This window comes from Hydrogenophaga sp., assembly GCF_011772445.1.
GTDB lineage: Bacteria > Pseudomonadota > Gammaproteobacteria > Burkholderiales > Burkholderiaceae_C > Hydrogenophaga.
Window position 1 is genome coordinate 177 of sequence record NZ_WVZN01000019.1, and the last position, 91070, is coordinate 91246.

Consider the following 91070-nt stretch of genomic DNA (forward strand, 5'->3'; position numbering starts at 1 on the left):
GCCGGAGAACGCGGACCACGCCAGCCGTCAGCGCGAGGTCTCAACGAGAAACCAGCGCGAGGTCCTGGCGAGAGGGGGAACCCTACCCACCCTCAAGCCCCCTTCAGCGCCGCTTCGATCACATCCAGCTTCACCGCGCCGTTGAGGCGCTGCCCCTCGGCCGTGAACAGCGTGGGCGTGCCCTGCACGCGGAATTTTTCGGCCAGCGCCATGTTGCGCTCCAGCGCCTCGACGCCGCAGCCCGAGGCGCCATTCCCCGGCACCTCCTGGTCGGCCATCGCCGCTTCCCAGGCGATCGGTCGCGAGGGAGCGCACCAGATGCGTTCGTTCAGCGCGCGCGACTCGGGACCCAGGTACGAAATCGGGAAGGTGTGCACCGTCAGGTCGGTGGCGTCCTTCAGCGTCACGTGCAGGCGCTTGCAGAAGCCGCAGCGCGGGTCCTCGAAGCTCACCAGCACGCGGCCCGGCACCACCTGGCCGCGCTGGATGGTGATCGCGTCGGCCAGGTCCAGCTCGGCCAGGCGCAGCGTGGGCGTGCTCGCCAGCACGTACTCGGCCTGGCGCTGCGCCGTGAGCGAGCGCCGGTTGGCGATGTCGATGATGTGGCCGTCGATCAGGTGCTCGCCCGCGGCGTCGATGTAGAACACCTTGTCCTTCACGATCACCTCGTGCAGGCCCGGCAGGGGCCCCGCGCCAAAGAACTGCACCTGGCCGCCCGTGAGCCGCTCCACGATGGCCTTCAGGGCCACCTCGTCGCGCACGGGCCGCGTGGCCACCGCCTGCGCCAGCGCGGGCCCCGCCCCGCCCAGGCCGGCCATCAGGGCCAGCCGCTTGAGTCCTTCACGTCGTTCCATGCCCGGCATGTCGCGCCCCATCTCTGATCAACCAAGGGCGCCCAGCATGGCCTGTGCGCGTGACGGTTTGCCGACAGCCCGGCGATGCGAAAGCGCCATGGTCCGAAAGGACCATGGCCGTCCCGGCCCGACCCGCAACAAGCCCGCAGCGCGTCGATTTGTCACACAAGGGCCGCACACTGGATCGCTCATTCGACCGCTGTCACACCGCCCCCCACCGCGCCCCTGCGGCACCTCCCCCGTCGTGATCGACATCAGCTCCATCGCCTCCAGCAGCTCCCCGCGCGTGGCCGGCGCCACGGGCGCGACGGCGCGCGGCAGCCTGCTCAACCTGCTGGAGATGTCGCTCAGCCCGGTCATCGGCGTGGCCGTGCTCTGGGTGCTGGCGCGCCTGCTGGACGGCGGCATTCACCCCGAGTACTTCCTTCTGGCGGTGGTGGTGTTCGCCATGACCTTTCCCGGCCCCTCGCGGCTCACGGGCACGGTGCGCTGGCTGCTGCTGGACGTGCTGCTGAGCTGGGGCACCACCTTCGGCCTGCTGTTGGCCGCCGGCTGGACCACCGGCTACGTGCGCCTGTTCCCCGACGAAGTCATCGCCTGGTGGATGGGCCTGGTGCCGGCCATCGACCTCGCGGCCTGGCTGGGCCTGCGCGCCACCGCGCCCACGCTGGTCCGCCTGCAGGGCCGGCCCGTGCGCGCCCTGGTGGCCGGCATGAACCCGCAGGGCCTGCAGCTCGCCCACAACCTGCAGGACGCGCGCTTTCACAACTTCGAACTCGTGGGCTTCGTGGACGACCGCTCGCGCGAGCGCCTGCCCGACGACCAGCGCTTTCCCCTGCTCGGCCGCTTCGAATCGCTGGGCGAGGTGATCCGCCACCAGCGCATCGACCACGTCTACATCTCCCTGCCCATGGCCTCGCAGCCGCGCATCCTCAAGATCCTGGACGACCTGAAGGACACCACGGCCTCGATCTACTTCGTGCCCGACCTGTTCGTGACCGACCTGATCCAGAGCAAGCCCACCGTGCTGTGCGGCGTGCCCGTCATCTCGGTGTGCGACACGCCCTTCCAGGGCATCAGCGGCTTGCTCAAGCGCGGCAGCGACATCGTGCTGGCCTCGCTCCTGCTGGTGCTGCTGGCGCCGGTGCTCATCGCCATCGCCGTCCTGGTCAAGGCCACCTCGCCCGGGCCCGTCATCTTCAAGCAGCGCCGCTACGGCCAATCCGGCGAACAGATCGTGGTCTACAAGTTCCGCTCGATGACGGTGGCCGAGGACGGCGCGCTGGTCACGCAGGCGCGCCGCAACGACCAGCGCATCACCCCACTGGGCGCCGTGCTGCGACGCACCTCGCTCGACGAACTGCCGCAGTTCATCAACGTGCTGCAGGGTCGCATGAGCATCGTGGGCCCGCGCCCGCACGCCGTGGCGCACAACGAGCTCTACCGCAAGCTCATCAAGGGCTACATGGTGCGGCACAAGGTCAAGCCGGGCATCACGGGTTGGGCGCAGGTCAACGGCTACCGGGGCGAGACCGACACGCTGGAGAAGATGGAGGGCCGCATCGCGCTGGACCTGGACTACCTGCGCAATTGGTCGCTCAAGCTTGACCTGCTGATCATCCTGAAAACCATCCGCTTGGTCTTCAAGGACCAGCAGGCGTATTGATGGCACACCCCCGCCGCGCTGCGCGCGCCCCACTCAAGGGGGCGAGACCGACCGACCGGCGAAGCCGGATCGGTGGTCTCTCTTGGCTGGGCATCGGCACTTGTACCGCCCTGGCGTGTCTCGCCGCGCCTCTGGCGCTGGCACAAGACGAGGGCCTGAGCCTCTCTGCCGCCTACCGCGTGCAGCGCGACAGCAACCTGTTCCGCCTGGCCGACGGCGTGAACCCCCTGTTCGCGCTCGGACGGACCAGCGCGGCCGAGACGCTGCACATCCGCTCCGTCGGCCTGCACTACGCGCGCGACTTCAGCCTGCAGCGCCTGGAGGCCGACATCGGCCTGGTGGACTACGCCTACGACACCTACGACCAGCTCGACCTGCTGGCGCGCAACCACGACCTGCGCTGGCGCTGGGCCATCACGCCCGACCTCACCGGCACGGTGAGAACGCAGCGCGACGAAAGCGTCAACAGCTTCGAAGACACCAGCGTGCTCACCCAGCGCAACCGGCGCCTGCGCCGCTTCGAGAGCGTGGACGCCAACTGGCGCCTGGACGGCGCCTGGACGCTGATTGCCGAGGCGCAGGAAGCGCGCAATGAAAACCAGCAGCCCCTGGTGGGCGAAGACAGCCAGGTCCTGCGCACCACCGGCCTGGGCGTGCGGCGCGAGACACCCAAGGGCAGCTCGCTCGCGCTGCGCTGGCGCAGCGGCGAGGGCGAAATCATCGACCCGGACCGGGCGCCGGCCCCGCTGCGCGACGACGACTTCCGGCAGGACGAGTGGGCCCTGGACGCGCGCTGGCCCGTCACGGACAAAACGCGGCTGGAGGCCAACCTCGCCTGGATCGACCGCGAGCACGAACGGGTGGCCGCGCGCGACTACGACGCGCTCAACTGGCGTGTCTCGGCGAACTGGACGCCCAGCGCCAAGACCCTGCTTCGCCTGAGCGCCAGCGAGGACTTCAGCAGCTACCAGACCAGCAACGCCAGCGTGACGCGCACCCGGCGCTGGACGCTCAATGGCACCTGGGTGCTCACCAGCAAGTGGAGCCTGCAAGGCAGCTGGGGCAGCGCCGACCGCGATTTCCAGCGCCCGCCACCCGGCGCCCTGCCCGACCCGCGCAAGGACCGCACGCGCGAACGCTCGCTGAGCCTGCGCTGGGCCTTTGCCCGCCAGGCCTCGCTGGACCTGACCTGGCAGGACAGCCGGCGCCAGAGCAACGTGCCGAGCTGGCGCTACCGCAGCGATCTGTTGCGGGTCGGGATCAGCGGGCGGTTCTGAGAACGTGCTCACGATCTGCGCGCCCGCGTGCCACTCAACCGAGCAAGCGCCCGTCCAGCGAGAACCGCTCCGTGAGCACCGTGTCCAGTTGCCCCGCCGCCGCCGCCACGTCGATCACCACGTTCCACGAACGCGGGCTCACCACGCTCGGCAGCACCAGCACGGGATGCGACTTCATCTGCTCGGCGGCGAACGCCTGTTGCGCCGCGCCCGGCACGCCCGGCCGCAACCACGAGGGGTCGGGAAACGCGTCGGGCGGCAGCACCTTCACCCGGGCGATGTCGAGCCAGCGCGCGCACACCAGCGAATGCGCAACGGCGTCCAGCGCGGCAAAGCCCGCGTGCACGGCCACCTCGAGCAAGGCCGTCGCGGGATCGAGGGCACCATAGATCACGCGCGTGCCCCGGGCATTCCAGCGCCCGCCCACCTGGAACGCGCCTTCGCCCGAGGCCCAGGTGCCCAGGTGCCGGTCCTTGTCCAGCCGCCAGAACAGGAGGCCGCCCGCCGCTGGGAGCGTGTGCGCCTTGCCGCCCGCGCGCGCGGCCAGCGCGGTGGGCAACGGGGTCAAGCGTAGACCCCGTATTCCATGCGCACCAGGTGCTCGCGCACCAGATCGGCGCCCTGGCGGGTGCTGAGCAAGTCAATGGGGCAACGGCCGTTGAATGCCACGGCCGGCTGGCCCAGCCAATGCTCCGCCGCCGCCAGCGAGCCCAGGGTCCGCGCGGCGGCTTCCACCGTGGTGGCCAGGTCGATGGCGGCACTCGCGATGTCGCTGCCCAGCTTGCCACCCTTGTGCCGCTGCAAGGTGCGCTCGCTCACGCCCAGCGCCCGCAGCAGCTGGGCCTTGGGAATCTGCCGGAATTGGGCGATCAGGCCTTCGACCTCGCGCGTGGGCAAGCCGTCCGACACGGCGTCGTGCACCTGCAAAGGGTCCAGCCCGGCCAGGCGGGCGGGCGGATCGATGCGGTAGCTGGGCGACTTTTCGGCGACGTGGAGCGTGGACTCGCGCGCAACAGGCCGGGCGCTGGCGGACTTGCGGGGGTTCATGGGGCACTCCTTCATTCGGCCAGCCATGAGGCCGACAATTGGCGGAGAAGTTTACGCCATTTGGCGAGCCGTCGCGCCCGCGCCCTAGTCCCTAGTGTTTGTCCGAGGGCACGGCAGCCAACGACGGAGACGCGGCCGGCCGCAGCACCAGCGGCCCGAACCACGCCTGCACCGACTCGCCCGTGTTGTTCGAGTCCGTCATCAGCCCCAGCCCGGTGAGGCGGCCCGGCGCTTCGCCGAACGCGGCCCGGAAATCGGCCGCCACGTCGCGCTCGAGGTCGTTCCAGCGGCCCACACCCTCCTCGCCCGACTGCACCACCAGCATGCGGATGCGGTCGGTGTGCGGGTTGGGGACCACGGTGCCCGCCGGGTAGCGGTGGTCCCACACGTACATCAGCGTGGCGTAGGGCATGGGCTCGCCGGTGACCAGTTGCACGATCTCCGACAGCCAGCGGTCGCGCGGGCGGAACAGGTCGCGGTCGCCATCGAAGGTGAGGATCACCCGAACCACCGCGTCGTCGATCTCGGCGTCGCGCAGGTCGGCCTTGTGGTTGAGTTGCGGCACCAGCCAGGAAAACGCCAGCCGCAGCGCGGGATCCACCGGTGCGCCCAGCGGCAGGCGCAGGGTGCTGTTGCCCGCGCGGCTGTTGGCGTGCACCGCGGGCCGGCCCTCGCGCTCGCCCACGCCGTAGCGCGTGGGGCGCGCCGAGCCGTAGCGCTGGTGGCGCCAACCGGGCGTGGTGCCCAGCAGGCCCCAGTCGGACGCGCGCGCCCACTCGGATGCAGCCAGGGCCTGCTCCACGGTGGACGGCTCCTCATCCACCGGCAACGCGGCGCAGCCCACCAGGGCGCACACCACGGCCAACCAGGCGATGGATCCGGTGACGAGCCGATGCAGGGCGGGGGCGCCGGGGAACCGGCTTTGCCGGGCCCCAGGCGCCGCCCCCTGGAGGGGGTCGCGCGAAGCGCGGCGGGGGTGCCTCATGGCTTGTGCTCGTCGAGTTTGTCGCGGTAAGTTTGCAGAATGTTTTCAAGTTCGACGCGCTTGAGGCCCGTGAAGGCTTCCAGGCCGTTCGCCTTCACGCCTTCCTGGTGGGTGCGGCAGTCGTCGATGAGTGCGCGGCCCACCGTGTAGAGCCCGACGCCGCGCGCCGCGCAGGCGGCCAGTTCGCTGTTGAGCGCCTGGCCCTGCGTGTTGAGGACGCGACCGCGCTCGGTGGCGACGGCCAGCTCCTTCTGCAGCTTGGCCACCTGCTCCTGCAGCGTCTTCACCTGCGCTTCCAGCGCCGCCTTGTCGGTGCGCAGCGCGTCGCGCTCGGCCGTGGCGGCGGACAGTTCACGCGACAGCCGCTGACCGCGCGCGGCCTCGCTGCGCGTCTGCTGCTGCAGGGCCTCGGCGTCGGCGGCCAGGCGCTGGCGCTCCTGCTCGGCGGTGCCGAGCTGCTGCTGCAGCGTGCTGACTTCCTGGGCGGCGCGCTGCGCCTGCTGTTGCGCGCGGCGCAGGGCCTCGCGCTCGCGGCTGGCGCGTTTGTCGTCCTGCGCCAGGGCGCCGGTGCACAGGCTGGCCAGGGCCAGCAGCAGCACGGCGGTGCGTTGCCAGTTGCAGTGGTTCATCAGAAATCCTCCGTGCGGTAAGGCCCGCTGGCGCGCAAGCTGCGCTGCTGCTCGCTGGCGCGCGCGCCCGCCGCCAGCAGGCGCTGCACCATGGCCGCTCGCTCCTCGCGCTCGGCCCAGTACAAGGGGCTCAGGCCACTGGCGTCGATCGCGTTGGGATCGGCACCGTGCGCGAGCAGGGCGTCCAGCAGCGCGGGCTGGTGGGTGTGAATGGCGATCACCAGCAGGCTGTCGCCCGAGCGGTCACGCGCGTCCGGGCGGGCGCCGGCCTCCAGCAGGGCGCGGGCCACGTCCAGGTGGCGCAGATGGGCGGCCTGCACCAGCGGCACCGTCTCACCNNCTTGAGCAGCAGGCGCACCATGCGCTCGTGCCCACGCACCGCGGCGGCCGACAGCGGCGTGGCGCCCCGGTGGCCGCGCCCGTCGGGCTCCGCACCGGCGCGCAGCAGCGCGCGCGCGCACGCCAGGTCGCCGCTGCGCGCGGCCAGCATCAGCGACGTGCGGCCCAGCGCATCCACGGCGTTGGCCTGGGCGCCCTGCTTCAAGGCCTCACGCACGCGCGCGGCGTCGGCCGCCTCGGCCGCCGCCAGCAGCTCGGCGTCCAGCGGCGTGGCCAGGCGCGGCGCGATCTCGCGCGCGGCGCGTTGCGCCTCGGCGTTGTCCAGCGGCGAGGTGAAGAAGCGCGGCGTGTCCTCCGGCGCCAGCCCGCCCTGCTCGATGCGCTCGCGCAGCGCCAGCCGCTCGGCGTCGGGCGCTGCGCAGCCGGCCAGCAGCGCGGCCAGAACAGCGAAGCCAGCGACTTCAGAAGCGCGCATGGAAGTTGACCTGGAAGGTGTTGATGGACAGTGGCAGGCCGGTGATCTCGCGGCTGGAGAGCCAGCGTGCGCTCAGCCAGGTGTTGCGGCTCAGCCCGTACTGCCCGCCCACGACGAAGCCCTTGCTGTTGGTGCCACCCAGGTGGAAGTCGGAATCGGTGAAGGCGTCGAGCACGGCGTCGGCTTCCAGGTAGCGGTAAGCCAGCGAAAGCTGCCAATCGCCCTTGAGCAGCATGGTGGGCATGCCCACCGCCACGCGCACCATGTAGCCCGTGTCTTCCTTCTCCAGGTTCAGGCCCGATCGCGCGAGCACGCGCGCCTGGTCGAAGCCCATGTTGCGCACATAGTCCGCGCTCACGATCAGGTGCACCGGGTTGAAGAGGTTGTAGTCCACCGCGGCCGTGAGGTTGAGCAGGCGGTAGTCGGCGGCCAGGCCGAAGGGGCCACCGAAGTTCGTCGGGTTCGACAGGTTGAACAGCGAGTTCCCTTTCTGGCGGAAGGCGGGCTGGGTGGCATCCTGCGTGTTGCTGTCGAAGCTGTTGCGCACGCCGCTGATGTTGCGGTAGTCGTACAGCGCCACGCCCAGCTTGGCGCGAAGGTCGTTGCTGGGCACCCACTCCACACCCGCCTGCGCCGCCAGCAGCGACTTGCTGCGCGCCTCGCTGAGCGAGGAGCGCTCCAGGTTCTGCAACGGAAACCAGCCCACCACGCCAAAGGGTCGCCACACGCGCGCGTTCGCCGCCGGGTCGTCGAACTGCAGGGCCAGGCCGTCGAAGTTGAGGTCGTCGTCCCACACCAGGTCGGTGCTGAAGAAGGGGTTGGGGATGCGCCCGGCCGTGGTGGTGACCCAGGGCATGAAATCCTGCGAACGCGCGCGCAGGTAGGCGCGGTCGAGTGCGAAGTTGTACTTGCTGCCGTAGCTGCCCAGCGTCTGGTTGGTGGAGACCGGGTCGTCGCTGCTGCCGGTGGTCAGGCGCAGAGCGGCGGTGATGTCCTGCGTCACGCGCGCCGTCACGCCCAGGCGGGCGCGCAGGCGCTCGCGGTTGCGGTCGATCAGGGTGTTGCTGATGTTCTGGCCGCCCGCCAGGAAGAACAGCTCGGATGCGTTGGCCTCGTCAAACATGTCGCGCTGATAGCCCACGCGGATTTCGCCGTCGAATCGGAAGCGGTCCACCCATTCGGGCACGGCGTTCACGTCGCCCCAGCGCTCGGCCTTGGCCTGTGCCACCACCTCTTCACGCACCTCGTTGGCGATCTGCTGGCGCACCGATTCGGGCACGTACTGGATGCGCACGGTGTTCTGGTCGGTCTTCTTCTGCTCGGCCACGGCGGCGCGCGCCTTGGCCTCGGCCTGGGCGATCAGGGCCTGCGCCTTGTCGGCCGGCAGCACACCCTGCTGCACCAGGGCCTCGATGAGCTGCAGCGTGGTCTGGCGCAGCACCTCCAGGCTTTCGCGTTCGCTGGTCTGGGCCTGGGCGGTGCCGGCGGCCAGGGCGGCGGCCAGGGCGGTGGCGCGCAGGGCAAAGGCAAAGGTTGGTGTCATGTCCGTCTCGTAGAAGGATGGCTGGGGTCGTTTCGGGGGGTGTGGGCCCACGGGCTTGGTTGGCGCGTCAGGGGCGGGCACAGGGCCGTGGCGGCTTCACTGCGGTGGTCCTCGCTGCGCGAGGACTCCCCTGCGATGCTCGCGCGGGCGGCCAGGCGGCATAACTCACTGCGCGCGCTTTGCGCGCTCCGTTCAAACAGATGCCGCCAATCAGTTCACGAAGCGCGCTGCGCGCGCTGGCCGCCCGCGCTGCGCTTCTCGGCACCGCACAGGCGCCGCCACGGCCCTGTGCCCGCCCCAGACGAGTGACACCTGGGCTCGCCAACAAGGGAAACGGACTTCCCTTCGCGCGTGCCAGCCCGCTGCACCCGCTGCGCTCGAAGCGCTCGAAGCGCTCGAAGCCAGGCAAGCACACGGCCAAAGCAAGAAGGGTCATGGTGAGTCCCTTTCAAGACCGCGCGGACACGCGCAGGCGGATGGGTTGCGGCATGTCGCCGGGCGGGCCCTCGCGCACCGGCGCCAGGTTGCGCAGCGCGGCGCGCAGGGCGTCGTCGAGCTCGGGCGAGGTGGCCGCACCCACCAGCTCGACGCGCGTGACGCGCCCGCTGGTGTCGACCCAGACGTTCACCACGCGCAGGTAGTCCTGCGCCTTGCGCAGCTTCTCGTCGCGCGCGATGGCGTCGGTGATGCGCTCCTTCACCAGCGCGCCGTACCAGGCGAAGCGGTCGCCGCCGCCACCACCCACCGGGCCGATGGAGGTTCTGCCGTCGCCCTGGGGCAGACCGAAGGCGTCGCTGCTCCCATTGCCCGGCAGCGAAGACGTCGGTCCGGGCGGCGGCGCATCCGTGGGCGGCGCGGGCGCCGGCGAGGCCTCGGGCTTGGGCACGTCGATCTTTTCCTGCTGCTGCGGGGGCGGCGGCGGGGGCGGCGTCTTGGGTGGCGGTGGCGGTGGTGGCGGCTTCACCAGCTCGATCTGCTGCACCGCGCGCTTCTTCGTCCCTTCGTCGGGCGAGGAAAACAGCTGATAGAGCCAGACCGCCAGCGACACCAGCAACGCGGCGAGCAGCGCCACGAGCGCCACACGGGCGATCAGCGCGTAGCGCTTGGGTCCTTCCGACATCGCGCGCTCACTCGCTCAAGGGGTGGAGCGCTGCGTGACGAGACCGATCTGGTTGAGATCGATGCGCCCCAGCAGGTCCAGCACCTGCACCACCTTTTCGTACTGCACGGCCGAGTCGCCCTTCACGATCACCGGGAACTCGGGCGTGTTGGCCTTGAACTGCAGCAGCCGCGCTTCCAGGTCGGCCAGCGTGGCCATGGGGTAGGCGTCCAGGTAGAGCGCGCCGGTCTCGGTGATGGTGATCGCCCGCGTGGCCGGCTTGGCCAGGCTGGGCGTGTTGCTCGCGCGCGGCAGGTTCACCTTGATGCCCTGCACCGAGGCGGTTGTCATCAGGATGAAGATCACCAGCAGCACATACGACAGGTCCAGCATCGGGGTGATGTTGATGTCGTCGTAGACCGCGCCGTCGTCCTGAACCTTGGCCATCTCAGTCTCCGTAGGTCTCGGCCATGCGCGTGACGAACTCGTCCACGAACACCGTCATGTCGTTCGACAGCGTCTTGATCTTCGTCTGCAGGTAGTTGTAGCCAAACAGCGCCGGAATGGCGACGCCCAGGCCCGCCACCGTGGCCACCAGCGCGGCCGCGATGCCGGGGGCAATGGCGTTCACGTTCACGTCGCCCGCGGCGGCAATCGCCGCGAAGGTGATCATCACGCCCACCACCGTGCCCAGCAGGCCCAGGAACGGGCCGCCCGAGATGGCGATGGTCAGCAGCACCATGCCGCTGTCCAGACGCGCGCGCTCGCGCGTCATCTGCGCGTCCAGCGCGGCGCGCACGGCCAGCATGGCGCGCTCGCTCACCGACGGCGCGACCACGCCGTCGTGCTGCACGGTGGCGGTGTTCGCCTCGCCCAGTTGGAAGCGCGACTTGAGTTCCTTCGCGCCCACCTCGTAGATGCGCATGAGCGGCGAGTGGCGGTACTGCGGCGCCTGCGCGGCGAGTCCGTCGAGCCGGCTGGCGTGTTCCTTTGCGCTGGCGTTGAGCGCGCGCAGTTGCGCGCTGAGCTGCTGGAACGCCTCGTTGAAGCGCGGGTTGCTCTTCTCCACGCGCGACAGCAGCATGGCCTTGGCCCACATCACATACAGGGCCACGAACAGCATGAGCACGCAGATGATGGTGACGACCCAGCCGTCCACCGTCAGGTTGTTCATGGTGGCCATGAAGTAACCCGTCTCGGCGCCGCCTTCGGTGCTCTCTTCCTCGCCCTGGCGCACGAGCTTCGTGGCCATGCCCTGGTTGTCGGCGAGCGCGGCCACCCAGGCGGCGGGGCGCGCGACGGTGCTGACCTGCACCTCGTCGATCTCGCCCACCAGGCCGGCGCCGATCGTGAGCGCCGGCGCGGCCGCGAAGGGCGCGGCCGTGGTGGCCACGGGCTGGCCGTTCACATGGAGCGTGAGCGCCGTCGCGTCCCAGGTGATGGCGAGGTGGTGCCAGGCGTTGAGCGACAGGGGCGTGGGCGCGGCGGCGCGCGCCTCGCCCACGGCGGCCACGGGCGTGCCTTGCGCCAGCGTGAGCGTCAGGCCGCCATAGGCCAGCAACTGGCCATCGAGCCGTTCGGGCTTGATCCAGGCCGACAGCGTGAACCCGGTGGCCGCCCCGAGTGAGGGCGCGCCGGCCTGCAGGCCTCCGTCGCCGGCGAGGCGCGCCGAGCCACCGATGAGACCGGCGGGCACGAAGCTCACGGTGCCACCCCTCACGTGGTTGCCGGCGCTCGCGCTGTCCTGCGGCAGCCCGGTCTCTTCGGCCATGGACCACACGGCCCATTGCGACCCGGCGTACACGGGCATGGCCTGCGCGGGCGGCGCCGCGTCGTTGCCGTAGTACAGCCACACGTGCTGGGCCGCGTTGCCAGCGGCGACGCGCGGCACGCGCACCCACACGAAGGCCAGCTCGTTGAGCGAGTCGAAGCGCTCGATGCGGTGCGCGAGCACCGTCTTGTCGTCCTCGGCGACGAAGCGCAGGTCGCTGCCGTCTTCCTTGGCGCTGAGGAAGTCGAAGCCGGCGGTGGACAGGCGCACGAGCACGGGCAGGTCCGTCAAGTCGGCGTTGATGCCGGCGGCCTGGGTGTCCAGCGTGATCTTCTTGCGCACGGACCAGTCCTCGTTCCACCAGGCGTGGGCGGACAGGGGGAGCAGCATCGCGAGCGCGAACAGGGCGAAGAGGCGTTTCATGGTCGTGCGAAACAGAACCGCCGTGCGGCGGGAAAGCGAAGAAGGTACGAAGGGATGGCGGCGGGCTTGTGTCAGAACGGAGGCATCACCCGATCGGACTATTCAGATGGGGGCTTCCTATTCGCGTGGCTCCGGTCGGCGGCGCTCGGGTGTCCGGCTCCGCGACTGTCCCCCGGAGCGGATCGCTGACGCGCTCCACTCCTCCTCCTTAATGTCGCTACGCCGGACACCCGAGCACCCCCGACCTCGTTGGCACACGTCTGTTGGCGCGCCACCGCTTCTTCGGCTTGCGGACGCTGGGTGCCTTGTGTAGCGAAATAAAGGAGGAGGACGGCGCAGCCGTCCGGGGGACATTCGCGGAACAAGGCACCCAGCGGCCGCGAGCCCGCGAGGTGCCTCGCGCGAAACTTGCGAAGCGCCACCCGATGGCAAGCGTCCGTTCACTCGCCAAACCCCAACACCTCGACGCGGACCACGGAAGGCCGCAGCGAACTGGCGAGCTCCTGCGCGGCCCTGGCGGACTCGGCGGCGGCCTGGTTGAGGGACTCGACGACGCTGGAGGCGTCGTTGCCGCCACTGGTGGCGCCGGACGAGTCCGCCGTGACAGCGCTCGTGTCGGCCACCGGCGTGCCGGTGCTGGTGCCGCTCACCGAGATGTTGTCGGCCCCCAGCACCACCTGGGCGGCGATGTTGAGGTTGCGCGCGCGGATGCCCGCGTCGCCCGCGTTCACCGTGCCCTTGGGCGCGATCAGGTCGACGTCGCCGGCCTCGACTCCGGGGCTCTCGAGCGCCCCGATGCCCGAGCCCGAGGCGGCGCCCACCAGCTCCTGCGTCACCGTCCCCGTGCCCGGATCGACCTTGACGATCGGCGGCGGCACGGCCGAAGCCGTCTTCGCGCCCCGACCCGCGTCGATGTCGCCCTCGCTCGACCACAGCAGCACGTCGCCACCGCCCACGGTGAGCACGCGCGACTGGTTCACCAGCACGTCCTCGCGCGCCATGGCCCGCACATCGCCCTCGGCCGCGGCGACGATGCCCAGCACGTTGTTGCCCACGTTGACGAGATTGGCCGGCGTGTTGGCCAGGCCCACCACGATGCCGCCGCCCGGCACCATGACGTCGATGCCGCCGCCGCGCTCGGTCTTGATGCGGCTGGCGAACAGGTTCAGATCGCCCTGGTAGGTGCCGTCGGTGCCGATGCCGGGGAACACCAGCTCGAGCGCGGCGTAGCCGCGCTCGAAGTCGCCGGCGAAGCCGCTGCCGGCGTCGTTGGCGTCTCGACCGGTGGTGCGCAGCGCGGTGAACACGAATTCGCGCACGCGGTCGTGGCGCTGGTCGTGCGGCAGCCCGGCCACGTCCGCCACGGCGGCGGCGGCGTTGCCGCCCGTCAGCGAAGCGTCCCCCGTCAGCCAGCGCGCCAGCGCCAGGTCGGTTTCGCTCGGCGAGCCAGAGGCCAGGCGCTGCTGCAAGCGGGCCAACGCGCCGTCCACGTCGAAGCCCTTGGGCCCCAGGCCGGCGATGACCTCCAAATCCGCGCCGGTGGCCGGCAGGTTGGCGTTGTCCAGGTCGCCGCGGCTCAGGATGCCGCCCGAGGTGCCCAGACTGATGTTGCGGCCGGCGGCCACGGTCATGCGGCCCTGGCCGGCGACGCGAAGGCCATCTGCATCGGAGCGAAGACCGCCATCGGCGTAGCGGATGTCGCGGCCGGCCTCCACCACGCTGCGGTCGCTGGTGTTGGCGTGCTGCACCGCCAGGTTCAGGTTGACCACGTCGCGGCCCGCACGCACCTCGGCAGACTTGGCCAGGTCCAGTGAAATGTTCTGTCCTTCGGACTGCGACACGCCGCGCACGTCGCCCTGCACCGCGTAGACCTTGGCCGTGCTGCTGTCGCCGGTGTGCACGGGCGTGTTGGCATGGCGCTGGCCCACGGTGGGCGACAGCACCGTCCCCGGCAGGTTCGTCGGCCGCCACGCACTGGCCACCTGCGAGGGATCGTTGTCGCTCATGACGAGGTTCACGTTGACGAGCACCGAATCCTGCGCCATCAGCTCAAGTTGCCCGGTGGTCGAGGGCATCATCGTGCGTTCGCTGCTCACCGCAGTCCTGGACAGCACCACGTCGCCATTGAACGCGGTCATGCTCATCGACGGCGGCAGGTAGCCCAGCAGGTTGCGGTAAGCCTCGCGGTCGGTGATCTGCACCGTATCGCCGTAGAGCGAGTAGGCCCGATACAGGGCGGAGACACCGTCGGTCGAACTGCCGGCGGGGTCGTGCAGCACGGTGTCGCCGTTGAGGCTGCTCAGGCGCACGGCGCTGTCGCTGCCATAAGTGGAGAAGACCGATTCCCGCTGCGCGCCCTGGGCGTTGGAACGCACGTTGAAGTTGTCGTTGGCGCCATAGGACTGGATCACGAGCTGCGGGTTGATCACGCCGTGCAGGTTCACATCGCCCGTGGCGCGCACCTCGGCCGATGCATTGCCCAGCGCGATCACCGGATAGACCTTGCCGGTCAGCACGGTCTGGCCGCTGTCGATCGCGCCACCCGCGACCACGCGCACAGAGCCCTCGTCGGCCATGTAGTGGCCACCCAGCACGTCGCCGCCGGCCTCCACCGTCACATGGCCGCCGCCGGTCTTCACCAGCGCGGCCGCGTCGGGCGTGCCGGACGCCATGCGACCCTGCGTGGGCGCGCTGGCGGACACGTTGTTCACATTGCCCCCGGCGCGCAGGGACACGTCGCCACCGCCGAGCGCGCCCACGCCCTGCGCGAACTGATCGAAGCGCACCCACCACGCCGGGGTTCCCTGCTGGCCGGTGAGGTAGCCGCTGCCATCCGCGTTCAGCCGGCCCTGGCGGAACAGCCACTCCGAGTAGAGCTGCGACGAGGCCACGCCGGTGATGTCGCGCCCCGCCTGCAAGGACAGATCGCCGCCGCCTTGGGTGAAGTAGGCGCGCTGCAAGGTGATCGGTGGGGTGAAACCATCGAGCGCGGGCGAGAGCCTGCCCGCGGTGTAGATCGCCGAGGTGGCCGAGGCCAGCTTGATGTCGCGGCCCGCCGCCACGTCGATGTGGCCCGTGCCGGTGCGCACCACCTTGCCCGCCGCCACCGTCACGTCGCCCACGCCCGCGCGCGTCGACAGGGGATCGGCCGCGCTGGCGTCGGCCCCGGCCACCAGGCGGTAAGACCAGGAACGGCCGCCGCGCACGGTGTCGGACAGCAGCGTGGACGGCGTGGTGCCGGTCATGGGCGCCGCGTTGGTGAAGCCGTCTGACAGGTGGCCATTGAGCTGCAGGTTGCCCTGCGCGCGCAGCGTGAGCACGCCTGGCTCATCGCCGGCCGTGGCACTGGCCAGGTTCCAGTCGTTGGCCACCGTCAGGTCGCCGCTGGAGCGCACCTCGGTGCCCGAGACGATGTGCACCGCCGGGTTGCCGTCCAGACCCAGGCGGGCCTTGATCGCGCCGTGGTTCGCGGCGTAGGCCGTGTTGTCGGCGTTGATGGTCGTCAGGCTCAGGGTGCTGCCGCTGCTGCCGCCCGTGGCGTTGAGCGTGCTGATGCCCTCGTAGACGCGCACGGCCTCGATATCGACCGTGCCCGCGCCCAGGATGGTGCTGTCCAGTGCGGTGACGGCCACGTCGTTGCCCGCGCGCATGGCGCGCAGGTTCACGCGGCCCGCCTCGCCACCCGCGCCGGCGCGCACGTCGATCCTGGAGCCGGCCGCGAGGTCCAACGCGCCGCCGCTGCCCGCGCCGAGTTCCACGCGCCCGCCGTCGCCGCCGGCCTGCGTGGCCGAGGCGTCCAGGCGCGCGCCGTCGTGCAGCGTGAGCGAATGTCCCGCGTAGGCGCTGATGTGCCCGCCGTCCGTGCCGTTCGCGTCCAGCGTGCCGCGGATGTCGATGGACCCCGCGTCGGCCGACAGCGCGATGCGCTCGGCACGCACCGTCTGGTTGGCGCCGATGCTCAGGTCGCCGGTGCGCGCGCGCAGCGCGCGTTCGCCCGTGAAGCCCTTGCCCAGGGCGGTGTTGATCGCGTCCGCATTGGCCAGGGTGTTGGCATCGACACGCGCCACCGCCCCCTTGCCCGTCTTGCCTTGCGCGTCGGCCAGGGTCTCGCCGCGCAGCGTGCCGGCGGGCAGGCTCACCGTGCCGTTCACGGCGGACACGTTCAGCGTGCCGCCGTCGGCGCCCGCCGCGCCCGAGACATCCACGCGGGATGCCGCGTCCAGGGCCACGTTGCCGCTGTCGCTGCGCAGCGTGACCTGGCCGCCCCAGGTGCCCCGCTTCTCGTCGAAGAAGGCCAGCTCGCGGCCGGCCACGTTCACGTCGGCGCGATCGCCCAGTTGCACGTCGCCGGTGCGCGCATGCAACTCCAGCGAACCGCTGGCCAGTTGTGCGCGCGTGTCGAAATCGATCGCGTCGGCGCGCAGCGTCCAGCCCGCGCCCAGCCCACCGGCCGCACCGGAGGGCGCGGCAGCGCCGCCGTGGCTCAGCGCCAGCGTGCCCAGGCCGGCAGCCAGTTCGAGCGTCTGCTTCGCACCGGCCTCGCCGGTCAGGCGCGCGGTGGTCACCGTCGTGGCGGTGTCCAGGCGAGTGGTGCCCGTGCCCGAGGCGTTCAGGGTGTTGGCGTCGATGGCCACGCCCGAGAAGCCGCCCATGGTCTTGTCACCAGCGCCCAGGGTCAGCGTGTCCGCCTGCAGCGTGAGCGTGCCCGCGCCCGCCGCGGCGCCGGGGTTGTAGGCCGCGCCGGCCTGGTTGCTCAGGCTCAGATCGCGCGCGGCCAGGCGCACCTGATCGCCCGCGCCGCCCGCGCCTGCGATGCCACCGCCCTGCAGGCTCAGGCGCTGCAGCGTGGGCGCACCGTTCGCGTCGCGACCGCCCACGTCCACGCTGCCATAGACGTCGAAGGTGGTGTAGCTGGACAGCGTGAGGCTGCGCAGGCCCAACAGGTCGTCGAAGTCGTCCTGCGAGAACGTGATGCCTTCCACGGCACCGACGGGCGAGCCCAGGTTCACGCGCGCCGCGCCCACCGCGAGCTCGCCGGCCACCGCCTGGCCCTTGCGCGCGAAGCGCGTGTCGCCCGCAAACGCGTTGTCGCGCGTGGCGTCGAGGTTGATCGAACGCGCCGCCTGCACGACCGCGCTGTGGTCGGCGTTGAGCGTGCCCTGGCTGCGGTCCGGTGAGCCGGTGCGCGAGAAGGTGGCCGCGCTCGACGCGGCGCGCACGAAGGCGCCGTTGCCCGCGGTGGCGTAGTGGCCCGCGTCGCCATCGGCGCCCTGCGCGTCGATCGCGCTGCCTTCGGCCAGCGTGAGCGTATCGCGCGCCGCCAGCATCACCTCGGGCCCGCGCAGCGCGGACGCGCCGCCATTGGCCAGCCTCAGGTCCTCGCTGTGCACGGTCAGCGTGGTGGTGTTGCCGTCGCGTTCGCGCGTGGCGCCCAGCAGCAGGCTCTCGGCACCCAGGGCATTGAGGTCGTCCACGTTCAGGCGCGTGGCGGTGGGATCGATGCCGGTGGCGTCGGCCCCGGCGATCACCAGGTTCGGCGCGGCGATGTCCACCGCCGCGCCCCGTCCACCGGCGGCCGGCGATCCGATCAGGCGGCCGTCGAGTTCGAGCTGGCCCTGCGTGAGCATGGACAGGCGCCCGGCGTCCTGCGGCCGCAGCGTATCGGTGCCGAAGAAGCCGGAGGCGCGCGCGAGCGTGAACTCCGAGCGCGCGCGCACCTGGTCCTGTGTGAGCACGTCGATGGCGCGCCAGCCACCTTCGCGCGTGGCGCCCGCGCGGCTGTCGGTGAGGTAGCCCGAGGTGACCTGGATGCCGTCCTGGCGCGTGAAGGCCTCGGGGCGCACGGCCACGCTCTCGCCCAGGCGAACCGCCAGGGCGCCCGGCAGCAACGCGTAGTGGGCGGGCAGCAGGGTGTAGGTGCCCGCGGGCAGGCCGGGCACGCCCGACAGGTAGACCGTGGTGCCCACGGCCCGGTTCAAACCTTCCTGCGGATCACCCGGCGCGAAGCCGCCCGCGTAACCCGGCACGATGGCGTAGGTGTTCGCAGCAGCCAGAATGTCGCGCGAGCCACCCGGGCCGACGGAGAACTCATAGGCCTGCACGTCGCCGCCGCCGGCCACGTTGATCGTCGCCCCCTCCTTCACCTGCACCGATCCGCCGGACAGATTGACCGCCTTCTCGGGCAGCGCGTCCAGTTCCAGCTGACCGCCCGGCACGTCGGCCGGGTTGAGGTTGACCACCCACTGCGTGCCGTTCTGGATCTGCCCCAGCGGCAGCACCTGGCCCGCGTCCGCCGCGACCGAGGTGAGGCTGCCCGCTTCGAGCCTGAGCTCGTTCTGCGCCACCAGGTCGATGCTGCCCAGCGGCGCGATCACGCGGCCGGCCTGCGTGATGTTCTGCGCCTCCACGCGCAGGCTGCCGGCGGCCGACCACACCGGCGCCGCCACGCCGGTGCTCTCGACGCGCACGTCGCGGCCGGCGGCCTGGATCGTCACATCGGCAAAGCTGGTGGGCGAGACCGAACCGCCGCGCAGGGTGAGATCGCCGGTCGTGGCGATGGTGGCGCTGTGTTCATAGGCACCGGCGGCGTCCAGGCGCGTCACGCCGGCCAGTTGCACGCGCTCGCTGCCGGTGAGCTCGCTGCGCTGCATGCCGCGCAGGCGGACGTTGCCCGCCAGTTCCAGCAGGCGCGCGTCGGCGCGCAGCACCCCGTTGTTCGCGCTGCTGCCTTCGGTACCCACGCGGCCGCGGTTGCTCGCGTCCCAATTGCCCAGCCGCACCGCGTCGGCCATCAGGTGGGCGTCGCCGCGCGTCTCGATGCGCGCGGCGTCGAGCTGGATCTCGCGCAGCGGCACCGCGCGGCCATCGCCCAGTGCCAGGCCCTGCTCGAGCGCGATGCCGTCGCGGCTGGAGAAGCGCAGTTGCTCGAAGCCCGCGGCCTCCAGCGCGTCGGTGCCGATGCTGGCGCGCACCTCGCCCGTGAGCGGCACGGAATCGCCGAAGTCGAGGCCCGCCGTCTGCGGCGCGACCGTGTTGGACAGGACCATGGTGCGGGCCAGGCTGTCGTAGCCGCTCTGTCCCTCCACGCGCGCGGTCTTCGACAGCGTCACCGACAGGGCGCCGCCCTGTCGGTCGGGTGCGCCGCCGCGCGCGGCCAGCGTGGCGTCGAACAGCAGGCCCTCCTCGGCGAACAGGTTCACCTGGCCCGCGCCGCTGGCCACCGATTCCACGTTCACGCCGCGCGAATCGCGCGACGCGTACTGCACTGGCGAGCTGCCCGAGACGTCGATCGTCGCGCCCTGCTCGGCCACCAGGTAGCCTGTGCGCGCGTTCAGGTTCACCGTGCCTCCCGCGAGCACCTCACCCTGCGTGAGGCCCTTGTCGTCGGCGGTGATGCGGGGCGTGCCACTGGCGTCCAGGCGCGCGTTGGCGCCCAACCAGAGGGTGTTCGTCTCGAGCGAGCCCGAGGAGAACCCCGAGCTCCGGTCCAGGGTCAGGTCGATGGTGCCGCCGCGCGCCACCAGCGCCCCCTCGACCTCGATGCTGTTGCGCGCCTCCAGTTCGATAAGGCCCCCCGGGTCCACATCGACCCGCGCGCCCTGACCGATGCGCAGCTCGCCGGTGCCCGCGCCCGAATCCCCGGCGCTCAAGGCGATCGAGGCCGCCGGCCGCTCCCAGGCATCGCGCGTGACCGGCCTGCCGACGGACGCCAACGCGCTGCCCGAGGGCCGCGTGAGCGCATCCGTGTCCGGATCGATCTGCTGCACGCGCACGTCCACCTGCGCGCCGTCGACCACGTCCAGGCGTTGCAGGCCGCGGATGTCGTACTGCGCGAAGCCACCGCGCTGGAAGGCATCCGCCCCCAGCACCAGCAGGCCATCGCCCTGCCCCGAGCCACCGATCTGCACGCGCTCGCTGGTGAGCGCCAATGAACCGCCCGCCTCGATGCCATGCGCCCGCAGCGTGGCGCCGTCCAGGCCCTGCACATGGTTGCCGCCAATGGTGATGTCACCGCCACGCCCCGCGTGCAGTTGGCCGCCCTGGTCCACGCGCCCGCCACCGTCGGCGTCGATGCGCACGCCCTCACCCAAGGCCACGGTGCCGCGCGAGAACACCAGGCCGCCGGAGGCCTGGCCCTGCGCCACCAGCGACACGCTACCGCCGTCGATGACCGGCGCCACACCGGCGCCGCCGGGCACGCCGCGGCGCTGGTTCACCCAGGCGCCCTGCACCTGCAGCGCCACGCCGTCGCGCACGCTCAGCGTGGTGTCGGCCACCACGTTCCTGGCGTTGTTGCGGGCAGTGATGTCGATATGCCCGCCTTGCGCGGTGATGTCGGCGTTCACGTTCACCTGGCGCCCGGCGATGGTGACCCCACCGCCCTGCGGCGTGCGCAGCGCGTCACGCACCTCGGCGGCCTGGTTCGTGAAGACCTCCAGCTGCGCCACGCGGCCTTCGCCCACCAGGGCGGCGTCCAGCGTGAGCGTGTCCTTGAGCGGATCGACCAGTTCCTCGTGGCGCGCGAACTGGCCCGGCAGCGGGCCACCGTTGGCGATCACCACGTTCTGGTTGAGTTTGTGGTCCTTCAAGGCGTCGCCCACGCCCTCCGTACCGAAGGTGAGCGTGGCGCCGCGGGGCAGTTGGCCGGAGAGCTGCTGGCGTTCGCCGGCCACGGTGCGGCCCTCGACGCTGCCGCTGAAATACGCCGCGCCCATGCTCTGCACGTTCATGCGCCCGGCGTCCTGGCCTTGTGTGTAGCCCTGCACCACGCGCTGGGCGCTGGGCAGTTCGATCACCTCCTGCTCGTTCCATTTGTCGTAGTTCACGACATAGCGGCTCACGATCGCGTCATAGCGCGTGCTGGCGCTGGCGTCCGCCAGGTCGGTGAGCTTGCCCCGGCTGGAGAGCACCGTGGTCTTGGCGACGTCCTGCGTGTACTTCACGCTGCCGCCCGAGAGGTCGAAGCTGGCGCCCTGCTCGACGATGGTCTGGCCTTCGGAGCGCAGGCTGATGGTGCCGGCCTGCGTGGAGCGCTCGGCGATGCCGCGCTCCAGGCGCGCGCGGTAAGCCAGCAGGCTGTCGCGTGCGATCAGCGTGTCCTTCCCCGCGTCCGCATTGGCCAGGGCCTGCTCGATATCCACCCAGGCCTTTTGTCCGCGCAGCGGGCCGTTCTGGTTGACCGGAGAATCCTTCAACTCGTCGCCGCGCAGTTCCACCTCCACCGTGTTGCGCGCGGCCGAGACCTCCACGTCACGCAAGCCCGACACGTCGATGCGCGCGCCCTGGGCGATGTGGATGCTGGCCTGAGTCGAGGGCGCGCTGCCCGCGCCGTTGAGCGAACCGCCGGAAACCAGCGTCGTGGGGTTGTCCACGGCCGTGAATGCCACGTCGCCGGCGTTCGCGACGATGGCGGCGCCTGACTCCATGTGGATTTTCTGTCCCAGCACCCGCACCTGCGACTTCTCGGCCAGGCCCGTGCCGCTGTCGCCATCCTGCACGGTGGTCTTGTCGCTCAGGTCGGGCAGCACCTCGGTCACGCTGCCGGCGCCCAGCACCACCTCGCCGCCACGGCTGGACGAACGCGACCCGCCGACGGAGACACTGGTGTCCTTGGCCATCAGGTAGACCGAACCGTTCGCCAGCACCGAGCTGGTGGCCGTGGCGCGGCCCATCTGGTTGACCGCGTAGCCCACCATGGTCACGTTGCCGCGCTCGGCCGTGAGCTGGCCGAAGTTGCTGGCCACGCTGCCACCGCCGGCCGGGCTGTCCACTTCCACCAGCAGGCCGCGCAGGTTCAGGTCGGCGCTGTCGTCGGCACGCAGGAAGACGCGCGAGCCGGCCGCCAGAATCACCTGGCCGTCGGGCGCGCTGATGCTGCCGCGGTTCTCCACCCGCGGAGCGATCAGCATGACGCGGCCCTGGCTGGTGGCGCTGATCTTCGCGCCCTCCATCACCTGGATCGCACCGCGCCCCTCGCCGCCGTCCAGTCCGCGCTCGAACTGCGGCGCGTTGAGATCGCCCAGAAGACCATTGATGATGTACTTGTCCGCGATGTTGAGCGTGCTCGCGGTGAAGCTGTTGAGGTTCACCTGGGAACCGCCCAGGAAGGCGATGCCGTTGGTGTTGACCAGGATGATGTTGGCCTTCTGACCGTCTGCCTGCGAGATGGCGCCCGCGATCACGCTGGGGTTGATGTCCCAGATGCGGTTGAGCGTGGTGAAGCTGGCGCCCTGCACCAGCTGGTTGGTGTTCAGGTCCTGCACCTGGCGGAACTGCACGCCGTGGCCCGCGCCCACGTTGAAGCTCTGCCAGTTGAGGATGGCCTTGTTGCCCACCTGGTTCACGAAGGCCTGGTGGCCCGTGACCTGGTAGGCCGCCTGCCCTGCCGTCACGAAGTTGGGGATGCCCCCACCGGCGCCGGGCACTGGCAGGTTCTGCGTCCAGCCCGGTGCGGCGAACAACAGCGCACTTGCCAGCGCCACCGCGCCGCGCGCGCCGCTGGCGGCCTTGCCTTGCGCCCGCGCGCACTCGGCCACGGCCACGAGCGCGCCGAGGTGCCGGCTGAAGACGATTCGATAGCGTTGGCGGTTCATGGTCGGGTTCTCCTGCTCACCACTCGTAGGCGAGGCTGAAATGCAATCGGTGGTCGCCGCGCGCGGTGTTGCCCAGGGCCTTGAGCGGGTAGGCCCACCACAGCGCGGCCTGCAAGCCGTTGCTGCCCTTGGCGCGCAGGCCCAGGCCCACGCTGGACAGGCTGTACTTGCTGGTCTCGGTGATCGGGTCGATCACACGCACATGGCCCGCATCGACGAAGGCGAGCGCGCGCAATTCGTTGAAGGCCTCGGCCACCGCACCCAGGCGGCTGTGCAGGCTCGGCGTGAGGGCCTCCAGGCTCAGCGCGTAGCCCTCCTCGCCCAGCGCGGCCGATTCGAGGTAGCCGCGCACCGTGTCCGCGCCACCGATGGCGAACTGCTCGTTGGAGATCAGCGGGCCGCCCGAGAGCTGCCAGCTCCCGCGCCAGTTCAGGCCCCAGCCGTTCTCGAAGCTGCGCTCCTGCGAGGCGTTGCCGCGCAGGTACGCATAGGACGGTTTGCCCTTGAAGCGCTTGTCGGCGAATTCCTGCTCGCTGGCGCCCAGGCCACTGGTGTGGAAATTGAATGAGACGCCCGCGCGCGTGGTGCGCTGCTCGGCGAGCCAGGTGCCGTCCCAGCCGATGGTGAACGGCGTGTAGGCGATGGGCGTGTTGAAGCCGCCGCTGCCGATGAGGTTGACGGACTGATCGAAGTCCTTGTGGTCGATGCCGAAGCTGGCGCTGTGAAAGAAGCTGTCGCCGCCAGGCAGCGGGCGGATGTAGCGCGCGCCCACGATGGTGCCGCGGCCCAGCACGTTGAGCGTGCCCACCGCCGAGACGTCCGAATCGGAGCGGATGCCGTACACGGCCAGGAAGCCTCCTCCACTGAGCGGCCAGGTGTAGTTGAGCGAGAACACCTGGCTTTCGTCGGGCTCCTGCGGCGCCGTCTGCACGGTCAGGCCGATGCTGTGCTGCCGTCCCCACAGGTTGTCCCAGCGCAGGCTCGCGCTGGCGCGTGTCCGGGATGTGTCAGCGCTGTACCGGTCGTCGAGCGTGAGGCTGCCATGGAAAGGCAGGCGGTCTTCCACCTTGAGGTCCACCTCGACGGTGCCCGGCGTCTTGCCCGGGCGCAGCACCGGCGTGATGCGCCGGTCGGGGCTGCGGTTGAGCGCGGTGAGCTCGCCCTGCATGTCCTGGAAGTTGGGCACCTCACCTTCGGCCAGCGACGGCGCGGCGGCCTTGATGTCCTCGGGGCTGTAGAAGCGCGATCCGGTGATCCGCAGCCGGTCCACCGGCGCTTCGGTCACCTGCAGGCGCACCACGCCGTCGTCCACGCGCTGCTGCGGAATGCTCACCAGCACCGTGAGGTAGCCGGCGCCGTGGTAGGCCTTCTCCAGTGCCTCGCGCGCCTGCTCCACGTCGGCCAGGGTTTTCTGCTCGCCCATGTGGGCGTACACCGCGCGCTCGATGGTCTGCGCGGGCAGCAGGGTGGCGCCTTCGACACGGAATTCGAGCACGTCGAAGCGCGCGTCCTGCGCGCGCGCCATGCCGCAGAGCGCGGCCAATCCCAGGGCCCAGGCCAGCCACCGGTGTTTGCTGTTCCTCGTCATCGTTGTTCTCGTCACCGGATGGGTCAACACAACACTGCGAAACAAAAACAGGCAAAACGCGGTCGCCCGCGTTTTGCCCTTGAACACCCGTCAGCCTCGCGGCCGGCGGGAAACAGCGATCACTTCAGGTTCAGCGGTGCGCACTGGTCGTTGCCGACGTACGCCACGCGTTGCACCTGGCCGGTGCTGGTCGGGTCGGGCGTGCCGTTGATGGCGGCGGCCACCCAGCGCAGGCCGGATTGGGCGTTCAGCACGGCGGGCGAACGGGCGGCGGCGATGAAGTTCGCTGCCAGCGCGGCCTTGTTGCCGGTGGTGGAGCTGGGCAGGTTGAAGGAGATCCAACCCTGCATGTCCCAGGTACCGTCGATCAGGTTGGCCAGCGTGGGGTGCTTGCCGGTGCCGCTCACCACGGGCGGGGTGGCGATGGCGCCGGTCCAGGTGATCTCGCCAGCGCCGTCCAGCGAGCGGAAGCTCCAGTTGCTGGTGGTGGTCGAGCTGCTCAGGCTGTCCATCGACAGAACGCCCACGGCCTTGTGCGGGCGGCCGTCACGGAACAGCACGCGCACGGTGTTGCCAGCGCGGTCGGCCGTGTTGTAGGCGGTGTAGCCCACTTCCGTGGCCGGGTTGGCGGCGGCGTTGAACGGCTTGCCGGCGGACACGGCGGCGGTGTCCAGGCAGGTGCGCACGTTGCCCGAGGACGAGTTCTCGACCACGTTCAGGGCGCCCGTGTCCCCTTCGACGACGAACTTGTTCACGAAGTCCCAGGCGGCACCGGCTTCGCGGTCGGCCGGCACGTTCAGGCGGGTGCCCGTGTCGCAGGGGTAGTTGCCGTAGTACATGTTGGCCACGGCCTGGGTGCCCGAGCCGTTCACGCGGCGGCAGACCAGGATGTCGTCGGCAGGCAGCGAAGCGTCGATCTGGTTCCAGGTGCCGACGTTGCCGGTCATGATCGCGGCGACCTTGGCCTTGTTGAACGACACCGTGGCGGGCACGTTCCTGGTCACGGGCAGGCCGAAGGCCAGGGCGTACAGCGGCGAAGCGGTCAGCGTGGCCAGCTCGGACGGGCTCAGCGCGGGCTCGGCGGGTTCGCCTTCGGTGTTGAAGGCGCCATCGAACAGGAAGGGAGCCACGTCGGACACGCCGGCGTCAGGCTTTTGCGTGGTCAGGGTGTCGCAGGTGAAGGGCGCGGCGGCGGTGCCGGAGCCGCCCGAGCAGGAAGCGGAAGTCACGGCCAGGGTCTCGATGACCTCGGCGCGGGCCACGGGGTTCACGCCCCAGACCGAGCCGCCACGGGCGCGGTTGACGATGATCACGTTGGTGCCGGCGGCCCAGGTGCCGGCGGCGTTGGTGAGCTTGCCGGCGTAAGCGCGGTAGTCGCTGTTGCTGCGGCCGGTGGCGGCGGACGGAATGAAGAAGTAGTTGGTGCCGGTGAACAGCGAGCTGGCGATCTGGCCCAGGCCGCCTTGCACGGCGGAGGCGCCGGAGATGTACATCACGCGGCCGTTGGCCACGGCATCGTCCACGATGGCCTTGGCGGCGGCGTTGGCGGGGTCGTTCAGGCCGACGGCCTGGGCGGAAACGGCGGCGCAGGCCACGGCGCAGGCAAGGCTCAGGTGCTTGAGTTTCATCGGAATCTCCAGGGGTAGGGGAAAAATGCGGAGGCGAACGCTCCCCGCTGAAGGCCCGGCGTCGTGGCCTTCAGCAGGAAACGAAGAGGGAGGGACTCAGCCCTGCTGCTGGCGGCGGCGGCGGGCGATGGCACCCATCAGGCCCAGGCCGGCGAGCAGCATGGCGTAGGTCTCGGGCTCGGGCACGGCGGCGACCGCGGCGATGTGCAGGGTGTAGTCGGGGCCGATGTACACGCGCACCGGGCTCAGGGCGCCAGACAGGGGCGAGTAGATCGAGTTGGCGGTGCCGGTGGCCAGGAAGGCCATGCTCACGAGGCCCAGGCCCGACTCGAAGCTGTTGTTCGCCAGCGAACCGCTGTTGTTGAAGTTCAGCAGGCCGCCGTTGTTGGGACCGAAGGGGTTCTGGCCCAGCGGGTTGTTGGCGTAGCCGGGGGTGTTGGCCGCGAAGACGGCCGAGTTGGCGCTGCCTTGGGCGGTCATGCCGTTGTTGACCAGGCCGGCGAAGGCGCCGACGCCCGCGGCCATGGTGCGGCCGTTGTCGTTGGAGATGCCGGTGGGCGGCAGCACCGAGTACGTCTGGGTCACCGTGTCGGCGCCCTGCGTCTCGACGGCCGTCAGGTTCCACGACAGGCTGCCCAGGTTGGCGCCGGCGATGAAGCTGTTGAACAGGGCGTCAGACGTGAGGTTCAGGCTGAAGCTGTAGCCGGCGGGGTTGGCCAGGTCGGTGTTCAGCGTGTTCTGTTGCAGGTTCAGGTCGATGGTGTAGGAATTCGAGCCGTCCCACATCGTGAGGAAGAAATCGCCAGCACCGTCGGTGCCGACGTCGATGGCTGCGTTGGCAGCGCCGGAAAGCGCCAGGGCGGCCGCGGCCGCAATCAGTTTCAGTTTCATGTGTCGGGTCCTGTCCTGAGGGTTGGAAGTGGAGGGAACTTCTTGCCGGTGCCAACTCAAAACCCGCTGTGTGTCGTGCAGGCTTCTTCGTTGAACGAGGAGGACTTTAGGAACCGAAGGTTGCGACGCGCCGCGCTTGTTCCGCGGCGCCAATAGTTCTTTCAGATGGTGATTGATGACAGGTGATCGATCAGCGTGCGACCTCTTGCAGGTCGGTGTGCGTCACCAGCCGCAGCGTGGCGCTCTTGCCCACCGCCTGGGCGCGGTTGTTGACGTTGAGCTTGCGCATGATCTTCTGCACGTGGTTCTTCACCGTGGGCGGGCTGATGCCCAGGATCTGGCTGATCTCGAAGTTGGTCTTGCCGTTGCGCACCCAGTGCAGCACCTGGATCTCGCGCTTGGACAGGATGGTGACCGGCGCCATGTCGGTGGAGGCTTCATCGGCCTCGCGCTGGCGCATGCGGTGCAGCGCCAGGTGCATGTGCGGCATCAGCAGCTCCAGCAGGTAGGCGGTGCGCTGGTCGGGCAGGCGCTCCAGGCCGGCGAAGACGAAGAAGCTGCCGTACTCGCCCTGCACCTCGCGCACGCCGTGCGCGGCCACGTGGTCGAAGCCGCAGCGCTTGAGATCGCCGATGAGCTGGCGCCGGCCGGTCTGCTCGCCGCCCTCGCTGCTGAGCAGGCGCGGCGCGCGCCCGCCGCGCAGCCAGTCGTCCACCATGCGCGGCAGCACGCCGTCGGTGGGGTTGGTCATCTGGCTTTCCACGCGGGGGTTGATGACGCCGCGCGCGAACATCTGCACCTTCAGTCGCATCGCGTCCACGTCGCCCCAGGCGCACCACAGGGCTTCGTGCGGCACGAAGCCCTGCAGCGCACCCTGCGCCCAGAGGTAGAACTGCGTTCGCGTCTGCACCTCCAGCGATTTTTCGATGGTGATGAGCAGGTGCTCGAGGTCGCTCGTCTTGAGGCGGAAGAACGGGGTCGGGCTGCTGTTCATGAAGGTCCTCCGGGTGTGGTCGGCGTGTTGGTGTTGTTGGCGGGTGGGGCCGCGGGCGGCGCCGCATCGGCCGCCCGAAAAATCCATTGCGAGTACGAGCCGAGCCCCGCGAGCTCGGCGTCGCGCCTGGCGAAGGCGGTGCGCAGGGGTTCGCGCTCGTCGCGGCTGTGCACACCCACGATGCGCCCGGCCGCCACGACCAGGCCCCAGTCGGTGCTGTCGGTCATCGGGTCGCGCCAGAGCCGGCGCAGGTGGCGCACCGGGGTGGGAAAGCGCCGGTCCTCCAGCAGCTCGGCCAGCGTGGTCGGCGCGGTCGGCGTGCCGGGCGGGCTGCGGTCGCGGTACGAGGCGAAAGCCAGCCGGAACTGCTGGCCCACGAAGAGCAGTTGCGTCTCGCGCTCGCGCTGCGCGCTGGCCGACCACACCTCGCCGGTGCTGGCCAGGCCGATGCCGATGGCCGCGATCGCAAACAGCACGAGCAGGTAGCCGACACCGCGCTGCCGCCTGGCCCGCGACTTCAGCGCGGCACGCCACCGAGGGCGCTCACCATTCGCCATAGGCCTTGCCCTCCGCGTCGGCGCCGCTGCGCAGGTCCCACACGCCACCGGCCACGGCCTCGCCATCGGCGCGGCCCGGCGGCGGCAGGATCTGCCAGGTGTCGCTGCGTTCGTTGATCGGGTCCATCGGCAGCTTGCGCAGGTAGCGCTTCTCCACCAGTTCCTCCAGGCTCGACGGGTAGCGGTCGTGGTCGCCATGGAAGCGGTCGATGGCCTGGCGCGTGACGGCCAGCGTCTCCCGCAGCGCGGCCTCGCGCGCGCGGTCCACCTGCGCGAAGTAGCGCGGCGTCACCAGTGTGAGCAGCGTGGCGATGATGGCCATGACCACCAGCAGTTCGATGAGCGTGAAGCCGCGCGCCTTCATCACCAGTTCCGGTAGGGTTCGCCGCGCAGCGAGCGGCGCGGCGAGAGCGAGTACACGTCGAACACGTCCTCGCCGGCCATGGGCGCGTCGGGCGGGCTGCCGTAGGCGCGCAGGCCCCAAGTCTGCGCGGCGGGCGCATCGCCCTCGGCCGCAAAGGGATCGCGCGGGATGCGGCGCAGGAAGATGAGCTTGGCGCCCTCGGCGCTGCGCGCGTCGGGCACGCCGTTGACCAATTCGTCGAGCGAGCGCGGGTAGCCGCTGGCGCCCACCCGGTTCTGGATCCGGCCCTCGCTGTAGGCGGCCTTGTAGGCGTCCAGCGCCTCGCGGATCTGGCGCAGCGCACCGCGCAGTTCCACCTCGCGCGCGCGCTGGGCCTGCACCTCCACCAGCGGCACCGCGACGCTGGCCAGCACCGCCACGATGGCCACCGTCACGACCAGCTCGATGAGCGTGAAGCCGCGTTGGCGTGTGCGGGCCAGGGGGTTCATTGCGATGTGGCCGGTGGCGTGGCCGGCGGCAGCGGGGCCACGGGCGTGAGCGTGATCGATGACGGCGCCGCGGCAGGCGCAGCCGTTTCGCCCGCGGGCGGTGGCGGCGCCGCGCCACCCTCGCCGGGCGCCGACTCGCCCTGCCCCGGCTGGACCGGGGCCGCGGGCTGAGCCGATCCGGCCTGACCGGCGCCGGGCTGGCCCGCGGCACGGGGCTGAGCGCCGACCGGTCCGTCCCTCAGCTCCCGGCCCTCGCCGGCCCCTTCATTGGCTGGCGCCTCTTCACCAGTGGGTGATGGCTCCACCGGCGCCGGCCGGACCGCCGCGGCCGCGGGCGGCATGGGCCGCGCGGGCGCGCCGCTCGAGCTCGACAGCGACAGGTTGCGAGGCGGCGTGCGCTTGAGCTGCAGCGGCAGCGTGCCCACGCTGGACTCGGAGCCCGCCGGCATCGCGGCGTCCGCGCTCTCGGGCCGCGTCACGTTGCGCACCACGCGCGGGGTGATGAGCAGCACGATCTCGGTCTTGCCCGTGTTGTCCCGCGTGCTGGAGAACAGGCGACCCACCATGGGCAGGTCGCCCAGGCCCGGCAGGCGGTTGGCGGCGCTGCGTTCCTCGTCGCTGATGAGGCCGGCGAGCACCTGGGTCTCGCCGTCGCGCAGGCGCAGCACCGTGCCCGCGCTGCGCGTGCCGATCTGGTAGGCCAGCGCGTTGGCCGGGCCGGTGATCTCGCGCACCACCGAACTCACCTCCAGCGCCACCTTGATGCCCACCTCGTTGTCCAGGTAGACGTTGGGCTCCACGTCGAGCTTGAGGCCCACGTCGAGGTAGGACACCGAGGACGACACGCCCACGTTCGCGGTGGAGGTGGTGGTGAACACCGGCAGCTTGTCGCCGATGTGGATCTTGGCCTTCTCGCGGTTCTTCACGCGGATGCGCGGGTTGGCCAGGGTGTTGCCGCTGCCTGCCTCGCTGCGCAGGTTGAGCACCACCGCCGGGTTGGCCACGAAGGAGGTGAGACCCGTGCGGTTGCGCAGGTCCACGAAACCTTCGGCCAGCTTGCCGCCGGGCGTGACGTTGCTTTGCGTGACGCCCTCGTTGACGATGGTGGTGCTGAGGTCGGGCGTGAGCCGGCCGTAGCTGATCTGGTCGGGGAAGCGCAGGCCCAGCTCCAGCAGCCGGTTGCGCGTGACCTCCAGCACCTCGACGTCCAGCATCACCTCCGGCTCGGCCATGTCGAGCGACTCGATCAGCCGCTCGGCCAGGCGCACGGCGTCGGGCGTGTCCTTCACCATCACCAGGTTGAGCTTCTCGTCGATGAAGATGTCGCGCGTCTTCACCAGGGTGCGGATCAGCGTCTGCGCCTGCTTCACGTCGGCATTGGCCAGGAAGAAGCTGCGCGTGACGAGCTCCTGGTATTCGCGCTTCTTCACCGGCGTGTCCGGGTAGATCATCAGCGTGTTCGGGTTGAGCAGCTTGCGCTCGAGCTGGTTGGTGGTGAGCACGAGGCGGACCACCTCCTCCACGCTGGTGTCGCGCACGAAGAGCGTGACGCGCGTGTCGGCGCGCACGTCCTTGTCGAAGACGAAGTTCAGGCCCGTGGTGCGCGCGATGAGGTCGAACACGGCCTTGATCTGCACGTCGCGGAAGTCGAGCGTGATGGGCTTGCTCAAGGCCTCGGTCAGCGCGGTGGGCGGCAGCCTGGGTGGCGGCGCCTCGGCGCGCAGGCGATCGAGCAGGCGGCGCGCCTCGGCGTGGCTGGGGGCCATGCGCAGCACCTCGCGCAACTGGCGCTCGGCCGCGTCGTTCTGCTTGCCGATCAGGGCGCGCGCCTCGGCCAGGCCACTGGCCACGCGGGCCTCGTTGTCGAGCGCGATCAGGCCGTCGCGCACGCGCGGGCTGTTGGGGTCGATGCGCTGGGCGCGCTCGAACAGCGCGCGCGCTTCGGCGAGGCGCCCGTTGAGGCGCTCGGTCTCGGCCTGCGCCACCAGTTGCGCGGACACGAGGTCGCGCTGGCGGTAGTAGGTCGCGCGCAGTTCGCGGTCGTTGCCGGACTCGCGCATCGCGCTTTCCAGGCGCAGCACGCTCTCGTCCAGCCGGCCCGAGGCGAGCAGCGCCTCGCTTTCCTCGATGGCGGGGTTCGCGGCGCAGCCCGCGAGCACGAACAACAGCACGGCGACCGGGGACCAGGCGCGCGGCAAGGTCGCGTTCGACGGGGGGGTCAACAGAGCATTCGACACGGCATTCACGGGGTGTTTCCGAACAGCAACTGCTGCTTCTGGTTGAGGGGCAGGTAGGTCAGCGTCATGCCGCGCGCGCTGATGCCATCGACCTGGTACTGGGCGAAGCGCTCGCCCGCGCGCACCGCGAGCGGGCGGGCGCCGGGGTTGCTGGCTTCGGCGAGAAAAATGGTGGTGCCGCCCTCGCCGCCTTCCAGTCGGCCAAGGTAGCGGTAAGGCAACGGCGGCGCCGTGGGTGGGGGCGCGGCCACGGCGGCGGGCGGCGGCGGCGCGGGCGGCAGCCAGCCGCGCGGCGCCATCAGCGGTTCACGCGGTGGTGCCATGCGCTCGCCCTGCGACGTGGTGGCCGCGGCGGGCGCGGCCACGGCCACCGCTTCGCCGGTGATCACGGGTGCCGGCACCACGCCCGTGGGCAGCGGGCGCGCCGCCCGCTCGGGCACGCCGACTGTCTCGTCCGACGGTGCGGGCGATTCGATGCCCGCCGCGTACCAGGTGGCCGCGAGCGTGGCGGCCAGCGCCGCCCACAGGACGAGGGAGGAAGGTTTCATGAAGGCGCCCGCAGGTAGAACGACCAGCGCACGCGCGCTTGCACCAGCTCCTGCCCGGCCTGGTCGCGCGTGGCGCTCCAGTCGTCCAGGGACAGGGTGGGCCAGCGGTTCAGGGCCTCGGCCATCCACAGGCGCAGCGACATGTCGCCGGCCTGCGCGGGCAAGGTGATCTGGTAGCGCTGCCAGCGGCCCGAGGCCTCGTCGATCAGCCGGTACTCGCCCGAGGCCAGCACCACACCGTGCTGCTGCGCCAGGCGGTGCAGGTCCTGCACCGCGGCCAGCGCCGCGTCGCCCGTGGGGAGCGTGGCCACGAAATCTTGTGCCTGGCGCTGCGCCGTGTCGGCGGCGTCGGGCGGGCGCCTCGCGCGCTCGCGCCGCGCCTGCTGCGCCTGGGCCTCCCACGCGGCCGCTTGTTCGCGCAGGGGATCGATCACCAGGGGCCCCGCGGCCACGGCCGCGAGCGTGGCGGCCAGGCCGGCCCACAGGGGCCAGCCCAGGCGGCTGAGGCGGTAGCGCCAGGCGCGCGTGCGGGGGTGGGTCCACCAGTCGTTCACGGCGGGCTTCACGGCCTGGCCCCTCCCCACACGATCTCGACGGTGAAGCGGACCACGGGCACACCATCGGCCTCGCGCCGCTCGTGACTGGCCAGCGTGGCCGTGCTCACCAGCGGCGAGCCGCGCAGCGACTCGACATAGGCCACGGCGTGGTTCATTTCGCGGGCCTCGGCGATCAGGCGCATCGGCGCGGCGCGCCCCGGTGCCTCCACCGTGAGCAGCGCCACCGGCGATTCGGCGCGCGATTCGAGCTCCGCCAGCAGCCGGCCCCAAGGCTGATCGAGCGCGAGCCGCGCGCGTGCGGCGGCGCGGCTCACCTCCGGCGAGCTTGGAGCCACCGATGCGCGCGCGCCTGTGCTCGCAGCACCCGCCGGCGCCGCGAGTCGCTCATGCGCCTCGCGCGCCTGTTGCCACTGCGCCTGCGCGCCAAGGTAGTCGCCCATCGCCAGCGCCAGCCCCACCGCGCCCAGGGCCAGCACCAGCCAGCCCCACGGCGAGGTGGACGGGCGCGCACGCGCGAAGTCGATCAGAAGCGGCTTCATGTTTTCAATGGGGATCAGATGCCCAGGAACAGGCGCGCAAGCCCCTGCGGCGCCACCGCCCCGGTGGGTACGAGCGCGCGCCCACCCGGTGCACCGGACGCGTCCGCGCCCGGGCCGGCCACGAACAGCGGCGCCTCGCGGGGCACGGGCGTCGGGGACTGCAGCGCGAGCCGCGATTGCAATCCCGCCAGGGCCTCGCGCCACGCGGTCCCCTCGGCGCAGCGCACCGAACCCAGGCCCAGCCAGTGGCCGCGCGCGTCGAGCAGGGCCAGGGTGAGGTGACCCGGCTCGACCACGGCGACCCATGCCGCCTGGCCGCGCCACTGGCCGCGCCAGTGGTCCAGTGCCGACGACACATAGGGCCGCACCGAGACGAGCCGCGCGTTCGCGCCCTTCGCCGCCTGCGCCAGCGCCGCCGGCAAGGCCTCGTCCACCGCGCACGCGGGCAGCGCCTGCCCGGGGCTCACCACCGCATGCGCCAGGCGCCAGGCCGCGCTGGCCGCGCCGTACACGCCACGAAACCGCAAGCGCAGAAAGGCCTGCAACTCGGTGTCGGAGCCCGCCTGCGCCGGCCAGTCCACGAGCTGCCAGCGCACGAACGCGGCGCCGAGCACCACCGACACGCGGCCCACCTGGCCTGGCTGCTGCGCCAACTGCTGCACCAGCGCCGCCACGGCGGGCCGCCACGCGGGCTCGTCCTTGGCCGGCGCGTCGATCCCGGTCTCGCGCGCGGCCGCGCCGCCGAGCGAGCACACCAGGCGATCCTCCAGCAGCGCCACGCACAGGTGGCGCGATTCAGCGGACCACACGCTGGATCTCCTGCCAGGTGGTCTCGCCCCGGCGCACCAGGTCCAGCGCGGCGTCGCGCAGCTCGCGCGTGCCCTTGGCGAAGGCCAGTTCCTTCACGCGGCGCACCGGCTCGCGCTGCACGATGGCCTCGCGCAGTTCGTCGTCGAGCACCAGCAGCTCGGCCACGGCCTTGCGGCCCTTGTAGCCCGTGCCCCGGCAGCTCGCGCAACCGCGCGCGGCGCGCAGGCGCAGGGACTCGCCCTCCTTCGCGCCCAGGGCCGCCAGGGTGTCGGCATCCGGCGTCTCTTCTTCCGCGCAGTCGTTGCACAACACGCGCACCAGGCGCTGGGCCACGATGCCGTTGAGCGCGGCCATCAGGCTGTACGGGTCCAGCCCCATGTGCGTGAAGCGGCCCAGCACGTCGAACACGTTGTTGGCGTGCACGGTGGTGAGCACCAGGTGGCCGGTGAGCGCGGCCTGCACGGCGATCTGCGCGGTCTCGGCGTCGCGGATCTCGCCCACCATGATCTTGTCCGGGTCGTGCCGCAGGATGGAGCGCAGGCCGCGCGCGAAGGTGAGGCCCTTCTTCTCGTTCACCGGGATCTGCAGCACGCCCGGCAACTGGTATTCCACCGGGTCCTCGATGGTGACGATCTTGTCGTGGCCGTGGTGGATCTCGTTGATCGCGCCGTACAGCGTGGTGGTCTTGCCGCTGCCGGTGGGGCCGGTGACGAGCACCATGCCGTAGGGCTCGTTGCACAGGCGGCGCAGCACGGCCATGGTGGCGGCGTCGAAGCCCAGCACGTCCAGGCGCAGGCCGCTCATGTCGCCGGCGAGGCGTTCCTTGTCGAGCACGCGCAGCACGGCGTCTTCGCCGTGGATGCTGGGCATGATGGAGACGCGGATGTCGATGGCGCGGCCGCGCGCGGCAACCTTGAAGCGCCCGTCCTGCGGCACGCGGCGCTCGGCGATGTCGAGTTCGGCCATCACCTTGATGCGCGAGATCACCTGGTCGGCGGTGTCGCTGCCGGCAATCGATCCCACGGTGGCCAGCACGCCGTCGATGCGGTACTTGATGGCGATGCCGGCCGGGCCGGTCTCCAGGTGGATGTCGCTGGCGCCGGCCTTGAGCGCGTCATACAGGGTGGAGTTGACCAGGCGCACCACGGGGCTGGTGTCTTCGCTGATGCTGCGCAGCGAAATGTCTTCGACGCGATGGCCTTCATCGGCCTCACCGGTCATCGTGGACAGGCCGTCCATGGCGCGCAGGTCTTCTTCGTGCCGCGCGAGATAGGCCTCGATGTCACCACGCGAGGCAACCACGATCGCCATGGGCCGGCGCACACGCTCCTGCGCCCAGGAGAGCAGGTCGTTGTCGAAGGGGTCGGCCACCACGAGCACGCCTTGGCCTTGCTCGTTGCGCATGAACAGGCACTCGTGCTGCATGGCCTCGGCGTAGGGCAGCGCATCGAAGGCGGGTTGCAGGGTGTTGAGGCGCTGGTGGTCGGCGAAGGGCAGGCCGGCGGTGCGGGCGAGTCGTTGCGAGATGGAGTCGGCATGTTCGCCCTGGGCTTCGAGGACGGCCGATAGGGGCAGGTTTTTCTGCGCTGCTTCCTTCTTGGCACGCCGCAAGTTTTCTGGTTCGAAGGCGGCGATCAGGGCTTGCAGGTCGGCGGGGGCGTTCATTTGTTTTTTGCCTTCCTGTTTCTCGCCGGCTTGGTTTGTTGACCGAGGCCACTGGGTGGACGGCTCCGCGAATGTCCCCCGGGCCGGCTGCGCCGGCCCTCCTCCTTTATTTCGCTACGCCGTCCACCCAGCGTCCTCGGTCCGCCCGCGTGCAGGCACGCCATCCGCTGGAGTTCCAACGTGTTCCTGGATCGAGGGGACGCGGTGCCCTGTGTAGCGAAATAAAGGAGGAGCCAAGGGCGCAGCCCTTGGCGGGGGACATTCGCGGAACAGGGCACCGCGGCGCCTCGATCACGCGAAGCAGCGGCCTGCAATCCGCCACGAAAGCCAAGCACACAAGCGAAGCAACTCATTGAATCGACTCCGCCAGTTGAAAGATCGGCAGGTACATCAGCACCACGATCGCGCCGATCAACACACCCATCACCAGCATCAGCGCCGGCCCCACCACCCGCGTGGCCCACTCCGCCGAGCGCGCCAACTCCTCGTCATGAAAAGCGGCAGCGCGCTCCATCATCTCGCCCATGTTGCCCGTGCGCTCGCCCACGCTCAGCATGCGCAACGACACCGGCGTGGTCAGCCCGTGCGCAGCCAGCGCGCCCGACAGCGGCAAACCCTCACGCACCTGAGCACCCGCGGCCGCCAGGTTCTCGCGCAGACCGGACGACAACAGGCCCTGCACCATCTCCAGCGCCGGCACCACCGCAATGCCCCCGCGCAGCAGCATGCCCACCGTGCGGTACAGCCGCGCCAGTTGAAACACCCGCAGACGATCACCGATCGCCGGCAGCGTCCACAGCTTCTGCAACAACAGCGCCCACGCACCACGCCCCATCGGCGACGCCGCCAGCAGCACCACGCCACCCAGCGCCACCACCAGCGCCATGCCGTTCTGCTCCACCGCCTGGCCCCAGTGCAGCATCCAGCGAGAGGCCCAGGGCAGCTTGTCGCCCATGTCCTGGTACACGTTCGCGAAACGCGGCACCACGTAGACCATCAGGAAGCCGATCACCAGCAGACTCACCAGCACCAGCATCACCGGGTAGATGGCCGCGTTGATGAGCTTGCCCTTGATCTCGTCCACGCGGCGCGCGTAGTCCACGTAGCGCTCCAGCGCCTCGGCCAGGCTGCTGGTGCGCTCGCTGGCGCGCACCGTGGCCACGTACAGCGGCGTGAAGGCGTGCGGCTGCGCCTGCAGCGCGGCCGAGAAGGTCAGGCCCTGGCGCAATGCCGCGCGGATGCGCTCCAGCACCTCGCGCGTGGCGGCCTTGCTCTCCTTCTCCACCAGCGTCTGCACCGCCTCGACGATGCCCACGCCCGAGCGCAGCAAGGCCAGCAGTTCCTGGCTGAAGAGCACGAGCGGAAACGCCGCACTGCGACGGGCACCGCCCAATGCGCCCCCGTCCGACCGAACCGACACCACCTCATGACCACGCTCGACCATCAGGCGGCGCGCCTCGGCCTCGTCGAGCGCGTCCACCGTCTGCGTGACGAGCCGCAGGTCGGGCTGGAAGGACTTGATGCGAAAGCGCATGACCGTGCTGAGCGACCCGCTCACCAGCTCACGATGTCCTGGTTCTCGCCGGTGCCGCCGGGCTGGCGGTCCTTGCCGTAGGACATCAGGTCGTACTCGCCGTGTTCGCCGGGCGAGCGGTACACATAGGCTTGGCCCCAGGGGTCGGGCGGCGCCACCTTGCTCAGGTAGGGGCCGTTCCAGCGCGGGTCGCCGGCCACGCGCTCCACGAGCACGCCCAGGCCTTCGTCACTGGTGGGGTAGCGGCCCATGTCCAGGCGGAACTGGTCGAGCGCCTTGCCGAAGGCAGTGATCTGCGCCTGCGCGGTCTTCACCTCGGATTTGCCGACCTGCGAGAAGAAGCGCGGGCCCACGAAGCCGGCGAGCAGGCCGATGATGACCATGACCACCAGCAGCTCCAGCAGAGTGAAGCCTCGGGCGACACCTTGAAGCTTTGGTGCCCGTGCAAACAATTTCTGGGACATGGAGATGGACCTTCTGAAGCGATGACGAGCGGCTCGTTGCGCCACCCATCCAACCTTACGAACCGCTCATGAAGAAGGGGTTACACCGGAGCGTTTGGAGGAGGTTTCTGCGGTGCCTTGCGTCGGGAATGGTCCGAACGGACTACGTCTCTTCTGGTTGTGCCTTGCGTTCCTGCGCTTCTGCTCGCCTGAGGCCACTGGGTGAACGGCTCCGCGAATGTCCCCCGGACGGCTGCGCCGTCCTCCTCCTTTATTTCGCTGCGCCGTTCACCCAGCGTCCTCAGGCCGCCCACACAGTGGAGCGCAAACGCTGGCGTGCCTGAGTGCGGGCTGATCGAGGTGACATGGCGCCCTGTGGAGCGAAATAAAGGAGGAGCCGAGGGCGAAGCCCTCGGCGGGGGACATTCGCGGAACAGGGCGCCATGGCGCCTCGATCCACACAAAACGGTGGAACGAAAAGCTCAGACCAAGGGCTCCAACGCAAAGCTGTACCCACTCCCCCGAATCGTGCGGATCATGCGGTCCAGCCCCGCCGGCAACAGCGCGTTGCGCAGTCGGCTGATGTGCACGTCCACCGTGCGGTCGTCCCCCACGAAGTCCGCGCCCCACACGTGATCGAGCAACTGCGATCGGCTGTACACGCGGTCCGCGTGCGTGATGAGGAAGTGCAGCAAGCGGAACTCGGTGCCACCGATGCTCAGCGGACGGCCAGCGGCGCTCACCGTCATCGCCGCCGGGTCGAGCACGATGCCGGCCAGGCGCACCACTTCGGCGTTCGCCTGCGGCGCGCGCCGGCGCAGCACCACGCCGATGCGCGCGATCAGCTCGCGCGTGGAGAAGGGCTTGGTGATGTAGTCGTCAGCGCCCACTTCCAGGCCCGCGATCTTGTCGCGCTCCTCATTGCGCGCCGACACCAGGATCACCGGCACCTCGCGCTGCTTCGGGTCGCTGCGCAGCACGCGGATCAGGTCCACGCCCGACATGCCGGGCAGCTCCCAATCCAATAGCAGCAGGTCGGGACGCCACTGCAGCAGCAGCTCGCGCGCCTCCTCGGCGCCGCCCACGCAGCGCACCGCGTGGCCGGCCCGCACGAGGTTCGCCGTGAGCAGTGTCTGGATGGCCGGCTCGTCTTCGACCACAAGGATTTGAGCAGCCATGTAGGGGTTCGTTCGAAAGTGGCGCGATCGTAGGAAGCCGGGGTGACGTTTTGATTGCATGCACCGCTGCCTCACCCTTTGCCGGCATGAGCCGTATGGACCATGGGCGGGCGCCCCCAGTCACACATTTGACGTACTGGATTCCTAGACTGCCGCCCACCTGTTGCACCACCGGATGAAAGAAGACAGCCCCATGTTCGCGACGCCGATCCATTCGACACGGGCCCTGTTGCTGGCGATGTGCGCGGCCGCCTCCATCGGTGCCAGCGCGCAGGACATCACCGGCGCCGGCGCGACCTTTCCCGCACCGGCCTACGCCAAGTGGGCCGAGGCCTTCAGCCGCGAGACCGGCATCAAGGTGAACTACCAGGCCATCGGCTCCAGCGGCGGCATCCGCCAGATCGACAGCCGCACGGTGGACTTCGGCGCCACCGACGCGCCCCTGAAGGACGAGGAACTCGAACGCAAATCGCAGGTGCAATTCCCGGCGCTCATCGGCGGCGTGGTGCCCGTGGTGAACCTGCGCGGCGTCAAGCCGGGCGAGCTGCGCCTCACTGGCGCCGTGCTCGCCGACATCTACATGGGCAAGCTCACGCGCTGGAGCGACCCGGCGATCAAGGCGCTCAACCCGAACCTTCCGCTGCCCGACGCCACCATCGCGCCGGTCTACCGCTCCGACGGTTCGGGCACCACCTTCATCTTCACCAACTACCTGTCCAAGGTCAGCAGCGACTGGCGCTCGCGCATCGGCGAAGGCGCCACCGTGGGCTGGCCGCTGGGCGCGGGGGGCCGCGGCAACCCCGGCGTGGCCGCCCTCGTGGCCCGCGTGTCCAACAGCATCGGCTACGTGGAGTACGCCTACGTGCAGCAATCGCGCCTGACGCACGCGATCGTGCAGAACGCGGCGGGCCAGTGGGTGGCGCCTGGCACCGAGGCCTTCCGCGCCGCGAGCACGGGCGTGGACTGGAACGCCTCCAGCAGTCAGATGCTGACCCAGCAAGCCTCGCCCGAGGCCTGGCCCATCACCGGCGCCACCTTCGTGCTGATGCCGCGCAAGCCCGAGCGTGCCGAGCAGGCCGCCAACAGCCTGCGCTTCTTCCACTGGGCGTTCCAGAACGGTGCCGAGCTCGCGCAGTCGCTGGGCTACGCGGCCCTGCCGCCGGCCGTGGCCTCCACGCTGGTCACGCGCTGGGAAGGCATCACCGGTGCCGACGGCAAGCCCCTGTTCAAGCCCTGAGACACCTTTCCACGGCGCGACTGGCGTCGCGCCATCTCCCTTCAGGAGTCCCCACCATGAACACCTACCGCCCGACCCTGGCGCTGCCGCGCCGTCTGCTGAGCGCGCTGTGCGCGTCCTCCCTCCTGCTGCTGGCCGCCTGCGGCAACGCCGACGAAGGCGGGCCCGCGCAGGCCTCGCAAGTGGCCGCCAAGGTGGGCAGCAGCGAGATCTCCGTGCACCAGATCAACCAGGTCCTCAGCCGCACGCCGGTCAATGCCGATTCGAAGGAAGCGGTGCAGGCCGCCAGCCGCCAGGCGCTGGAGCGCCTGATCGACCAGCAGCTCGCCGTGGACCAGGCGACCGAGCAGAAGCTGCACCGCTCGCCCGACGTGGTGGCCCAACTCGAAGCGGCGCGCCGCGAGGTGCTGGCGCGCGCCTACCTGCAGCAGGTCACATCGGCCGCGCCCAAGCCCACGCCCGAGGAGATCCGCAAGTACTACCAGGACAACCCCGCGCTCTTCTCCGAGCGCCGCGTGTTCAACCTGCAGGAGCTGCGCATCAGCAAGGCCACGCCCGTGATGGACACGCTGCAGACCATGGCCAGGGAAGGCCGCCGCATGGAAGACGTGGTGGCCATGCTGCGCGAGCGTGGCATCGCCTTCACCGGTGGCAGCGCGACGCGCTCGGCCGAGCAGGTGCCGCTGGACCTGCTGCCCAGGCTGCATGCCCTGCAGGACGGCCAGAGCCTGGTCGTGCCGGTCGGCGACAACGCCACCGTCATCCGCGTGGTGGCCTCGCGCAGCATGCCCGTGGGCGAGGAACAGGCCAGCGCCGGCATCGCCCAGTACCTGGGCAACCGCACCGCGGTCGAGGTCATGAACAACGAGATCAAGCGCCTGCGCGCGGCCACCACCGTCACCTACGTGGGCGACTTCCAGCAGGCCGCGGCCGGGTCCGGTGAGACGGCGCCGGCCACACCGGCATCGGTCACCGAAGAGCCGAAAAAGGACGACACCAGCAACGTGCTCGAACGCGGCATCCAGGGCCTCAAATGAAGCACCCCCGCCGCGCTTCGCGCGACCCCCTCCAGGGGGCCATGCCTGCGGCCCGGCAAAGCCGGTTCCGCGGCATGCCCGGCCTGGCTTGGCTGGCGCGTCTGCTGGTCCTGCTCGCCCTGTGGAATCCTGCGTTCGCGCAGTCGCCCTCCTCCGGCGACTACCCGCTCGCCGCCGGCGACGTGATCCGCATCCAGGTGTTCCAGAACCCCGACCTCGCGCTGGAAACCCGCATCACCGAAAGCGGCACCATCAGCTACCCGCTGATCGGCAGCGTGCGCGTGGGTGGGCTCACCGTGGCCACGGCCGAGCGGCGCATCGCCGAGGCCCTTCGCACCGGCGGCTTCCTGCAGAACCCGCAGGTCACCGTGCTGCTCACGCAGATCCGCGGCAGCCAGGTCTCGGTGCTGGGCCAGGTGGGCCGCCCCGGGCGCTTCCCGCTGGAAAGCCCCAACACGCGCCTGAGTGACATGCTCGCCAACGCGGGCGGCGCCAGCCCCGCCGGCGACGACATCGTCATCGTCACGGGCCAACGCGACGGCCAGCCCTTTCGCGCCGAGATCGACCTGCCCGCCCTCTTCCTGAAAGCGGGCGGCGCGCAAGACATCGTGCTGCACGGCGGCGACGTGGTCTACGTGCACCGCGCGCCCACCTTCTACGTGTTCGGCGAAGCGCAGCGCCCGGGCTCCTTCCGCATCGACCGCGGCATGACCGTGATGCAGGCCCTGGCCCAGGCCGGCGGCCCCACGCCGCGCGGCTCGCTCAGCCGCCTGCGCCTGCACCGCCAGCAGGCCGACGGATCGATCCTGGAGATCGAGCCCGCCATGAACGACAAGGTGCAGGCCAACGACGTGCTCTACGTGCGCGAGAGCCTTTTCTGAAGCGGTGCGCGCCATGACCCCTCATCAGTTCTTTCTCATCCTGCGCGCGCGCTGGCTCGTGCTGCTGCTCACCTTCGTGGCGGTGGTGGGCACCACGGCCGTGGTCTCCTTCATGGCCGACAAGCAGTACACCGCCACCGCCTCGGTGGTGCTGGACGTGAAGTCCCCCGACCCGGTGAGCGGCATGATGCTCGCGGGCCTGATGGCGCCGGGCTACATGGCCACTCAGGTCGACATCATCAAGAGCGACCGCGTCGCCAAGCGCGTGGTGCGCAACCTGCGCATGGACAGCAGCGCCGCCATCCAGGCCCAGTGGGCCGAGGCCACCGGCAGCCGCGGCAGCCTGATCGACTGGCTGGCCGAGCTGCTCAAGCGCAACCTGGACGTGAAGCCCTCGCGCGAGAGCAACGTCATCAACATCGAATACATCGGCACCGACCCGAAGTTCGCCGCCGCCGTGGCCAACGCCTTTGCGCAGGCCTACGTTGACGTCAACCTGGACCTGCGCACCGAGCCCGCGCGCCAGTACGCCGGCTTCTTCGACGAACAGACCCGCGGCGCGCGCGAGCGCCTGGAACGCGCGCAGCGCGCGCTCTCCGACTACCAGCAGCGCCACGGCATCACCAGCACCGACGAGCGCCTGGACTTCGAGACCGCCAAGCTCAACGAGACCAGCAGCCAGCTCACCGCCATCCAGGCCGCCACCACCGACAGCCAGAGCAAGCGCCAGCACAAGGACGGCGACTCCATCGCCGAGGTGATGCAAAGCCCGCTCATCAACGGACTGAAGGCCGACATCGCGCGCCAGGAGGCCAAGCTCACCGAGGCCAGCGTCAACCTGGGCGCCAACCACCCGCAGCACCAGCGCATGCAGACCGAACTGAACGCCCTGCGCGAGCAACTGCGCACCGAGACGGACCGCATCACCGGCTCCATCACCACCACCTACGAAGTCAACCGCCAGCGCGAGGCCCAGCTCCGTGCGGCGCTGCAGGAGCAGAAATCGCGCGTGCTCGAGCTCAACCAGCAGCGCGACGAGATGGCGGTGCTGCGCCGCGAGATCGAATCGGCCCAGCGCCTGTTCGACACGGTGAGCCAGCGCGCCTCGCAGAGCACGCTGGAGAGCCAGGCCAACCAGACCAACATCTCGGTGCTCAACCCGGCCGTGCCGCCCACCGAACCCTCGGGTCCGCGCACGCGCCTGAACGTGGCCATCGCCATCTTCCTGGGCGGCCTGCTGGGCGTGCTGCTGGCCACCGCGCTCGAGTTCGCGCGCCGCCGCGTGCGCTCGATCGACGACCTCAGCGCCCTGGGCGACCTGCCGCTGCTGGGTCAGGTGGGCTCGGCGCGCGGCATGATCCGCCCGCTGCGCTTCAACATGGCCAAGGGGTCCGCATGAACGCCCCGGAACGCATCCAGCCGGCCAGCGCCATCGGCGAAATCCTGGTCTCGCGCGGCCTGCTGCGCGAGCAGGACATCGAGCCCATCATCGAGCGCCAGCGCAGCAAGGGCGAGCCCTTCGGCGAGGCGGCCATCGCGCTCAAGCTCATCGCCCGGCCCGACCTGGACGCCGCGCTGTCCACCCAGTTCAACTACGGCTACCTGCGCGACGGACAAGGCACGCTCTCGCGCGAACTGATCACGGCCTACAAGCCCTTTTCAAAAGTGGCCGAGCAGATGCGCGCGCTGCGCGGCCAGCTCATGCTGCGCTGGTTCAACGGCGATCCGCTGCGCAAGGTGCTCACCGTGGTGAGCCACCAGCCGCGCGACGGCCGAAGCTTCCTCGCGGCCAACCTCGCGGTGGCCTTCTCCCAGCAGGGCCAGCGCACCCTGCTCATCGACGGCGACCTGCGCAAGCCGCGCCAGCAGGCGCTCTTCCACACCAGGCACAGCGCGGGCTTTGCGGGCGTGCTCGCGGGCCGCGCGGGGCTGGAAGTCATCGAGAACGTGCCCGGCCTGCCCGGCCTGCGGGTGCTGCCCGCCGGTGCCGCGCCGCCCAACCCGCAGGAGCTGGTGGGCATGCCCCAGCTGGCCGACCTGCTCGAACACGCCATGGAGCAGAGCGACGTGGTGCTGATCGACACGCCGGCGGCCAGCACCTGCGCCGACGCCGAGATCATGGCCGCGCGCACCGGCGCGGCGCTGATGGTGACGCGGCGCCACCGCACGCCCCTGCGCGGCGCCAGCGAGTTCACGCGACGGCTGCAGGACACGGGCGTGGCGCTCGTGGGCGCCGTGCTCAATGACGGCTGAGGGAGTCCTCGGAATGCAAGGCCTTCATCTGACGCCGATGCCACAGCGCCGCGTGCGCCGCCGTGCCGATGGCCGAACCCACCGCGTTGGCCAGCAGGTCGTCCAGGTCCAGCGAGCGCGTCGGGTCGAAGGCCTGCAGGCCCTCGTCGATCGCGCCCACCAGCAGCGCCAGGCCGAAGCACAGCCACAGGTCGCGCGCGCGGCGGATGCCGAGGAGCCAGCCCACGCCCAGGGCCACCACGGTGAACAGGACGATGTGCACCGGCTTGTCCCACGGCGACACCAGCACGTGCAGCACCGCGGCGTGAACGCGGGAACCCCCGACCCAGACCGCCAGGCAACCCGCCACGGCGGCCACCCACTTGAGGGCGCGGCGCGCCGTCGGATTTCGCGAGGTTGATGTGAACACGATGGGCCGTTCTCCCGGTGCGGCCAGCGGCACGCTGGCGCGTCAGTTGCTTGAATGGGCACCCATTCTGCTGGGTTTGTGTGTCCTCTATGTGCCAACCCTGGTGGGCCTGTTCACCGGCCCCTGGGCGCAGGACGACCAGTACCACGGCCCCATCGTGCTGGGCATTTCGCTGTGGCTGCTGCAGCGGAACTGGGGCGCGATGGAGGCCGCCGCCGAGGGCCGTTCGGGCAGTGCCTTCGGCTGGGTACTGGTGGTGTTCGCCTTGTTCCTCTACGCCATCGGCCGCTCGCAAGGCATCGGCGTGTTCGAGGCCGGCTCGGTGATCTGGCTGCTGGCGGGCCTGATCGTGTTGCTGCGCGGCTGGGCCGCGCTGAAGGCGCAGTGGTTCGCGCTGTTCTTCATGCTGTTCATGGTGCCGCTGCCGCCGCAGGTGGTGGACGTGGTGACCATGCCGATGAAGATGGCCGTGTCCTACGCGGCCGAGAACATCCTCTATGCCGTGGGTTACCCCATCGGCCGCAACGGCGTGGTGTTGCAGATCGGCCAGTACATGCTGCTGGTGGCCGACGCCTGCGCGGGCCTTCAGACGCTGCTGACGCTGGAGGCCCTGGGCCTGCTGTACCTCAACCTGGTGCGCCGCGATTCGCTGTTCCGCAACGTGACGCTGGCGGTGCTGATCGTGCCGATCTCCTTCACCGCGAACGTGATCCGCGTGATCGCGCTGTCGCTGATCACCTACCACTTCGGCAACGAAGCGGGGCAAGGTTTCCTGCACGGCTTCGCGGGGATGGTGCTGTTCCTCAGTGCGCTGGTGCTCATCATTGCCTTCGACAGCTTCTTGCAATTCGTTGAGGGGCTGCGGCGCCGTCCGCCACCTCCGCCCTCCTCCGGGGTGCTGGCTTGATGAATACCTTGCTCGTTGACACCTCGCTGGATGGCGGCGCCACGGCGCCCTGCTCCGCGAATGTCCCCCGCCAAGGGCTGCGCCCTTGGCTCCTCCTTTATTTCGNNCAATACGTCCGCCCGCGAACGTTGGCGTGCCGGCCTTGTTGGTGGCCTGCGGACACTGGGTGAACGGCGCAGCGAAATAAAGGAGGAGGACCGGCGCAGCCGGTCCGGGGGACATTCGCGGAGCCGTTTACCCAGTGGCCGCAGGCAAAGAGGCAGCGCAGGCATGAAACGCAACGAAAGCCAAAAATGAAACAGAGCTGGAAAAACCTGGTCCTCATGGCCCTGATGCTCACCTCAGCCGCCATGGCCGCCGTCATGCGCCCCACCGGCAGCCTGGCCGACGACCGCGCCCCCATCGATCTTGAGGCCATGGTCCCCACCCAATTCGGCGAATGGCGCGAACAACAAGGCGTCCCCGTGCAGATCGTCGATCCTGAAATGCAGCAGACCATCGACGCCATCTACACCCAGGTCCTCACCCGCACCTACATGCACACCAGCGGTTATCGGGTCATGCTCTCCATCGCCTACGGCAAGGCCCAGACCGACAACCTGCAGCTCCACCTCCCTGAAGTCTGCTATCCCGCCCAGGGCTTCAAGCTCGAGCGCATCGAAAAGGTACCGCTGACCCTGGGCAGCGACACCATCACCGCGCGCCGCATGCAAACCCATCTGGGCCAGCGCTTCGAACCCGTCACCTACTGGACCGTCGTCGGCGACCACATCACCGCCGGCGGCCTGGACAAGAAGCTCACCGAACTGCACTACGGCCTGCGCGGCCGCATCCCCGACGGCATGCTCGTGCGCGTCTCCTCCATCGACCGCGACACGGCCAAAGCCCATCGGGTGCAGGCCGAGTTCGCCAACGCCCTCGTCGGCGCCATCGACCCCGCCGTGCGGTCGCGGTTTGCTGGCCTCCATGGGGTGGGGGTTCAACCGTGAGGCACTCGTTGCTTGGTTGGCGAGCCTCGGTCTTGGGGCATGGGCTGGCGGGCTTCACTGCGCTGCCCTTCGCTTCGCGAAGGGTTCCCTGCGATGCTCGGGCAACCGGCCGTGCGGCGGAACTCGCTGCGCGCGCTTCGCGCGCTCCGCTCAAACAGCCGCCGCAAGTCAGAGCACGAAGCGCGCTGCGCGCGCTGGCCGGTTGCCCTGCGCTTCTCGGCAGCGCACAGGCGCCCGCCAGCCCATGCCCCAAGCCCGAGGCCAGCGAGGTGCCAGCACACCAGCGCTTGAGTGCCAACCTGGTTTCAGCCCCCGCGACACCGACATACCCACGCTTGAGCGCCAGCCCTGTCTCAGTCAGGCCTGGGCCCACGGCTGCGCAGGCGNNGGCTGCGCAGGCGCCTATGCGGCGCCGAGAAGCGCAGGACGGACGGCCGCGCGCGCAGCGCGCTTCGTGCTCTGACTTGCGGCAGCTGTTTGAACGGAGCTGGCGACGCCAGCGCAGTGAGTTCTGCCGCGGGCCGTCCGTCCGAGCATCGCAGGGAACCCTTCGCGAAGCGAAGGGCGCCGCATTTGAAGCCGGAGCAGCCGTGGGCCCAGGCCTGACACGCCAAGCACGCAGGCAATAGACACAACGAAGCAGAACATGAGCCAAAAAACCGCACTCATCACCGGCATCACCGGCCAGGACGGCGCCTACCTCGCCGAGCTGCTGCTCGCCAAGGGCTACGAGGTGCACGGCATCAAGCGCCGCGCCTCGTCCTTCAACACCGACCGCATCGACCACCTCTACCAGGACCCGCACGTGGCCGACCGCCGCCTGGTGCTGCACTACGGCGACCTCACCGACAGCAGCAACCTCATCCGCCTCGTCGGCCAGATCCGCCCCGACGAGGTCTACAACCTCGGCGCCATGAGCCACGTCGCCGTGAGCTTCGAAACGCCCGAGTACACCGCCGACACCGACGCCATCGGCACGCTGCGCCTGCTCGAGGCCATCCGCCTGCACGGGCTGGAGAAAACCTGCCGCTTCTACCAGGCCTCCACCAGCGAGCTCTACGGCCAGGTGCAGGAAATCCCGCAGAACGAGACCACGCCCTTCTACCCGCGCAGCCCCTACGCGGTGGCCAAGCTCTACGCCTACTGGATCACCGTGAACTACCGCGAGGCCTACGGCATGTACGCCTGCAACGGCATCCTCTTCAACCACGAAAGCCCCTTGCGCGGCGAAACCTTCGTCACGCGCAAGATCACGCGCGGCCTCTCGCGCATCGCCATCGGCCTGCAGGACTGCCTCTACCTCGGCAACATGAGCGCCCTGCGCGACTGGGGCCACGCGCGAGACTACGTCGAGATGCAGTGGCTGATGCTGCAGCAGGACAAGCCCGAGGACTTCGTCATCGCCACCGGCGTTCAGCACAGCGTGCGCCAGTTCGTCGAAATGGCCGCGGCTGAACTCGGCATCACCCTGAGCTGGGTCGGCGAAGGCGTGGACGAGGCCGGCGTGGTGGCCGCGGTGAGCCGCACCGACCTGCGCGTGAACGAGGGCGACGTGATCGTGCGCGTGGACCCGCGCTACTTCCGCCCCACCGAAGTGGACACCCTGCTGGGTGACCCGAGCCGCGCGCGCGAGCAACTGGGCTGGGTGCCCAAGACCGACCTGGCCACGCTGGTGCGCGAGATGGTGCTCACCGACTTCCAGATCGCGCGGCGCGACGCCATGGTCAAGCTCGCGGGTTTCCCGTCCTACGCCTACGAAGAGTGATGTGATGGACCGCGACGCCCGCATCTTCGTTGCCGGCCACCGCGGCCTCGTGGGCTCGGCCATCGTGCGCGCGCTGCGCGCCGCCGGCCACACGCACCTGCTGCTTCGCACGCGCGACGAGCTGGACCTGCGCGACCCTGTGGCCACGGCCGCGTTCTTCGAGAAGGCGAAACCCGACTACGTGTTCCTCGCGGCCGCTCGCGTCGGCGGCATCCTGGCCAACCAGCGCGAGCCGGCCGACTTCATCCGCGACAACCTGCAGATCCAGACCCACGTGATCCACGAGGCCTGGCGCACCGGTGTGCAGCGCCTGCTGTTCCTCGGGTCGAGCTGCATCTACCCGCGCCTGGCGCCGCAGCCGCTGCGCGAAGAGTACCTGCTCACCGGCCCGCTGGAGCCCACCAACCGCGCCTATGCCCTGGCCAAGATCGCCGGCATCGAGATGTGCTGGAGCCACAACCGCCAGCACGGCACGCGCTTCCTCGCGGCCATGCCCACCAACCTCTACGGGCCCGAGGACAACTTCGACCTTCACAGCAGCCACGTCATTCCCGCGCTGCTGCGCAAGTTCCACGAGGCGCGCGTCGCCGATGCGCCCCGCGTGACGATCTGGGGCAGCGGCGAGCCGCGCCGCGAGTTCATGCACAGCTTCGACATGGCACAGGCCTGCCTGTTCCTGATGAACCTGGACGACGAGCGCTTCGACGCCCTGCTGGGCAGCGACGAGGCGGTGACCGGCCGCTTCGAACCCCCGCTCATCAACATCGGCGTGGGTGAGGACATCAGCATCCGCGAACTGGCCGAGACCATCGCCGAGGTGGTGGGTTATGACGGACTCATCGAACACGACCTGAGCAAGCCCGACGGCACGCCGCGCAAGCTGATGGACGTGAGCCGCCTGAACGCGCTGGGGTTTCGCGCGCGCATCGAGCTGAAGGACGGTCTGCGTCATGTGCATGAGGTGGTGTTCGTGTCCCCGCAGGCGGACCTGGCCTGAGGCCTTTGCCATGGACGTGCTCTACCTCGGCCCGCGCAGCGGCACCTGCCTGGACCGCGCCCATGCGCTGCGCCGCCTGGGCGCGAACGTGGAGCAACTGAGCCTGCGCGAGCTGCTGCCGCCCTCGCGCTGGGTGGACCGCTGGACCTGGCACGTGGGCGGCCACTGGTTCGGCCGCTGGGTCGACGCCGCGCTGGCCAAGGCCCTGCAGGGCCGCTCGTTCGACCTGTGCCACGTGGACGGCGGCGAATGGGTCACGCCGGCCGTGATCGAGCGGCTGCGCCGGCACGCGCGCCGCGTGGTGAACTACAACATCGACGACCCCACCGGCCCGCGCGACGGCCCGCGCTTCGAGGCCTACCGCCAGGCTGCGCCGCACTACGACCTGCTGGTGGTGGTGCGCGAGGAGAACCTGCCCGAACTGGAGCGCCTGGGCGCGCGGCGCGTGATGCGCGTGTTCCGCAGCGCGGACGAGGTCAACCACGCGCCGCGCCGCATCAGCGCCATCGATGAACTCGCCTGGGCCAGCGAGGTGCTGTTTCTGGGCTCCTGGTTCCCCGAGCGCGGCCCCTTCCTGCTGGACCTGGTGGCGCGCGGCGTGCCGCTCACCCTCCGCGGCCCCAACTGGCACAAGGCGCCCGAATGGGACCGGCTGCGCGCGCACTGGGCCGGCGGCGCGGTGGGCGGCGACGACTACGCCAAGGCGCTGCAGTGCGCGCGGCTCAACCTGGGCCTGCTCTCGCGCGACAACCGCGACAACCACACCACGCGCTCGCTGGAGATCCCCTCGTTGGGCGGCCTGCTGTGCGCCGAGCGCACGGCGGAGCACCAGTCGATGTACCAGGAAGGCGCCGAGGCCCTGTTCTGGGGCGACGCGCGCGAGTGCGCCGAGCTGTGTCTGGCCGCGCTGGCCGACGAGGGCCGGCGCGCGCGCATCGCCCGCGCCGGCCACGAGCGCTTCCTGCGCGACGGACACCGCAATGAACGGGTGATGCAGCGCATCGTGGACGCCGCGCTGGACGCCGAGCCGGTCGGCGCGTTGAACGCGCGCAGCGGGCTGGAGCTGGCGGCGTGAACGGCTTCGTCGACACGGCCACCGCGCCCGGCCTGGTGCTGGACACGCCGCTGCGCGTGGGCATCCTCAACGCCGCCTGGAACGTGCAGCGCCACAACACCGACCACCGCTGCGTGCTCGACATGGCGCGCCTGAGCGCGTTCGACACCTCGCTGGACGTGGGCTTCGTGCCCGGTCCCTGGCAGAGCCTGCGTTGCAACGCCAATTTCGTGGCGCGCCGCCTGGGCGCGCCGCTGCCCTTCCCCCGCATCCGCCTGGCCAACGCCCAGCTCACCAGCGACGTGCTCTACCAGTACGGCAGCGACCTGCGCGGCCTCGTGCTGCCCAGCCGGCGCCGCGCGCCGCCGCTGATGGCGACCACCGGCTTCCCCAGCCTGCGCCGCGTGCTCGCGCGCGGCGCGGACTTCCTGGAGGCGCAGGCCCGCGTCGTCGATGCCAGCGCGGGCCGCGCGGCCTTGCTGCACTTTCACACCGACACCATGCGCGAGCTCTACCTGGAGCGGCGCCCACAGGACCGCGCGCGTGCCCTCACCCTGCCCTTCTTCCTGCCGCACCTGCGCGTGCTCGACGAAGCGGCCGTGCGCGCCAAGTTCGCGCGCGAGGAGACCCTGCTGCTGTTCGTCGGCGCGGACGGCAGGCGCAAGGGCATCGATACCCTGTGCGAGGCCCTGGACACGCACGCCGAGGCGCTGCAGTCCCGGCGCGTGCGCGCCGTCATCGTGAGCCGCGACACGCCGCTCTGCCACCGCTTCAAGGCCCTGCGCCACGAACGCCAGTTGCCGCGCGAGCAGGTGCAGGCCCTCATGCGCGAAGCGCACCTGTACTGCATGGTGCCGCACCACGAGTCCTACGGCCTGGTGTTCGTGGAAGCCATGGCCGCGGGCTGCGCGGTGCTGGCCGACGATGACCTGCCGCGCCAGGAGATGCTGGACGGCGGGCGCTGCGGCGCCCTGGTGCCCAGCGGCGACGCCGAGGCCCTGGGCGCGGCCCTGATGGGCCTGCTGGACGACCGCGCGTACCTGTTGGAACTGGCGCTGCGCGCGCGCGAACGCGCCGCCCAGCGGCACCACCCGCTGGGCGTGGCCAGCGCCTACGCCCAGGCGTTGTCGCGCCTGCGCGGGGCCTGAGGAGCGGGCCGTGGGCGTGGCCAGGCGCGTTCTCTCGGGCAGCCTCGCGTCGTGGACGCGCATCGGCCTGACCGTGCTGGTGCAGATCGGCCTGGTGCCGCTGTACCTGTCGCACTGGTCGCTGGCGCAATACGGCTGCTGGCTGGTGGTGCTGGCCGCCACGGCCTTCGTCAACGTGCTGAGCCTGGCGCACCACAACGTGGTGGGCAACCGCATGCTGCAGGTGCCGCGCGGCGATGGCGCGGGCCTGGGCCGGCTGCTGTCGGCCGCGCTGCCGTACAGCCTGGGGCTGGGCCTGCTGGAGCTGCTGGTGCTGGCGGGCCTGGGCGCGCTGGGTGCGCTGGCCGCGCTGTTCACCGCGCCCGAGGCGCTGCCCCCGGGCCTCATGAACGAGGCCTTGGCCAGCCTGCTGCTGGTCAGCGGCGCCATCTGGCTCGGCGTCAGCACCAGCGGCCTGTACGGCCGCCTGGCCAGCGCCCTGGGCCACTTTGCGCGGGGCGCCTGGTGGGGCGTGGCGGTGCAGGCCGTGGGCGGCCTGGCGCCAGCCACCGCCGTGCTGCTGGGCGCCGGCGTGTGGCGCACGGCCTGTGCCCTGGCCGGCGCGCACCTCGCGATCAACCTGCTCTACCAGGCCGACCTCTGGCGCCTGGCGCGCCGCCACGGCGTGCACCTGCAAGCGCCCGACTGGGCACTGGGTTGGCGCAACCTGCGCGCCTCCACCCTGCTGGGCCTGAGCTACGCCTGCGGCCTGCTGCGCCAGCAGGGCCTGCGCGTGCTGGTGGGCGGCCTGCTGGGCGTGGGCGCGGCGGTGGCCTTCACCACGCTGCGCACGGCCAGCAACCTCTCGCTGCAGGGCATCGCCACCGTCACCGACCCGGTGTTCCCCGAGTTCATGGGTTTCCTGCGCGAGCGCCAGCAGGCGGCCATCGTCGGCACCTTTGCCTTCCTCTGGCTCACGCTGGTGTTCCTGCTGGGCCCGGCGCTGGTGGTGCTGCAGGCCCTGGCGCCCACGCTGTTCGCGTGGTGGACACACGGCAAGCTGGCCTTCGACGCGCCGGTGTTCGCGGGCTTCTCGATCGCGCTGCTGCTGTTCGCCATCGCGCGCCCGGCGGATGCGATCCTGCTCGGCCAGAACCGCCTGCGCACGCAACTGGCGCTGGCGGCGTTCGCGGCCCTGGCCACGGTGCTGGGCGTGCTGGCGCTGGACGGGCGCCTGGGCCTGCTCGGCATCGCCGGGGTGCTGGTGGCGGTGGAGCTGGCGGTGATGGCGCTCACGGTATCGCGCGCCGCGGCATGGCTGGGCACGCAGGGCCTGGCCTGGCCATCGGCACTGTTTCGCGTCGCGTTCGCGCAGGCGCTGGTCTGCGCCGCCGGCATGGCCTGGATCGCGGCGCATCCCGGCGATGGCGCGGCCGCCGTGTCGGCCAGCATGGCGGTGAGTGCCTTGCTGTTCGCGGGTTTCGTGATGCAGCTGCCGCCCGCTCACCGCGCCTGGCTGGCCCAGCGCCTGGGCCGGTTGAGCGCGCGGCTTCGCGGACAAGACAGGGGGACGGCGTGAACGCGCATCGAGCGACGCTCACCTACGGCGGCCTGGTGCAGATCGGCCTGTTCGCCACCTGCTCGCTCGCCCTGCTGGTGCAGATGGCGATCGGCTTCGACACCACCAACCTCGCCTCGGCCTGCACCGTGTTCGCCGCCTCGCTCGCGCTGCTGGCCTATCTGGCCGGCACGCCCGCCCTGCACACGCACCCGGTGTCCAGCTTCGCGCTGCTCGGCTTCGGCGTCACCACGCAGATGGGCGCGCTCATCGGCCAGTCGGCCTTCCTCGTGCCCATCAGCGAGAACCTGCGTCAGCCCGTGGCCACCTTCCTGTGGCTCGCGGCCTTCCTGCTGGTGGCCATCGGCATGCACGCCTTCTACCGCTGGGTGCTGGCGCCCGCGGGCGCGGCGCGCCCGTCGACCCTGCGCGGCTGGCTCGACCGCGTGGGCCTGTACACGCCACCCGGCACCGGCACGCTGTGGTTCATGGGTTACCTCGGCCTCCTCGCCTTCGTGATCGGCGCCGGGCGCGAGGGTGTGTTCGCCAAGACCCTTCAGGGCATGGCCTTCCTCACCTGGGCGCCCTTCCTCATCCCCATGTACGTGCTGCAGTTCGGCCAGGCCTATTGCCGCTGGCACCGCCAGGCCGCGCACCTGGTGTTCTTCGCGCTGCTGGTGGTGCTGCTGGGCCTGGCGGCCAATTCGCGCGGGGTCATGCTCTCGGGCTTCATGACGGTGTCGCTGTTCGCGCTGCTGCTGTTGCTGCGCAGCCGCGAGCCGGTGCGCTGGGCGCGCGTGGGCCAGTCCGCGCTGGTGCTGGCCCTGCTGGGCGCCATCGCCATCCCCGTGAGCGATCTGGCCACGGCCATGGTGGTGGCGCGCAAGCTGCGCGGCGGCGTGAACGCGGTGGAGATGGTGCGCGAGACCTGGCGCGCCTTCGGCCAGCCCGAGGTGCTGGAAGCCGAACGCGCCGACCGCGCCGCGCGCGTGCGCCAGCAGTACGACGAGCGCTACTTCGACAACCCGCTGCTCGCTCGGGTGGTGGAGACCAAGTTCCACGACAACGCCTTCACCTTCGCCAACACCTTCACCGATTCGGACCGCGCCGAGCTCGCGCGCCGCACACTGGACCTGTTCGTGCTCACGCTGCCGCAGCCCGTGATCAACAAGCTCGGCTTCCGGCTCGACAAGCGCGACCACCAGTACTCCACCGGCGACCTGCTCGCCCACCTGGCCCACGGCGGGCCGCTCGGCGGCTACCGCACCGGCTCCATGGTCGCGCACGGCGTGGCCTTGCTGGGCCCGGCCTACCTGGCGGTTTATGCCCTGCTGTGCCTGGCCGCCTTCGCCGTGCTGGACCTGCTGGCCGCGCGCCGCGCCGATGGCACCGTGCTGGTGTCGGCCGTGGGCATGCTGTCGCTGTGGGAGCTGTTCCTGGGCGGCATCACCGGCGAGTCGGTGCACGGCTGGGTCGTCTGGTACCTGCGCTACCTGCCGCAGGGCATCGTGATCTTCCTGATCGTCGCCACGTGGTGCCGCTTCAATGCCTGGCTGTTCGGTGGGCTGCATGTGCGGCCACGCGCCACCGCCGTGTCATCCCGGCCACCCACCATGCGGGCAAGCCAGGCCTGATGCCATGCACATCGTCCTCATCACCCACCCCGCCTTCATGGCCTCGCAGAGCATGCCGCGATTCGCGCGCATGCTGCAGGGCGCCTATGAGGCGCTGGGCCACGACGTGGAGCTGTGGTCGCCCGCGCCGCGCTGGCAGCGCCGCTTCGCCGGCACGCCGCTCGCCAAGTGGGCGGGCTACGTCGACCAGTACCTGCTGTTTCCCCGCTGGCTGCGCGCGCAGGTGCGCCGCCAGCCGCCCGACACCCTGTTCGTGCTGACCGACCAGGCCCTGGGCCCCTGGGTGCCGGCGCTGCGCCAGCGCCCGCTGGTGCTGCACGTGCACGACCTGCTCGCCCTGCGCAGCGCGCTGGGCGAGGAGCCGCGCAACCCCACGCGCTTCACCGGCCGCCTGTACCAGCGCTACATCCGCTGGGGTTTCTCGCAGGCGCGCCACTTCATCTGCATCTCGCAGCGCACGCGCGACGAGTTGCTGCGCCTGGGCCGCGTGGACCCGCTGAGCTGCGAGGTGGTGCACAACGGCCTGAACGCCGCCTTCGCGCCCATGCCCGAGGCCAGCGCCCTGCGCCAGCTGTACAGCGCCGGCCTGCCCGACGCCTCGCGCGGCATCGTGCTGCACATCAGCGGGGGGCAGTGGTACAAGAACGTGGCCGGTGTGATCCGCATCTACGCGGCCTACGCCCGCGAGCGCACCGACCCGCTGCCCCTGTGGCTGGTGGGCGTGAAGCCCGGCGCAGCCGAACGCGCCGCCCTGGCCGAGGTGCCCACGCAAGGCCGGGTGTTTTTTCCCGGCGGGCTCGACCACGAGAGCCTGCAGGCCGCCTACACCATGGCGCGCGCGCTGCTCTTCCCCAGCCACGCGGAAGGTTTCGGCTGGCCCATCGTCGAAGCGCAAGCCTGCGGCTGTCCCGTCATCACCACCGACGACGCACCGATGAACGAGATCGGCGGCCCCGCCACGCGCTACCTGCCGCGCCTGGGCGCGGACGAGGACATCGGCGCCTGGGCCCGAGGCGGCGCGCGTGTGCTGGCCGAGGTGCTGGACGCGCCGCCCGCCGAGGCCGTGCGCCGCAGCGCCACCTGCGTCGCGTGGTCGCGCCGCTTCCTGCCCGAGCTCGCCATCCGCGCCTACCTCGACGTCTACACCCAGGTACTCGCGCGCCACGGCATCGATCAGGCGGCCGTTGCCGCGCTGCGGGGCTGATCCCATGAAACTGCTGCACGTTCTTCCCACCGTCGACGCCCATGGCGGCGGACCCATGGAAGGGGTTCGCCAGCGCGGCATCCGCCTGCGCGAACTCGGCCACGAGGTGGACCTCGTCACGCTGGACGACCCCAGCTCCCCCAGCGTCACCGGGCACCCGCTGCGCGTGCACGCCCTGGGCCCCACCGGCGGCAACTACGGCTTCAACCCGCGCCTGGCCCCCTGGCTGCGCGCGCACGCCGGCGACTACGACCTCACCGTCGTCAACGGACTGTGGCAGTACCACAGCCTGGCCACCTGGCGCGTGTACCGCGCGCTGCGCCGGCCCTACGTGGTGTTCACGCACGGCATGCTCGACCCCTGGTTCAAGCAGGCCTACCCGCTCAAGCATTTGAAGAAGTGGCTCTACTGGCCCTGGGCCGAGTACCGCGTGCTGCGCGACGCCTCGGCCGTGCTGTTCACCAGCGAGGAGGAACGCCGCCTGGCGCGCGAATCGTTCTGGCTGTACCGCGCGCGCGAACAGGTGGTGGCCTATGGCACGCGGCCGCCGCCGCCCAATGGCGCCGCGCTCGCGCAGCGCTTCCTCGATCAGCACCCCGAGCTGCGCGGCAAGCGCCTGCTGCTCTTCCTGGGCCGACTGCACGAGAAGAAGGGCTGCGACCTGCTGATCGACGCCTTCGGCCAGGTGGCGCACCGCCACCCCGGCCTGCACCTGGTGATGGCAGGCCCCGACCAGGGCGGCCAGCTGGCCTTGCTGAAGGCACGCGCCAAGGAGCGTGCGGTGGCGCACCGCGTGCACTGGCTCGGCATGGTGCAGGGCGATCACAAATGGGGCGCGCTGCACGCCTGCGAGGCCTTCGTGCTGCCCTCGCACCAGGAGAACTTCGGCATCGCCGTGGCCGAGGCCCTGGGCTGCGGCCTGCCGGTGCTCATCTCCAACAAGGTCAACATCTGGCGCGAGGTGGAGCAGGCCGGCGCCGGCCTGGTCGACGACGACGATGCGCGCGGCACCGCGCGGCTGCTGCAGCGCTGGCTCTCGCTCGACGCCGACCACCGCCAGGCCATGTCGGCCGCCGCGCGCGATCTCTTCGCCAGCCGCTACACGGTGGACGCCATGGCGCAGTCCATCCTCAATCTGGCCGCGCAACACGGCCCCGGCCCACGTTCCTTCGTCTCACCATGAACACCAACGTCGTCGACCACTACGGCTGGGACTCGGCCGACCGGCCCACCTCCTGCGGCTACATCGGCCCGCGCGTGATCGAGGAGCTCGACGCGCTGGGCGTGCGCCGCGTGCTCGATCTGGGCTGCGGCAACGGCACCCTCTGTGGAGAACTCGCGCGGCGCGGCTACACGGTCTGCGGCGTCGACCAGGACGAGGCCGGCGTGCGCCTGGCGCAGGAGCGCCACCCCGCGCTGCGCTTCCACCGCCTGGGCGTGCAGGACGAGCCGCAGCGCCTGGTCGACGCCGAGGGCCGCTTCCAGGCCGTGGTCTCCACCGAGGTGATCGAGCACCTGTACTCGCCGCACCTGCTGCCGGCGTTCGCGCGCGCGGTGCTGGAGCCCGGCGGCCACCTGGTGCTCACCACGCCGTACCACGGCTACCTCAAGAACCTGGCCCTCGCCGTGCTGGACAAGTGGGACCACCACCACACGGCCCTGTGGCACGGCGGGCACATCAAGTTCTGGAGCCGGAGCACGCTGACCGAGCTGCTGCGCCAGCACGGCTTCGAACCGGTGCGCTTCGGCGGCGTGGGCCGCCTGCCCTATCTGTGGAAGAGCATGGTCCTGGTGGCCCGGCGCGTCTCATGATCCTGCCCGGCAACGACCCCGCCACGCAGCCCTCGTTCACGCTGGGCAACCGGGTGGCGCGCGCCACCTGGGGCGTGGTGTGGCTGCTGCTGTTTCGCACCAGCCCGCGCCCGGCGCACGCGTGGCGGCGCGCGCTGCTGCGTCTGTTCGGCGCGCGCCTGGGCGCGCACGTGCACGTCTACCCGGGCGCGCGCATCTGGGCGCCCTGGCAACTGGAGATCGGCGACCGCGTGGGCGTGGGCGACGGCGCCACGCTCTACAACATGGGCCCGCTGCGCATCGGCCACGACGCCGTGATCTCGCAGGGCTCGCACCTGTGCGGCGGCACGCACGACATCCACTCGCGCAACTTCCAGCTGGTCGCCCGGGCCATCGACATCGGCCCGCACGCCTGGGTCTGCGCCGACGCCTTCGTCGGCCCCGGCGTGCGCCTGGCGCCGGGCTGCGTGGTGGGGGCGCGGTCGGTGGTCATGAAAAGCATCGACGAGCCCTGGACCGTGTGGGCCGGGCACCCCGCGCAACGCATCAGCACCCGCCAAGTCCAATGAAGCAGAGAAAACGCACCCACGTGAGCGCCTGCCAGGGGCGCCATCTAGGCGCCAAGCGCAGCCAGGCTGGGTGCCTGGCGAGCATTGGCAACGACGAGGGCGCCCCTGGCAGGCGCTCACCCTTCGGGCCGGGCCGTCCAAGCGCGCATGCGGGCGTTGCAGCCCTTGCGCAGGCCACCAGCCTGCGCGGCGGTCCGCGCCTACGCCTGCGCGCTTGGACGACCCGGCGTGGGTGCGTTTTCTCTGCTTCATTGGACTGAGGTACCACGCCATGACCCAGGTCTCCATCCTCGTGCTCACGAAAAACGAGCAGCAGGACCTGCCGGGCTGCCTGCGCAGCGTCGCCTGGTCGGACGACATCCACGTCTACGACTCGCTCAGCACCGACCGCACGCAGGAGATCGCGCGCGAGTTCGGCGCCACCGTCACGTCGCGCGCCTTCGACAACTGGGCCGCGCACCAGAACTGGGGCTTGAAGAACATCCCGTTCAAGCACCCCTGGGTGTTCTACATCGACGCCGACGAACGCATGACGCCCGAACTGGTGGCCGCCGTGCGCGCGGCGGTGGCCCGGCCCGGCGAACACGTGGCCTTTCGCGTGCAGCGGCGCGACTTCTTCCTCGGCACCTGGCTGCAGCACGTGCAGACCTCGCCCTTCTACCTGCGCCTGTTCCGCCCCGAGCGCATGCGCTACGAACGCCTGGTCAACCCCGTGTCGCTGCCCGATGGTCCCGCCGGCCAGGTGCCGGGCTTTCTCGACCACTACCCCTTCAGCAAGGGCATCAGCCACTGGCTGGAGCGCCACAACAGCTACAGCACGCTGGAGGCGCGCCAGATCGTGGAGAACCGCCGCCAGCACGAGGGCTTCTCCCTCGTCAAGGCCTTCACCGCGAAGGACTTCCACGAGCGCCGCTTCCACCAGAAGGAGCTGTTCTACCGGCTGCCGCTGCGCCCACTGGTCAAGTTCACGCTGCTCTACGTGGCGCGCGCGGGCTTTCTGGACGGCCGCGCGGGCTTCACCTACGCGGTGCTGCAAAGCATGTACGAGTACATGATCCAGCTCAAGACCCGGGAGATGACGCGCGCCGCCCAGCAGGCCCCCGATGAGCCCGGTGCGCCGACGGCGCCCGACGGTCTGGGCGCGCGCCAGCCATGAGGATCCTGCTCGTCAGCGCGAACTTCGCGCCCGAACCGGTGGGCATCGGCAAGTACTCGGGCGAGATGGCCGAGTGGCTGGCCGCGCAGGGGCACGAGGTGCGCGTGGTCTGCGCCCCGCCCTACTACCCCGCCTGGCAGGTGGACCCCGCGTGGCGCTGGCCACCGTACCGGCACGAGGCCTGGCGCGGCGTGCGCGTGTGGCGCGCGCCGCTGTGGGTGCCCTCACGCCCTGGCGGCCTCAAGCGCGTGCTGCACCTGGCCAGCTTCGCGCTCGCCTCGCTGCCCATCCTGCTGCGCCAGTGGGCCTGGCGGCCCGAGGTCGTGATGGTGGTGGCGCCCGCGCTGCTGTGCGCGCCCATGGGCTGGCTCACGGCGCGCGCCACCGGCGCGCGCGCCTGGCTGCACGTGCAGGACTTCGAGGTCGACGTCGCGCTGAAGATGGGCTTGCTGTGCCAGGGCCTGCTGCGCCGGCTCGCGCTGGGCGCCGAGTCCTGGCTGCTGCGCCGCTTCGACACCGTCTCCACCATCTCGGGGCGCATGCACGAGCACCTGCTGCGCAAAGGCGTGGCAGCGCAGCGCGCGCTGCGCTTTCCCAACTGGGCCGACGTGCAGGCGGTGCGCCCGCTGCGCGGCACCAGCACCTACCGCGCCGAACTGGGCCTGCCCGGCGGCGCGCGCGTGGCGCTGTTCTCGGGCAGCTGGAGCGCCAAGCAGGGCCTGGAGACGGTGGTGCAGGCGGCGCGCGCACTGACCCACCGTCCCGACATCGTGTTCGTGGTCTGCGGCCAGGGCGCCATGCGCACCGAACTCGAGGCCGCCGAGCGCGAGCTGAACAACCTTCGCCTGCTCCCCCTGCAGCCCCTGGATCGCCTGGGCGAGCTGCTGGGCCTGGCCGACGCGCACCTGTTGCCGCAGAGCGTGGAGGCCGAAGACCTGGTGCTGCCGTCCAAGCTGACCAACATGCTGGCCAGCGGGCGACCCGTGGTGGCCACCTGCCGCGCGGGCACCGAACTGGCCGACGCGGTGGGCCGCTGCGGCGTGGTGGTGCCACCCGGCGACGCGCCCGCGCTGGCGCGTGCCATCGAGGCGCTGATGGACGACCCGGCGCGCCGCGAAGCCCTGGGCCGGCTGGCGCGCGAACACGCCGAACGGCACATCGACCGCGAAAGCGTGCTGCGCGCGCTGGAGGCCGAGTTGCTCGCGGGCCAGGCGCGCCGCGCCGCCCGCGCCACGCCATGAAGGCCGAGCCGGCGTTCATCCACCCCGGTGCGGGCGGCCCCTCGTTCCCGGCCGCGGGCGAGGTCGTCATCTTCCAGCCCGAGTTCGTCGAATTCGGCGGCGAGGAACGCGTGATCCTTGCGCTCAGCGAGGGCCTGCACGCGCGCGGCCTGCCGCACAGCGTGCTGTGCTACCGCGACCACATCCACCTCGCGCGGCACGCGCGGCTGCCACTGCGCGTGCACCAGTTGCGTCCCTCGGGCCCCGGCCTGGCGCGCCCCCTGGCCCTGCGCGCGGCCCTGCGGCGATTGCACGCGATGGGCTCGCCCACGCCGGTGCTGTTCAACATCCAGTCGGCGCTGCACGCGGGCCTGAGCGGCGCGCGCCGCTACCACCTGCGCATCCCCGACACCTACAGCCTGCTCACGCCCACCCCCACACCCTTCTGGGACCCGCTGGACCTGCGCCTGACCCTGCGCGACCACGCCACGGGCCGCGGCGTGCGCGGCGCCGAGCAACTGCTCACCAACACCGAGGCGCTCTCGCGCGAGTTGGGCCAACTCTACGGCCGGCCCGCGCGTGTGCACTACCTGGGCGGCCACGGCAGCACCGCTGCCCAGGCCCCCGCGCGCAGCCAGGCCGTGGTGCACCTGCTCAGCGTGTGCCGTCTGCAGGCGAGCAAGCGCGTGGACTGGATGCTGCGCGCCCTGGCGCAGGAAGACGGCCAGCGCGACCTGGGCGATTGGCGGCTGCACGTCGCCGGTGCCGGACCACAGCGCGACGCCCTGCAGGCGCTGGCGCTGCAACTGGGCATCCACGATCGCGTGAGCTTCCACGGCTTCGTGAGCGACGAACAACTCGAGGCCCTGTACCGCCAGGCGCACATCTTCCTGATGCCCGCGCGCCAGGGCTTCGGCCTGCCCGCGATCGAGGCGCTGTACCGCCACAGCGCCGTGGTGCTCAACCGCGAATCGGGCGTGTCCGAGATTCTGGAGGGCACGCCCTGGGTGCTGATCGCCGAGTCGGGCGAGCGCGCCTTCGCCAGCGCGCTGCGCGCCATGCTGCGCCGCGTGCGCGAAGACGGCTTCTTCGCGCAGCCGCTGCCCGAGCTGCCCAACATGCAGGCCTGGGCGAACGGCGTCATCGAGACACTGGGATGGTGAACGCGGCCGACGCCAGTTCCCTGCGCCAGGCCTCGCATGGCGGGCCGTGGCATGGCGCACGGGCCTCAGGCTTTCGCGTGACCCTGGCGTTAGCGCTCGCCCTCGCGGCCACGCTGATGGCGGCGCGGCTGCTGCTGTACCTGGCCCTGCAGTTGCCCGCACCCGTGGGCGACGGCGTGCTGTTCGCCTCGGTGGCGCAGTACCACTGCGGCACGGGCCGTTTCGAGACGCCGATCTTCCCGCTCGACCCGACCGGCGCCTACCGCTACATCTGGCACGGCATCGGCTGGCCCTGGCTGCTGTCGCTGCTCAATCCCACCTGCTCCATCGAAGGCAGCTTCGTGGCCTGGTCGCTGGTGATGACCGGCACGGCGGCGCTGGCCTGGTGGGCACTCGCGCGCACGCATGGCCGACTGGTGTGCGCCGCCTTCGCTCTCGTGGTGTTCGCCCTGCAGGCCAAGCTGATGTTCCGCCCCGAGGTGCTGGCCATCGCGCTGGTGGTGGCGGCCGAGGCCCTGCGCGCACGCGAGCGGCTGTGGTCCTGGGCCTGGCTGCTGAGTCTGTTGGCCTGGGTGCAGCCCACGGTGTTCCTCATCGCCGCCGCACACGCGGCGCTGACGCTGGACCGCGCGGGCTGGCGAACGCTGTGGCGCGGCGCGATCCCTGGCCTGGGCATGGCCCTGGCGCTGCACGGTGCCATCGCGGCGCTCTACCCCTTCCCCCTGGCGGACCTGCTGCGGGGCCTGTCGCTGCAAGGCCAGAGCTTCGCGGCGCGCGACGACGGCAGCCTGTTCATCTACTACCTGCGCAGTGACTTCTTTCCCGCGCTGGGCGTGGCCATGCTCGCCGCGTTCGCGCTGGCCGCGTGGCGTCGGCCTGCGTTGCTCCTGCTGCTCCCTCTGATCGTGTACTTCGGCCTGCGCGTGCCGCCGGCGTTCTACAACCTGGTGCCGCTGTTCGTGGTGTTGCTGATGGGGCTGTTGCGCAGCGAAGGCGCGCCAGCGCGCAACAGCGCCCATCGGCACGCGCTGACGGTGCTGGCACTCACCGCGGTACTCGGCGCCCTGGGCCTGGCGCAGTCTGTCGCGCGCGACGGCCTGGGCGCCTGGCGCCAGCACGCATCACCTGGCGAAGCACTGGCCAGTCTGCAAGCTGAGCAGGCGCAGACTCAACGGGTGTGTGGTGTGCCACCGTGGTTCACCCTGCTGCTGCCCGCCGACGCATTCGAACCGAGTCACCGGCCCTTGTTGCGCACCTGCCCCGCGCATGGCGGCGTCGATCTGGTCACCGCCACGGCGTTGGCGAACCATACCCACGCCACCGGCTGCCAGCACCACGCGGTGAACGCGCTGCCGCCCTGGCTGGAAAGAACGGCCGGCCGCCTGTTTCGATCGAGCACCGGCTACGGCATGGCGGCTTGCCCGGCGGGGTGAAGCGCCAGGCGGACGTCGGCGCCTACTGCTTGGCGGGCACGATTTGTCCGTTGACCTCGCGCACAACGCCCTGGTTCGCCCGAGTTGGTGCTTGCGAAGGCCGAAGCGAGGCGGCAGGCCGCCTTCGGGCGGCGGCCTCTCGCGCGGCCAGTTGCGGGCTGCGGCCAGCGATCTTCGCGTCGACCTGGCTGAACAAGTCGTGAGGGTCGTTCTCGTCCTTCGACACGTCAAGCGTGTCGACCCATTGCCTCAGCGCCTCATCCGAGCCCGCCGTGTGCAGCTCGGGCTGATCCTCTGAGTCCAAGCCATTGACGGACATCGTGAGTGCGCTGCCGTCCTCGGCAGAGAGGCTGCTGTCGATCGAGGCACCCTTCCCGGTGCTCCCACCCAAGTACTTTGTCCCGGATTCGACCTCGATCACATTGGTTGCCTCGTCGAATGCTGCGCTCCAGTCGAAATCCTCCTCAGACGTGCCATGCGATGGCGCAACGTCCTTGGGCGAGACACGGAACTGCGCAACGTCCTCGGACGAGACATGTGAGCCCGCACCGTCGCCGAAGTCTTTGATGAGCTGGGTAACCGTCCAAGTAGGTATCTTGACCGACTCAACCTCGACCGACTCAACCGCAGGACGCTCCACCGGCGTGGCCTCGGCCAACTGCTTCAGCCAGTGGCGAACGTTCGGGTTGTCGGCAGCCCGCGGGGACGAGCACCAATTGACCAACTGGATGGCTACGCCCCGCAGTCCTTCTCCATATCTGTCGTCAGTGATGCCCTGCACGATGGTGTTCCTCAGAAGATCCCTCGTTTTCGCCCGCAGGTACGTGGGAGCGGTCCTCGGCTTCTCGGGCTCGCCATTCACGAAAAGGTTCAGCGCCTGGAGATTCAGCGTGTTCTTTTCGGAGTCGAAAACCTTCCGCTTGAGCTCGAGGCGTTGAACGTATTTCCGGTAGGCGCGAACGGGATTGAACATGGCGTGTTGGCCCAAGGGCAGTTGAACAGGGACATCGGGTGATCGGCATCACCTCGAGCACCGCCCTGAGTGCATCACCCGGCCCCATCGGGTCCGGGACCAGATGACCGAGAGCGGATACCCGACCGCGAAGGCAGTAGGCCGGTTGACGTCGGTAGGCCCCCGCGAACCCGGTTCTCCTGACGGGCCTTGCTCTCGTACGTGATGAGCTCAAACAAATTCCAGCCCTCGCCCGCGGTCGGGGGCTCCAGTTGGCCAACCCATTGCAACAGCGCGGCCTCGGAGACCGCCCAAGGCCGCTCCGGCTGGTCTTCGTCATCCAGCTCGGGGACGGACATCGCCCACGACGCGTCCGACGAGGACGTCCCCACGGCGTCCTCATCGCTGCACGACGATGCGCTCCCGGACCTTTCGTCGCTCCATTCCTCATAGGCCTCGGCCAGGGCCTGCAGCCGCTGCCTGAATGGGGCAGTCACCTGGATTCCGCCGTCCATGAACATCCACGTGATCAAGGATTGCGCCGTCTCCCTCGGGCGTTGACCGCGCTGGTCGTTCATGAAGTCCCTTTCCAGCGTTGCCTTGAGGAACGCCTGGGCGTTGGGCCGATCGCGCAGCGAACACCCCCCGACTGCCTCCGGGGACTTGCTGGTGGAAATGGACAGGTGGCCAAAGGACGTCGACACGCACAGGTACCTGCCGTCGGGCACAGGCTTGGTCTTGCCCGGCACGCCGTTCACGTACCGGTTCAGCTGCACGATGTTCATGGTCGCGCCGTCGGGATTGAACACCTCCCGCTTCTGTTGAAGGCGCCGCGCGTATTGCAGTGGGGTTTTCATGTTGGGCGGTCTTGGGGCGTAAGCCACGCTGGGTGAAAGCCCTCCGACGGGCGTTCCCTGCATCCCGCGCCACTCGACCACCTGGCTGCGTTCGCTCGGCTGAACACGCCACGGTCAGGGCTTTGGCTTGTGCGCTGCCTTCGCCTCGGCCGAGGCCCGCAAGGTGTCCGCGATCCACTGCGCATGCGCCACCAGCACCATGCCCCCCGCCACGCGCCCGCTGCCGTTCGGCCCGTTCAGCGTCGCCTGGAAGGTGTTGATGCCCGCCAGGCCCCATTGCCCGTCGATGACCACGAAGGCCGCGCTGCCCGAGTCGCCCGAGACCAGCGTGGCCTCGCGCGCGGCGCCGAGCGTGCCGTTCACCGGCAGCGCGGGGCCCAGCACGTTGCTCGACAGGTCCGGGCCGTCGTGGTCGAACAGGTACTGCCAGGGCCGGCCCTGCGGGTCGGGCGTGACCGCGTCCACGCGGTTCTCGCCGGTGCTGATGAGTGTGGTGCTGCCGCCGTGGCTGACGAGCCGGATCGTGTGCCCCACCAGCGGGCCGATGTACACGCGCGCGACGCCCATCTCGCGCGGCACCGGTGTCTCCAGCTTCACCAGCGCCAGGTCGATCTTGTGCGAGATGAACTCGGGGTGCACGCGCACGGCGCTGGCGCGGCTGGAGAAGCCACCACCGAGCGGCGTGCGGAACACCACCTCGTGCGGCGTGGGCACCGCGCCGTTCACCACGTGCGCGGCCGTGATCACCCACTGCCGCTGGATGACCACCGCCGAGACGAGCCGGTTGCCCGCCGAGAGGCTGCCCACGGCCGCGGCCGGTGTGTCAGGTACCGGGTCCGATGGACCGGCACCCCCTTCCAGCGCGAAGCCCCAAGGCGCCCAAGCCGCCGCGGCCAGGCCCGCGAGGCCTCGCAAGCACTGGCGGCGGCGCACCGCGCCGTAACAGACGGCCACACTTTCGCCGCCGACATCATCCGATCGGACCATGCTCAATCCCTTGCAATGGCGTTCACGGACACACAGAAACGAATCACGGCCGGGACAATCCCGGCACATGGTTCGCCACCCGTGTCCGACAACAGGCGCCTGAACTCAACGACAGGGCATGGCTCGGGTATAGCGCTCCTTGATGGCCAAGTGATGACTCCCCCCTCGGTACGCACCGAAAGAAAGGAAACCGATATGCAACGCCTTCGATCGATCGCACGCGCCGCCGCCCTCTCGCTGGGTCTGGCGGTTTCCATGGCCGGTGCCGGCGCGCAGACGCTGAGCGCCAGCGGCGGCATGTCCACCGCGCTGAACGCCGACTTCAACCCCAGCTGGTGGAGCGACGCCTCGTTCGACCTGGGCCAGTTCGACCTGGACAGCATGTGGCGCGGGGCCTCGCTGCTGCTCAGCGGCCCGGCCTCGCTCAGCTTCAGCTTCGTCGGCGGCGAGTCGACCTACAACAACGCCTTCCTCGCGGGCGGCCAGCGCATCGACGGCCTGGGCGACGGTGGCCTGGCGCTGGGCGAGTCGTTCACCTACGCGCAGGCCAGCGGCGGCTCGGTGGACTTCGGCTTCCTGTCCAACGGCTGGGGCACGCTGTTCGCCAGCGGCAGCCTGCGCGTGGGCCTGCTGCTCGCCGCCGACCAGCGCAGCGCCCTGCTGGTCTTCAACGACGCCTACCTGGGCGACGTCGATTTCGACGACATGGTGATCCACGTGGCGATCACGCCGGTGCCCGAGCCCGAAACCGTGCTGATGTGGGCCGCCGGCCTGGTGGGCCTGGGCGGCTGGCTGCGTCGTCGTCGCGGTCAACATCGCGCGGATCGGGCTCTGGCGGTCTGATCGGCTGGAAGGACGCGCCCGCTCAGGCGGACGCGTTCGTGGCGCGGCGGCGGCGCACCGTCGCGCCGATCACGCCCAGGCCGGCCAGCAGCATGGCGATGGTCTCGGGCTCGGGCACGGCGCTCACGCTGATGTTGTCGAGGCGGAACTCGCTCACACCGGCGTAGTCGTTGATGTCCACGATGCCGAAGGCCAGCGTGACCGGGCCGCCCGTGAGGAACTGGTACGTGAACTGGCCGACGCTGGGCAGCATGCCAAGGGTGAAGGTCTGCACGATCTGGCCATCGATGGCGACAAAGGCAAGGTCCTCGAAACCGGTCACGCCGGTGTCTTGGCTGGTGAGGCCGAACCAGAAGTCCAGCGACAGCATGTCGCCCGCGCCCACGTTCAGGACTTGCTTCATCGCCGAGCCTTCGGCGGACCAGCCACCCACGTCCAGGTCGGCCACGTTCACGCCGGCAAACGGCGCCAGGTCGTTCACGTCCACGGCGGACACGCCGGAGTGGTTGAAGAACTCCTCGATGCCGCCGTCCATGTAGGCGGTGGTCAGCGTGGCGCGCTTGGCCACGCCTTGCACGGACACGTCGCCCATGGTCTGCCAGCCGGTGAGGCCGTCGGTGAAGGAGCCGTTGGTGACGAGGGCGAAGGCGGGCGCGGTACCGGCCACGCACAGGGCGGCGGCGGCGATCAGGTGGCGAAGGGTTTTCATGGAAGGCCTTTCAAGCGGATGAGAGAGGGAAACGAAGGAAGGGAATCAGGGTGCGGGCGGCGCGACGAGGTCGCGGCCGGGGGCCATTTGCGCGGCGGTCAGGCCCTTGAGCGTGACCAGGGGCCGCGCCACGGCGGGGCCGGCGCTGCCGTCGTTGTCGATGAGCACCTGCACGCCGCCGATCACGTCGGCGAACAGCACGTGGCCGCTGGCGACGCCGTTGCTGCCCGTCACGCCCAGGCTGGTCAGCAGTGCGCTCAGGTCCAGCTTGTCTTCGTAGGGCGTGAAGTCGGTGATGGTGTCGCCCGCGTCGCGGGTGCTGGTGTAGCGGAACGTGTCGCCACCGGCGCCGCCGGTGATCATGTCGGCGCCGGCGCCACCGGTGATCACGTCGTCGCCGGCCGTGCCCACCAGGGTGTCGCGCGCGGCCGTGCCGTTGCGTGAGACGCCCGGCGTGGCCTGGGCCACGGCCAGGTCGATCAGGCGGCCGTGGCGGTCGAAGGCGTTCTCGGGGCCGTACATGTTGGCGGTCACTTCATCGCCATCGGCGGCGTTGTCGCGCTGCAGGCCGCCCTGGGCCTTGGGTGCCTTGATGAAGTTGGCGAAGGCTTCCTGGTAGGTCACCGTGCTCACCGCGTTCTCGAACACCACGTTGTTGGCCGCAAAGGGGTAGCCATCGCCGCCATTGGCGGTGAAGTCGATGGTGGCGAAGGAGAAGGTGCGCGGCGACACCACGGCGCCGTTGTCCACCAGCACGGTGCCGTCGTCCAGCACGATGCGGCGGATGCGCTGGCCGGTGCCCAGGGTGGTGCGCGCGGCTTGCGTGGTGTCGTAGGTCACCTGCATGCCCGAGATCTGCGCGAAGCGGCCCTGCGGCGAGCCGGTGGGCGTGGAGGCCGCCACCGAGTGCTCCATCAGGTCCTTGAGCTGGGTGGCGTTCATCACCGGTGCGCGCTTGACCAGGTTGGTGAAGGGCAGCACGTTGAAGGTGTCGCCGGTGGTGATGTTGCCCGGGCCGGTGATGTTGGTGCGGATGCCGCCGCCGTTCTGGATGGCGACCTCGGCCTTGCCTTCGAAGCGCATCGCGTCGGCCACCAGGTTGCCGAGGTTGATGTCGGCGTTGCGCACGCCTTCGACGTACTGGCAGGGCGCGGCCGGGCAGGCGGCGTGCGTGGGGCCGTTGAGCTGCACGCCGGTGGTGCCGAGCACCTGTGCGTTCAGCGCGGCGATGTAGTTGCGCACGGGCGTGACCACCTGCGCGTTGATGGTGGCGTCGCCCGTGACGCGGTCGGCGTCGGCGGCGGCGCCGCTGACGCGGATCATCTTCGAGCCGATGAGGCCGTTCACGCGGCCGGTGCTGTCGTTGACGTCGAGTTGCACCTCGCCCAGGTAGCGGTTGCCGAAGTGGCCGGTGACCAGGCGCACGGTCTGGCCATCGGCGTCGGCGACTTCGATCGGGTGCGAGGTGAAGGTGGCGGCAACGCCACCGTTGATGAGCGGATCGTCCGGGTCGGTCATGAGCTCGTGGCCACCGCCGGAGATGACGAGGTCCACACCGCGCAGGCCGGGGATCATCACGGTGCGCTCGTTCTGCGCGTTCTGCAGGTGGCTCATCACCACCACCACGCCCACGCCCTGGTTGTTGCGCAGGTCGTCGATCTCGGCCTGCACCAGGGGCAGCAGGGCCTGCAGGTTCTGCAGCTCGCTGTTGGCGGCGCTCCAGTTCTTCATGAGGCCGGCCGGCGGCGAGGAGATGCTGGGCAGCAGCGGCGTGGTGACGCCGATCACGCCGACCTTTTTGCCACCCGCGGTGGTGAAGACCTTGGACGCCGCGACCTTGCCCTGCGCTTGCAGGCTGGCGAGCTGGGGCGTGGTGGAGAAGTCCAGGTTGACGGAGAGGTAGGTGGTGCCCGACACCTCGGCGAAGCGCGCGGCCACGGGACCGGTGTTGTCGAGGTCGAACTCGTGGTTGCCGAAGGTGGTGGCGTCCACGCCGATCAGGCGGTTGGCGATGGCGTCGTAGAAGTCCTGGCCACCGTCGGGGTGCGCGGTGCCCAGGTTGGCGAAGCTCGCCGTCAGGCGCGGACCGGGCAGGAAGGAGTCTCCGGCGTTGAGGGTGAGCACGGTTCCCGGGGCGGCCGCCTTGCGGTTGGCCACGACCGTGGCCAGGCGGTCCACGCCGCCATAGAAGGAGATGGCCTGGGCGGCGTCGTCGCGCAGGTTGCCCTGCGCGGAGATGAGCCAGGACTCCTGGTCGCCCAGGTGCAGGATGGTCAGGGTTTCGGCCTGCACGGCGCTCAGGCTGCCGGCCAGCATGAGCGAGGCGGCAAGCGCGCCCAGGCGGTGGTTGAACGTCTTCATGGAATGCTCCGTTGGATGGATGGTGTTCAAAGGCCTGCGTCGCGGGCGGGCTGGAACTGCGCGGCGGTGACGCCTTGCAGCACCACCAGCGGACGGGCCACGCCCGCGCCCATGCTGCCGTCGCTGTCGATCTGTACGCTCAGGCCGGCGGGCGTATCCACCAGGCGCACCATGCCCTGGGCGATGGCGGTGCCGGCGTCGGCGTTGATGGAGGCCAGCAGGGCCGACAGGTCGAGGCGGTCGGTGCCCGGCGCGAAGTCGGTGATGGTGTCGATGCCATCGCGCAGGCTGGTGTAGACGAACACGTCCGAGCCGCCACCGCCGGTGAGCGTGTCGGCGCCCGCGCCGCCGGTGAGGCGGTCGTCGCCCGCGGTGCCGACCAGGGTGTCGCGGTTGCCACCGCCATTGATCGCTTTCACCAGCGACAGGCCCAGCACCACCGGGTCGTGGTCCGAGGAGCGGTAGACCGTGGGGCTGTAGTAGTCGGGGCCGCAGTTCGCGCAGGCGGGCTGCTTGAACTCCAGGTTGTAGTCAATGATGGACGGCTCGTCGGCGTTGATGGTCCACAGCGCGGCGCCCGTCACCTTGGCGCTGAGCGAGGCGGTGGTGAGCGCGTGGTCCAGGTAGCCCGACTCGCCGTCGAAGACGTAGGAGTAGCCGAACGGATTGAAGCGCGCGATCTGGTCGACCAGGCCCGCGTTGGTCAGCGCGAGGATGGGGTCTTCCTTGCCGTAGGCGTTGAGGTCGCCCACCACGGCCACGTCGCCGGTGGTGGCCTGCAGCTGGCCGATGAACTGCATCAGCGCTTGCGCCTGCTGCACGCGCGAGGCGTTGTAGCAGCCCTGGCCGTCGCCCGAATCGACGTTGCCGCCGCTGGGCGCCGGGTCGCAGTTCTTCGACTTGAAGTGGTTCACGACCACCGCGAAGCGCTCGCCATTGGGCAGAGCGAAGCCCTGCGCGATGGGCGGGCGGTTGTGCACGGGGTTGCTGTCGGCGACGGAGCCCCCCACCAGCGCCACGCGCGCCGGCTTGTAGATGATGGCCTGGCGGATGGCGTCGCTGCCCGAGCCCGTGGGCGGCAGGGCCGCGGCGGCCCAGGTGCCTGCGCCGGCGGCGGCGTTGAGTCGGTTCACCAGGTCCTGCGTGGCGCCGTTGCCGTTGTTCTCGATCTCGATCAGGCCGACCACGTCGGCGCCCAGGCCGTTGATGGCGGGAATGATCTTGTCGCGCTGGCGGGTCAGTTCGGCGGCGCTGTCGGCGCCGCGGCAGTCGCTGCGGGTGCCGCTGGGGAAGCAGGAGGCGCCCGACTGGTCGATGGTGCTGAAGTAGTTCAGCACGTTGAAGCTGGCCACGCGCACGTTGCCGCCCACGGCCGGCGGCGTGGCCGGGCGCGGGTTGCTGCGCACGAAGTTCACCGCCTCGGTCGGGTGGATGCGGTAGTCGCTGAGGCCGTCGCTGTTGTTGGTCGCCAGGCCGTAGTCGATGACGCCGGTGACGCCGTTGGGCAGTGTGTCGCCCGCGCGCAGGGTGTTGTTGGCGCCGATGTAGGGCGTGGGGTCGGGGTTCTGGATCGAGCTGCCGTCGTCCAGCAGGATGCGGCGGCGCGCGTTGTCGTCGGCCATGGCCAGGGCCTCGGCCGAGTTCGCGGGGTGGCGGTTGGTGGGCTTCTCCAGGCGGCCGTCGGCGGACAGCGTGACCTGGCCGTAGCGGCCCTGGAAGTAGTTCTGCGAGGCCGTGAGCGGCGAGGCGATGTGCACCAGCATGCCTTCGTAGCGCTCGAGTTCACCTTCTTCGATTTCGGGCAGCGTGATCACCAGCGGCGCGATGCTGTTGCCGGTGCTGATGAGCGAGGCGCTGCTGTTGACGATTTCGGTGACGGGGCGGGCCAGCGCCTGAGCGCCCGAGCCCACGGCGAACTCGTCCACGGTGCCGGTGACGCGCAGCTCGTTGCCCACGGCCACCACGCCGCCCGGCGTGCTGCTGGTGAAGACGAAGATGCCGTCGGAGGTGGTGGGGTCGCCATCGCCCACCGGGTCCTGCAGGAAGTAGCCGTTGCTGTTGATGCGCGTGACCACGCCGCGCGTGGTGACCTGCTGGCCGTCGCGCGGGCTGGTGGCGCCGCTGCCCTGGATCTGCGGGATGGTGATCAGGCCGCTGACGGTCACGCTGACCGTGCAGTTCGCGGTCTGCAGTTCGTTGTTGCCGAAGTTGACCTGCACCGGGTAGGTGCCCGCGGGCACCGAGGCGGCCACGCCGATGGTGCCGCTGGCGCTGCCGCCGTCGAGGGTGGCGGGCGTGAAGGACGAGAGCGTGATGCCGGCCGGCACCGCGCCGAGCGTGGCGCCGTTGACCACGCTGTCGCTGTCGCTGGCGGACACGTTGAAGCTGCCGCCGACGCCGGTGTCGAAGGCCACGTTGGCCGGGCAGTTGGTGGCGATGGGCGCGTTCACGCCGCCGCCGATGGGCGTGCCGGCGACGGCGATGTCATCGACGCCGACCCACTCGTCGTTGCCCGAGGCGTTGGTGGTGAGGATGCGCACCTGCACGTGGGCCTGGTCGTTCGCGGCGGCGGGCAGCACCACGTCCACCGGCGTGGTCTGCGTGGCGGAGCCGGCGGTGGTGGCATCGGCCACGTAACCGGCGGGCAGGTTGATGAAGTTGCCGGAAGTGCCGATGCGGTACTGCAGGGCCACGGCCTGCACGGCGTTGTCGGCGGAGCTGTCCAGGTCGCGCAGCAGGTAGCTCACACGCACGCTCTGCCAGCCGCGCGTGTCCAGGTGCAGCACGATGTTGGGCGCGTGCTGCGCGTTGGAGCCGGCCAGGGCCACCACCGGGTTGGTGAGCGCGAACTCGGCCACGCCGCCGGTCTGGTAGCTCACCGGGTTGGTCTGGTTGACGGTGACGTTGGGCGTGGTGGCGGGGGCCAGCACGGTCTGCGGGTCCACGCCGCCGGTGGTGGGGCCGGAGACCACGTAGCCCACGATGCCCGGCACGCCAGACCAGTTGTTGTTGGCGCTCAGCAGGGCCGCGTTGCTCCAGTCCTGCGCGAACGGCAAGGGCTGGGGCAGCTCGGTGGCGAAGGCGGGAATGGCAGCGCTCGCGCACAGCGCCAGGCAGGCGCGCGCGATGAGGGATTGGGGCAGGCGCGCGTAAGCGGCGGGCGGACGCAGGAGGTTCATGGGATTCCGGTGGAGGTCTCCGGGCGCCCGGGACAGGCGCCTCCTCAGAGCCGCCGTGAATCATGGTGGCCGAGGATCACGGCAATTCTTCACACCTTGTTGCGCGCACTGGTCCGAAAAGACCATTGCGATCACGGCAACGTGACGGCAGGGAACCTGAAGGGACCAGCGCGCTCGTCCGGGGGGTCAGCCCATGTGGCCATCGCCCGCGCCCAGCGCCCCGAACATGGAGTCGAGCGTGCTGTCGATGCGCTGGCGTTCGTGGTCGGACAGGCCGCGCGCCTGCAGGCTGGCCGCCGACTGGATGTGTTCGATGCGCTGCAGTTGCGCCAGCGCGTGCGACAGAGTGTCGAGGCGGATGCTGTGCTGCTCGAGGAAGAGCGCCACCTCGGCGTGCTGGAGGAAACCTTCCAGCGTGATCTGCGACGAGCCGTAGCGGCAGCGCAGGTGGTTCAGCGCGCGCACCAGGTTGTCCTGGGCGCTGACGGGTATCGGCGTGGCGCGGTCCGACATGGCGGTGCGGCTCCTCCTGTTGGAAGCCGCCACCGTAAGCGTGCTGTATTTCGCGGAAATGTCAGCGCGGCGGGAGCCCTTTCGGGCGCCCGCCGCGTGTGGTCTCGGGTACTACCGGACCGAGACTCAGGCCGCCAGGCGCTGGCGGCGGCGCGCCACGGCGCCGAGCACGCCCAGGCCGGCCAGCAGCATGGCGATGGACTCGGGCTCGGGCACGGCGGTGACCGAGATGTTGAGCACGTCGCCGGCGGACAGGCCGGTGAGGCCCCAGTTCAGTTGGCCACCGGCCACGGCCAGCGGATCGCCGATCTCGACGTCGAGGAACTCGGGCGAGCCCAGGTCGACGCTGGCGTGCGCGCCGTTGAAGTCGATGTCGGTGATGAGGGAGCCGTCGAACTGGCGCGTGACCGTGCCGCTGTAGAGGAACTCGCCACCGCTGATGGAGAAGTTGAAGCCGGTGATGCCGTCACCGGTGAGGTTGCGCAGCAGCGCGTTGAAGGACAGCGCGGCGGTGTCGGCCGCGCCGATGACGTAGCTCAGCGTGGTGGTGCCCAGCGACTGGAAGTCCAGGTCGAAGGAGATCAGGCCGTCGGTGCTGTAGTCGGTAACGAGGCCGTCGCCGTTGACCACGCTCTGGAAGGTGGCGGCTTGCGCGCCGGCCATGAGGCCGAGGGCGGCCACGAGGGAGACGAGGAGTTTTTTCATGGAAGTGCTTTCAATGGGAAGGGTGGATCACAGGTGGCCTTTGTCCCACGGGCCCGTGATGGCCAGCGTGATGCCGGGGGTGTAGAGGTTCACGAACAGCACGCGGCCGTCGGGGCTGAACACGCTGCCGGCCCATTCGGTGTTGCGGCGATCGCCGGAGGCGGAGTTCTTGCCCACGGCCTGGATCTGCGCCGTGCTGAAGTTGAAGTTGTGGCGCGCGAAGGTGTAGGTGCCGCCTTCGGGCGTCAGCACCTTCAGGTCCTGCGCGGGAATGGGCGCGCTGGTGGGCGAACCGTCGCCGCCGTCCTCGTTCATCAGCAGGCCGCCGCGCGGGCTCACGCAGATGTTGTCGGGCGAGTTGCCGACCACGCGGTCGCGGCCCACGAAGATGGCCTTGAGCGTCATGGTCGCCAGGTCGAGCGCCCACACCACGCCGCTGCGCGCCGGCAGCGACGAGGTGGCGTTGCTGGTGGCCTTGTCGGTGAAGAACACCGTGCCGTTGGCGACCCAGCAGCCTTCGTTGGCGCCGAAGATGGCGCCGCCGTTGGCGTAGGCACCGCGGAACGGGCCGCTGCCGGTGACGCTGCCCACGGTGGTGCTGATGGTCGCGCGGTCGGCGTCCGGATCGGCGATCGGCACCCACTCGCACTGGAACTCCTGGCACAGCGTGGGGAAGCGCAGGTCGGCACCCGGCACGCCGCGCACGGCCAGGCCTTCCAGCAGGCCGCCGGCGTGCAGCGAGCCCAGGCCGCCGTTGACGTTGTTCGGGCGGAAGCGGTACAGCGTGTTGGCGTTGCCCGCGTCTTCGGTGAGGTACCAGTAGCCGGTCTGCGGGTCGATGGCGCTGGCTTCGTGCGCCATGCGGCCCATGGCGATGATGGGCGTCGGGTCAGCGGCGTTGAGGCTGGTGTCGGCCGGCACCTCGAACACGTAGCCGTGCTTCTTGTTGCCGTCGGTGCTGATGCTGTTGCTGCCGATCTCCTCGTTGCTCATCCAGCTGCCCCAGGTGGACGCACCACCGGCGCAGGGACGGTAGATGCCGCCCAGCGAGGCGTAGCTGGCGACCCAGTTGCCGTCGCGCCAGACCAGGTTGGTGTTGCCACCGATCTGGTAGCTGCCGCCGGTGGTGCCGGTGTCGTACTTGGCCACGTTGCTGCGGCCGGCGCCGAGGATGTTGTCGGCGCTGGAGCTGGTGGAACGCTCGTGGTTGCGCACCAGGATGATTTCCTGGCTGCGGCCCACGCGGCGCGAGACCACCACGCCCATGCCGTCGTGCGCGTTCGGCGTGATCAGGCCGTCGCTCATCACGTCGCCGGCCCAGCCGTAGCTCTTGTAGGTGAAGCCGGCGGGCAGTTGCACCAGCGGCAGGCCGGTGGTGAGGTCGTTCACCGGAGCGACAGGGCCGTAGGGGCTCGCGGTCAGCGCGGAGGCGTCGGCGGGGGAGCAGCGCTCGGCGTAGTTCTGGTCCACCGTGGCGGCGTACGCGGCCATCGGGCCGCTGAAGGCGGCGGCCACGGCGGCACCGCCGCCCATCAGCACCTGGCGGCGCGAGAGATCGTGGGATTGTTCGGACATGGGACAGGGCTCCTTCTGGTTGGGGGAAAGCGCCCCGAAGGATGCGTGTCGAGAATGAACGGTCAGTGACCCGGCGCGCCGCAAAGGGGCTGCGTTTTGTGAATCGCTGCTACAAAAAGTGGTGCGATCGGACCATTGACACGCTGTCGCCTTCGCGCCGATAAAAGTCTTGCGCGTCGCATAATGGACGGTGAACCCGATACCGCCTGCCCTGCCATGACCCTCGCCCGCCCCGACATCTCCATCGCCCTGAACGGTGCCTCCAACTTCCGCGACCTGGGTGGCCTCAGCGGCGATGGCGGGCGGCGCGTGCGGCATGCGCTGGTCTACCGATCCGACCACCTGGGGCGCCTGACCGATGACGACCTGCAGCGCCTGAACACCCTGGGTGTGACGCACTGCGTGGACCTGCGCGGTGCGCACGAATGCCGGGCGCTGCCCAACCGCCTGCCGGGCATCACCGTCGAGCACCTCAGCATCGACCCCACCGTGCTGCGCCGCGTGCGCGAGCGCCAGAAACAGGGTCTGGCGCTGGGCCGCGCCGAGGCGGTGGCGCTGATGCAGGAGACCTACGAAGACTTCGTGCGCCTGCGCGGACCGGTGTTCGGCCAACTGCTCGCGCGCATCGCGGGGCGCGAGGCCCCACTGGTGTTCCACTGCACCGCCGGCAAGGACCGCACCGGCATGGCCGCCGCCCTGCTGCTGGGCGCCTTGGGCGTGCACCGCGACGACGTGATGGCCGACTACCTGCTCACCAACCAGCTGTACCGGCGCGACACACGCGTGGAGGAGCCCGCCCCGCCCGAGGTGCTGGAGGTGCTGTGGCAGGTGCAACCCGAATTCCTGCACACGGCCTGGCGCTGCATCGACGAGGAGTTCGGCGGGATCGAGGCCTACCTCGCGGGGCCGGTGGGGCTGGACGCGGCGGCCAGGGAGCGGCTGCGCGCGCGGCTGCTGGCACAGGGCTGAGCCGCTGCCGCGCCCACACGCGGACGCGGCCCCGGCCTACAGACCTTGCCGGCCCCGCACCGCACCATGCCGGCAGGAGCCAAGCACCCGCATGAGGACACGCGCCCGCCGCTGGACAGTGATCATCACCGCCGCCCTGCTGCTGCTGGGGACCAGCGCGTGGCTGGCGCTTCGCGCCTTCCTGCCCAGCGACGAAGCACTCGCGCGCCGGCTCGAAGCGATGTTCGAGGCGCACACCGGCCAGGCGCTCGTGATCGGCCAACTGCGCTGGCGCCTGCTGGGCACGCCCGTGGTGGAGGTGCTGGACGCGCACACGCAGCAGGACGAGCCGATCCGCGTGCGCCGCATCGCCCTGCACCCGCAGCTGCTGCCACTGCTGCGCCGACAACTCGTGGTCGATCGCCTGGAGGTGGCGGGCGCGCAGGTGCCACGCGACGCCTTGCGCGCCCTGCGCGCCAACGCCTCGATCAAGGACGGGAACAAGGTCGTGCTGCGCCGGCTGGTGTTCACCGAGGTGACCTATACCTCCTATGCCGGCATTCCGGTCGAGTACAGCGGCGAGATCCGGTTCGACGAGGACCGCCTGCCCCGCCGCGTTCAGATCCACCGCCCGGGCGTGGAGCCGCCCGTCACGCTGGACGCCACGCGCGAGGGCCGCAGCGACAACGGGGCCGACATCTACCGCCTTGAACTGCAGGCGGCTGGCGGCACGGCCAGCGGCCAGGCGCAACTGAGCACCACCGACGACGGCCACCTGCGATTCACCGGCCAACTCGCCTCGCGTCAGGTGGAGGTGCAGGCGCTGCTCGACGCCTTCCACCGCCGCTCGTTCATCAGCGGCCGGGCCTCGGGCACCACCGAGCTGCGCGCCGAGGGCGAGACCCTGGGGGCGCTGGCGCGCTCGCTGCACACGCGCAGCGAACTGACGGTGGACGGCGGAAGGATCCTGCGCATCGACGTGGACAAGGCGGTGAAGTCGCTGGGCAAGGAAAGTGCCGGAGAAACGCCGCTGGACAGCCTGTCGGGCGTGGTGCAAACGCAGAACACCGAGCACGGCATGAAGACCGAATTCAGCGAGGTGAAGGCCGTGGCCGGCAGCTACAGCGCCACGGGCCACGCCACGCTCTACCGCAAGCGCATCGCGGCGCAAGGCCGGCTGGACATCGCGGGTGGCGCGGTGGGCGTGCCGTTCGCGGCCAGCGGGCCCACGCGCCAGCCCGAGTTCCGCATCGCCAAGGGCACCATCGCCGGTGCGGCCATCGGCACCGTGCTGCTGCCGGGCATCGGCACCGCCATCGGCGCGCAGATCGGCGGTGCTGTCAGCGGGCCGCCGGACACCGGTGAAGAGAAGGAGCCGCCGCGGCGGGACGCGCCCCGGCGGTGAAGACGAACCGCCGCCCGGCCGGGTGATTTTCGCACCTCATTTTTCTTTACAGCCAAGCGACGGATCGATCGCATTTACGCCGGACTGCTTGGGCACGTCATGGCGTAAACCCTGAATCTTATTTTGAGGTACGCACCTCAAAATGAGCCGCATGACAGACAAGACCGAGCTCGCCCCCGGGCGCGCCACGCTCAGCGACGTGGCGCGTGAGGCCCGGGTCAGCCTGGCCACGGCGGACCGCGTGCTCAACAACCGGGCCGGCGTGCACGCCAAGTCCATCGCCCGCGTGCGCGAAGCGGTGGCGCGCCTGAACTACCGCCCCGATCCGGCGGCCGCGCGGCTGGCGCGCACGCGCTCGCACCGCTGGTGCGTGGTCTTCCCCTCCGGCAACAACCCCTTCGTGGCCCTGTTGCAGGCCGAACTGGCGGCCTGCCGCGCCTGGCTGGAGGACCACCGCGCCAGCGTGCAGACCCTGGAGGTGGACGTCTTCGAGCCCCAGCGCCTGGCCGATCTCCTGCGCTCGCTGCACGGCCAGTGCGAGGCGGCGATCGTCATGGGCCTGGACCACCCCCTGGTGCAGAACGCCATCGACGGCCTGGTCGAGGGCGGCTGCGAGGTGATCACCCTGGTGTCGGACGTGCCGCGCTCGCGCCGCCACGCCTACGTGGGCATCGACAACGCGGCCGCGGGGCGCACGGCCGCCAGCCTGCTCGGGCGCTTCGTCGGGCGCGAGCCCGGCGAGGTGGGCGTGGTCGCCGGCAGCCTGTCCCTGCGCGACCACGCGGAACGTTGCCTGGGCTTCAACCAGGTGATGACGACCGAGTTCACCCACCTGACGGTGCTGCCCGCCGTGCAAGGCAAGGACTCGCCCGCGCTCAACGAAGTGCTGGTGCGGCAACTGCTGGCCGAGCACCCGCGCCTGCGCGCGATCTACAGCGTCGGCGCGGGCAACGCGGGCATCTCGGCGGCCCTGCAGGCGGCCGGGCGCGCGCGCGAGGTGGTCTTCATCGGCCACGAGCTCACGCCCGCCGCGCGCGCCGACCTGCTCGACGGCACGCTGGACGCGGTGATCAACCAGGACGCGGGCCACGAGGTCCGCTCCGCCTTGCGGCAGGCCCTGGCGCGCGCCACGCGCGAGCCCGTGCACGCGGACCAGGAGCGCATCCGCATCGACATCTACCTCAAGGACAACCTGCCGTGATCACCCTGGGCATCGACCTCGGCACCTCGGGCGTGAAGGCGCTGTTGCTCGACGACGGCCAGCAGCTCGCCGTCGCCAGCGCGCCGCTGACGGTGAGCCGGCGACACCCCGGCTGGTCCGAGCAGGACCCGGCCGACTGGTGGCGCGCCACCTGCGACTGCCTGGACGCCTTGAAGGCCGGGCACCCGCGTGCCCTGGCCGCCGTGCGCGCCATCGGCCTGTCGGGCCAGATGCACGGCGCCACCCTGATGGCGGCCGACGGCGCAACGCTGCGGCCCTGCATTCTCTGGAACGACGGCCGCAGCGCGGCGCAGTGCGAAGCGCTGGAAGCGCCGGCCCTGGGCCTGCGACAGCGCACCGGCAACCCGGCCATGCCCGGCTTCACCGCGCCCAAGCTGCTGTGGGTGCGCGAGCACGAGCCCGAGGTCTTCGCGCGCATCGCCAAGGTGCTGCTGCCCAAGGCCTGGCTGCGCTGGCGGCTGTGTGGCGAGTTCGCCGAGGACATGTCCGATGCCTCCGGCACCTTGTGGCTGGACGTGGGCGCGCGCGCCTGGAGCGCGCCGCTGCTGGCGGCCTGCGGTCTCGACGAAAGCCACATGCCGCGCCTGGTGGAAGGCACCGCGGCCACCGGCGCCCTGCGCCAGGAATGGGTCTCGCGCTGGGGCTTCGAACAGGCGCCGCTGCTGGCCGGCGGCGCGGGCGACAACGCGGCGGGCGCGGTCGGCGTGGGCGCCGTCGCGCCCGGCGATGCCTTCCTGTCGCTGGGCACCTCGGGCGTTCTGTGGGCCACCACGGCGGGCTTTGCACCGGCGCCCGAGCGCGCGGTGCACGCCTTCTGCCACGCGCTGCCGGGCACCTGGCACCAGATGGGCGTGATGCTCTCGGCCGCCGCGAGCCTGGCCTGGTGGGCCGGCGTCACCGGCCACGACGAAGCGAGCCTGCTGAACGAGGTCGCCGACGGCGGCGCATCGCACGACGGCGCCTGCTGGTTCGCGCCCTACCTGTCGGGCGAGCGCACGCCGCACAACGACGCGCAAGTGCGCGGCGGCTTCGTGCACCTGTCGGCCAACACGGCGCGCGCCGACATGACGCGCGCGCTCATCGAGGGCGTGGCCTACGCCTTTCGCGACATGCGCGACGCCCTGGCCGCCGCCGGCACCACCATCGCCGAGGCCGACCTCATCGGCGGCGGCGCGCGCTCCGATGTCTGGAGCCAGACCCTGGCCGACGTGATGAACCTGCCGCTGCACCAGGTGGCGGGTTCGCAGCACGGTTGCGCGCTCGGCTCGGCGCGGCTGGCGCGCGCGGCGGCCGACGGCGTGCGCCTGTTCGACAAACCCGCGCGCCAGCGCAGCCACGCGCCCGATCCCCACCGCGCGCGCCACCACGACCGCGCCTTCGCCCAGTGGCAGCGGCTCTACGGCCGCCTGCGCCACCTGCCTTCCCCCTCACACACACCGGAACCCGCATGAGACACGACCCCACCGGCGGCCCAAGCCCCGCCTACTTCAGCTTTCCGCACGCCCTGGCCTACCGCGGCCCCGACTTCGTGCCCAGCGAGCGCGAGCCCTTCGCCTACCGCTACTACGACAAGCACCGCCTGGTGCTCGGCAAAAGCATGCAGGAGCAGTTGCGCTTCGCCGTGTGCTACTGGCACAGCTTCGGCTGGGCCGGCACCGACCCCTTCGGCGACCCCAGCTTCGAGCGGCCCTGGCACGGCGCGGGCGACCCGATGGCCCAGGCCCTGCACAAGGCCGACGTGGCCTTCGACCTGTTCCGCCTGGTCGACACGCCCTACTTCACCTTCCACGACCGCGACGTCGCCCCCGAGGGCGCCTCGCTCGCCGAGTTCCACAACAACCTGCGCCGCATCGGCGAGGTCTTCGCCCGCAAGATGCAGGAGACCGGCGTGCGCCTGCTGTGGGGCACGGCCAACCTCTTCTCGCACCCGCGCTACATGGCCGGCGCCGCCACCAACCCCGACCCCGAGGTCTTCGCCTACGCCGCCGCTCAGGTGAAGAACGTGCTGGAGGTGACGCACGAGCTCGGCGGCGCCAACTACGTGCTGTGGGGCGGCCGCGAGGGCTACGAGACCCTGCTCAACACCGACCTCAAGCGCGAGCTCGCCCAGCTCGGCCGCTTCCTGCAACTGGTGGTGGAGCACAAGCACAAGATCGGCTTCAAGGGCCAGATCCTCATCGAGCCCAAGCCGGCCGAACCCACCAAGCACCAGTACGACCGCGACGTCGCCGCCGTCTTCGGCTTCCTGCACGCGCACGGGCTGGAGCGCGAGGTCAAGGTCAACATCGAGCAGAACCACGCGCTGCTGGCGGGCCAGACCTTCGAGCACGAGATCGCCATGGCGCAGGCCCTGGGCATCTTCGGCTCGCTCGACATGAACCGCGGCGACGAGCTGCTGGGCTGGGACACCGACCAGTTCCCCAACAACCTGCCGCAGGTGGCGCTGTCGCTGTACGAGGTGCTCAAGGGCGGCGGCATCGGCCAGGGCGGCCTGAACTTCGACGCCAAGCTGCGCCGCCAGTCCATCGACCCCGACGACCTGGTCTGGGCGCACGCCACCGCCATGGACCTGTGCGCGCAGGCCCTGCTGGTGGCCGAACGCATGCTGCAGGACGGCGCCCTGCAGCGCCACGTGCAGCAGCGCTACGCCGGCTGGGACGGCGAGGCCGGCCGCGCCATCCTCAAGGGCGAGCGCTCGCTCGAGGACCTGGCGCGCGAGGTCGCGCAACGCGGCCTCGATCCGCGCCCGCGCTCGGCGCAACAGGAGCGCCTCGAGCACCTCGTCAACAGCTATCTCTGAATCGGAACCACAAGAAGGAGCGGGACATGGCCACCAACATCAAGGGCCCGGGCATCTACCTGGCGCAGTTCGCGGGCGACGCCGCGCCGTTCGATTCGTGGGCGTCGATCACGCGCTGGGCCGGCGGCCTGGGCTTCAAGGGCGTGCAGATTCCCTCCTGGGACAAGCGCCTGTTCGACCTGGAGAAGGCCGCGGCCTCCAAGACCTACTGCGACGAGGTCGCGGGGGTGGCGCGCGAGAACGGCGTGGCCATCACCGAGCTCGGCACCCACCTGCAGGGGCAACTGGTGGCCGTGCACCCCGCGTACGACGAGGCCTTCGACGGCTTCGCGCCCGAGGCGCTGCGCGGCAAGCCCGCGGCGCGCCAGGCCTGGGCGGTGGAGCAGATGCTGCTGTCGGCCAAGGCCTCGAAGCACCTGGGCCTCAAGAGCAACGTGAGCTTTCCCGGCGCGCTGGCCTGGCCTTATCTCTACCCCTGGCCACAGCGCCCCGCGGGCCTGATCGAGGCGGCCTTCGACGAGCTGGCCAAGCGCTGGCGCCCCATCTTCGACGCCTTCGACGAGGCCGACTGCCACGTGTGCTTCGAGCTGCACCCCGGCGAGGACCTGTTCGACGGCGTCACCTTCGAGATGTTTCTGGAGCGCGTCAACCACCACCCGCGCTGCTGCATCAACTACGACCCCTCGCACTTCCTGCTGCAGCAGCTCGACTACCTCGAGTTCATCGACATCTACCACGAGCGCATCAAGGCCCTGCACATCAAGGACGCGGAGTTCCGCCCCAATGGCCGCCAGGGCGTGTACTCGGGCTACCAGCCCTGGGTGCAGCGCGCGGGGCGCTTTCGCTCGCTGGGCGACGGGCAGATCGACTTCGGCGCCATCTTCTCCAAGATGGCCCAGTACAACTACGACAGCTGGGCCGTGCTGGAGTGGGAGTGCTGCCTCAAGCACCCCGAGGCCGGCGCCGCCGAGGGCGCGGCCTTCATCCGCGACCACCTCATCCGCGTCACGGAAAAGGCCTTCGACGATTTCGCGGGCGGCCAGACCGACGCCGCGCAGCTGCGCCGCATGCTGGGCCTGAGCCGGGAGGCCGCATGACCATCGAAGCCAGCGGGCCCGCGGCGCAGGCGCGCCGGCGCCTGCGCCTGGGCATGGTGGGCGGCGGCGAAGGGGCCTTCATCGGGGCGGTGCACCGCATCGCCGCGCGCCTGGACGACCACTACGAACTGGTGGCCGGCGCGCTCTCGTCAACGCCCGACAAGGCGTTGCGCTCGGCGCAGGCCCTCGGCCTGGCGCGCGGCTACCCCGACTACCAGACGATGGCGCACGAGGAAGCCGCGCGCGACGACGGCATCGAAGCGGTGGCCATCGTCACGCCGAACGACCAGCACGCGCCCGCCGCCGAGGCCTTCCTCGCCGCGGGCATCCACGTCATCTGCGACAAGCCGGTGACCACCACCCTGGCGGACGCCGAGCGCCTGCGTACGCTCGCGCGATCCAGCGGCCGGTTGTTCGCCGTCACCTACAACTACTCGGGCTATCCCATGGTGCGGCACGCGCGCCGCCTGGTGCGCGAGGGCGCGCTCGGCGACATCCGCCTGGTGCACGTGGAGTACCCGCAGGACTGGCTGACCGAGGCGCTGGAATCCACCGGCCAGAAGCAGGCCGCCTGGCGCACCGACCCGCAACGCTCGGGCGCGGGTGGCTGCGTGGGCGACATCGGCACGCACGCCTACCAGCTCGCGGGCTTCGTCAGCGGCCTGCAGCCCACGCAGCTCTGCGCCGAGCTCAGCACCTTCGTGCCCGGGCGCGCGCTGGACGACAACGTGCAGGTGATGCTGCGCTACGCCAACGGCGCGCGCGGCCTGCTGTGGGCCAGCCAGGTGGCGCCGGGCAACGAGAACGCCTTGCGCCTGCGGATCTACGGCAGCCGCGCCGGCCTGGAATGGCAGCAGGAGCAGCCCAACCAGCTGCGCTTCACGCCCTTCGGCGAGGCACCGCGCACCGTCTCGCGCGGCACCGCCTCCGCCAATGCGGACGCCGCGCGCGTGACGCGCCTGCCGTCGGGCCACCCCGAGGGTTACCTCGAGGGCTTCGCCACCGTCTACGCCGAGATCGCGCAGGCGATCCACGCCGCGCGCGAGGGGCGGCCGCTGCCCGCGGAGGTGGATTTCCCCACCATCGAGGACGGCATCCACGGCGTCGCCTTCATCGAGGCGGCCGTGCGTTCTTCATCCGCCGGCGCGGCCTGGGTGGACATGTGAGATGAGCCTGCACGTTCGCTTCGACGGCGTCTGCAAGCACTTCGGCCCGGTGCAGGTGCTGCACGGCGTGAGCTTCGAGCTGGAGCCGGGCCGCGTCTACGGGCTGCTCGGCGAAAACGGCGCGGGCAAGTCCACGCTCATGAAGATCCTCTGCGGCTACGAGCAGGCCGGCCCCGGCGGCTTCAGCATCGACGGCCGGCCCTGCCGCTTCGCCGATTCGCGCGAGGCCGAAGCCGCCGGCGTGGTGCTGATCCACCAGGAGTTCAACCTGGCCGACGACCTGAGCGTGGTGCAGAACATCTTCCTGGGCCGCGAGCGGCGCCGCGGCTGGCTGCTGGACGAAGCGTCCATGCGCGAGTCCGCGCGCGAAGCCCTGGACGCGGTGGGCCTGTCGATCGACCCCGACACGCGCGTGCGCGATCTCATCGTGGCCGAGAAGCAGCTGGTGGAAATCGCGCGGGCGCTGTCGCGCCAGGCCCGGCTGCTGGTGATGGACGAGCCCACGGCCACCCTCACGCCGGGTGAGACGCACCGCCTGTTCGCGCTCATCCGCCAGTTGCGCGCGCAGGGCGTGACCGTCATCTACATCTCGCACAAGCTCGACGAGGTCGAACAGATCACCGATCAGATCGTGGTGATGCGCGACGGCCGCTTCGTCACGCGCGGCCCGACCGCGAGCCACAGCCGCCAGGACATGGCCAACCTCATGGTGGGCCGCGAGCTCACCGACATGTTCCCGCCCAAGGCGCCGCTGCCCGACGCGCCGCCTCTCCTGTCGGTGCGCGGGCTGGGCGTGCCCGGCTGGGCACAGGACGTAGACTTCGAGTTGCGCCCGGGCGAGATCCTGGGCTTCGCCGGCCTGGTGGGCGCGGGCCGCACCGAGCTCTTCGAGGGCCTGCTGGGCCTGCGCCCGCGCGCGGGCGGCGAGGTGCGGCTGCAGGGCGAGCCGGTGAGCTTCAGGGATCCGCGCGCCGCCGCGCGCGCGGGCCTGACCTACCTCAGCGAGGACCGCAAGGGCCGCGGCCTGCACGTCGGCCTGTCCCTGCAGGACAACCTCACGCTCATGGACCTGGACCGCCACGCGCGGCCCTGGCTCGACGCCACCTCGCAGCGCGCGGCGCTGCAAGAGGCCGTGCGCGATTTCCGCATCCGCGCGGGCAGCCTGGACGCGCGCGCCGGCTCGCTGTCGGGCGGCAACCAGCAGAAGCTGGCCATCGCCAAGGTGCTGCAGCCGCGCCCGCGCGTGCTGGTGCTGGACGAACCCACGCGCGGCGTGGACGTGGGCGCCAAGCGCGACATCTATTTCCTGATCGAGCGCCTGGCCGCCGACGGCCTGGGCGTCATCGTCATCTCGTCGGAACTGGTCGAACTCATCGGCCTGTGCCAGCGCGTGATCGTCATGCGCGCCGGCCGCGTGCAGGCCACGCTCGCCGACGACCACCTGAACGAAGAGGAGCTCATCGCCCATGCCACCGGCACCCACTAGCCCCCTGCCCGCCGGCGCCGCTGCGGCTGACCCGGCCAGCCCACCCGCGCACCGCCGCGGTGACTGGAGCGCGCGCTTCTCCGCCTTCGGCCCGCTCGCGGGCCTGGTGCTGCTGTGCCTCGCGGGCACGCTGCTCAACCCGGACTTCGCCACCTGGGACAACGGCATGAACGTGCTCACGCGCACGGCCTTCATCGGCATCATCGCGGTGGGCATGAGCTTCGTCATCATCTCGGGCGGCATCGACCTGTCGGTGGGCTCCATGGCGGCGCTGATCGCGGGCAGCACCATCCTGGTGATGAACCAGCTTGCGCCGCTGATGGGCTCGCCGCTGCTGGCCGTGCTGCTGGGCGCCACGGTGGCGCTGGTGCTGGGCGCGGTGTTCGGTCTGGCGCATGGCCTGCTCATCACCAAGGGCCGCATCGAGCCCTTCATCGTCACGCTCGGCACCCTGGGCATCTTCCGCGCCTACCTCACCTACTTCGCCAACGGCGGCGCCATCACGCTCGACAACGAGCTGGTGGACGTGTACAGCCCGGTCTACTACGGCAGCTGGCTGGGCATCCCCATCCCCATCTGGGTGTTTGCGGCGATCGCGCTGGCCGGCGGCTTCCTGCTCAACCGCACGCGCTACGGCCGCTACGTGCAGGCCATCGGCTCCAACGAACAGGTGGCGCGCTACTCCGCGGTGGCGGTGGACCGGGTGAAGGTTCTCACCTACGTGCTGCTCGGCGGCTGCGTGGCGGTGGCCACGCTGCTGTACGTGCCGCGCCTGGGCTCGGCCTCGCCCACCACGGGCCTGCTGTGGGAGCTCGAGGCCATCGCCGCCGTCATCGTCGGCGGCACCGCGCTCAAGGGTGGCGGGGGGCGCATCTTCGGCACCGTGGTGGGTGCCGTGCTGCTCTCCGTCATCAGCAACATCCTGAACCTCACCAGCATCATCAGCGTGTACCTGAACGCGGCGGTGCAGGGGTTCGTGATCATCGTCGTCGCCTTCCTTCAACGGGGGCAGCGGTGAGACGACCCGCGCGGAGCCTGTGGAGGCCGCGCGCTTACCTGTGACAGAGAAACCCAACCGGAGACAAACATGCAACGCAGACTGTTCGCCTTGACCGCTCTCGCCCTCGGTACCCTGCTCGGCGCGCCGGCATCCGCCCAGAACAAGCCCGTCATCGGCGTGTCCGTGCCCGCGGCCACGCACGGCTGGACGGGCGGGGTGGTGTACTGGGCCAACCGCACCAAGGACGAGGTGGAGAAGCAATACCCCGGCGTGAAGGTGATCGTGAAGACCGCCGCCTCGCCGTCCGAGCAGGCCAACCAGATCCAGGACCTGCAGGCCGTCAACAAGATCGACACGCTGGTGATCCTGCCCTTCGAATCGGCGCCGCTCACGCGGCCCGTGGCGCAGGTCAAGAGCAAGGGCGTGTTCGTCACCGTGGTCGACCGTGGCCTGACCGACCCCAACGCGCAGAACGCCTACGTGGCGGGCGACAACCCCGGCTTCGGCAAGGTGGCCGGCGAGTACATGGCCAAGGCCATGGGCGGCAAGGGCAACGTGGTCATCCTGCGCGGCATCCCCACCGTCATCGACAACCAGCGCGTGGACGCCTTCAACGAGGTGATGAAGGCGCACCCGGGCATCAAGGTGCTGGACGCCAAGCACGGCAACTGGAACCGCGACGACGCCTTCAAGGTGATGCAGGACTACCTCACGCGCTTCAAGCAGATCGACGCGGTGTGGGCGTCCGACGACGACATGGCGGTGGGCGTGCAGCGCGCCATCGAACAGGCCAAACGCACCGACGTGAAGCTCGTGGTGGGCGGCGCCGGCGCCAAGGACTACATCAAGAAGGTCATGGACGGCGACAAGCTCGTCACCGCCAACGTCACCTACTCGCCCAGCATGATCGCCGACGCGCTCAAGCTCACGGCCGAGTCGCGGGTGAGCGGCAAGCCCATGCCGGCCACCACCATCATCCCCTCGGTGCTGGTGACCAAGGAGAACGCGGCGAAGTACTACTTCCCGGATTCGCCGTACTGAGCCGGACGGCCGAACGCGACGGCGCCAGGGCTTCGGCCGCTGGCGCCGTCGCGCTCAGGCACCCGGGTGCTGGTGGCGGAACTCCTGGGTCTTGCCGCCGAAGCCGTACGCGGCGGCGCGCACGTCCTCGACGTGCACATAACTTTCGTGGTGCAGGGGGCCCAGCAGCGCCGAGAACCCCTCGAACGCCTCGGCGATGTAGCGCGCCTTCTCGGCCTTGGTGTTGGTCTCGTCCACCACCTTCACGTCGAAGTAGAAGCTCGACAGCTTGAGATCCGCCAGCGATTGGCCGGCCACGAACCAATCCCGCGGGTCGACGTAGTCGATCACCACCGCGGTGAGGTCGCGCCGCTTGCCGAGCACACGGGTCGTCAACTCGAGCAGCATCTCCGTGATGCGTGCGGAGAGTTCGGGCGTGCGGGGCGTACCGATCTTGACATTGAGGATGGGCATGGCAGGTTCCTTTGCGGTGGGGGTGGGGTGCACGCACTGTAGGCAGCCAGGCACCTGCGGGAAACGGCCGCCAGGCACAATCGGTTTTGCTCGCCACGCAAAGCCGTCGAGCGCCCTCAACCCACCTGGAGTCCTGCGATGCGAGCTTTCCTGCCCGACCCTGTCGACCTGCGCTGGCTGGTGCGTTCGCTGGAGCTGAGGTCCTTCTCGGCGGCCGCGCGGGAAATGAATGTGGCGGTGTCCGTCGTGTCGCGCGGCATCGACCGCCTCGAAGCCGGGTTCGGCATCTCGCTGCTGCGCCGCTCCACGCATGGCCTGTCGGCCACGCCCGAAGGCGCCGAGCTGGTGCAGGGCGCACGGGAGGTGCTGGGCCGCCTGGACGAGATGGCGGCGTCCTTCGACAAACGACGCCACCACGTGGCCGGCGCGGTGCGCCTGGCATCGAGCCAGGAGATCTGCGAGCAACTCATCGTGCCGCAGCTCGCGGCGCTGCGCGAGCGGCACCCCGCGCTGCGCATCGAACTGGTGGCCGACGACCGCGTCGTCGACCTCGTGACCGACGGCATCGACGTGGCGCTGCGCACCACGCTGGGCAACAGCGAAGCGGTCGTCGCGCGCGAGCTGGGCTCGTTCGAGCGCCGCCTGTACGCCTCGCCGGACTACCTGCGCCGCCACGGCAGCCCGGCCGAGCCGGCGGACCTGCACCGGCATCAGACGGTGACGCACACCGCACAGGGCCCCGACGTCACCTGGGCGTTTCGCCAGGCCGGGCGCAAGCTCGACGTGGCGGTGACCTCGCAGCTCGCCGCCAGCAGCACGGCCCTGCTCCACCGCGCCCTGTTGGCCGGCGCCGGCATCGGCATGCTGTCGCAACCCATGGCGGCGGCGGACGAAAGGGCCGGCGCGCTCGTCGAGGTGCTCAAACCCTTCGCACCCCGGAAGCCCTACACCCTGTACGCCGTCTCCCTGCCCAACCGGCGCAAGGCTTCGCGCGTGCAGGCCGTCATCGCCTTCATGCAGCAGGCGGCGCGCAAGTCCTGGGGGCTGGCGCCGGCCTGATCAGGCCTTCACTTCCAGCACTTGCTCGAAGCCGCCGAAGATCATGCGTTTGCCGTCGAAAGGCATGGGCGGGTTGCCTGGTGCGGACGGATCCATGCGGGGGTCTTCCATCATTTTTTTCATCGCCGCGTCCCGCGTGGCCTTGTCCGGCCATTCCACCCACGCAAAGGCCACGGTCTCCTCGGCGGTGGCTTGCACGGCGCGGCGGAAATCGGTGACCTTGCCATCGGGCACATCGTCGCCCCAGCTCTCGATCACGCGGGTAGCGCCCAGCTCGATGAATATCGGGTCGAGCTGGCGTGCGTGATCGATGAACTTCTGCTTGTTGGCCTTGGGCACGGCGATGACGAAACCATCGATGTAGGACATGCTTCTCTCCTGTCGGGTTGATCGGACGGCTGCGCCCGCCACCGGGCGCCTCCAATGGCTACGACGAACGACGGGAGGTCCAATCGACCGCCGTTTGTCGGGAGCTGGCCATGGCGCACGGGCTGGGTGGCCGTCACGCGCCGGTTGGCGTGCGGCGAATGAAGTCGACCATCAGCGCCGCGGCCGTGGCCGCATGCGTCTCCAGCAACAGGTGCCCCGCGTCGAGGACATGGGCCTCCATCCTCGGCAGCGCCCGCATCCACGACAGCACCTCGTCGAGTTCGAAGTACACGTCGTGCCGGCCCCAGACCATCAGGGCGGGTGGCTGCCAGCGCTCGAGGTACGCGGCGATGGCGTCAAAGCGGGCCGCGTGGTTCGCGTAGTCGGCGATCAGCGCGCGCTGCGTCTCGAGCCGGCCCGGCAGGTTCATCAGCCGCCAGTCTTCTTCCCAGTGCTGCGCGGGAATGCGCTCGGCCACGTCCGGCGGCACGCCGCCGAGGTAGGTATCGCGTGTGCCTTCCAGCGTGAGGTGCGCGGTGGCCGCCGCCTCGTTCTGCGGGTTGGGGTTCGACCAGTACTCACGCGTCGCGGCCCACCCCGGCCCCCAGCCGGTGCGATGCGCGTTCGCGTTCTGAACGATGAGGCCCAGCACCCGTTCAGGCGCCTGCATCGCGACGTGCAAGCCCACCGGCGCGCCCCAGTCGTGCAGGTAGATGAAGCGCGAGCCGATGGCGAGCCGGTCCAGCAGCTCGGCGATGGCCTGACCGATGGCGGCGAAGGAAACCACCGGCAGGGGATCGGATTCGCCGAAGCCCGGCATATCGGGCGCGACGACGTGCGCGACCTGCCCCAGCGCGGGGATCACGTCCCGGAACATCCGCGCCGTGTTCGGCGTGCCGTGCAGCAGCAGCACGGCGGGCCTGGACGCATCGCCCGCCGTGATGAACGACAGCTCGCCACCGCTGGGCAGGGAGACCTTTCTTCGGCTGGTCGGATCCATGTTGACGTTTCCTGCGTGACGAATGCGCGGGGGCTCGGGTGTGGCAATCGGTGGTCCTGGAGGATGGCGGGTCAACCGGTTGTCTGAGGCGTTTGCTGCCGCTCGGCAGGGGGGCACGACGCGACGGCTTGTTGGTCAGGCCGGTCGGCAGCTAAACACTGAACGGAGACTTTCAGGCTGTTGAGTTGCAATAGGTTGTTCCCGGAGAGCCGGGAGGCCGGAGGCTTGTAGCCGAGGG

76 protein-coding genes are annotated in these 91070 nt (G+C 70.5%); 35 read left to right on the forward strand and 41 right to left on the reverse strand.

Translation table 11 applies throughout. From position 1 onward, the window contains the following. Positions 1-92: 92 nt before the first annotated feature. Complete coding sequence (locus tag GTO19_RS08125) at positions 93-854, reverse strand: DsbC family protein (protein WP_291023101.1); 762 nt, start codon at positions 852-854, stop codon at positions 93-95. Positions 855-1098: 244 nt separating this feature from the next. Between GTO19_RS08125 and GTO19_RS08130 the strand changes: the two genes are divergently transcribed. Further along, positions 1099-2520, forward strand: coding sequence for an undecaprenyl-phosphate glucose phosphotransferase (locus tag GTO19_RS08130; RefSeq protein ID WP_291023102.1), 1422 nt, complete (start codon positions 1099-1101; stop codon positions 2518-2520). Continuing rightward, a complete protein-coding gene (epsL, locus tag GTO19_RS08135) occupies positions 2520-3797 on the forward strand; it encodes an XrtB/PEP-CTERM-associated polysaccharide biosynthesis outer membrane protein EpsL (RefSeq protein ID WP_291023104.1) in 1278 nt (425 codons plus the stop codon). The genes GTO19_RS08130 and epsL overlap by 1 nt, the downstream gene beginning before the upstream one ends. A gap of 34 nt (positions 3798-3831) precedes the next feature. Here the strand turns inward: epsL and GTO19_RS08140 are convergent, their stop codons facing one another. The 27 genes from GTO19_RS08140 to GTO19_RS08270 form a co-directional block, all read right to left on the reverse strand. After that, the gene (locus GTO19_RS08140; RefSeq protein ID WP_291023106.1) at positions 3832-4365 is read right to left on the reverse strand and encodes an RES domain-containing protein; all 534 of its coding nucleotides are present in this window, start codon (positions 4363-4365) and stop codon (positions 3832-3834) included. After that, positions 4362-4844 (reverse strand): antitoxin Xre/MbcA/ParS toxin-binding domain-containing protein, encoded by a 483-nt coding sequence (locus GTO19_RS08145; protein ID WP_291023107.1) that lies wholly within the window; start codon positions 4842-4844, stop codon positions 4362-4364. The genes GTO19_RS08140 and GTO19_RS08145 overlap by 4 nt, the downstream gene beginning before the upstream one ends. Before the next feature lie 91 nt (positions 4845-4935). After that, positions 4936-5829 (reverse strand): DUF3047 domain-containing protein, encoded by an 894-nt coding sequence (locus GTO19_RS08150; protein WP_291023109.1) that lies wholly within the window; start codon positions 5827-5829, stop codon positions 4936-4938. After that, positions 5826-6458, reverse strand: coding sequence for a hypothetical protein (locus GTO19_RS08155; RefSeq protein ID WP_291023111.1), 633 nt, complete (start codon positions 6456-6458; stop codon positions 5826-5828). Before GTO19_RS08155 ends, GTO19_RS08150 begins: the two co-directional genes overlap by 4 nt. Continuing rightward, a complete protein-coding gene (locus GTO19_RS08160; RefSeq protein WP_363302979.1) occupies positions 6458-6787 on the reverse strand; it encodes an ankyrin repeat domain-containing protein in 330 nt (109 codons plus the stop codon). The genes GTO19_RS08155 and GTO19_RS08160 overlap by 1 nt, the downstream gene beginning before the upstream one ends. After that, positions 6676-7272 carry an ankyrin repeat domain-containing protein gene (locus GTO19_RS08165; RefSeq protein ID WP_291023116.1) on the reverse strand — a complete coding sequence of 199 codons (597 nt, stop codon included), beginning with the start codon at positions 7270-7272 and terminating at the stop codon, positions 6676-6678. Before GTO19_RS08165 ends, GTO19_RS08160 begins: the two co-directional genes overlap by 112 nt. Beyond that, positions 7259-8815 carry a putative porin gene (locus tag GTO19_RS08170; protein ID WP_291023118.1) on the reverse strand — a complete coding sequence of 519 codons (1557 nt, stop codon included), beginning with the start codon at positions 8813-8815 and terminating at the stop codon, positions 7259-7261. Before GTO19_RS08170 ends, GTO19_RS08165 begins: the two co-directional genes overlap by 14 nt. A gap of 448 nt (positions 8816-9263) precedes the next feature. Further along, positions 9264-9935 (reverse strand): energy transducer TonB, encoded by a 672-nt coding sequence (locus GTO19_RS08175; RefSeq protein WP_291023119.1) that lies wholly within the window; start codon positions 9933-9935, stop codon positions 9264-9266. A gap of 15 nt (positions 9936-9950) precedes the next feature. Beyond that, complete coding sequence (locus GTO19_RS08180) at positions 9951-10361, reverse strand: biopolymer transporter ExbD (RefSeq protein ID WP_291023121.1); 411 nt, start codon at positions 10359-10361, stop codon at positions 9951-9953. A 1-nt stretch (position 10362) separates the two neighbouring features. After that, positions 10363-12108: a DUF2341 domain-containing protein gene (locus GTO19_RS08185; RefSeq protein WP_291023123.1), complete on the reverse strand. Its 1746-nt coding sequence runs from the start codon at positions 12106-12108 to the stop codon at positions 10363-10365. Positions 12109-12548: 440 nt separating this feature from the next. Continuing rightward, positions 12549-22700: a filamentous haemagglutinin family protein gene (locus GTO19_RS08190; protein WP_291023125.1), complete on the reverse strand. Its 10152-nt coding sequence runs from the start codon at positions 22698-22700 to the stop codon at positions 12549-12551. Between the two features lie 16 nt (positions 22701-22716). Continuing rightward, complete coding sequence (locus GTO19_RS08195) at positions 22717-24288, reverse strand: ShlB/FhaC/HecB family hemolysin secretion/activation protein (RefSeq protein ID WP_291023127.1); 1572 nt, start codon at positions 24286-24288, stop codon at positions 22717-22719. Positions 24289-24407: 119 nt separating this feature from the next. Next, positions 24408-25916 carry a hypothetical protein gene (locus tag GTO19_RS08200; RefSeq protein ID WP_291023129.1) on the reverse strand — a complete coding sequence of 503 codons (1509 nt, stop codon included), beginning with the start codon at positions 25914-25916 and terminating at the stop codon, positions 24408-24410. 96 nt (positions 25917-26012) lie between these two features. Then, positions 26013-26807 (reverse strand): PEP-CTERM sorting domain-containing protein, encoded by a 795-nt coding sequence (locus GTO19_RS08205; RefSeq protein WP_291023132.1) that lies wholly within the window; start codon positions 26805-26807, stop codon positions 26013-26015. A gap of 190 nt (positions 26808-26997) precedes the next feature. Beyond that, complete coding sequence (gene epsA / locus GTO19_RS08210) at positions 26998-27801, reverse strand: XrtB/PEP-CTERM-associated transcriptional regulator EpsA (protein WP_291023135.1); 804 nt, start codon at positions 27799-27801, stop codon at positions 26998-27000. After that, positions 27798-28277 carry a type II secretion system protein gene (locus tag GTO19_RS08215; protein ID WP_291023138.1) on the reverse strand — a complete coding sequence of 160 codons (480 nt, stop codon included), beginning with the start codon at positions 28275-28277 and terminating at the stop codon, positions 27798-27800. Before GTO19_RS08215 ends, epsA begins: the two co-directional genes overlap by 4 nt. Positions 28278-28344: 67 nt before the next feature. Continuing rightward, on the reverse strand, positions 28345-28722 hold the full coding sequence (locus GTO19_RS08220) for a type II secretion system protein (RefSeq protein WP_291023141.1): 378 nt from the start codon (positions 28720-28722) through the stop codon (positions 28345-28347). Next, positions 28722-29210, reverse strand: a complete 489-nt coding sequence (locus GTO19_RS08225; RefSeq protein WP_291023143.1) for a type II secretion system protein — start codon at positions 29208-29210, stop codon at positions 28722-28724. The genes GTO19_RS08220 and GTO19_RS08225 overlap by 1 nt, the downstream gene beginning before the upstream one ends. Beyond that, the gene (locus GTO19_RS08230; protein ID WP_291023146.1) at positions 29207-31432 is read right to left on the reverse strand and encodes a secretin and TonB N-terminal domain-containing protein; all 2226 of its coding nucleotides are present in this window, start codon (positions 31430-31432) and stop codon (positions 29207-29209) included. The genes GTO19_RS08225 and GTO19_RS08230 overlap by 4 nt, the downstream gene beginning before the upstream one ends. Before the next feature lie 20 nt (positions 31433-31452). Further along, positions 31453-31995, reverse strand: a complete 543-nt coding sequence (locus GTO19_RS08235; protein WP_291023148.1) for a hypothetical protein — start codon at positions 31993-31995, stop codon at positions 31453-31455. Next, the gene (locus GTO19_RS08240) at positions 31992-32561 is read right to left on the reverse strand and encodes a hypothetical protein (RefSeq protein ID WP_291023150.1); all 570 of its coding nucleotides are present in this window, start codon (positions 32559-32561) and stop codon (positions 31992-31994) included. The genes GTO19_RS08235 and GTO19_RS08240 overlap by 4 nt, the downstream gene beginning before the upstream one ends. Next, positions 32558-33091, reverse strand: coding sequence for a hypothetical protein (locus tag GTO19_RS08245; protein WP_291023152.1), 534 nt, complete (start codon positions 33089-33091; stop codon positions 32558-32560). The genes GTO19_RS08240 and GTO19_RS08245 overlap by 4 nt, the downstream gene beginning before the upstream one ends. 14 nt (positions 33092-33105) lie before the next feature. After that, the gene (locus GTO19_RS08250; protein ID WP_291023154.1) at positions 33106-33900 is read right to left on the reverse strand and encodes a hypothetical protein; all 795 of its coding nucleotides are present in this window, start codon (positions 33898-33900) and stop codon (positions 33106-33108) included. After that, positions 33887-35566: a GspE/PulE family protein gene (locus GTO19_RS08255; protein WP_291023155.1), complete on the reverse strand. Its 1680-nt coding sequence runs from the start codon at positions 35564-35566 to the stop codon at positions 33887-33889. Before GTO19_RS08255 ends, GTO19_RS08250 begins: the two co-directional genes overlap by 14 nt. 349 nt (positions 35567-35915) lie before the next feature. Further along, positions 35916-37124 (reverse strand): type II secretion system F family protein, encoded by a 1209-nt coding sequence (locus tag GTO19_RS08260; RefSeq protein WP_363302980.1) that lies wholly within the window; start codon positions 37122-37124, stop codon positions 35916-35918. Beyond that, entirely contained in the window at positions 37121-37564 is a 444-nt protein-coding gene (gene gspG / locus GTO19_RS08265) for a type II secretion system major pseudopilin GspG (protein WP_291023157.1), read from the reverse strand. Before gspG ends, GTO19_RS08260 begins: the two co-directional genes overlap by 4 nt. Positions 37565-38025: 461 nt before the next feature. Further along, positions 38026-38721 (reverse strand): response regulator, encoded by a 696-nt coding sequence (locus tag GTO19_RS08270; RefSeq protein ID WP_291023159.1) that lies wholly within the window; start codon positions 38719-38721, stop codon positions 38026-38028. Between the two features lie 193 nt (positions 38722-38914). Here GTO19_RS08270 and pstS point away from each other — a divergent pair, with 193 nt between their 5' ends. The 5 genes from pstS to epsG all read left to right on the forward strand — a co-directional run bounded on the left by pstS (position 38915) and on the right by epsG (position 44129). Further along, a complete protein-coding gene (gene pstS / locus GTO19_RS08275; RefSeq protein ID WP_291023162.1) occupies positions 38915-39958 on the forward strand; it encodes a phosphate ABC transporter substrate-binding protein PstS in 1044 nt (347 codons plus the stop codon). A 56-nt stretch (positions 39959-40014) separates the two neighbouring features. Beyond that, entirely contained in the window at positions 40015-40995 is a 981-nt protein-coding gene (locus tag GTO19_RS08280; RefSeq protein ID WP_291023164.1) for an EpsD family peptidyl-prolyl cis-trans isomerase, read from the forward strand. Positions 40996-41069: 74 nt separating this feature from the next. Further along, positions 41070-41876 (forward strand): polysaccharide export protein EpsE, encoded by an 807-nt coding sequence (gene epsE / locus GTO19_RS08285; RefSeq protein ID WP_291023166.1) that lies wholly within the window; start codon positions 41070-41072, stop codon positions 41874-41876. A gap of 13 nt (positions 41877-41889) precedes the next feature. Continuing rightward, complete coding sequence (gene epsF / locus GTO19_RS08290) at positions 41890-43275, forward strand: chain length determinant protein EpsF (protein WP_291023167.1); 1386 nt, start codon at positions 41890-41892, stop codon at positions 43273-43275. After that, positions 43272-44129: a chain length determinant protein tyrosine kinase EpsG gene (epsG, locus tag GTO19_RS08295; protein WP_291023170.1), complete on the forward strand. Its 858-nt coding sequence runs from the start codon at positions 43272-43274 to the stop codon at positions 44127-44129. Before epsF ends, epsG begins: the two co-directional genes overlap by 4 nt. Here epsG and GTO19_RS08300 read toward each other — a convergent pair. After that, on the reverse strand, positions 44116-44538 hold the full coding sequence (locus GTO19_RS08300; protein WP_291023172.1) for a VanZ family protein: 423 nt from the start codon (positions 44536-44538) through the stop codon (positions 44116-44118). The genes epsG and GTO19_RS08300 overlap by 14 nt on opposite strands. Position 44539: 1 nt before the next feature. Between GTO19_RS08300 and xrtB the strand changes: the two genes are divergently transcribed. The 16 genes from xrtB to GTO19_RS08380 all read left to right on the forward strand — a co-directional run bounded on the left by xrtB (position 44540) and on the right by GTO19_RS08380 (position 63105). Next, on the forward strand, positions 44540-45445 hold the full coding sequence (xrtB, locus tag GTO19_RS08305) for an exosortase B (RefSeq protein ID WP_291023174.1): 906 nt from the start codon (positions 44540-44542) through the stop codon (positions 45443-45445). A gap of 293 nt (positions 45446-45738) precedes the next feature. Then, positions 45739-46434: an exosortase-associated protein EpsI, B-type gene (gene epsI / locus GTO19_RS08310; RefSeq protein ID WP_291023176.1), complete on the forward strand. Its 696-nt coding sequence runs from the start codon at positions 45739-45741 to the stop codon at positions 46432-46434. Between the two features lie 646 nt (positions 46435-47080). After that, on the forward strand, positions 47081-48199 hold the full coding sequence (gmd, locus tag GTO19_RS08315; protein WP_291023178.1) for a GDP-mannose 4,6-dehydratase: 1119 nt from the start codon (positions 47081-47083) through the stop codon (positions 48197-48199). A gap of 4 nt (positions 48200-48203) precedes the next feature. Beyond that, entirely contained in the window at positions 48204-49196 is a 993-nt protein-coding gene (locus GTO19_RS08320) for a GDP-L-fucose synthase (protein WP_291023180.1), read from the forward strand. 10 nt (positions 49197-49206) lie between these two features. Then, positions 49207-50271 (forward strand): glycosyltransferase, encoded by a 1065-nt coding sequence (locus GTO19_RS08325; RefSeq protein WP_291023183.1) that lies wholly within the window; start codon positions 49207-49209, stop codon positions 50269-50271. Then, the gene (locus GTO19_RS08330) at positions 50268-51398 is read left to right on the forward strand and encodes a glycosyltransferase family 4 protein (protein WP_291023186.1); all 1131 of its coding nucleotides are present in this window, start codon (positions 50268-50270) and stop codon (positions 51396-51398) included. Before GTO19_RS08325 ends, GTO19_RS08330 begins: the two co-directional genes overlap by 4 nt. Before the next feature lie 16 nt (positions 51399-51414). Continuing rightward, positions 51415-52956, forward strand: a complete 1542-nt coding sequence (locus GTO19_RS08335) for a hypothetical protein (protein ID WP_291023189.1) — start codon at positions 51415-51417, stop codon at positions 52954-52956. Next, a complete protein-coding gene (locus GTO19_RS08340; RefSeq protein ID WP_291023192.1) occupies positions 52953-54569 on the forward strand; it encodes a hypothetical protein in 1617 nt (538 codons plus the stop codon). Before GTO19_RS08335 ends, GTO19_RS08340 begins: the two co-directional genes overlap by 4 nt. A gap of 4 nt (positions 54570-54573) precedes the next feature. Beyond that, positions 54574-55773, forward strand: coding sequence for a glycosyltransferase family 1 protein (locus tag GTO19_RS08345; RefSeq protein WP_291023194.1), 1200 nt, complete (start codon positions 54574-54576; stop codon positions 55771-55773). 4 nt (positions 55774-55777) lie between these two features. After that, entirely contained in the window at positions 55778-56956 is a 1179-nt protein-coding gene (locus tag GTO19_RS08350) for a glycosyltransferase (RefSeq protein ID WP_291023196.1), read from the forward strand. After that, positions 56953-57585: a class I SAM-dependent methyltransferase gene (locus tag GTO19_RS08355; protein WP_291023198.1), complete on the forward strand. Its 633-nt coding sequence runs from the start codon at positions 56953-56955 to the stop codon at positions 57583-57585. Before GTO19_RS08350 ends, GTO19_RS08355 begins: the two co-directional genes overlap by 4 nt. Further along, on the forward strand, positions 57582-58133 hold the full coding sequence (locus GTO19_RS08360; protein ID WP_291023201.1) for a putative colanic acid biosynthesis acetyltransferase: 552 nt from the start codon (positions 57582-57584) through the stop codon (positions 58131-58133). Before GTO19_RS08355 ends, GTO19_RS08360 begins: the two co-directional genes overlap by 4 nt. A gap of 271 nt (positions 58134-58404) precedes the next feature. Then, positions 58405-59289 carry a glycosyltransferase family 2 protein gene (locus GTO19_RS08365; RefSeq protein ID WP_291023204.1) on the forward strand — a complete coding sequence of 295 codons (885 nt, stop codon included), beginning with the start codon at positions 58405-58407 and terminating at the stop codon, positions 59287-59289. Continuing rightward, the gene (locus GTO19_RS08370) at positions 59286-60530 is read left to right on the forward strand and encodes a glycosyltransferase WbuB (RefSeq protein WP_291023206.1); all 1245 of its coding nucleotides are present in this window, start codon (positions 59286-59288) and stop codon (positions 60528-60530) included. The genes GTO19_RS08365 and GTO19_RS08370 overlap by 4 nt, the downstream gene beginning before the upstream one ends. Continuing rightward, entirely contained in the window at positions 60527-61672 is a 1146-nt protein-coding gene (locus tag GTO19_RS08375) for a glycosyltransferase family 4 protein (protein ID WP_291023208.1), read from the forward strand. The genes GTO19_RS08370 and GTO19_RS08375 overlap by 4 nt, the downstream gene beginning before the upstream one ends. 77 nt (positions 61673-61749) lie before the next feature. Continuing rightward, on the forward strand, positions 61750-63105 hold the full coding sequence (locus GTO19_RS08380) for a hypothetical protein (protein WP_291023211.1): 1356 nt from the start codon (positions 61750-61752) through the stop codon (positions 63103-63105). Between the two features lie 22 nt (positions 63106-63127). On the opposite strand, the gene GTO19_RS08385 is transcribed toward GTO19_RS08380, so the two are convergent. The 3 genes from GTO19_RS08385 to GTO19_RS08395 all read right to left on the reverse strand — a co-directional run bounded on the left by GTO19_RS08385 (position 63128) and on the right by GTO19_RS08395 (position 65721). After that, on the reverse strand, positions 63128-64078 hold the full coding sequence (locus tag GTO19_RS08385; protein WP_291023213.1) for a hypothetical protein: 951 nt from the start codon (positions 64076-64078) through the stop codon (positions 63128-63130). Positions 64079-64152: 74 nt separating this feature from the next. Continuing rightward, positions 64153-64914, reverse strand: coding sequence for a hypothetical protein (locus GTO19_RS08390; RefSeq protein ID WP_291023215.1), 762 nt, complete (start codon positions 64912-64914; stop codon positions 64153-64155). A 114-nt stretch (positions 64915-65028) separates the two neighbouring features. Continuing rightward, positions 65029-65721 (reverse strand): trypsin-like peptidase domain-containing protein, encoded by a 693-nt coding sequence (locus tag GTO19_RS08395; protein WP_291025859.1) that lies wholly within the window; start codon positions 65719-65721, stop codon positions 65029-65031. Positions 65722-66096: 375 nt separating this feature from the next. Between GTO19_RS08395 and GTO19_RS08400 the strand changes: the two genes are divergently transcribed. Then, a complete protein-coding gene (locus GTO19_RS08400; protein WP_291023219.1) occupies positions 66097-66744 on the forward strand; it encodes a PEP-CTERM sorting domain-containing protein in 648 nt (215 codons plus the stop codon). 22 nt (positions 66745-66766) lie between these two features. On the opposite strand, the gene GTO19_RS08405 is transcribed toward GTO19_RS08400, so the two are convergent. From GTO19_RS08405 to GTO19_RS08430, 6 genes are all read right to left on the reverse strand, one after another. Next, entirely contained in the window at positions 66767-67453 is a 687-nt protein-coding gene (locus tag GTO19_RS08405; RefSeq protein WP_291023221.1) for a PEP-CTERM sorting domain-containing protein, read from the reverse strand. 45 nt (positions 67454-67498) lie between these two features. Continuing rightward, positions 67499-69814, reverse strand: a complete 2316-nt coding sequence (locus GTO19_RS08410; RefSeq protein ID WP_291023222.1) for a 5'-nucleotidase C-terminal domain-containing protein — start codon at positions 69812-69814, stop codon at positions 67499-67501. Positions 69815-69840: 26 nt separating this feature from the next. Beyond that, entirely contained in the window at positions 69841-72993 is a 3153-nt protein-coding gene (locus tag GTO19_RS08415; protein ID WP_291023246.1) for an ExeM/NucH family extracellular endonuclease, read from the reverse strand. 186 nt (positions 72994-73179) lie between these two features. Further along, complete coding sequence (locus tag GTO19_RS08420) at positions 73180-73506, reverse strand: hypothetical protein (RefSeq protein ID WP_291023249.1); 327 nt, start codon at positions 73504-73506, stop codon at positions 73180-73182. Between the two features lie 126 nt (positions 73507-73632). Then, a complete protein-coding gene (locus tag GTO19_RS08425; RefSeq protein ID WP_291023251.1) occupies positions 73633-74211 on the reverse strand; it encodes a PEP-CTERM sorting domain-containing protein in 579 nt (192 codons plus the stop codon). A gap of 27 nt (positions 74212-74238) precedes the next feature. Then, positions 74239-75786 carry an alkaline phosphatase PhoX gene (locus tag GTO19_RS08430; RefSeq protein ID WP_291023254.1) on the reverse strand — a complete coding sequence of 516 codons (1548 nt, stop codon included), beginning with the start codon at positions 75784-75786 and terminating at the stop codon, positions 74239-74241. Between the two features lie 216 nt (positions 75787-76002). Between GTO19_RS08430 and GTO19_RS08435 the strand changes: the two genes are divergently transcribed. From GTO19_RS08435 to GTO19_RS08480, 10 genes are all read left to right on the forward strand, one after another. Beyond that, positions 76003-76755, forward strand: coding sequence for a tyrosine-protein phosphatase (locus GTO19_RS08435; protein WP_291023256.1), 753 nt, complete (start codon positions 76003-76005; stop codon positions 76753-76755). Positions 76756-76846: 91 nt separating this feature from the next. Beyond that, positions 76847-78139 carry an AsmA-like C-terminal region-containing protein gene (locus tag GTO19_RS08440; protein ID WP_291023259.1) on the forward strand — a complete coding sequence of 431 codons (1293 nt, stop codon included), beginning with the start codon at positions 76847-76849 and terminating at the stop codon, positions 78137-78139. Positions 78140-78290: 151 nt separating this feature from the next. Further along, complete coding sequence (locus GTO19_RS08445; protein ID WP_291023261.1) at positions 78291-79340, forward strand: LacI family DNA-binding transcriptional regulator; 1050 nt, start codon at positions 78291-78293, stop codon at positions 79338-79340. After that, a complete protein-coding gene (gene xylB / locus GTO19_RS08450) occupies positions 79337-80812 on the forward strand; it encodes a xylulokinase (protein WP_291023263.1) in 1476 nt (491 codons plus the stop codon). Before GTO19_RS08445 ends, xylB begins: the two co-directional genes overlap by 4 nt. Continuing rightward, the gene (gene xylA, locus GTO19_RS08455) at positions 80809-82161 is read left to right on the forward strand and encodes a xylose isomerase (RefSeq protein WP_291023265.1); all 1353 of its coding nucleotides are present in this window, start codon (positions 80809-80811) and stop codon (positions 82159-82161) included. Before xylB ends, xylA begins: the two co-directional genes overlap by 4 nt. A 26-nt stretch (positions 82162-82187) precedes the next feature. Further along, positions 82188-83258, forward strand: a complete 1071-nt coding sequence (locus GTO19_RS08460; RefSeq protein ID WP_291023268.1) for a sugar phosphate isomerase/epimerase — start codon at positions 82188-82190, stop codon at positions 83256-83258. After that, positions 83255-84424, forward strand: a complete 1170-nt coding sequence (locus GTO19_RS08465; protein WP_291023270.1) for a Gfo/Idh/MocA family oxidoreductase — start codon at positions 83255-83257, stop codon at positions 84422-84424. Before GTO19_RS08460 ends, GTO19_RS08465 begins: the two co-directional genes overlap by 4 nt. Before the next feature lies 1 nt (position 84425). Further along, on the forward strand, positions 84426-85910 hold the full coding sequence (locus tag GTO19_RS08470; RefSeq protein WP_291023273.1) for a sugar ABC transporter ATP-binding protein: 1485 nt from the start codon (positions 84426-84428) through the stop codon (positions 85908-85910). Beyond that, a complete protein-coding gene (locus GTO19_RS08475; protein WP_291023275.1) occupies positions 85891-86928 on the forward strand; it encodes an ABC transporter permease in 1038 nt (345 codons plus the stop codon). The genes GTO19_RS08470 and GTO19_RS08475 overlap by 20 nt, the downstream gene beginning before the upstream one ends. A 69-nt stretch (positions 86929-86997) precedes the next feature. After that, positions 86998-87951, forward strand: a complete 954-nt coding sequence (locus GTO19_RS08480; RefSeq protein WP_291023277.1) for an ABC transporter substrate-binding protein — start codon at positions 86998-87000, stop codon at positions 87949-87951. Positions 87952-88005: 54 nt separating this feature from the next. Here GTO19_RS08480 and GTO19_RS08485 read toward each other — a convergent pair whose 3' ends face one another. After that, positions 88006-88404, reverse strand: a complete 399-nt coding sequence (locus tag GTO19_RS08485) for a 4-oxalocrotonate tautomerase family protein (protein ID WP_291023279.1) — start codon at positions 88402-88404, stop codon at positions 88006-88008. Between the two features lie 138 nt (positions 88405-88542). Here GTO19_RS08485 and GTO19_RS08490 point away from each other — a divergent pair, with 138 nt between their 5' ends. Then, a complete protein-coding gene (locus GTO19_RS08490) occupies positions 88543-89463 on the forward strand; it encodes a LysR family transcriptional regulator (RefSeq protein ID WP_291023281.1) in 921 nt (306 codons plus the stop codon). On the opposite strand, the gene GTO19_RS08495 is transcribed toward GTO19_RS08490, so the two are convergent. Further along, entirely contained in the window at positions 89464-89832 is a 369-nt protein-coding gene (locus GTO19_RS08495; RefSeq protein WP_291023283.1) for a DUF1428 domain-containing protein, read from the reverse strand. A 133-nt stretch (positions 89833-89965) separates the two neighbouring features. Continuing rightward, on the reverse strand, positions 89966-90832 hold the full coding sequence (locus tag GTO19_RS08500) for an alpha/beta fold hydrolase (RefSeq protein WP_291023285.1): 867 nt from the start codon (positions 90830-90832) through the stop codon (positions 89966-89968). Between the last annotated feature and the right edge of the window lie 238 nt (positions 90833-91070).

What these genes read in the sequence shown, in the direction of transcription:
- GTO19_RS08445 (WP_291023261.1), top strand. Translation starts at nt 78,291, where the DNA reads ATGACAGACAAGACCGAGCTCGCCCCCGGGCGCGCCACGCTCAGCGAC.
- GTO19_RS08280 (WP_291023164.1), top strand. Translation starts at nt 40,015, where the DNA reads ATGAACACCTACCGCCCGACCCTGGCGCTGCCGCGCCGTCTGCTGAGC.
- epsF (WP_291023167.1), top strand. Translation starts at nt 41,890, where the DNA reads ATGACCCCTCATCAGTTCTTTCTCATCCTGCGCGCGCGCTGGCTCGTG.
- GTO19_RS08350 (WP_291023196.1), top strand. Translation starts at nt 55,778, where the DNA reads ATGAAACTGCTGCACGTTCTTCCCACCGTCGACGCCCATGGCGGCGGA.
- GTO19_RS08370 (WP_291023206.1), top strand. Translation starts at nt 59,286, where the DNA reads ATGAGGATCCTGCTCGTCAGCGCGAACTTCGCGCCCGAACCGGTGGGC.
- GTO19_RS08500 (WP_291023285.1), bottom strand. Translation starts at nt 90,832, where the DNA reads ATGGATCCGACCAGCCGAAGAAAGGTCTCCCTGCCCAGCGGTGGCGAG.
- GTO19_RS08220 (WP_291023141.1), bottom strand. Translation starts at nt 28,722, where the DNA reads ATGAAGGCGCGCGGCTTCACGCTCATCGAACTGCTGGTGGTCATGGCC.
- GTO19_RS08360 (WP_291023201.1), top strand. Translation starts at nt 57,582, where the DNA reads ATGATCCTGCCCGGCAACGACCCCGCCACGCAGCCCTCGTTCACGCTG.
- GTO19_RS08355 (WP_291023198.1), top strand. Translation starts at nt 56,953, where the DNA reads ATGAACACCAACGTCGTCGACCACTACGGCTGGGACTCGGCCGACCGG.
- GTO19_RS08490 (WP_291023281.1), top strand. Translation starts at nt 88,543, where the DNA reads ATGCGAGCTTTCCTGCCCGACCCTGTCGACCTGCGCTGGCTGGTGCGT.
- GTO19_RS08320 (WP_291023180.1), top strand. Translation starts at nt 48,204, where the DNA reads ATGGACCGCGACGCCCGCATCTTCGTTGCCGGCCACCGCGGCCTCGTG.
- GTO19_RS08145 (WP_291023107.1), bottom strand. Translation starts at nt 4,844, where the DNA reads ATGAACCCCCGCAAGTCCGCCAGCGCCCGGCCTGTTGCGCGCGAGTCC.
- GTO19_RS08425 (WP_291023251.1), bottom strand. Translation starts at nt 74,211, where the DNA reads ATGAAAAAACTCCTCGTCTCCCTCGTGGCCGCCCTCGGCCTCATGGCC.
- GTO19_RS08245 (WP_291023152.1), bottom strand. Translation starts at nt 33,091, where the DNA reads ATGAAGCCGCTTCTGATCGACTTCGCGCGTGCGCGCCCGTCCACCTCG.
- xrtB (WP_291023174.1), top strand. Translation starts at nt 44,540, where the DNA reads ATGGGCCGTTCTCCCGGTGCGGCCAGCGGCACGCTGGCGCGTCAGTTG.
- epsG (WP_291023170.1), top strand. Translation starts at nt 43,272, where the DNA reads ATGAACGCCCCGGAACGCATCCAGCCGGCCAGCGCCATCGGCGAAATC.
- GTO19_RS08205 (WP_291023132.1), bottom strand. Translation starts at nt 26,807, where the DNA reads ATGAAACTGAAACTGATTGCGGCCGCGGCCGCCCTGGCGCTTTCCGGC.
- GTO19_RS08185 (WP_291023123.1), bottom strand. Translation starts at nt 12,108, where the DNA reads ATGAAACGCCTCTTCGCCCTGTTCGCGCTCGCGATGCTGCTCCCCCTG.
- GTO19_RS08400 (WP_291023219.1), top strand. Translation starts at nt 66,097, where the DNA reads ATGCAACGCCTTCGATCGATCGCACGCGCCGCCGCCCTCTCGCTGGGT.
- GTO19_RS08495 (WP_291023283.1), bottom strand. Translation starts at nt 89,832, where the DNA reads ATGTCCTACATCGATGGTTTCGTCATCGCCGTGCCCAAGGCCAACAAG.
- gspG (WP_291023157.1), bottom strand. Translation starts at nt 37,564, where the DNA reads ATGTCCCAGAAATTGTTTGCACGGGCACCAAAGCTTCAAGGTGTCGCC.
- epsI (WP_291023176.1), top strand. Translation starts at nt 45,739, where the DNA reads ATGAAACAGAGCTGGAAAAACCTGGTCCTCATGGCCCTGATGCTCACC.
- GTO19_RS08225 (WP_291023143.1), bottom strand. Translation starts at nt 29,210, where the DNA reads ATGAACCCCCTGGCCCGCACACGCCAACGCGGCTTCACGCTCATCGAG.
- GTO19_RS08420 (WP_291023249.1), bottom strand. Translation starts at nt 73,506, where the DNA reads ATGTCGGACCGCGCCACGCCGATACCCGTCAGCGCCCAGGACAACCTG.
- GTO19_RS08375 (WP_291023208.1), top strand. Translation starts at nt 60,527, where the DNA reads ATGAAGGCCGAGCCGGCGTTCATCCACCCCGGTGCGGGCGGCCCCTCG.
- GTO19_RS08170 (WP_291023118.1), bottom strand. Translation starts at nt 8,815, where the DNA reads ATGACACCAACCTTTGCCTTTGCCCTGCGCGCCACCGCCCTGGCCGCC.
- GTO19_RS08195 (WP_291023127.1), bottom strand. Translation starts at nt 24,288, where the DNA reads ATGACGAGGAACAGCAAACACCGGTGGCTGGCCTGGGCCCTGGGATTG.
- GTO19_RS08175 (WP_291023119.1), bottom strand. Translation starts at nt 9,935, where the DNA reads ATGTCGGAAGGACCCAAGCGCTACGCGCTGATCGCCCGTGTGGCGCTC.
- GTO19_RS08415 (WP_291023246.1), bottom strand. Translation starts at nt 72,993, where the DNA reads ATGAACCTCCTGCGTCCGCCCGCCGCTTACGCGCGCCTGCCCCAATCC.
- GTO19_RS08480 (WP_291023277.1), top strand. Translation starts at nt 86,998, where the DNA reads ATGCAACGCAGACTGTTCGCCTTGACCGCTCTCGCCCTCGGTACCCTG.
- epsE (WP_291023166.1), top strand. Translation starts at nt 41,070, where the DNA reads ATGCCCGGCCTGGCTTGGCTGGCGCGTCTGCTGGTCCTGCTCGCCCTG.
- GTO19_RS08485 (WP_291023279.1), bottom strand. Translation starts at nt 88,404, where the DNA reads ATGCCCATCCTCAATGTCAAGATCGGTACGCCCCGCACGCCCGAACTC.
- pstS (WP_291023162.1), top strand. Translation starts at nt 38,915, where the DNA reads ATGTTCGCGACGCCGATCCATTCGACACGGGCCCTGTTGCTGGCGATG.
- GTO19_RS08470 (WP_291023273.1), top strand. Translation starts at nt 84,426, where the DNA reads ATGAGCCTGCACGTTCGCTTCGACGGCGTCTGCAAGCACTTCGGCCCG.
- GTO19_RS08200 (WP_291023129.1), bottom strand. Translation starts at nt 25,916, where the DNA reads ATGAAACTCAAGCACCTGAGCCTTGCCTGCGCCGTGGCCTGCGCCGCC.
- GTO19_RS08440 (WP_291023259.1), top strand. Translation starts at nt 76,847, where the DNA reads ATGAGGACACGCGCCCGCCGCTGGACAGTGATCATCACCGCCGCCCTG.
- GTO19_RS08475 (WP_291023275.1), top strand. Translation starts at nt 85,891, where the DNA reads ATGCCACCGGCACCCACTAGCCCCCTGCCCGCCGGCGCCGCTGCGGCT.
- GTO19_RS08155 (WP_291023111.1), bottom strand. Translation starts at nt 6,458, where the DNA reads ATGAACCACTGCAACTGGCAACGCACCGCCGTGCTGCTGCTGGCCCTG.
- GTO19_RS08385 (WP_291023213.1), bottom strand. Translation starts at nt 64,078, where the DNA reads ATGTTCAATCCCGTTCGCGCCTACCGGAAATACGTTCAACGCCTCGAG.
- GTO19_RS08255 (WP_291023155.1), bottom strand. Translation starts at nt 35,566, where the DNA reads ATGAACGCCCCCGCCGACCTGCAAGCCCTGATCGCCGCCTTCGAACCA.
- epsA (WP_291023135.1), bottom strand. Translation starts at nt 27,801, where the DNA reads ATGAACAGCAGCCCGACCCCGTTCTTCCGCCTCAAGACGAGCGACCTC.
- GTO19_RS08390 (WP_291023215.1), bottom strand. Translation starts at nt 64,914, where the DNA reads ATGAAAACCCCACTGCAATACGCGCGGCGCCTTCAACAGAAGCGGGAG.
- GTO19_RS08270 (WP_291023159.1), bottom strand. Translation starts at nt 38,721, where the DNA reads ATGGCTGCTCAAATCCTTGTGGTCGAAGACGAGCCGGCCATCCAGACA.
- GTO19_RS08150 (WP_291023109.1), bottom strand. Translation starts at nt 5,829, where the DNA reads ATGAGGCACCCCCGCCGCGCTTCGCGCGACCCCCTCCAGGGGGCGGCG.
- GTO19_RS08180 (WP_291023121.1), bottom strand. Translation starts at nt 10,361, where the DNA reads ATGGCCAAGGTTCAGGACGACGGCGCGGTCTACGACGACATCAACATC.
- GTO19_RS08325 (WP_291023183.1), top strand. Translation starts at nt 49,207, where the DNA reads ATGGACGTGCTCTACCTCGGCCCGCGCAGCGGCACCTGCCTGGACCGC.
- GTO19_RS08235 (WP_291023148.1), bottom strand. Translation starts at nt 31,995, where the DNA reads ATGAAACCTTCCTCCCTCGTCCTGTGGGCGGCGCTGGCCGCCACGCTC.
- GTO19_RS08410 (WP_291023222.1), bottom strand. Translation starts at nt 69,814, where the DNA reads ATGAAGACGTTCAACCACCGCCTGGGCGCGCTTGCCGCCTCGCTCATG.
- GTO19_RS08430 (WP_291023254.1), bottom strand. Translation starts at nt 75,786, where the DNA reads ATGTCCGAACAATCCCACGATCTCTCGCGCCGCCAGGTGCTGATGGGC.
- GTO19_RS08405 (WP_291023221.1), bottom strand. Translation starts at nt 67,453, where the DNA reads ATGAAAACCCTTCGCCACCTGATCGCCGCCGCCGCCCTGTGCGTGGCC.
- epsL (WP_291023104.1), top strand. Translation starts at nt 2,520, where the DNA reads ATGGCACACCCCCGCCGCGCTGCGCGCGCCCCACTCAAGGGGGCGAGA.
- GTO19_RS08125 (WP_291023101.1), bottom strand. Translation starts at nt 854, where the DNA reads ATGGAACGACGTGAAGGACTCAAGCGGCTGGCCCTGATGGCCGGCCTG.
- gmd (WP_291023178.1), top strand. Translation starts at nt 47,081, where the DNA reads ATGAGCCAAAAAACCGCACTCATCACCGGCATCACCGGCCAGGACGGC.
- xylA (WP_291023265.1), top strand. Translation starts at nt 80,809, where the DNA reads ATGAGACACGACCCCACCGGCGGCCCAAGCCCCGCCTACTTCAGCTTT.
- GTO19_RS08365 (WP_291023204.1), top strand. Translation starts at nt 58,405, where the DNA reads ATGACCCAGGTCTCCATCCTCGTGCTCACGAAAAACGAGCAGCAGGAC.
- GTO19_RS08345 (WP_291023194.1), top strand. Translation starts at nt 54,574, where the DNA reads ATGCACATCGTCCTCATCACCCACCCCGCCTTCATGGCCTCGCAGAGC.
- GTO19_RS08190 (WP_291023125.1), bottom strand. Translation starts at nt 22,700, where the DNA reads ATGAACCGCCAACGCTATCGAATCGTCTTCAGCCGGCACCTCGGCGCG.
- GTO19_RS08435 (WP_291023256.1), top strand. Translation starts at nt 76,003, where the DNA reads ATGACCCTCGCCCGCCCCGACATCTCCATCGCCCTGAACGGTGCCTCC.
- GTO19_RS08460 (WP_291023268.1), top strand. Translation starts at nt 82,188, where the DNA reads ATGGCCACCAACATCAAGGGCCCGGGCATCTACCTGGCGCAGTTCGCG.
- GTO19_RS08465 (WP_291023270.1), top strand. Translation starts at nt 83,255, where the DNA reads ATGACCATCGAAGCCAGCGGGCCCGCGGCGCAGGCGCGCCGGCGCCTG.